This window comes from Pseudomonas saudimassiliensis, from assembly GCF_000939975.1.
GTDB classification, from domain to species: domain Bacteria; phylum Pseudomonadota; class Gammaproteobacteria; order Pseudomonadales; family Pseudomonadaceae; genus Halopseudomonas; species Halopseudomonas saudimassiliensis.
The window spans coordinates 1,731,022-1,843,918 of record NZ_LK391969.1 but is presented as its reverse complement, the minus strand read 5'-3'; the positions used below and the strand labels follow the sequence as shown (position 1 = coordinate 1,843,918).

Here is a 112,897-nt window from a genome sequence, read left to right as displayed (position 1 = left end):
ACGCTGGCATGCAGGGGCTCGATCTGCCCGCGCAGGTCATCGGGCATGGGCGGGCGATGGGATTTGTAGTCCTCGAACAGGGCGTCGCGGAAGGTCGGCCCCTTGGCATCGAATACCACGGCAAAGGGGCTGTCCGGATACTGCTTGCGCAGGCTTCTGAGCATGTTGAGCACGCCCTTGACCGCGCCGGTGGGCTTGCCGGTGGACGTGGTCAGCGGCGGCAGCGCGTGGAAGGCCCGGTACAGATAGGAGGAGCCATCAACGAGAATCAGCGGGGCGATAGAATCAGTCATGCGTCAGATCAGCGTTTCCAGAAGAAAAAGGGCTAGAATGACCTTAACGTCATTCCACTAAAGGACAAGGTTAACATGACACGCATGATTGGCCGCGGGTTGGCTGCACTGACATTGATCGCCAGTTTCGCCGTAATGGCACAGGAACCGCCACTGACCGGCGAACCGGATGTGACCATTCGTCAGGAGGGCGACAAGACCATCGAGGAGTACCGCCTCAATGGCTTCCTCTACGCCATCAAGATCACCCCGAGCAAGGGTGCGCCCTACTTCCTGGTGGCGGTGGATGACGACGGTAATTTCACCCGCGCCGACAGCCCCAACGGCATGCGCATCCCCTCGTGGAAGATCTTCGAGTGGTAAGGCACTGACATGTCGGTGTTCACCCCGGTCGCCCGGGCGGAACTGGAGGCCTTTCTCGGCCGTTTTACCCTCGGCCGGCTGATCGATTACCACGGCATTGCCGGCGGCACCGAGAACAGCAACTTCTTCGTCACCACCGTCCAGGGTGAGTACGTGCTGACCCTGGTCGAACGGGGGCCAATGGCCGAGCTGCCGTTCTTCATCGCCTTGCTCGATCATCTGCAGCGGGCGCAACTGCCCGTGCCCTATGCCATCCGCGACCGCGACGGCGCCCCCCTGCACCAGCTCAATGGCCGACCGGCGCTACTGCAACCGCGGTTGCCGGGTCGCCATGTCGACACCGCCGATGCCAGCCATTGCCGCGCCATCGGCCAGCTGCTGGCCCGCTTGCACGACGCCACCGCCACCAGCGGCCTGCTGCGCCCCAGTGACCGCGGGCTGGAGTGGATGGCCACCCAGACCCGAGCGCTGGCGGCGCGCAGCGAGCCAGCGGACCGCGAGCTGCTGCACAGCATGCTGCCGATGCTGGACCGGCTGCGTGCCCAGCGGCCGGCGCTGCCCGAAGCCGTGCTCCATGGCGATCTGTTCCGGGACAATGTGCTGTTCGATGGTCACCACCTGACCGGCATCATCGATTTCTACAATGCCTTCAGTGGCTGGACCCTGTATGACGTTGCCATCTGTGTGAATGACTGGTGCCTGGCCGCGGACGGCGGGCTGGATGAGCGGCGCACCGAGGCGCTCCTGGCCGGCTACGCCAGCCAGCGGCGCTTTACCCCGCTGGAAGCGGAGCACTGGCCCGACCTGCTGCGCCTGGCGGCGCTGCGGTTCTGGCTGTCCCGGCAGTTGGCGGCAGACCAGCACACCGAGCACTATGACGTACTGATCAAGGACCCGGTGCATTTCCAGCGGTTGCTGGCAGCCCACCGGGACGTGCAACTGGGGCTGCCATTGGCGCTGTAAACACGCCGGTGAGGGCCGTATCGATCCGATAGCGGCCCCTCCGTCAATCAGTAGCGTTCCAGCCAATGGGCGTAGGGCGCCGGCAGGGTTGCCCAGGACGCCTTCTCGACCTTCAGCTCCCGGGCCGCGTGATAGGCCCAGTGCGGATTGGCCAGATGCGCCTTGCCGACCATGACCACATCAAGCTGTCCGCTCTGCACCGCCTGCTCCGCGATGTGGGGTTCACCAAAGCCCCAGGCCGAGGAGACCGGGATGCCCACCTCGCGACGGACCCGCTCGGCGATCGGCCCCATGAAGGCCGGTGCCCAGGGAATCCGCGCGGTCGGCGTGTTGAAGCCGATACTGACGCTGATCATGTCCAGGCCATCGTTTTTGAGGCCGCGAACGAAGTCGATCGACTCCGCCAGGGTCTGCTCGTCGTTGCCATCGAATTCCAGTACCCCAAAACGGATGGTCAGCGGCAGATGCGCCGGCCATACCTCGCGAACCGCAGCGAAGGTCTCACGCAGAAAGCGGCTGCGATTCTCATGGCTGCCGCCATAGGCATCGGTGCGCTGGTTGGAATGGGCGGAGAAAAAGCTCTGCGCCAGATAACCGTGGGCGAAGTGCAATTCGAGCCATTCGAACCCGACTTCCAGCGCCCGCTGGGCAGCGGCCACGAAGTCGTCACGTACCCGGGCAATATCGTCCAGGGTCATTTCCCGGGGCTGCTTGCTCAGGTTGTTGCCGAAGGCGATGGGCGACGGCGCTATGGTCTGCCAGCCACGGGGGGCGTCATTGGCAATATGGTCGTCCCCTTCCCAGGGGTTGTTGGCGCTGGCCTTGCGACCGGCGTGGGCGATCTGGATGCCCGGTACCGAGCCGTGGCGCTTGATCGCCTGCACCGTGGGGATGAAGGCCTGGGCCAGCTCGTCGTTCCAGATCCCGGCGCAGTCAGGGGTAATACGCCCTTCGGGGGCTACGGCAGTGGCTTCGACGATGACCAGACCGGCACCGCCACGGGCCATGCCGGCGTAGTTCTGCAGGTGCCAGTCATTCACCCGGCCATCAACGGCCTGGTACTGACACATGGGCGGTACGGCAATCCGATTGCGCAGCGTGATGTCCTTGAGGGTGAAAGGCTGAAATAGCGCGGACATGAAAGTTCCTGGGGCTGTAAGTGTTGTTCGATTTTATTCGAACAATGGATCAAAGACAAACCCCGCGGTAGAATTCCGACCATGAGACCTTTCAAACATCCGCCGGCCGCTGATTTTGTCCTGGAGCGCGTGCTATATGCGCTTAGCGATCCGGTGCGCCTGGAGGTAGTCCAGCGCCTGGCCCAGGTGGCCGAGGCTAGCTGCGGCGAACTGGACGGTGGCCGGCCCAAATCGAGCATGTCGCACCACTTCCGGGTGCTGCGCGATGCCGGGCTGGTCTGTACCTACGGGGTAGGCACCACCCACATGAACTCCCTGCGCCGGGAGGAAATGGACAGCCGCTTCCCCGGCCTGCTCAGCGCCATCCTCGATAACACCGACGCCCGCGCCAGCTAGAGCTGCTCCAGGCAGCCAGCGAGGGCATTCCCGAGCGCTATCATCAACTGTTCGTAACTCCCCGCAGCGGTCGGCAGGGTCATGCCCAGCGGGTCCAGCTCGGCTTCGTGCACGGCCAGGCCGGTGCTGAGCGTGGCAATGCGTTCGGTGGGGAACTGCGGCTCGCGGAACACGCAGCTGGGCCCGGCCGCGGTCAGTTGCTGGCGCAGGTCGTGCAGATGCCGCGCGCCCGGCTGCACCTCCACAGACAGGGAAAACACCCCGAGCGGGCGCAGGCCGACGCTGTCTTCCAGATAGCCGTAGGCGTCGTGGAAGACGAAATAGGGCTTGCCCGCCAGGGGTTGCAGCTGTTCCTGCAGCGCCGACTGCAGCTGCTCGAGCCGGGCGCTGAAATCCGCGGCGTTGGCCTGCAACCGGGCGGCATGCTCGGGATGTAGCTGCGCCAGATCCGCCGCCATCCAGCGAGCAATGACCCCGGCATTGGCTGTGGATAACCAGATATGCGGGTCGATGGTACCCGGTGCGTGGTCGTGATCGTCATGGCCGTGGGCATCGTGCTCATGGTGATCGCCGGCGTAGCTGCGCAGGGTCAGGCCGGGAAGCTGGTCCAGCCGACGGGCACCGGGCTGGCTGTCGAGCAGGTGCTGGAGGAACCGCTCCAGATCAGGGCCCACCCAATACAGGCGGTCGGCGCCGGCAATTCGCCGCCGGTCGGAGGGACGCAAGGCGTAGTTATGCGGCGAGGCGGTGGGCGGCAGCAGCACCTCGGGCTCGGCAATCCCGTCCAGCACGGCGGCGGCAATCAGTTGCAATGGTTTGACGCTGGTCACCACATTGGGCGTGGCGGCGGCCGCGGAAAAACTCAGGCCCAGCCCGCAGGCCAGCGCTAGCAGGAAACGGAACAACATCGACCATACCTCGATAGGGAGAATTGTTATATGATAACAGTCATTGTCGAATCCGCTATAGGGCCAGCATGAACGAATCCATTGTGCCGGAAGATCCCCACTGCCCGCATGACCACAGTCAGTGTGTGAGTGACGCATTGGCCGCCGCCGAAGAGGTCTGCGAGCGGGCCGGGGCGCGGCTGACGGTGCTGCGCAAGCGCGTGCTGGAGCTGGTCTGGCAGAGCCATCGCCCCCTGGGCGCCTACGACCTGCTGGAGACCCTGGCCCGGGAGGATGATCGGCGCCCTGCGCCTCCGACCGTCTACCGTGCCCTGGATTTCCTCCAGGAGCAGGGGCTGGTGCATCGGATTGCGTCGCTCAACGCCTTCATCGGCTGCGCCAGCCCGGAGCATACCCATCAGGGCCACTTCCTGATCTGCCGGAGTTGCCGGGTGGCGATCGAGTTGGACCAATCGCTGATTCATCCCGCCATTGCCCAGGTGGCGCAGCAGATGGACTTTGCCGTGGAAGCGGAAACCGTGGAAATCGCCGGGCTCTGCGCCCATTGCCGGGAGGCAGCATGAGCGAGACCCTGCTGACCCTCGAACGAGTCGGCCTGCGCCGCCATGGCAATGCCATCCTCGAGGACATCTCGCTGCAGGTCCGGCGCGGCGAGATCGTTACCCTGATCGGCCCCAACGGGGCTGGCAAGACCAGCCTGGTGCGCATTGTGCTCGGGCTGCTCAAGGCCGATAGTGGCGATATTCAGCGCCAGCCGCGCCTGCGCATCGGCTACATGCCGCAGAAGATGCAGATCGATGCCACCCTGCCGTTGACCGTGCTGCGCTTTCTGCTGCTGGCGCCCAAGGTCAAGCGGGCCGCGGCGCTGGAGGCGCTGGCCGAGGTGGGTGCGGCCCACCTGGCCCAGCGGCCATTGCAGCAGGTATCCGGCGGTGAGCAGCAGCGCATCCTGCTGGCCCGCGCCCTGTTGCGCCGGCCCGACCTGCTGGTGCTCGACGAGCCGGTGCAGGGCGTGGACGTGAACGGCCAGATCGAGCTGTATCAGCTGATCACCCGGCTGCGCGACCGCTACGGCTGCGGGGTGCTGATGGTCTCCCACGACTTGCACCTGGTAATGGCCACCACCAATACCGTGGTATGCCTCAACCGCCATGTCTGCTGCTCCGGCCGGCCGGAGCAGGTCAGCACCGACCCCGCCTTTGTCGCCCTGTTCGGCAAGCAGGCCAGCGCCCTGGCCGTCTACAACCACCACCATGACCACAGCCACGACATGCATGGCGAAGTCATCGACTCCTCCCACCAGCACCCGGACGGATCTGCCTGCAACCATGCCTGACTTTCTTCTCTACGCATTACTGGCAGGGCTCGGCCTAGCACTGGTGGCGGGGCCGCTGGGTTCCTTCGTGGTCTGGCGGCGCATGGCCTATTTCGGCGATACCCTGGCTCATTCCGCGCTCTTGGGCGTGGCCCTGGGAATGCTGTTGCAGGTCAACCTGACACTGGCGGTGACCGCAGGCTGCGTGCTGCTGGCCGTGCTGCTGGTGGCCATGCAGAACCGCAAGTGGCTGGCCAGCGACACCCTGCTGGGTATCCTGGCGCACAGCACCCTGTCGCTGGGCATGGTGGTACTGGCGCTGACCAATAATGTCCGGGTAGACCTGCTGGCCTACCTGTTCGGTGACCTGCTGGCGATCACCTCGGCGGATCTGGGCTGGATGCTCGGCGGGCTGGTGCTGGTCATGGTACTGCTGGCCTGGCTCTGGCGGCCGCTGCTGTCGGTCACCGTGCATGAGGAATTGGCGCGGGTCGAAGGGTTGCCGGTCAGCGGCATTCGTCTCGCGCTCATGTTACTGATCGCCATCGTGATCGCCGTGGCCATGAAAGTGGTCGGTGTGCTGCTGATCACCTCCCTGTTGATCATTCCGCCAGCGGCGGCCCAGCGCCATGCCCGCACCCCCGAGCAGATGGCGATCGGCGCCAGCCTTCTGGGCTGCCTGGCGGTATTCGGCGGGCTGGCCCTGTCCTGGAACCTGGACACCCCGGCCGGGCCTTCGATCGTGGTCAGCGCTGCGGGGCTATTCATGCTGTCGCTGTTGGTGCCGCGCCGGGCGTAAAGCGCCCGGCCAAGGTCAGCAACCCAGGCAGCTCAACTGCCCTGGCGCAGCACCGCCAATACCGGGCCGGTGTCAGGCCGCACACCGCGCCACAGGGCGAAGGCCTCGGCGGCCTGCTCGACCAGCATGCCCAGCCCATCGATACAGCGTGCCGCTCCCTGGGCCGCAGCCCAGCGATTGAACACAGTGGCCTCGCTGGCGTACATCATGTCGTAGCACCAGGTGTGGCCCGGCTGGATGAGCGTCGGCTCGATGGCCGGCAGGCGGCCGTCGAGGCTGGCGGAAGTCGCATTGATGATCAGGTCCACCGACTCCTCCAGCCAATCGAAGCCGGCAGCGCTGATCGGTCCCTCATCCTTGAACAGCATCGCCAGCTGTTCGGCCTTCTCCACGGTGCGGTTGGCCACGCACAACTGCGCCGGGCCCGCCGCCAGCAGTGGCTGGATCACGCCACGGGCGGCGCCCCCCGCGCCCAGTAGCAGGATCCGCTTGCCGGCCAGGGTAAATCCCGCGTTGTGCTCGATGTCCCGCACCAGCCCCTTGCCGTCGGTGTTGTCCCCCAGCAGCCGGCCATCGGCCTGCCGCTTGAGGGTATTCACTGCCCCCGCCAGTTCCGCTGCCGGGGTGCGGCTGTCGGCCAGGGCCCAGGCCTGCTCCTTGAACGGCACCGTGACATTGACGCCCAACCCTTCCTGCAGAAAGGTCCGCAGGGTGCCAGTGAAGTCATTCAGGGGCGCCAGCAGCGCCTCGTAACTCAGTTGTTCACCGGTCTGTTGGGCGAACAGGCCATGGATCAGCGGGGATTTGCTGTGGGCAATGGGATTGCCTATAACGGCATAGCGGTCCATCAGTCGATCCCCTTGAGCCAGTCGCGCGGCGGCAGGAAGTCGGTAACCAGGCGCGCTTCGGCGCTGCCCGGCTCGGGTTGCCAGTTGTAGCCCCAGCGCACGGTGGGGGGCAGCGACATCAGGATCGACTCGGTGCGCCCGCCCGACTGCAGCCCGAACAGGGTGCCACGGTCCCATACCAGGTTGAATTCCACGTAGCGGCCCCGACGGTATTCCTGGAAGGCCTTCTGCTGTTCGGTCCAGGGCGTGTCGCGACGGCGCTCGACGATCGGCAGGTAGGCTTCAAGGTAAGCGTCACCGATGGCGCGCATGAACTCGAAGCTGCGTTCGAAGCCCCAGGCATTCAGGTCATCGAAGAACAGGCCGCCGATGCCCCGGGATTCGTTGCGATGGCGCAGGTAGAAGTAGTCATCACACCACTTCTTGAAACGGGGATAGACATCTTCGCCAAAGGGCGCGCAGGCAGCGCGCGCTACCCGGTGCCAGTGGATACAGTCTGCTTCGTTGGCGTAATAGGGCGTCAGGTCGAAACCACCGCCGAACCACCATACCGGCTCGGCTCCCTCCTTCTCGGCAATGAAGAAGCGCACGTTGGCGTGGGAGGTGGGCACATGGGGGTTGTCCGGGTGCATGACCAGGGACACGCCCATGGCCTGGAAGCTGCGGCCAGCCAGCTCCGGACGGTGAGCGGTGGCTGACGGCGGCATGCCATCGCCATACACATGGGAGAAACCGACGCCGCCCTTCTCCAGCAGCGCGCCATTTTCCATGATCCGCGAGCGGCCACCGCCGCCACCCGGGCGCTCCCAATCGTCGGCGCTGAAGCGGGCCACGCCATCAGCCTGTTCCAGGGCCGCGCAGATGCGGTCCTGCAGGCCCATCAGATAATCTTTTACGGCCGCCACTGCGGTGGTATCGGGAATGGAATGCATTGGACGGCTCCCTCTCAGGCTGAGCGAATGACGGTATCGGTTTGCAGATCCCTGATGATACTGGGATTGCGCTGCTCACCCAAAACGCCGGGCACGATATCGTCCAGCCGGTCATGGAAATACTGCTCCACCCGCAGTCGCGAGCGCGCCGCCGGACGCCCGGCAGGGTTGGCCGAAGTGGACACCAACGGACCGGCGGCAGCGGTGAGCTGGCGGATCAGGGGATGGTTGCTGACGCGCAGGGCGACGGTGGCATGGTTGCCGGTGATCCATGGCGGCAGGCGCCCCTGGTGCGGCACCAGCCAGGTATTGGGCCCCGGCCAGGACAGCTGCAGCTTGGCCAACTGGCTGTGCGGCAGATCCCATAACAGGAATTCGAATTGCGCCACGCTGCCGGCAACCAGGATCAGGCCCTTTTCCACCGGGCGCTGCTTGAGCCATAGCAGCCGCTCCACCGCCTCGGCCTTCCAGGGGTTGCACCCCAAGCCCCAGACCGCCTCGGTCGGATAGGCAATCACCCCTCCGGCCTGCAGGATCCGTCGTACCTGTCCCAACCGCCAACCCGCCAGCATAGTCCACCTCTCTGATTTGCGAGAGGCGACATTAGCCGAGCCAGCGGCCAGGCTCAAGGAAAGATCGCCCGGCGGGTCAGCCGGGGGCGGCGGCCAGCGGCGGGCTGCGCGAATACCCCTGGGGCGTGTGCTGCACGTGCCCGTCCAGTTCCAACTCCAGCAACCCCTGCAGCACCTGGTGGATCGGCAGGCTGCTCTGCACGGCCAGCCAGTCGGCGGTGACTGGATCCTGTCCGAGCCAGCGCCACAACGGATGCCGGACCTGCTCGACCGCCGTGGCCGGATCTGTGGCCAGGGCCTCACGCAGCGGCAGGTGCAGCGCCGCCAGAATATCCTGGGTGGTCTCCACCAGCGCCGCACCGTCGCGCAACAGGCGATGGCAGCCGCGAGCCTGGGGATTATGGATCGACCCCGGCATGGCAAACACTTCTCGGTTCTGCTCCATGGCCAGCCGGGCAGTAATCAACGAGCCGCTGTTGAGGCTGGCCTCGACCACCAGGGTCCCCAGGCTCAGCCCACTGATGATGCGATTGCGCTGGGGAAACAGCCCGGCGTGGGGGGCCGTGGGCGGCGGTTGCTCGGAGACCAGCGCACCACCGCCGTCGAGAATCATTTCGGCCAACCGGCGATGGCGCCGTGGGTAGCAGTTATCCAGGCCGGTACCCCAGACGGCAATGGTCTGTCCGCCGGCATCCAGCGCGCCCTGATGGGCCGCGCCGTCGATGCCCAGGGCCATGCCGCTGGTGATTACCAGGCCGCTGGCCGCCAGATCGCGGGCGAAGGCCCGGGCGGTGGCGGCGCCCTGGGGGCCGGGGTGACGGGTGCCGACCATCGCCAGTTGCGGGTCGGCCAGTAACGCGGGTTCGCCGCGGACGAACAGCACCAGCGGTGGATCGCTGATTTCACGCAGCAGCGCCGGGTAATCGGCATCGTCGAGGGTCAGCAGGTGGCAGCCAGGCTGGTGTACCCATTCCAGGCACTGCTCGACGCGCTCCGTCAAGGCATGGTCGCCCTGCTGGAACTGCAAGATGGCGTGCTGGAGCCGGCCACTGAGGCCCAGCTGGCCGAGGGTTAACACGTCGGCTTCTAGTATGTGGGCGGGATCAAGCTGCTGCTCGAGCAGGGAACGGCGCGCTGTCGCGCTCAACCCGAGCAGGCTCAGGGTCAGCCAGGCGTGGCGGGGATCGGTGATATCGAGTGGCATGGATCAGCCTTCGGCAAAAAAATGAAGGACTGAGAACTGCACAACGGCGCCGCCCGGAAGCGGCGCCGCTGATCATCAGGGATTGCGGACCTTGTCCAGGATCGCCAGCTGGCGCTGGGCATTGAGCACGATGCCGTAGCTCATGCGGTCATAGACGCGGAATACCATCAGCAGGCCGGCGCGCTCGTCGGGCAGCTGGACGCGCTCGTTCAATACGCGATCGCGGACCGTCTCACCGGTCTTGTAGATCGCCAGCACGTTGCCTTCCTTGAGGTTGTCCCGGGCGCCCTTGTTGAGGATGACCACATCGTACTGGCCAATCTGGGTGACGCCGTTGGGCACATCGAGGATCAGGCCTTCCACCACGCCTTCCGGATCGCTCGGGAAGAAGGTCGAGGACACCGCGCGCTCCTCGCTCTGCAGCAGGCGATCGCCGACCCGCACTTCCTGGCGGCTGCGGGTAACCATCAGAGTGGTGATGTCCCGCTCGGTCGCCAGGACGTCACCATTGCCGATCTCCTGGGCGTGGATACCGAGGAAATCACCGGTGTCGGGGTCGGTGTAGGCCTTGCCGCGGCGATAGATGCCGTAGGCGGGAATGCTCTCGTCGACGGCGCCGCGGGCATAAATCCGGTTGCCGGCGCCCGCTACCACACTTTCGGCTTCGCCGCCGATGATGTAAGGTGCGGCCTCCAGCTGTTCGGGGTCATCCATGATCCGACCGGCGTTGAGGAAGGCGTTGATGGCCTCCAGCGGGATGGTCGGGATGGCCTCGGCAACAGGCGCGGAGCGCACCGTCGGCGACAGGCGGATGGTGCCACCCTGGCCGCGATTGACCGTCAGCCGCGGCTGGCCATCGACATACACCAGCGAGATGATATCGCCGGGGTAGATGAGATGGGGGTTGTTGATCTGCGGATTGGCGTGCCAGATTTCCGGCCACTTCCAGGGTAGGGTGAGGAACCGACCGGCAATATCCCACAGGGTATCGCCTCTGACGACCTCATAACGCTCCGGGTGGTTTTCCCTGAACACCGACTCCTGCGCCTGCACCAGAATGCTCACCGAGAGCAGCAACAGGCCGAGTAATGTTTTCCTCATGACATGAATCCCTTTATTATAGAGGCCAGCACCCAAAGGTCCCGCGCCTTCTCCGGCACGTGAACCAGCTATACTTCCAAGCTGCTCGCATATTAGCAGCACCTTATGAATCAGTTCTACAACGTGCATCACAAACCGACATGGCCATATTAAATATTTTAGAATTTCCCGATCCCCGGCTGCGCACCATCGCCAAGCCGGTTGAGGTTGTCGATGATCGTATCCGGCAACTGGTCGACGACATGTTCGACACCATGTACGACGCCCCAGGGATTGGATTGGCGGCCACCCAGGTCAACGTGCATGAGCGCGTTATCGTGATGGATCTGTCGGACGACCGCAGCGAACCGCGGGTGTTCATCAACCCCGAACTGGAACCGCTGACCGAAGACCTGGAAGAGATGCAGGAAGGCTGCCTCTCGGTGCCGGGCTTCTACGAGACCGTCACCCGCCCGGAGCGGGTTCGCGTCAAGGCGCTGGACCGCGATGGCCAGGCCTTCGACATTATCTGCGAAGGTCTGCTGGCGGTCTGCATCCAGCACGAGTGCGATCACCTGAACGGCAAGCTGTTCGTCGACTACCTGTCCAACCTCAAGCGTGACCGCATCCGCAAGAAGCTGGAGAAGTTGCACAAGGCCCAGGCCAACGCCTGAGCCTGAAGGCCAGAAGGCTTGCTCCGGCAAGCCTTTTCTTTACCCGGACGACCAGTCGGTCTCCCGCCGACCCAAGGCAGCCCATGAACAGCTCTGAACTTCGTATCGTTTTTGCCGGCACGCCGGAATTCGCCGCCGCGCATCTGCAGGCGCTGCTGGATGCCGGACTGAATATCGTGGCGGTCTACAGCCAGCCGGACCGGCCCGCCGGACGCGGGCACAAGCTGAGTATGAGCGCCGTCAAGCACCTGGCCCTGCAGCACGACCTGCCGGTGTACCAGCCGGTCTCGCTGCGGGATGCCGAAGCCCAGGCGCAGCTCGCCGCGCTGCAGCCGGATCTGCTGGTGGTGGTGGCCTACGGGCTGATCCTACCCCAGGCGGTGCTGGACATCCCGCGCCTGGGCTGCATCAACAGTCATGCCTCGCTGCTGCCGCGCTGGCGCGGCGCCGCACCTATCCAGCGGGCCATCGAGGCCGGGGACAGCGAAAGCGGCGTGACCGTGATGCGCATGGAAGCCGGGCTGGATACCGGCCCCATGCTGCTCAAGACAATGACACCCATCAGCGCCGATGACACCGGCGGCAGCCTGCATGATCGTCTCGCCGAGCTGGGGCCACCGGCAGTACTACAGGCCATCGACGGCCTGGCCGCCGGCACGCTGGTCGGGGACGTCCAGGACGACGCCCTGGCCACCTACGCGCACAAGCTGGGCAAGACCGATGCCCGGATCGACTGGGCGCGCCCCGCCGCCGAGCTGGACCGGCTGATCCGTGCCTTCAATCCCTGGCCGCTGGCCCATGCCCGCTGGCAGGAACAGCCGCTGAAAATCTGGGCGGCGCAGCCGGAAGCCGGCCAGGGCCAGCCCGGGGAGATTCTCGACTGCAGCAAGCAGGGCCTGCTGGTGGCCTGCGGCGACGGTGCGCTGCGCCTGACCCGGTTGCAATTGCCCGGTGGCAAGCCGTTGGCCTTTGCCGACCTGTATAATGCCCGCCGCGACCAGTTCGCCCCGGGCCAGTTGCTGGCCAACGGTCAATGAGTCCGCGGCTGGCTGCGGCCAACGCCCTGGCGACCGTCATGGCCGGCAAGGCTTCGCTGGGCAGCAGCCTGCCCTCCCAGCTCAAGCAGGTCACCCCGCGGGACCAGGCACTGGCCCGGGAACTGGCGCTGGGCACCGCCCGCTGGTTCCAGCGGTTGGACGGCCTGGCCAATCATCTGCTGCAAAAACCGCTCAAGGCCGCCGACCGCGACGTGCATGCCCTGCTGCTGATCGGCCTGTACCAGCTGCTGTATACCCGGGTGCCGGCCCACGCCGCCATTGGCGAGACAGTGCAGTTGGCCCTCAGCCTGAAGAAACCCTGGGCCAAAGGCATGCTCAATGCCGTGCTGCGCCGTACCCAGCGCGAAGGAACCGCCCTGCTGGCGGAGCTGGAGCATGATCCGGTGATCCGCGTGTCGCACCCGCGCTGGCTGCAGAAGACCTTCAAGCAGGTCTGGCCCGAACACTGGGAAGCGCTCTGCGCCGCCAACAACCTGCATCCGCCGATGACCCTGCGGGTCAACCGCCGGCAGACCGATCGCGGGGCCTACCTGCAGCAGCTGCAGGACGCCGATATTGCCGCGGTCCCCTGCCCCTTCAGCGCCGACGGCGTGACCCTGGCCCAGCCCTGTGATGTGCAGCAGCTGCCCGGTTTTGCCGCCGGCGCAGTAAGCGTGCAGGACGAGGCCGCGCAACTCGCCGCGCCGTTGCTCGAGCTGCAGCCGGGCCAGCGGGTGCTGGATGCCTGCTGCGCCCCGGGCGGCAAGACCTGTCATATTCTCGAACTGCAGCCCGCGCTGGCCGAACTGGTGGCGCTGGATCTAGAGCCGGCGCGGCTGGAACGGGTACGGGAAAATCTCCAGCGGCTGGGCCTGGTGGCCACCCTCAAGGCCGCCGATGGCCGCGACCTGGATGGATGGTGGGACGGCGTCCCCTTCCAGCGCATCCTGCTGGATGCGCCCTGCTCGGCCACCGGCGTCATCCGGCGTCACCCGGACATCAAGCTGACCCGGCAGCCCGCCGACATCAGCGCCCTGGCGGCCCTGCAAGGTGAATTGCTCGACCGCCTCTGGGAGACCCTGGCAGTTGGAGGCATCCTGGTCTACGCCACCTGCTCGGTGCTTCCCGAGGAAAACACTCAGGTCATCGAAGCCTTCCTGGCCCGGCAAGCCGGCGCGCGGGAGCTGCCGATCAATGGCGGTTTCGGGTTGCAACAGCCCAGCGGGCGCCAGCTGCTACCCCAGCCGAACGGCCACGACGGCTTCTATCTGGCCAAGCTGCTGAAAATCGCCAACCATTCCACGGCACCTGCCAACAGGGATCAGGCATGAAGATCATCATTCTCGGTGCGGGGCAGGTCGGCAGCAGTCTGGCCGCCGAGCTGGCCAGTGAGGCCAACGACATCACCGTGGTGGACGTGGACGCGGTGCGCCTCCGGGCGCTGGGTGATCGCCTGGATATCCGCACGGTACAGGGCCGCGGCTCGCTGCCGACGATATTGCGCCAGGCCGGCGCCGATGACGCCGATATGCTGATTGCGGTCACCAGCAGCGACGAGACCAACATGATCGCTTGCCAGGTGGCCTATACACTGTTCCGCACGCCGACCAAGATCGCCCGGATCCGCGAGTCGGCGTACCTGATTCGCGGCGAGCTGTTCCAGAACGAGGCCGTGCCGATCGACGTGTTGATCAGCCCGGAGCAGGCGGTCACCACCTACATCAAGCGGTTGATCCAGAATCCGGGCGCCCTGCAGGTGCTGGATTTTGCCGGCGGCAAGGTGCAGTTGGTGGCCGTGCGGGCCTTCTATGGCGGGCCGCTGGTCGGCCAGGAGCTGCGCTATCTGCGCCAGCACATGCCCAATGTTGCAACCCGGGTCGCCGCCATCTTCCGCCGCGACCGCCCGATCACGCCCCAGGGCGATACCCTGATCGAAGCCGATGACGAAGTCTTCTTCATTGCCGCCTCCCAGGATATCCGTGCGGTGATGAGCGAGTTGCGGCGGGTCGAAAAAAACCACAAGACCATCATGATCGCCGGCGGCGGCAATATCGGCGAGCGCCTGGCCGAAGCCATCGAAACCCAGTACCGGGTGAAGATCATCGAGAACAACCGCGCCCGCGCAGCCTACCTGTCAGAGAACCTGGAGAAGGCGGTGGTGCTCTATGGCAGCGCCTCCGACCGGGAGCTGCTGATGGAAGAGAATATCGAGGAAGTGGATATCTTCTGCGCGGTGACCAACGATGACGAGGCCAACATCATGTCGTCGATGCTGGCCAAGCGGCTCGGCGCGCGCAAGGTAATGGCGCTGATCAACAACCCCGCCTATGTGGATCTGGTGCAGGGCGGGCAGATCGATATCGCCATCTCGCCCTCCCAAGCGACCCTCGGCACCCTGCTGACCCATGTACGCCGAGGCGATATCGTCAATGTGCATTCGCTGCGCCGGGGCGCCGCCGAGGCCATCGAAATCGTCGCCCACGGCGATGTGCGCTCATCCAAGGTCGTCGGCAAGAGCATCCGAGATATCAAGTTACCGCCGGGCACCACCATCGGCGCCGTGGTCCGCAAGGATCAGGTGCTGATCGCCCATGATGCGATGGTGATCGAGTCCGACGACCACGTGATCCTGTTCGTCATCGACAAGAAGCACATTCGCGACGTCGAGCGACTGTTCCAGCTCGGTCTGACCTTTTTCTGACCTTTCACCGGCACAGGTAAAACGCGCGCATGCAGTACTCCCAGATCCAGCGCATCCTCGGCATCCTGCTGATGCTGTTCTCCACCAGCATGCTCCCCGCCTTCGCCGTCGGGGTGCACTACGGCGAACATGCCCGGGACGCCTTCTTCACCGGCTTTGTCATTACCCTGTGTGTCGGCTTGCTGGTGTGGCTACCGGTGCGCAAGCGGCGTAACGAGCTGCGCACCCGTGACGGCTACCTGATTACCGTCCTGTTCTGGCTGGTACTGGGGCTGTTCGGGGCGGTGCCGCTGTATCTGCTGGACCGCCCCGACCTGACCGTCGCTGATGCGGTGTTCGAATCCTTCTCCGGGCTGACGACCACCGGCGCCACCGTGATCACCGGGCTCGATACCCTGCCGCGCTCCCTGCTGTTCTACCGTCAGCAGCTGCAATGGTTCGGCGGCATGGGGATCATCGTGCTGGCCGTGGCGATACTGCCGCTGCTGGGCGTCGGCGGCATGCAGCTGTACCGGGCGGAAATGCCGGGCCCGCTGAAGGAAAACAAGCTCACCCCGCGCATCGCCGAAACCGCCAAGGTATTGTGGTTCATCTATAGTGGCCTGACCCTGGCCTGCGCGCTCGCCTACTGGCTGGCCGGCATGTCGCTATTCGATGCCATCGGCCACAGTTTCTCCACCGTGGCCATTGGCGGCTTCTCCACCCATGACGCCAGCATCGGCTATTACGACAGCCCGACGATCGAGCTGATCTGCCTGCTGTTCATGGTCCTCTCTGGGGTCAACTTTGCCCTGCATTTCACCGCCTGGCGCTTCCGTTCGGTACGCAGTTACTGGCAGGACCCGGAATGCCGCGCCTATCTGCTGATCCTGCTCGGATTGTTCGTCATCAGCAGCATATTGCTGATCTATTTCCAGTATTACGATATCGCCTCGTCGCTGCGCTTCGCCGCCTTCCAGACGGTGTCCATCGCCACTACCACGGGTTTCACCGTGACCGACTTCGCTTCCTGGCCCTCGGTGCTGCCCTTCATGCTGCTCTACGCCAGCTTCGTCGGTGCCTGCGCCGGCTCCACCGGCGGCGGTATGAAGGTCATCCGGGTGGTGCTGGTGTTCAAGCAGGGGGTGCGCGAAATCAAGCGCCTGCTGCATACCAACGGCGTCTTCCCGGTCAAGCTGGGCAGCAAGGCCGTGGGCGATCGGGTAGTGGAGGCGGTGTGGGGCTTCTGCTCGGTGTACGTGTTCACCTTTGCCCTGCTGTTCCTGCTGCTGCTGGGCACCGGGCTGGACTTTGTTACCGCCTTTTCCGCGCTGACCGCCTGCATGAACAACCTCGGGCCAGGGCTGGGGGATGTCGCGGCGCATTACGGTGACATGACCGCGACGGTCAAGTGGATCCTCAGCTTCGCCATGCTGCTGGGCCGGTTGGAAGTCTTCACCCTGCTGGTGCTGCTGACCCCGATGTTCTGGCGGCGCTGATCAGGCCTCGTCGAGGAAGGCCAGGCCGGCGCCCTCACCCGGCACCACCCGCTGGATTACCATGCGCAGTATGGGCGCCTCGATCGGCATACCCTGGACCTGCCCGGTGACTTCCGTCCCGACGGCCAGGGCGGCCAGATCGGGATGCTCGACGAAGACGCCGCCATCGGACAGGTCCCGGGTCTGGGCCGTCACCGCGCCAGTGGTGGGGTGAGTGATTGTGATCCGGCATTTCATCATCGTCCGTGGATATTGCCGTTGGTTGCTCATGGTTACCGTCCTTGTCTAGGGGTAGCTCAATACCACTTCTTCTCGCCCGCGGGGCGCTTCTTGAACCGCTTCATGCTCCACATGTACTGGCTGGGCCAGCGCCGAACGTAGTTCTCGATGCAGGCGCTCATGGCGGCCACCGCCTCGGCTTCATCCTCGCTGTACAGCGCCTCGGGGGCGCGCTCGACGATGACCTTGAAGCCGCTGTGATCAGGCAGCCGCACGCAGTGCAGGAAGACACCATTGGCGGCACCGCCCTTGAGCAGGCCGGGCACGAACTTGCTGGTCAGCGCCTGGATAGCGAAGAAGGGCACGAACAGACCGCTTTTCAGCGCCGGCTCCGGATCGGCGGGAATGCCTACCGCACCGCCGCGACGCACTTCGCGGATGACGCTGATGATGCCTTCGCGGGTCGAGGCCGCTACCTTGTTGCCCAGCTGGGTACGCTGGCGCTGCAGCAACTCGTCCACCGCCTTCAGTTTGGGCGGGCGGTAGAAAATGATCGGCGAACATTTAAGGCAGTACCAGTGATTGAGCACTTCCCAGTTGCCCAGATGGCTGGTGATACCAACCAGGCCCTTGCCTTCGGCCAGCGCCTCATCCAGCAGATGTTCGCCCTCCACTTCCTTGATCAGCGCGACGGTCTTCTGCGGGCTCCACATCCAGGCGCAGGCGCTTTCCGCGAAGCTGCGGCCGATATTGATCAGGGTCTCGCCGACCAGCTGTTCCCGCTCGGCCGGTGACAGTTCCGGCAGGCAATGGGCGAAGTTGATCCGCACCACTTCGCGGGACCGGTTGGGCAGCTTCCACATCAACCAGCCCACCGCCGCGCCAATGCGCTGCGCTGCACCGAACGGCAATAGCGCGAACAGCCTGAGAGAACCCACCACGATTGCGCCCTTGAGCCTTTCCACTCACCACACTCCAGCGTTTGCAAAAGACGCATTGTAGCCTGCGCGCGGGCATCAGCCCACCGGCGGCGGGCAGCTCCACAATTCCACCACCGGGCGCAGCGGATCCGGCGGGCCCAGCCAGTGCGCCAGGGGGTGGCAGCCCGCCGCACTGCACAGCTGGTAATCCCCGGCGGCCGCCGCGTCGCTGCGCCCGAGCCGCAGCGGCTGCAACGCAGGCAGCTGCGGCCGGTAATGCCAGCTGCCGTCACGCAGCGCTGCATCGTCGGGGATCTCCATCCCGGCTCCGGTACCGCGGACCCGGGCCGCATCCAGCACCAGACCGGCAGGGCTGAGCCGGTAATCTTCCTCCCAGCGGATTTTCTCCACACTGTGCTGCCAGGCCAGGGTGAACTCGGTCAGCGGCACCTGTGCCCAGATCACCCCGGCCAGACCAAGGCATAGGGCATTCATGCCAGGCGTGCTATCCGCCGCGCCCGCCACCAATGCTGGGCAATAAAGAGCAGGCCCAGGGCAAACCCCAGTTCATCGGTAATCGGCAGCGCGAGAATCATCAGCGCCCCGGCGGCAAAGCCCAGCGCCTTCTCCCACCAGGCCAGCGGGCGCATACAGTAGCCGGTAAAGACGATACCCCATAAACCAATGGCGAAGGCGGCCTTGGCCAGCATGTATACCACCGCCGTCCAGTCGCCCCCTTGCATCATCAACGCCGGGCTATAGACCGCCATGAAGGGCACCACGAAGCCGGCGACCGCAATGCGGATGGCCCACATGCTGATCCTTAGGCCATTTTCCCGGGCGATCGGCGCGGCGGCGAAGCAGGCCAGCGCCACCGGCGGGGTCAGGTCGGCCATGATGCCGAAATAGAACACGAACATGTGCGAGACGATCAGCGGCACACCCAGGTCGAGCAGCGCCGGTGCGGCGATGGAGCTGGTGATGATGTAGTTGGGAATGGTCGGGATACCCATCCCCAATACCAGGCAGGTGAGCATGGTCAGCAGCAGCGACAGGAACAGGTTGTCCTGGCCGATGGCCAGGATGTAACCGGCAAAGGTCGAGGCTACCCCGGTCAGCGAAACGATACCGATGATCACCCCTACCAGGACACAGGCGATCCCCACTGGTACCGCATGCCGCGCGCCTTCTACCAGCGCGTGCAGGCAGATCCGCAGGGTGTAGCGCCCGCCCTTGACGAACCAGCAGGCGGCCACCAGCGCGGCGATGACGCCAAAGATTACCCCGATGCCCAGCTGGAAGAAACCGGCACAGAGAATCCCCAAGGCGACCCAGAATGCGACCCGCAGCGCGGTGGAAGACAGCCGCAGGATCAACGCTGAGCCGAGAATCACGATCGCCGTCAGCGCCAGCCCGATGGTGCCGGCGAACATCGGCGTTCGTCCGGAAAACAGCAGCCAGACCAGGATGACCAGCGGAATCAGCAGGAACCAGCGCTGCCGCACCGCCTCCCAGGCGCTGGGGCACTCTTCCTTTGGCAAGCCGTTGAGCTTCGAGCGCCGGGCTTCCAGGTGCACCATCCAGAATACCGAGCCGAAATACAGCAGCGCCGGGATCAGCGCCGCCTTGGCCACCTCGACATAGGGCACATTGATGGTCTCGGCCATGATGAAGGCGACCGCGCCCATCACTGGCGGCATGATCTGGCTGCCCATGCTGGAGGTCGCCTCGACGCCCCCGGCGAAGGCCGCGCGGTAGCCGAAGCGCTTCATCAGCGGAATGGTGAACTGCCCGGTGGTCACCACGTTGGCGACCCCGGAGCCGGTGATGGTCCCCATCAAGGCCGAGGACACCACCGACACCTTGGCTGGCCCCCCGGCCCGATGGCCGAACAGCCCCATGGCAAAATCGGTGAACAAGCGAATCATCCCGGCCTGCTCCAGGAAAGAGCCAAACAGGATGAACAGGAAGATATAGGTCGCCGATACGTAGGTCGGCGTGCCGTACAGCCCTTCGGTGCCAAAGGACAACTGATTGACGATCTGGTCCAGGCCATAGCCCCGGTGCGCCAGATCGCCAGGCAGGTAATTGCCGAACAACCCGTAGGCGAGGAAAAGTCCGCAAATGATCGGCAGCGCGATACCCATTACCCGCCGGGCCGCCTCGAATACCAGGGCGATGAGCACCAGCCCTACCACCATATCCAGCGGGGTCAGGTCACCCGAGCGCTGGATCAGGTCCGCCTCGAAATACCACTGGTAGAAAAACGTCGCCATACCCGCCAGCGCCAGCAGCCAGGCCAATGGTTGCCAGGGCCGCGCCGCGCCCCGCGCCGGGTAGCTCAGGTACACCAGCATCAGCAGAAAGCCCACGTGCCCGGCTCGCAGCACCTGGGTAGATACCGGATGGAAGGCGGCGGTAATGATCTGGTAGCAGGAAAACAGCAGCGCCGTATAGAACAGCGCCCGGGGCCAGTCAGCGGGGCTCGCCTGGAGCCCCTGGTATTCACTCATGCGCTACTCCTTCTGCCGTTACTCCAGGACGCCCGCTTCCCGGTAGAAACGCTCGGCCCCCGGGTGCAGCGGGATCGGCAGATTCTGCGCTGCGGTTTCCAGCTTGATAGCCTTGGCGGCGGAATGGGCATTGCCCAGTGCGCCCAGGTTGTCGAAGATCAGCTTAGTCATCTGGTAGGCGACTTCCTCGTCGACCTTGTCATGGCTCACCAGGATATTGGTGATGCCGACCGTGGGCACGTCCTCGGTCTGGCCGTCATAGGTGCCGGCCGGAATCACCCCGGGCTGATACGCCGGGTTGTTGATCTTCTCCACCACCTCGGCAGGAATGGCGACGAAGGTCACCGGCATGGTACTGGCCAGGTCGCGAATGGCCGCCATCCCCAGGCCGGAGGACTGCAGGGTGGCGTCCAGCTGACGGTTCTTGATCAGCTCGACGGACTCGGCGTAGGGCAAGAACTCGACCCGGCGCATATCCTCGTAGCTCAGCCCCGCCGCGGCGAAGATCGCCCGGGCGTTGAGTTCGGTGCCGGATTTGGGCGCGCCCACGGAGATGCGCTTGCCCTTCAGGTCCTCCAGCGTCTTGATACCGGATTCCGCGCTGGCGACCACCTGGATGTAGTTGTTGTAGGTCCCGGCGATGGCCCGCAACCGCTTGAGCGGCGCCTTGAAGCCGGCGTCTTCGACACCGTTCCAGGCATCGGCCACCGAATCGCCCAGGGCGAAGGCCAGTTCGCCACGCCCGGACTGCAATAGGTTGAGGTTTTCCACCGAGGCCTTGGTCGCCTGGACCGACGGCCGCGCGTCATCAATCTGGTTGTACAACTGGGAAATGGCGACCCCGATCGGGTAGTACACCCCGCTGGTGCCACCGGTCAGCACGTTGATATAGGTCGGTGCGGCAAAGGCCGCCGTGGTTACCGTCAATGCCGCCGCGGCGGCCAGCAAACCCAGACGTTTGGTCAGTTGCATGGATGTTCTCCATCATTATTGTTGTTTGATCGGGGTGCCACCCAGTTCGGGGTAGCGAAAACAATCCTGAGTATGGTCCATAACCATACCGGTCGCCTGCATGAATGCGTAACAGATGGTCGGCCCGACAAAGCTGAAGCCGACCTTCTTCAGCGCCTTGCTCATGGCCTGGGCTTCGGCGGTAATGGCCGGCACCTCGGCATGGCTGGCAAAGTGGTTGATCCGCGGCTGGCCATCCACAAATTGCCAGAGCCAGGCGGCCGGATCGGTCTGCTCGGCCAGCGCCAGCCAGGCCCGGGCGTTCTGCCGGGCGGCCTGGATCTTCAGGCGATTGCGGATGATGCCCGGCTCCAGCATCAGCGCCTGGAGATCGGCATCGCTCTGCGCCGCCATGAAGGGAATATCGAAGCCGCGGTAGAGCTGCCGGTAGCGCTCGCGCTTTTTCAGGATGGTGATCCAGGACAGCCCCGCCTGGAACCCATCGAGCAGCAACTTTTCGAACAGCCGCTGGCCGTCATATTCCGGTACGCCCCACTCATGATCATGGTAGCGCTGGTACACCGGATCAGCGGAGCACCATTGGCAACGGACGACATCCTGGCGTGGGAGATTCAAGATACAGGGCTCCTGGCATGCGACGGCTCCTGTTTTATAGCCCGGTGCGGCGGCAAAGCCAAGGCCCGACAGGGGGTTTGCATTGGCCCGGCCCCTGTAGCGTAAGATGGTGCATCCCTTTCAATGCGGAACCCATAATGCCAAGACACGTCGTCAATGTTTCAGTTACCCCCCGGGGCAGTCTGGAAATCCTGTCCCAGCGTGAAGTCCAGAATCTCACCCAGTTCGGCTCGGACAGTACCTATCAGCTGTTTCGCCAGTGCGCGCTGGCGATTCTCAACACCGGCGCACGGGTAGACAATGCCAAGACCATTCTCGAGGCCTATGCCGATTTCGAGGTCCATATTCATCAGCTCGATCGCGGCGTGCGGCTGGAGCTGCGCAATGCGCCGGCCGACGCCTTCGTCGACGGGCACATGATTACCAGCACCCGGGAAATGCTGTTCAGCGCCCTGCGCGACATCGTCTACACCGAGAGCGAGCTGCGTAACCAGCGGGCGGACCTGACCACCTCCAGCGGTATTACCGATTACGTCTTCCACCTGCTGCGCAATGCCCGCACCCTGACCCCCGGCGTGGAACCGAAGATGGTCGTCTGCTGGGGCGGACACTCGATCAATATCGAAGAGTACAAATACACCAAGAAGGTCGGCCACGAGCTGGGGCTGCGCCATCTGAACATCTGTACCGGCTGTGGGCCGGGGGTGATGAAGGGGCCGATGAAAGGTGCCACCATCGCCCATGCCAAGCAGCGCGTAACCGATGGCCGCTACCTGGGGCTGACCGAGCCGGGCATCATTGCCGCCGAAGCGCCCAACCCCATCGTCAACGAGCTGGTGATCCTGCCGGATATCGAGAAACGCCTGGAAGCCTTCGTCCGGGTGGGCCATGGCATCATCATCTTCCCCGGCGGCGTCGGCACTGCGGAGGAATTCCTCTATCTGCTGGGCATCCTGCTGCATCCGGACAACAGCGAACTGCCCTTCCCGCTGATCCTCACCGGCCCGCAGGAATCGGCTGGCTACCTGCAGCAGCTGCACGAATTCGTCGGCGCGACCCTGGGCCCCGACGCCCAGGCCCGTTACGAAATCATCATCGAAGATCCGATCCTGGTGGCGCGCAAGATGAAGCAGGGGCTGGCGGAGGTAGAGCGGTTCCGCCGCGAGCGCAACGATGCCTTCCATTTCAACTGGCTGCTGAAAATCGAGGAAAGCTTCCAGCGGCCCTTCGATCCGACCCACGAGAACATGGCCAGTCTGGAGCTGCGCCGTAGCACCCCGCCCCACGAACTGGCGGCCAACCTGCGCCGGGCGTTCTCCGGCATCGTTGCCGGCAACGTCAAGGAAAAAGGTATTCGCCTGATCGAGGAATACGGTCCCTACGAGATCCACGGGGATCCGGAAATCATGCAGCCGCTCGAGGCGTTATTGACCGCCTTCGTTGAACAGCAGCGGATGAAACTGCCCAACGGCAGCGCCTACCAGCCATCCTACCGGGTCGTCAGCTGACCCACTGAAAGGGACGCCGCTGAAAACGAGGCGTCCCGAGCTGTATGCCATCCCCTGTGGATTGTATACTTCGCCCTTTCTTCACAGTTGACCGGTGAAAACGTGACCCAGACTAATCCCGCCGCCCAAACCTTCCAGGGCCTGATCCTCGCGCTGCAGAATTTCTGGGCGCAACAGGGCTGTGTACTGCTCCAGCCCTACGATATGGAAGTAGGTGCCGGCACTTTCCACACCGCCACCTTCCTGCGCTCGATCGGCCCGGAAAACTGGAATGCCGCCTACGTCCAGCCCAGTCGCCGGCCGGCGGATGGCCGCTACGGCGAAAACCCCAACCGCCTGCAGCATTACTACCAGTTCCAGGTCGTGCTCAAGCCGAACCCGGACAACATCCAGGAGTTGTACCTGGATTCGCTGCGGCACATCGGCATCGACCCGCTGGTGCATGACATCCGCTTCGTCGAGGATAACTGGGAATCGCCGACCCTGGGCGCCTGGGGCCTGGGTTGGGAAGTCTGGCTCAACGGCATGGAAGTCACCCAGTTCACCTACTTCCAGCAGGTCGGTGGGGTCGAGTGCTACCCGGTCACCGGTGAAATCACCTACGGCCTGGAGCGCCTGGCCATGTACCTGCAGGGCGTGGATTCGGTCTACGACCTGGTCTATTCCGACGGCCCCTTCGGCAAGGTGACCTATGGCGATGTGTTCCATCAGAACGAGGTGGAGCAGTCGACCTATAACTTCGAACACGCCAACGTCGAGAAACTCTTCGACCTGTTCAATTTCTACGAGGGCGAAGCCAATCGCCTGACCGAGGCCGAGCTGCCACTGCCGGCCTATGAAATGGTGATGAAGGCCTCCCATACCTTCAACCTGCTGGATGCCCGCCGGGCCATCTCGGTAACCGAGCGTCAGCGTTATATCCTGCGGGTACGCGCCCTGGCCCGCTCGATTGCCCACAGCTATCTGCATGCCCGCGCCAAGCTCGGCTTCCCCATGGCCAGCCCCGAACTGCGTGATGAAGTACTGGCCAAACTGAAGGAGGCCGAATAATGCTGGCTTTGGATTTTCTGGTTGAACTGGGTACTGAAGAACTGCCGCCCAAGGCGCTAAAACGCCTGGCTGAGGCCTTCCTCGAGGGTGTGGAAAAGGGTCTGAACGAGGCCGGCCTGGCCTACCAGTCCGCCCGCTACTATGCGGCGCCTCGGCGTCTGGCCGTGGTGGTCGAGCAGCTGGCAACCCAGCAGCCCGACCGCACCAGTCAGATGGACGGCCCGCCGGTGAAGGCCGCCTTCGATGCCGACGGCCAGCCGACCCAGGCTGCCCTGGGCTTTGCCCGCAAGTGCGGCGTCGAGCTGAGCGAGCTGGATCAGAGCGGCCCGCGCCTGCGCCATGTGCAGACCATCGCCGGCCAGCCCGCCGCCGAACTGCTGCCGCAGATCGTGGATAACGCCCTGGCCGCCCTGCCGATTCCCAAGCGCATGCGCTGGGGCGCGGGCAAGACCGAGTTCGTACGCCCGACCCAGTGGCTGGTGATGCTGCAGGGCGACAGCATGATCCCCTGCGAGATCCTGTCCCAGCAGGCCGGCCGCAGCTCCCTGGGCCACCGTTTCCATCACCCGGGCGAAGTGCGCATCAGCACCCCGGCGAGCTACGCCGATGACCTGCGCAAGGCCCATGTGGTGGCGGATTTCGCCGAACGCCGCGAGCTGATCCGTCAGCGTGTGGAGCAACTGGCAGCCGAGCAACAGGGCACAGCGATCATCCCCGACGACCTGCTCGATGAAGTCACCGCCCTGGTCGAATGGCCGGTGCCGCTGGTGTGCAGCTTCGAGGAACGTTTCCTGGAGGTGCCCCAGGAAGCCCTCATCTCCACCATGCAGGATAACCAGAAGTATTTCTGCCTGCTGGACGCCAACGGCAAGCTGCTGCCGCGCTTCATTACCGTGGCGAACATCGAGAGCAGCGATCCGGCGCAGATCATTGCCGGTAACGAAAAGGTCGTGCGTCCGCGCCTGACCGATGCCGAGTTCTTCTTCCAGCAGGACAAGAAACACGGCCTGGAACAGAACAACGAGCGGCTGGCCAATGTGGTATTCCAGGCACAGCTGGGCAGCGTCTATGACAAGGCGGTACGGGTTTCCCAACTGGCGGCCTTCATCGCCGAGCGGATCGGTGGCGATCCGGTCAATGCACGCCGGGCCGGCCTGCTGAGCAAGTGCGACCTGGCCAGCGAAATGGTGGGCGAGTTCCCGGAACTGCAGGGCATCGCCGGTTATTACTACGCCCGTCATGACGGCGAAGCTGACGACGTGGCGCTGGCGCTGAACGAGCAGTACATGCCCCGCGGCGCGGGCGCCGAACTGCCCAGCACCCTGACCGGCGCCGCCGTGGCGCTGGCCGACAAGCTCGATACCCTGGTTGGCATCTTCGGCATCGGCATGCTGCCCACCGGCAGCAAGGACCCCTACGCCCTGCGCCGCGCCGCCCTCGGGGTGCTGCGCATCCTGATCGAGAAACAGCTCGAGCTGGACCTGCATGCCGCGCTGGAAACTGCCATCCATCAGTATGGCGCTGCGGTGCAGGGCGACGGCCTGGTCGACCAGGTACAGGACTTCATCTTCGACCGGCTACGCGCCCGCTATGAAGACGAGGGCATCGATGTGGCGGTCTACCAATCGGTACGCGCGGTCCACCCCGACTCGCCATTGGACTTCGACCAGCGCGTGCAGGCGGTCCAGGCATTCCGCCGGCTGCCGGAAGCCGAGGCCCTGGCAGCAGCCAACAAGCGGGTATCCAATATCCTCGCCAAGGCTGAAGACACGGTAACCGGGCATATCAATCCGGCGCTGCTCAACGAAGCCGCGGAGCAAGCCTTGGCCAATGCCGTCCAGGCTGCCGAGAATGACGTCACGCCCCTGGCCGCGGCCCGCCAGTACCAGGCCAGCCTCGAGCGGCTGGCATCGCTGCGCGAGCCGGTGGACAGCTTCTTTGACCAGGTACTGGTCAACGCCGAGGATGCGCAGGTCAAGGCCAACCGCTACGCCCTACTGGCGCGGCTGCGTGGCCTGTTCCTGGGCGTTGCCGATATCTCGCTGCTCGGATGAAGCTGATCATTCTCGACCGGGATGGGGTCATCAACGAGGACTCCGATGCCTTCGTCAAATCCGTAGCGGAATGGATTCCGTTGCCGGGTTCGATCGAAGCCATCGCCCGGCTCAGCAAGGCGGGCTGGACGGTAGCAATAGCCACCAACCAGTCCGGCCTGGCCCGGGGCTATTTCGATGCCGAGACGCTGGAGGCGATGCATCAACGTCTGCGTGAGCTGGTGGCGGCCGAAGGTGGCTGCGTGGATCTGATCCGCCATTGCCCCCATGGCCCGGACGATAGCTGCGATTGTCGCAAGCCGCTGCCCGGCTTGTTCCGCCAGATTGCCGAGCACTACGGCATCTCCCTGGACGGCGTGCCCACGGTCGGCGATAGCCTGCGTGACCTGCAGGCCGGCGCCGCCCTGGGTTGCCAACCGTATCTCGTGCGTACCGGTAAAGGTCGGGGCACCGAGGGCAAAGCGCTGCCTGCCGGGACCCGTGTGTTTGATGATCTGGCCGCGGTGGCCAGTTACCTGCTGGAAGCTTGACCCCATGTCCGTATTGATGGCCCTGCGCGTCACCCTGTTCTATCTGATCCTCTCCGCCAGTGCGGTTCTGTGGGCGTTGCCGATGCTGATCATCGGACCCTTCATGCCCTACCGCCTGCGCTTCAAGCTGGTGCTGGAATGCTGGTGCCGGTTTGCTATCTGGTTGACCAAGACACTGGTCGGGATCCGCTACGAGGTCACCGGGCAGGAAAACATTCCCGACCAGGCCGGGGTGATTCTTTCCAACCACCAGAGCACCTGGGAAACCTTCTTCCTGCAGCAGATATTCCGCCCGCAGACCCAACTGATCAAGAAGGAGCTGCTGTACGTGCCTTTCTTCGGTTGGGCTTTCGCCCTGCTCAAGCCGATTGCCATCGATCGCAGCAAGGCGCGCAGCTCCCTGCAACAGCTCAGCCGTATCGGCGGCCAACGCCTGCGGGACGGCGTCTGGGTATTGGTCTTCCCCGAAGGCACCCGCGTCGAGCCCGGCCAGCCGATCAAGTTCACCCGCGGCGGCAGCGCCCTGGCCTGCGCCAACAACGCGCCGGTGATACCGGTGGCGCACAATGCCGGCGAATTCTGGCCACGTAACGGCTGGGGCAAGCGCCCCGGCACCGTGCAGGTGAAAATTGGTCCGGCTATCTACCCCAAGGGAGCGGACCCCCGCTCTATCGTCGAGGTCAACAAGCAGGCCGAGGCGTGGGTGAACAAGGCGATGCAGGAGATTCAGGCGGGCTGAACCAGGGCTTGGAGGCCTCCTGCAGGTAACTGTGGGCCGGTAGGGCCGTGCCGACACGCTGTGAATACTTCCCTGTAGGCTCGCGGTTGCCATCCATGGCAACCGACGGTCGGCACAACCCTACCGGCCCATAGCTACCGGCAACACCCAGCTTGCTGATGATCTAAAACAAAAATCCCCGGCGGATCACTCCAACCGGGGATTTTTTATTTACCACTTGGCATCACACGTCCAGGTTGGACACCGCCAGGGCATTGCGCTCGATGAACTCCCGACGTGGTTCCACGTGGTCGCCCATCAGGGTGTTGAAGATCTGGTCGGCGCCGATGGCATCCTCGATGGTGACCTGCAACATGCGGCGGTTTTCTGGATCCATGGTGGTTTCCCACAGCTGGTCGGCGTTCATCTCCCCCAGCCCCTTGTAGCGCTGGATGGTATGGCGGCGGGCGGTTTCGTTCATCATCCAGTCCATGCCTTCCTTGAAGAAGCGGATGGGCTTCTTCTTCTCGCCTCGTTGCATGTAGGCACCGTCTTCCAGCAGGCTCTGCAGCTTCTCACCAAGATCAGCCATGCTGCGGTAGTCGTTACTGGCAAACAGGTCGCGGTTGAAGGTGACGTAGCTGGTCTGACCGTGGGAGATGATTTCCACTTCCGGCAGCCACAGCTGGCGTTCCTTGTCCTCGCGCAGGCTGACCTGGTACTCCTGCCCGGAGCGCTCCCCGGACTTGACCATTTTCTCGAATGAAATCAACCAGTTGCGCATAAACTCCTCATCCGCCAGGTTTTCCTGAGCGAGACGGGGCAGATAGACGAGGTGCTCCATCAATTCCTGGGGATAAAGGCGACCGAGACGCTTGAGCGTGCTCATCACGCTGCGGTACTCATTGACCAGACGCTCCAGGCCTTCACCGGTAATCCCCGGCGCGTGCTCGTTGACGTACAGGTAGGAGTCCTCCAGCGCGGACTGGGTCAGGTAGTCCTCCAGCGCTTCGTCATCCTTGAGGTACTGTTCCTGCTTGCCCTTCTTGATCTTGTACAGCGGCGGCTGGGCAATATAGATATAGCCCTTCTCGATCAGCTCGGGCATCTGCCGGAAGAAGAAGGTCAGCAGCAGCGTACGGATGTGCGCGCCGTCGACGTCGGCATCCGTCATGATGATGATGTTGTGGTAACGCAGCTTTTCGATATTGAACTCGTCGCGACCGATACCGCAGCCCAGCGCGGTAATCAGTGTGCCCACTTCCTGGGACGACAGCATCCGGTCGAAACGGGCCTTTTCCACGTTGAGGATCTTGCCCTTCAGCGGCAGGATCGCCTGGGTCTTGCGGTTACGGCCCTGTTTGGCAGAGCCGCCCGCGGAGTCCCCTTCCACAATGTAGAGTTCGGAGAGCGCCGGGTCCTTTTCCTGGCAATCAGCCAGTTTGCCCGGCAGGCCGGCGATATCCAGCGCACCCTTGCGGCGGGTCATTTCCCGGGCCTTGCGCGCTGCTTCACGGGCGCGGGCGGCGTCGATCATCTTGCCGACCACTGCCTTGGCTTCGTTGGGCTTTTCCAGCAGATAATCGCTGAAGAACTTGTTCATTTCCTGTTCCACTGCGGTTTTCACCTCAGAGGAGACCAGCTTGTCCTTGGTCTGGGAGGAGAACTTGGGGTCCGGTACCTTGACCGAGATGATGGCGGTAAGACCTTCACGGGCATCATCACCGGAGGTACTGACCTTCATCTTCTTCAGCAGACCTTCCTGCTCGATATAGCTGTTCAGCGAACGGGTCAGCGCACTGCGGAAGCCGGCCAGGTGGGTACCACCATCGCGCTGGGGGATGTTGTTGGTGAAACACAACAGGCTTTCATTGAAGCTGTCGTTCCACTGCATCGCCACTTCCACACCGATGCCGTCGTCGCGCTGGATGTTGAAATGGAATACCGAGTTGATGGTGGACTTGTTGACGTTCAGATATTCAACAAAGGCGCGCAGACCGCCCTCATAGCGGAACAGCTCGCGCTTGCCGGTGCGCTCGTCAATCAGGTGGATACCCACACCGGAGTTGAGGAAGGACAGTTCGCGCAGGCGCTTGGCAAGGATATCCCAGCTGAAGCTGATGCTGGTAAAGGTCTCTGCAGAGGGTTTGAAGTGGATCTGGGTACCGCTGCCCTCGGTATCGCCAATGGCTGCCAGAGGGGCCTGTGGGACGCCGTGGCGGTAGGTCTGTTCCCATACCTTGCCAGCGCGCCGAATGGTCATGACCAGCTCCTCAGAGAGCGCATTGACCACTGATACCCCTACCCCGTGCAGACCGCCGGAGACCTTGTAGCTGTTATCGTCGAACTTGCCGCCCGCGTGCAGTACGGTCATGATCACTTCGGCAGCAGACACCCCCTCTTCATGGATATCCACCGGAATACCGCGGCCATCATCACGCACGGTAATGGATTCATCGGTATGGATGGTAATAGTGATATCGGAACAGTGACCGGCCAATGCCTCGTCAATGGAGTTATCCACCACCTCAAACACCATGTGATGCAGACCGGTTCCGTCGTCCGTATCACCGATATACATGCCTGGGCGTTTACGCACCGCATCAAGGCCTTTAAGCACCTTGATACTTGATGAATCGTAAGCTCTTTCTTCGGTCATTTTATAATCACTCCCAGACATTCAATCAGTCTGCACAATGCGTCCATGTTCCACGTGGAACATCGACAATGGTGTATCGTTTTTCCAACAATCCCGCAGTTGCTGTTCGTCTACGCAGCTGATGAAAACCTGACATTCAAGATCTTCCAGCAAGCTGCACAACGCCCGGCGATGTTGTTCATCCAGTTCTGAAGGCAGATCGTCCACCAGAAATACCGACTCCTGAGACCCGCGGAGTTCACGTAGCAGGTAACCCTGAGCGATCTTGAGCGCGCATACCACCAGCTTCTGCTGCCCCCGGGAGAGAATATCTACCGCATTCATCCCCTTGATGCGCAAGCGCAAGTCAGCTCGCTGCGGACCGGACTGGGTATAACCCAACTGACTGTCCCGCTCGAACTGATCATCCAACACCTGAGCCAATGGCTTGTCCTTGTCCCAGCCACGGTAATAACTGAGGGTCAGATCATCCAACGGCAGCAGGCGGGCGAGGATAGTTTCGAACACCGGCTTCAGTTTCGACAGGTAGGCGCGCCTGAATTCATCTACCTGTTCTCCGGCGGCAATCAGCTCGGACTCCCAAGGGATCAACATCGAACGTTGCATTCTACCACGTCGCAGCAGGCTATTACGCTGTTTAAGGCTTTTTTGCAAACGCTGCCACACAGGGAGGAATTGATGTTCCACGTGGAACACTCCCCAATCCAGATATTGGCGGCGCTGCTTGGGCGCGCCTTCCAGCAATCGAAAGCTATCGGGATTGATCAATTGCAGCGGGAGCGTTTCGGCCAGTTGCGCAGCGCTGCGCACCGTCTGGCCATCCATGCGGATCAGGTAATCGGCTTGCTTGCTTCGCGTAATACCAATGGAACAGCTGACGCCGCTGTGTAACACCATCTCGGCAAAGACCGTACAGGCATCCAGACCGTGCTGGATTACCGGTTGCAAACGGGTACTGCGAAAGGATCGGGCCAGGCCGAGAATATGAATGGCCTCCAGCAGGCTGGTCTTGCCGCTGCCGTTGGCGCCGGAAATGATGTTGATACGGGGGGAAGGTTGAAGAGTCACCGGGTGCAGATTGCGCACCCCGGTGACGGAGAGTCGCTTGAGCGGCATGCAGCTCAGAGACGCATAGGCATGACGACGTAGAGGCTGTCGTCCGATTCGGATTCCTGGACCAGTGCACTGCTGTTGGCATCGGACAGGGTCATCTTGATCTGTTCATTGCTCAGCACGTTCATGACGTCCAGCAGGTAGCTGACGTTGAAGCCGATTTCCAGCGGCGCGCCGGAGTAGTCGACCACGGTGTCTTCTTCCGCTTCTTCCTGCTCAGGGTTGTTGGCTTGAATTTTCAGCAGCGAATCGCTGAGCATCAGGCGAATGCCCCGGTATTTCTCGTTGGACAGGATCGCGGTGCGGCTGAAAGCGTTGCGCAGAGACTGACGATCCGCCAGGACAATCTTGTCACCGCCGCGCGGCAGTACCCGCTCGTAGTCGGGGAATTTGCCATCGACCAGTTTCGAGGTGAAGGTAAAATCACCGGTGGTCGCACGAATGTGGTGGGTACCCAGAACGATATTGATCAGGTCGTCCGCTTCGCCCAACAGCCGTGCCAGTTCCAGGATGCCCTTGCGCGGCACGATCAGCTGGTACTTTTCCTGGTAGTCGATATTCGCGTCCACGGTACACATCGCCATGCGGTGACCGTCAGTCGCCACGGCGCGCAATTGGCCAGCGTTGATTTCCAGCAGCATGCCATTGAGGTAATAGCGCACATCCTGCTGCGCCATGGCAAAACCGGTGCGCTCAATCAGACGCCGCAGCTTGTTCTGGCTGACCGCGAAACTCATGGCGCTCTCACCGTCTTCCACGTTCGGGAAATCGGTGGCCGGCAGGGTTGTCAGGGTAAAGCGGCTGCGCCCGGCCTTGAGAATCGCCTTGCCTTCTTCGACGCGGAAGTTGATCGTCGAATCATCGGGCAGGGATTTGCAGATATCCATCAGCTTGCGCGCAGGAACGGTAATCTCGCCGGGTTCGGCCCGTTCTTCCAGGGGGATCCGGCCAATCAGCTCGACCTCAAGATCAGTACCGGTCAATGACAGCGTATTGCCGTCGACGACCACCAGAACATTGGACAGCACTGGCAACGTCTGCCGACGTTCAACCACACCAGCCACCAGTTGCAGTGGTTTCAACAGGGCTTCGCGCTGAATGGTAAATTGCATTGTCTTCCTTCGACCTCGTGCAGGTTGGCTGTTTACTCGGTACACACGCTCAGGTGGTCAGCGTCCGTAGCAGGTTTTTGTAATCTTCGCGGATATCGGCATCGATTTCACGCAGTTCTGCGATCTTCCTCGTGGCGTGCAGCACCGTGGTGTGATCGCGTCCACCGAAAGCATCACCGATCTCCGGCAGGCTGTGGTTGGTCAACTCCTTGGACAGCGCCATCGCCACCTGGCGAGGGCGCGCTACCGAACGCGACCGCCGCTTGGACAGAATATCGGCGACCTTGATCTTGTAGTACTCGGCTACGGTCCGCTGGATGTTATCGATACTGACCAGCTTGTCCTGCAGGGCGAGCAGATCCTTGAGTGATTCGCGGATCAATTCGATGGTAATGTCCCGACCCATGAAGTGGGCACTGGCAATCACCCGCTTGAGCGCGCCTTCCAGTTCACGGACGTTGGAGCGGATCCGCTGGGCAATGAAGAAGGCCGCATCATGGGGCAGATCGATGCGGGACTGCTCGGCCTTCTTCATCAGGATGGCGACCCGGGTCTCCAGTTCCGGCGGCTCCACGGCCACGGTCAAACCCCAGCCGAAACGGGATTTGAGTCGCTCTTCCAGGCCATCGATTTCCTTGGGATAGCGGTCGCTGGTCAGAATGACCTGCTGGTTACCCTCAAGTAAGGCATTGAAAGTATGGAAGAATTCCTCCTGGGAGCGCTCCTTCTTGGCAAAAAACTGGATATCGTCAATCAGCAACGCATCCACCGAACGGTAATAGCGTTTGAAATCGTTGATGGCGTTCATCTGCAACGCCTTGACCATGTCGGCAACAAAACGCTCGGAATGCAGATAGACGATCTTGGCCGCCGGGTTCTTCTTTAATAGATGATTGCCGACCGCATGCATCAAGTGGGTCTTACCCAGACCCACACCGCCATACAGGAACAGCGGGTTGTAACCGTGCCGGGGGTTGTCCGCCACCTGCCAGGCTGCCGCGCGCGCCAATTGGTTGGACTTACCCTCGACGAAATTCTCGAAGGTAAAGCTGCGGTTCAGGTAACTGGTGTGCTTGACCACCGTATTGTTGGCCTGGTCCGCCCGTTGCGGCGGGCGCGGGTCTTCTTCATTGCGCTTGTCATAAGGGCCCGGCTCCGGTTGGAAACCCTGGGTAGTGGCCTGGGCCCGCGGAGTCGCCGGCGGCGGCGCGGATTGTTCATTACTGGTCGGCGCAGAGACGGCTGCGGGAGCAACGGCCGTAGCCGCCGGTGGGCTGGCCGGGGCACTGCGCCGGCTGCCGATCAACAGCGACACCAGAGGCGCCTGCCCCTGGGACAGATCATCAAGCAATTCCTGGATGCGATTCAGGTATTTGTCGTTGACCCAGTCCAACACAAAACGATTGGGCGCGTACAAGCGCAACTCCCCCTGATCCCCTTCTACTTGAAGGGGGCGAATCCAGGTGTTGAACTGCTGGGATGGAAGCTCATCACGCAAAAAATCTATGCATTGCTGCCAGAGTACAACAGACACTAAATCCCCCGACTTCAAGCCTGCACGGCTTGAGTTGCTTGGTGAAAACGGTCCGCGAAATGCCGCTGCGGCGACCCCGCGAAAACAGGCTGTATTCTAGCCTGTCCCCCCTCACTTATCCACACGGGAGACGGTAGCCGCACCGGCCCGATAACGGCCGACCGGCTGAGCAAAACGCCTTCACACCACCGCCGATTCCGAGAAAACCCTTGCGTTACGGGCGACTGAGCGTTGTGGACAACTGCTGTACTAGCTTGTTGGCAAGCCCGCCCGAACCACGGGGATAAATCGCCCTGTGGATATCCGTGTCGCTTATCCACAGGAGCAGCACAGGCATCCGCGCCCTCCAACCACAATTTGCCCACCGGGTTATCGATCGCCAGATCCCTTGACCAGCCTGCCCTGGACAGGGTTATCCACAGAAAAGCGGTCACTCATTAAGATCTACATAAACTATCTTTTAAAATTCTTTCTCTTTGTATTGTCTTGTATCCTCATTTGCTTGCCGGGCTGTGAATACAAATTGACCTAGGGGTGCTTCTTCTCTAGAATCTCCGATCCCTTGAAAGGGCTTAGCGGCTCTGTCGTGAATTACTCAGGTATCTGAAGATGAAAAGAACTTTCCAACCCAGCGTTTTGAAGCGTAAGCGCAACCACGGTTTCCGTGCTCGTATGGCTACCAAGAACGGCCGTGCCGTTCTGGCTCGTCGTCGTGCCAAAGGCCGTCATAAGCTGTCAGCTTAAGACCGGTATTACAGGTGGATCTCGGATTCGGTCCTGAACACCGGCTATTGTCTCCTGCCCAGTTCAAGAACGTATTCGATGGAGCCACCTGTAAGGCCTCAGGCTCCAATATCCTGTTGCTGGCCCGGCATAACGGCCAGGAACATGCGCGATTGGGGCTGGTCATTGCCAAGAAAAATGTCCGCCGGGCAGTTGATCGGAACAAGATCAAGCGTATCGCCCGTGAATCCTTCAGACACCACCGTGCTGATCTGGATCATCTGGATATTGTCGTCCTCGCCCGCAAGGGCCTGGGCGAGCTTGACAATGCCGCGTTGCATGTCCTGTTCCAGGACATGTGGCGCCGGCTAAGCAAGGCCGCTGACAAGTACCATCGTTCCCGCAATTCCGGACCCCCATCATCCAATGCGTAGTGTCGCGCTCGGACTGATCAAGGTTTACCGCTACGCTATCAGCCCACTGATGGCCAGTCATTGTCGTTTCTATCCATCCTGTTCCTGCTATGCCCAGGAAGCCATCGAACAACATGGTTTTCTCAAGGGCAGTCTGCTCAGTGCGCGACGCCTGTCCCGCTGTCATCCATGGAACCCGGGTGGCTATGATCCTGTACCCCTACAGAACAACCGTTCTTCTCGGATGGCTAAATAAACCATGAACATGCAACGAAACATCCTCATAGCTGCCTTGCTCGTGATCACCTACCTCATGGTTCTGCAGTGGAACAATGATTACGGTCAGGGTGAGCCGCTGCCGGCAAGCGAAACCGAGATGAGCATGGCCAACGAGGACCTGCCGACCCTGCCCGCAGCCGATGGCGCGAATGACGATGTGCCCCAGGCGATCGAGCCGGGTGCTGGTGACGTGCCCGCGACGCCGGTGCAGACCGCAGCCACCGCCACGGGCCTGATTCGGGTGCAGACCGATACGCTGAACCTGAGCATCAACCCGCTCGGTGGCGATATCGTTGCCCTGTCCCTGCCGGAATATCCGACCCGCAAGGACCGGCCGGACCTGCCGTTCCAGCTGCTCGAGCAGAATAATAACCGGACCTACATCGCCCAGAGCGGGTTGGCCGGTCGCAACGGCCCCGATGCCCGCGCCAATGGCCGTCCGCTGTACAGCGCCGAACAGACCAGTTATCAACTGGCCGAAGGTGAAGACAGTCTGACCGTGGACCTGCGGTTCAGTGAAAACGGCGTCAACTACATCAAGCGGTTCAGCTTCACCCGCGGTGATTACCTGATCGACGTCGACTACCTGATCGACAACCAGAGCGACAGTACCTGGACCGGCAGCCTGTTCGGCCAGATCAAGCGGGACAAGAGCGGTGATCCGTCCAGTTCCAGCGCGACCGGCATGGCCACCTTCCTCGGTGCCGCCTACTGGAGCGCGGAGAACGACTACACCAAGATCAAATTCGGCGACATGGACGACACTCGCCTGAAGCAGACCGTCGACGGTGGCTGGATTGCCTGGCTGCAGCATTATTTTGTCAGCGCCTGGATCCCCAGCGCCGAGCAGCAGCATGTCTATCAGACCCGCAAGGATAGCCAGGGCAACTACATCGTCGGTTTTGTCAGCCCGTCGGTGAATGTGTCCGCCGGGGAGCAGGCCAGCATCAGTGCCGATTTCTACGCCGGTCCGAAGATCCAGGACCGCCTGAAGGAAATCTCCCCCGGTCTGGAGCTGACGGTTGATTACGGTTTCCTCTGGTGGATTGCCCAACCGCTGTTCTGGGTGCTGAGCCTGATCCACAGCGTGGTAGGCAACTGGGGCTGGAGCATCATCCTGCTGACCATCCTGATCAAGCTGGTGTTTTTCCCATTGTCGGCCACCAGCTACCGGTCCATGGCCAACATGCGCCGGGTGGCTCCCAAACTGCAGGCCCTGCGTGAGCAGTATGGCGATGACCGGCAGAAAATGTCCCAGGGCATGATGGAGCTGTACAAGAAGGAAAAGATCAACCCGCTGGGCGGCTGCTTGCCGATCCTGGTGCAGATGCCGGTCTTCATCGCCCTGTACTGGACGCTGATGGAAAGTGTTGAGATGCGCCAGGCACCCTGGATTGGCTGGATCACCGACCTGTCGCTGAAGGACCCCTACTTCATCCTGCCGATTCTGATGGGCGCGAGCATGTTCATCCAGCAGCAGTTGAACCCGACACCGCCGGATCCGATGCAGGCCAAGGTCATGAAGATGCTGCCAATCATCTTCACCTTCTTCTTCCTGTGGTTCCCGGCAGGCCTGGTACTGTACTGGGTGGTCAACAACATCCTGTCGATCGCGCAACAGTGGTACATTACTCGCCAGATCGAAGGCGCCGCGGAAAAGGACTGATCGTCCCCGCCAGCCAGACGCAAACGCCCCGATATCGGGGCGTTTTGCTATCCACCGTTTGCAGCCATACAGGACAGATCATGAGCCGTGCCTACCATGCCGATACCATTGCCGCCATCGCCACACCGCCTGGCCAGGGGGGCGTCGGCATCGTCCGCGTGTCCGGGCCGGCGGCGCTGGATATCGCCGGACAGCTGGCGGGCCTGACACCGCGCCCCCGGCATGCGCATTACGGACCATTCCAGGATCAGGGCATCACGCTGGACCACGGCCTGACCCTGTACTTTCCCGGCCCGCATTCCTTTACCGGCGAAGACGTGCTGGAACTGCACGGCCACGGCGGCCCGGTAGTGATGGACATGCTGCTCAAGGCCTGTCTGCGTCTGGGCGCGCGCCTGGCCCGCCCCGGGGAATTCAGCGAACGGGCCTTTCTCAATGACAAGCTGGATCTGGCCCAGGCCGAGGCGATTGCCGACCTGATCGAAGCCAGTTCCGAACAGGCTGCGCGCAATGCCGTGCAGTCCCTGCAGGGAGCCTTTTCCCAGCGAGTACACAGTCTGACCGAAGCCTTGATCGGCCTGCGTATCTACGTCGAAGCGGCGATCGATTTTCCGGAGGAAGAGATCGATTTCCTGGCTGACGGTCACGTGCTCAGCCAGCTGCAGGCCGTCCAGCAGCAACTGGCCCAGGTTCGCCGGGACGCCGGTCAGGGCGCACTGCTGCGCGATGGCATGACGGTGGTGATCGCCGGGCGTCCCAACGCTGGCAAGTCCAGCCTGCTCAATGCCCTGGCCGGCCGGGAAAGCGCCATCGTCACTGATATCGCTGGCACTACCCGGGATATTCTGCGGGAACATATCCACATTGATGGCATGCCCCTGCACATTATCGATACCGCGGGGCTGCGCGATACCGATGATGTGGTGGAAAAGATCGGCGTCGAGCGCGCCATGGCGGCCATCGCCGATGCCGATCGCATCCTGCTGGTGGTCGACGCCAGCCAGCCGGAAGCCAACGATCCCGAGCAGCTCTGGCCGGAATTCCTCCAGCAGCGGCCCGACCCGGCAAAAATCACCCTGATCTACAATAAGATCGACCTGATCAACGCAGCGGTGGAGCAGCAGACCGCGGCCGATGGCAGCGTCAGCCTGCGTCTCAGCGCCCGGAATGGCGCGGGCATCGAGTTGCTGCGCGAGCACCTGAAGGCCTGCATGGGTTATCAACAGACCGCGGAGAGCCTGTTCAGCGCCCGCCGGCGCCACCTGGAAGCCCTGGAAGAGGCTGCCGCGCATCTGGACCACGGGCACCGGCAGCTCACCCTGCTGGGCGCTGGCGAGCTGCTGGCCGAGGATCTGCGCATGGCGCAGCAGGCGCTAGGCAGTATTACCGGCCAATTCAGCGCCGACGATCTGTTGGGCAGGATCTTCTCCAGCTTCTGCATCGGTAAATAATCCTGCCGGCCTTCTGGCCGGCAGCTATTCACTCTCCCCTCCGCGCTGTTTCTCGCCCCGTTTTGCGCTCTGCGCTCCGCGTGCCCTGCCCTTTTTGCACGGCGGGGCGGCTGCCGGCTGCGTTTCTACCGCGGTTTCTCCTCGATAAGCCCTGTGCACAACCCGGCCCAAGCCCTGCCCATAACCCTGTGTGTAAGCCAGAGGCGAACCGCCCTGTGGATAACCTAGGCGCTTATGCACAGGATGCACCCCCATCCCGACACTGGCTGTGCCCAGTCGGAGCACAGGGTTATACTTTCGCCAAAAATATGATTTATATAGGGTTTTCCTACATATCCACAAAAAAGCCGCTGACCATATACAGCATTAACATAAAGCTTTTTAAATATTTTCTATCTTTATTCTATGAATGACCGCCAGTGGATAACGGCCAGCGCAGCTGTTCAAAAAATGTCCAGGCAGGGCTGCAATTTTTCTGCTCTGAGCCTATAATCAGCCCCTTTTCCCGACCGTCCGGCTTCTGCCCGGGCAACGAGGTGTACGTTGGACTTTCCGGATCGTTTTGGCGTGATTGTGGTAGGTGGCGGCCATGCCGGTACCGAGGCTGCCCTGGCGGCTGCCCGCATGGGCGTGAAAACGCTATTGCTCAGCCATAACGTCGAAACGTTGGGCCAGATGAGCTGCAACCCCGCCATTGGCGGAATCGGCAAGAGCCATCTGGTCAAGGAAATCGACGCCCTCGGCGGCATCATGGCCAAGGCTACTGACCGTGCCGGGATTCAGTTCCGGGTGCTCAACAGCCGCAAGGGCCCAGCGGTACGGGCGACCCGTGCCCAGGCGGACCGGGTGCTGTACAAGGCGGCGGTGCGCTACGCCTTGGAAAACCAGCCCAACCTGTGGATATTCCAGCAGGCCTGTGACGACCTGATCGTCGAGCAGGACCAGGTCCGCGGTGTGGTCACCCAGATGGGACTGCGTTTTCTGGCCGACAACGTGGTGCTGACTGCCGGAACCTTCCTCGGCGGTCGGATCCATATCGGTCTGGATAACTATTCCGGCGGTCGCGCCGGTGATCCGCCGGCCATCGCCCTGGCCCAGCGGCTGCGCGAGTTGCCGCTGCGGGTCGATCGGTTGAAGACCGGCACCCCGCCGCGCATCGACGGCCGCAGTGTGGACTTTTCGCAGATGACCGCGCAGCCGGGCGACACGCCGATCCCGGTGATGTCCTTCACCGGCAGCGCCGATGAGCATCCCGAGCAGGTCAACTGCTGGATCACCCACACCAATGAGCGGACCCACGAGATCATCCGCAACAACCTGGATCGCTCGCCGATGTACACCGGCGTCATCGAGGGGGTCGGTCCGCGCTATTGCCCATCGATCGAAGACAAGATCCATCGCTTTGCCGATAAGGATCAGCACCAGGTGTTCATCGAGCCCGAAGGGCTGACCACCCACGAGCTGTATCCCAACGGGATTTCCACGTCCCTGCCCTTCGATGTGCAGCTGCAGATCGTGCGGTCGATCCGCGGCATGGAAAACGCACATATCCTGCGCCCGGGTTACGCCATCGAATATGACTATTTCAATCCGCAGGACCTGAAATATTCGCTGGAAACCAAGGTGATCAGCGGGCTGTTCTTCGCCGGCCAGATCAACGGCACCACCGGCTACGAGGAAGCTGCCGCGCAGGGGCTGCTGGCTGGATTGAACGCTGCCCGCCGTTCCCAGGGGCTGGACAGCTGGTGCCCGCGCCGCGACGAGGCCTACATCGGGGTGCTGGTCGACGACCTGATCACCATGGGCACCCGCGAGCCCTACCGCATGTTCACCTCCCGCGCCGAATACCGCCTGGTACTGCGCGAAGACAACGCCGACCTGCGCCTGACCGAACAGGGTCGAGAGCTGGGGCTGGTGGATGACGCCCGTTGGGCTGCCTTCAGCACCAAGCGCGAGGCCATCGAGACTGAACAGCAGCGGCTCAAATCCACCTGGGTGCAGCCGACCAGCGCTATCGGCCAGCATTTTGCCGAGCATTTCAATACTCCGCTGACCCGGGAATACAACCTGCTGGATCTGCTGCGCCGGCCCGAGGTGGATTACCCTACCCTCGCCCGGATTACCGGTGTCATGGACATTCCGGCCGACGCCGCCGAGCAGGTGGAAATCCACGCCAAATACGCCGGTTATATCGAGCGGCAGCAGGACGAGATCGACAAGCTGCGGCAGCATGAGCAGACCCTGCTGCCGGCGGATCTGGACTACGCATCGCTGAACGGCCTGTCCAAGGAAATCAGCCAGAAACTGGCGAGTATCCGCCCGCAGACGCTGGGCCAGGCCTCGCGCATTCCCGGCGTCACCCCGGCGGCGATCAGTCTGCTGCTGATCCACCTGAAAAAGCGTAATGCATTGCACGACGGCACATTGGCCCGGGAGGCTTGAGCGGTATGGTTGATCACACCAGGGAACTGGTTCGCGGTGCCGAGCAGATGGGCCTGTCGCTGACCGATCAGCAGGTTGAGTTGCTGCTCGGTTACCTGGGGTTGTTGAACAAGTGGAACAAGGCCTACAACCTGACCGCGGTGCGCAACCCCGATGAAATGGTCAGCCGTCATCTGCTCGATAGCCTGAGCGTGTTGCCCTTCGTCACACCCGGCCGCTGGCTCGATGTGGGCAGCGGTGGTGGCATGCCTGGGGTGATCCTGGCGATCATGCAGCCGGCCAGCCAGTTCACCCTGCTCGACAGCAATGGCAAGAAGACCCGCTTCCTGACCCAGGTGCGGTTGGAGCTGGGCCTGGCCAACCTGCAGGTGGTCAACAGCCGGGTGGAGGCATTTACCCCGGACCAGGTGTTTGACGGTATAGTGTCCCGAGCATTCAGCTCGCTGGCCGATTTTACCCGGCTGACCCGGCACCTGAGTAGTCCGGATACCCAGTGGCTGGCCATGAAGGGGCTGTACCCGGACACCGAGCTGCAGGCCCTGGATGCGGAATTCACTGTGACCCACAGTGAGGAATTGGCGGTTCCCGGTTGCCAGGCCAGCCGGCACCTGCTGATACTGCGACGCACGGCACAAGAGAGGACATCCTGAGTGGGCAAGATACTGGCAATTGCCAACCAGAAAGGCGGCGTCGGCAAGACGACCACCACGGTGAATCTGGCCGCCTCGCTGGCAGCGACCAAGCGCAAAGTGCTGCTGATCGACCTCGATCCCCAGGGCAATGCGACCATGGGCAGCGGCGTCGACAAGTCGCAGCTGGAAGCCTCGGTCTACGAACTGCTGACTGACCGCTGCAGCTTCGACGAGGCGTTGCAGCAGTCCGAGCACGGCGGCTATGCACTCTTGCCGGCCAATGGCGATCTGACCGCCGCGGAAGTCGAGCTGCTGGAATTCAGCATGAAGGAAAGCCGGCTGCGCTCCGTGCTGGCCACTGTGCGCGAGCAGTACGACTTCATCCTGATCGATTGCCCGCCGTCGCTGAACATGCTGACCATCAACGGACTGGTCGCCGCTGACGGTGTGATCATTCCCATGCAATGTGAATATTATGCCCTGGAAGGCCTGTCGGCCCTGGTCAACACCATCCAGCGCATCAGCTCGGCACTCAATCCGACGCTGCAGATCGAAGGTCTGCTGCGCACCATGTATGATCCGCGCAACAGCCTGACCCGCGAGGTGTCGGAGCAGTTGAGCAGCCATTTCGGTGACCGTCTGTACCAGACCGTCATTCCGCGCAACGTGCGGTTGGCCGAAGCGCCCAGTTACGGCATGCCGGTACTGACCTATGACAAGCAGTCGCGCGGCGCCGTGGCTTACCTGGCCCTGGCCGGTGAGCTGGTCAGGCGCACACGCAAGGCGGCCAAGCAGGCTGCTGCGGTAAACGATTAATCGGAATAAGGACAGGACAGGCATGGCGGTCAAGAAACGCGGCTTGGGACGGGGACTGGATGCACTGCTGGGGCAATCCAACCCCAACGAGAAGACGGAAGGCAGTCAGGATCAGCAACTGCGTGATCTGCCGGTCGACCTGATTCAGCGCGGCAAGTACCAACCCCGCCGCGACATGGACCCCCAGGCCCTCGAGGAACTGGCCCAGTCGATCAAGGCGCAGGGTGTCATGCAGCCCATCGTGGTCCGCCCCATCGCTGGCGAGCGCTACGAGATCATTGCCGGTGAACGGCGCTGGCGTGCTACCCAGCAGGCTGGCCTGGACAGTATTCCGGCGGTGATCCGCGAAGTGCCCGATGAAGCGGCCATCGCCATGGCCCTGATCGAGAACATCCAGCGTGAGGACCTCAACCCGATCGAGGAGGCTATCGCCCTGCAGCGTCTGCAGCAGGAGTTCGAGCTCACCCAGCAGCAGGTCGCCGATGCGGTGGGCAAGTCCCGGGTCACCATCACCAACCTGCTGCGGCTGATGTCACTGCCCGACGACGTCAAGCTACTGCTCGAGCGCGGCGATATCGAAATGGGTCATGCCCGGGCATTGCTCGGCCTGCCGGCGGAACAGCAGACCGAGGCGGCTCGCCAGGTGGTCGCCCGCGGCTTGACCGTACGCCAGACAGAGGCGCTGGTCCGCCAGTGGCTGAATCCGCGTCGTGAGCCCGGTGATATTCGCAGTAATCCGGATATCGACCGCCTGCAGCAGGACCTGGCCGAGCGCATCGGCGCGGAAGTGAAAATCCAGCACGGTAGCAAGGGCAAGGGCAAGCTGGTCATCAGTTATAACTCGTTGGATGAACTCGACGGCGTATTGATGCACATTAAGTAACAACTGCGACATTGCAGCGCACCACGGATTTCCATGGCTGTAGTTGAATCGACTACGTAATCCACCTATACTCCTCGCGCTATTTTAGCTGGGCAAAAATGCACCAGTGTGTTGCAGCAGCAGCGGTAGACGTCGTCGGGAAAGCCAAGAGGGTTGGAATGGACGCGAGAACGCCCAACAAATCCCCCTTTCACCGCACGCCCGCCTTCCCGGTTTTGTTGCTGCAACTGATCGTGACCTTGGCAGTAGCGCTCGTCCTGTGGGTATTCCGGGGCTGGATAGCGAGCTACTCGGGTCTGTTGGGTGGGCTTGTGGCACTTATCCCCAACTGCTATTTCGCCTTTCGGGTGTACCGCTACAGCGGAGCCCGGTCGGCCCGTGCCATCGTCGGCGAGATCTACTCCGGTGAGGCAGGGAAACTGATACTGACGGCCGTGCTGTTCATTGCAGTGTGGCTTGGCGTGCAACCGCTGGAGGTGGTGTCCGTATTTGCGGGTTACCTGGCGGTACTGGCAATAGGTGCCAGCGCATTGCTGATCGTCGATGGCTTTCCAAAGCATTAGTGTCTGAGGCAAATATGGCAACCACATCAGCTGAATACATTCAGCACCATTTGCAGAACCTGACCTTCGGTAAACTACCGGCGGGTTATGAGCGGGCTGACGGCAGCATCGTCGAGGAAACCACCTGGACACTGGCCAGAACCGGTGCCGAGGCGGCTGACATGGGTTTCATGGCGGTCCACCTGGATACACTGGGCTGGGCGGTAGCCATGGGACTGGTCTTCATTGGCCTGTTCCGTTATGTGGCCACCCGCGCCACGGTCGACACCCCCGGTCGGCTGCAGAATTTCGTCGAAATCATCGTGGAGTTCGTCCAAAGCATCGTCAAGGACACCTTCCACGGGCGTAATCCGCTGATCGCCCCGCTCGCCCTGACCATCTTCGTCTGGGTGTTCCTGATGAACTCCCTGAAGTGGATCCCGGTGGATTACATCCCCGGTCTGGGTATGGCCCTGGGTCTGGATTACTTCAAGATTGTGCCGACCACGGATCCGAACGCGACCTTCGGTATCTCCATCGCGGTCTTTGCCCTGATTCTCTACTACAGCTTCAAGGTCAAGGGTGTGGGCGGTTTCACCAAGGAACTGACGCTGACCCCGTTCAACCACTGGGCGCTGATCCCCTTCAACCTGTTTCTCGAGGTTCTCGGCCTGTTGACCAAGCCGCTGAGCCTGGCACTGCGTCTGTTCGGCAACATGTATGCCGGTGAGGTGGTGTTCATCCTGATTGCACTTCTGCCCTTCTACGTGCAATGGGCGCTGAACGTGCCGTGGGCAATCTTCCACATTCTGGTAATTCCGCTGCAGGCCTTCATCTTCATGGTGCTGACTGTGGTGTATCTGAGCGGTGCTCATGAGGATGGTCACTAAGCACCCGTAGACCCGTGTTCAACCAACGATAAACTTGAACTTAAACTTTGATCCCCTAGGAGTAATTATGGAACTCGTCATCATCGCTGCCTCTATCATGATCGGTCTGGGCGCTCTGGGTACCGGTATCGGTTTCGCCATCCTCGGTGGCAAACTGCTGGAATCCACTGCCCGTCAGCCTGAGCTGGCTCCGCAGCTGCAAACCAAGACCTTCCTGATGGCCGGTCTGCTCGACGCCGTACCCATGATCGGTGTTGGTATCGCGATGTACCTGATCTTCGTTGTTGCACCTGGCGTTGCTGGTTAATTTCGACTGGTAACGATGAACGGCAGAACGCAGGTTCTGCCGTATCAGTGTTATCCCCAGGACTCAATGAAATAGCACGAGGTAAATCGCTGTGAATATTAATCTGACGCTGTTTGGTCAAACGATTGCCTTCGCTATTTTTGTCTGGTTTACCATGAAATTCGTATGGCCGCCGATTACCCACGCCATGCAGGAACGCCAGAAAAAAATCGCCGAAGGCCTGGATGCGGCTGGCCGCGCCCAGCGCGACCTGGGACTTGCCCAGGAAAAAGCCGCCCAGACCCTGCGTGAGACCAAGGAACAGTCTGCCCAGATCATCGAGCAGGCGAACAAGAGTGCCACCCTCATCGTTGAGGAAGCCCGCGAGCAGGCACGTTCCGAAGGTGAACGTCTGATTGCAGCTGCCAAGGCTGAAATCGAGCAGGAAATGAACCGCGCCAAGGACCAGCTCCGCGCCCAGGTTGCCGCACTGGCAATCAAGGGAGCCGAACAGGTTCTGGAATCCGAAGTGGATGCTTCGGCCCACAGTGAGCTGGTCAACAAACTGGCCTCACAACTCTAAGCGAGGCGAGCATGGCTACAATCACTACGCTAGCTCGGCCTTACGCAAAAGCGGCTTTCGAGTTTGCTACTTCTGCTGCTGCGCTGGATGCCTGGTCAGGCATGCTGGCTCTGACAGCCGCCGTAGCTGCCGATCCGATTTTTGTCGAGAGGATGCGTGACCCGGCGTTGACGCGGGAGCGCAAGGCCGATGACCTGCTCATGGTGTGTGAAGGTAAGGTTACTCCGGAGTTCGGAAATTTCATCCGCACCCTGGCCGATAACGACCGTCTGCTCCTGATCCCGGACATCGCCGAGCTCTTTGAGCGATACAAGGCGGAACACGATCGCAGCATCACAGTCGAGGTGGAATCCGCCTTCGAGCTGACTGACGATCAACAGAAAACGCTGGCAACCGCTTTAACCAAGCGGTTAGACCGCACAGTAACTCCTCATGTGACCATCAACCCGTCTCTGATTGGCGGTGTGTTGATTCGTGCGGGTGACCTGGTCATCGACGGTTCGGTCCGCGGCAAGCTTGCAAAGCTGGCCGAGGCGTTGAAATCCTGATTTGAGGGACATGGCATGCAGCAACTGAATCCTTCCGAAATTAGCGAAATTATCAAGCAGCGCATCGAGAAGCTCGATGTGAACTCACAGGCTCGCAATGTCGGTACTATCGTCAGCGTATCTGACGGTATTGTGCGCATTCACGGTCTGGCAGACGTGATGTACGGGGAGATGATCGAATTCCCCGGTGGTGTTTACGGGATGGCTCTGAACCTGGAGCAGGACTCCGTCGGCGCCGTCATCCTGGGTAACTACCTGACCCTGGCCGAAGGTATGGAAGCCAAGTGCACCGGCCGCATCCTGGAAGTCCCGGTGGGTCCGGAACTGCTGGGCCGCGTGGTCGATGCCCTGGGTAACCCCATCGATGGCAAGGGTCCGATCGAAGCCAAACTGACCGACGCCGTTGAAAAAGTGGCGCCGGGCGTGATCTGGCGTAAGTCGGTCGACCAGCCGGTACAGACTGGCTACAAGTCGGTTGACGCGATGATTCCGATTGGCCGTGGCCAGCGCGAGCTGATCATCGGCGACCGTCAGATCGGTAAGACCGCCATGGCGATCGACGCGATCATCAACCAGAAAGATAGCGGCATCAAGTGTGTCTACGTTGCGATCGGCCAGAAGCAGTCGACCATTGCCAACGTCGTACGCAAGCTGGAACAGCATGGCGCGCTGTCCAACACCATCATCGTTGCCGCCTCGGCTTCCGAATCGGCTGCTCTGCAGTTCCTGGCTCCGTATTCCGGTTGCACCATGGGCGAGTTCTTCCGCGACCGCGGTGAAGATGCGCTGATCGTGTTCGACGACCTGTCCAAGCAGGCCGTGGCCTACCGTCAGATCTCCCTGCTGCTGCGCCGTCCGCCGGGCCGTGAAGCCTATCCCGGTGACGTGTTCTATCTGCATAGCCGTCTGCTGGAGCGCGCTTCCCGCGTATCCGAAGAGTATGTCGAGCAGTTCACCAAGGGTGAAGTGAAGGGCAAGACCGGTTCCCTGACCGCATTGCCGATCATCGAAACCCAGGCCGGTGACGTCTCCGCCTTCGTTCCGACCAACGTGATCTCCATCACCGACGGTCAGATCTTCCTGGAGTCCGACCTGTTCAACTCCGGTATCCGCCCCGCGGTCAACGCCGGTGTGTCGGTATCCCGGGTAGGTGGTTCGGCCCAGACCAAGATCATCAAGAAGCTGTCCGGTGGTATCCGTACCGCACTGGCCCAGTACCGTGAACTGGCTGCGTTCGCCCAGTTTGCCTCTGACCTGGACGAAGCGACCCGTAAGCAGCTGGAGCATGGTCAGCGCGTTACCGAGCTGATGAAGCAGAAGCAGTACGCGCCGATGTCGGTAGCGGAAATGGCGATCAGCCTGTACGCCGCCGAGAAGGGCTTCCTGACTGATGTCGAGATCAGCAAGATCGGTGCCTTCGAGACCGCTCTGCTGGCCTGGTTCAAGCGCGAAAAAGCCGACCTGCTCGCCAAGATCAACGAGAAGGGCGACTACAACGACGAGATCGAAGCCGGTATCAAGTCTGGCATCGAGAACTTCAAGGCGACCCAAAGCTGGTAAGCCGAGGGCGGGATATGGCCAGGCCATGTCCCGCTTCGTGCGATACGGCCACGGGCTAACCTGAAAGGTGTGACATGGCAGGCGCAAAAGAGATTCGCGGTAAAATTTCGAGTATCAAGAGTACTCAGAAGATCACCAGCGCCATGGAAAAGGTGGCGGTCAGCAAGATGCGCAAGGCACAGCAGCGCATGGCGACCAGCCGTCCCTACGCTGAGCGGATTCGTCAGGTGATTGGCCATCTGGCCAACGCCAATCCCGAATATCGCCACCCCTTCATGCAGGAGCGTGAAGTCAAACGGGTTGGTTATATCGTGGTCAGCACGGATCGTGGTCTTTGCGGTGGTTTGAACACCAACCTGTTCAAATCGCTGGTAACACATATGAAAGAGTGGCGTGACCGTAACGTCGAAACCGAGCTGTGCGTGATCGGCAGCAAGGGTGCTGCGTTTTTCCGCAGCTACGGTGGCAATGTTGTCGCGGCAATCAGCAATCTGGGGGAACAGCCGGCCCTGAACGACCTCATCGGCAGCGTCAAGGTCATGCTTGACGGCTACCACGAAGGTCGGATCGATCGTCTGTACCTGGTCTCCAACGAGTTCGTCAATACCATGGTGCAGAAGCCCAAGGTAGAGCAGATGATTCCCCTGGTGCCTTCGGACGCCTCGGAGCTGCAGGAACGGTGGGACTACGTCTACGAGCCGGACGCCCAGGCGCTGCTGGATGGCCTGTTGAAGCGGTACATCGAATCGCAGGTTTACCAGGCTGTTGTCGAGAACAGTGCCAGCGAACAGGCGGCACGGATGATCGCGATGAAGAATGCGACTGACAATGCGGGCGATATCATCGATAGCCTGCAGCTGATCTACAACAAGGCACGTCAGGCTGCGATCACCCAGGAAATTTCGGAAATCGTCGGCGGCGCGGCTGCGGTATAACGCGGCTGGTGAGACGAAACGGTTTCATACCACTTAGAGGAACCTACAATGAGTAGCGGACGTATCGTTCAAATCATCGGTGCCGTCATCGACGTGGAATTTCCGCGCGATCAGGTGCCGAACGTATATGACGCGCTGAAAGTCATCGGCGCGGAAACTACCCTGGAAGTCCAGCAGCAGCTGGGCGACGGCATTGTCCGTACCATCGCCATGGGTAGTACTGAAGGCCTGAAGCGTGGCCTGGATGTCAACAACACCGGCGCTGCGATTTCCGTTCCGGTCGGTGCTGGCACCCTGGGCCGCATCATGAACGTACTGGGCGAGCCGATCGACGAAGCCGGTCCGGTTGCGCATGAGGAGAAGTGGGGTATTCACCGCGCTGCTCCCAGCTACGCCGAGCAAGCGGGCGGCAGCGACCTGCTGGAAACCGGGATCAAGGTCATCGACCTGGTCTGCCCCTTTGCCAAAGGCGGCAAGGTTGGTCTGTTCGGTGGTGCCGGTGTCGGCAAGACCGTGAACATGATGGAGCTGATCAACAACATCGCCAAGGCGCACAGCGGTCTGTCCGTGTTCGCCGGTGTTGGTGAGCGTACTCGTGAAGGTAACGACTTCTATCACGAGATGAAGGACTCCAACGTTCTGGACAAGGTTGCGATGGTGTACGGTCAGATGAACGAGCCGCCGGGTAACCGTCTGCGCGTCGCCCTGACCGGCCTGACCATGGCCGAGAAATTCCGTGAGGAAGGCAAGGACGTACTGCTGTTCATCGACAACATCTACCGTTACACCCTGGCCGGTACCGAAGTATCCGCGCTGCTGGGTCGTATGCCGTCCGCGGTAGGTTACCAGCCGACTCTGGCTGAGGAGATGGGTGTCCTGCAGGAGCGTATTACCTCCACCAAGACCGGTTCCATCACCTCCATCCAGGCCGTATACGTACCTGCGGATGACCTGACTGACCCGTCGCCTGCCACCACCTTCGCCCACCTTGACGCGACCGTGGTACTGAGCCGTGACATCGCCTCCCTGGGTATCTACCCGGCGGTTGACCCTCTGGATTCCACCAGCCGTTCGCTGGATCCGCTGGTCATCGGCCAGGAGCACTACGACGTTACCCGCGGTGTGCAGTACGTTCTGCAGCGCTACAAGGAGCTGAAGGACATCATCGCCATCCTGGGTATGGACGAGCTGTCCGAGGAAGACAAGCAACTGGTAGCCCGCGCTCGTAAGATCCAGCGCTTCCTGTCGCAGCCTTTCCACGTGGCCGAAGTCTTCACCGGCGCACCCGGCAAGTACGTTTCCCTGAAAGAAACCATCCGTGGTTTCCAGGGCATCCTGAACGGTGATTACGATCACCTGCCGGAGCAGGCTTTCTACATGGTCGGCACCATCGACGAAGCAGTAGAGAAAGCGAGCAAAATGTAATGGGCCGCGCCCGCTCCGGCGGGCGCTGAACCGAGGCAACGTAAATGGCTATGACAGTGCACTGCGATATCGTAAGCGCGGAAGAAGAGCTGTTTTCCGGTCTGGTCGAGATGGTCGTGGCACACGGCAACATGGGTGACATCGGCGTACTGCCGGGTCACACACCGCTGCTGACCGACCTCAAGCCGGGCCCGGTTCGGGTGATCAAGCAGGACAAGTCCGAAGAGGTGTTCTACATCTCCGGTGGCTTCCTCGAGATTCAGCCGAGCATGGTCAAGGTGCTCGCCGATACGGCTATCCGTGCCGGTGACATCGACCAGGCAGCTGCAGAAGAAGCGAAGAAGGCCGCAGAAAAGGCTCTCAACGAGAAAGGCTCCGAGTTCGACTATGGTTCGGCCTCCGCCCGTCTCGCCGAAGCCGCAGCCCAATTGCGGACTGTGCAGGAACTGCGCAAGAAATACGGTGGACCGGCGATCAATCGCTGAGTCACCATTGGAAAAAGGCAGCTTCGGCTGCCTTTTTCTTTGCCCGCAGGGCCAGCCCGTCAGCGGCGCGTATTCCCCGGTGAACTTAACCCCAGCGCTGCCACTCTCACCCCCGAGCTTGCAGCGCGCAGCGTGCAGCTTCTATCATCGCTTTCATTCTCAACTCAACAGGATCCGTTTTGATGAATCTCCACGTTGTCATTCTTGCCGCCGGACAGGGCACCCGCATGCGTTCCGCACTTCCCAAGGTACTTCATCCGGTGGCGGGCAAGCCGATGCTGGAGCATGTCATTGACAGTGCGCGGGCATTGCTGCCGGACGGTATCCACGTGGTGATCGGGCATGGTGCCGAGCGGGTGCGGGAAACCCTGGACGGCGCCGATCTCAACTGGGTGCTGCAGACCGAGCAGTTGGGGACGGGCCATGCGGTGGCCCAGGCGCTGCCGCACATCCAGGGAGCCGATCAGATCCTGGTGCTCTATGGCGATGTGCCGCTAATTCGCCTGGAAACCCTCCGGGCGCTGGTTGACCAGGCGGGCAACAACAGCCTGGGACTGCTCACGGTATTGATGCAGGACCCGACTGGCTATGGACGGATCATCCGTGACCAGAGCGGCCGGGTTCAGGCCATCGTCGAGCAGAAGGACGCCTCGGCGGAACAGCTGCAGATCAACGAAGGCAACACCGGCATCATGGTGCTGCCGGGCAGCAAGGCCGCAGATTGGCTGTCCAGCCTGTCCAACAACAACGCCCAGGGCGAATACTACCTGACCGATGTGGTTGCCCTGGCGGTCGCCGGCGCTGTGCCGGTGGAGGTGGCCCAGGCGGCGGACGAACTGGAAGTCATGGGGGCCAACAACCGTCTGCAGCTGGCGGTGCTGGAGCGGGGCTGGCAGCGGCGTGAAGCCGAGCGGCTGATGGTGCAGGGCGCCTCCCTGGCGGACCCGGCGCGGCTGGACGTGCGCGGTGAGGTAACCATCGGCCGGGATATCAGCATCGACGTCAACGTGGTGCTCGAGGGTCGGGTGGTGATCGAGGACAACGTGGTCATCGGGCCGCACTGCGTGATCCGCGACTCGGTGATCAAGAGTGGCACCGTGATCAAGGCCTTCAGTCACCTGGAGGGCGCCGAGGTATGTGAAGACTGTGATGTCGGGCCCTACGCCCGGCTGCGGCCAGGCACCGTACTGCATCGAGGCGCCAAGGTGGGCAACTTTGTCGAGACCAAGAAGACGGTGGTGGGTGAAGGCGCGAAGATCAACCACTTGTCCTATGTCGGCGACGCCGAGGTGGGGCAGGGCGCGAATATCGGCGCCGGTACCATTACCTGCAACTATGACGGAGTGAACAAGTTCGTTACCCGCATCGGCGATGGTGCCTTCATCGGCTCCAACACTTCGCTGGTGGCCCCGGTCACCATCGGTAACCAGGCCACCACCGCCGCGGGATCGACCATCACCCAGGATGTCCCTGACGCCCAGCTGGGTGTAGCCCGCGGGCGCCAGCGCAACGTCGCGGGCTGGAAGCGCCCGGTCAAGCAACCCAAGCCCTGACGCCGCCGGCGAAACAGGCAAATTCCGTTCCTGTGTCCTATATTGGTCTGACGCCGATGGACACAGGAGATAACGGATGTTCGCGCAATTTTCCGAAACATTGGGGGCATTGCAGTTGCCTCTGCGGGTGGTGGTCAAAGGTGGACCGACGCTGGATCTCGGACCCGACCCCCAGGTAACACTGCAGATCAACGATCTGGGCCTGCTGCAGGAGATGCAGAACCCCACGCTGGACAAGCTGGGGGAGGCGTATATCGATCAGCGGCTGGATATCCAGGGCGATATCATGGACGTCATCGCCATCGCCGATCGGCTGAGCAAGGGGCTTCTGGGAGAGCATCCCGAACCTCCAGTCGAGCGTACCGAGCATGACAAGCTGATGGACGCCGAGGCCATCTCCTACCATTACGACCTGTCCAACGATTTCTACGCACTCTGGCTCGATCCACAGATGGTCTACTCCTGTGGCTACTTCCGCAACCCGGAGGACAGCCTGGCAACCGCGCAGACCCAGAAGCTCGATCACCTGTGCCGCAAGCTCCGACTCAAGCCAGGCGAGCGCCTGCTCGATGTGGGCTGCGGCTGGGGCGGGCTGGCCCGCCATGCTGCCCGCTTCTATGACGTGCAGGTACATGGCATCACCCTGAGCAAGGCGCAGCTGGAGCTGGCCCAGGCGCGTAACGAGGCGCTGGAGCTGACCGACAGGGTGACCCTGGAGCTGCGGGATTACCGGGACCTCGAGGGTACCGAGAACTACGACAAGGTGGTTAGTGTCGGCATGTTTGAGCATGTCGGCCACGCCAACCTCGGGGCCTACTTCAAGGTGCTGCATGACCAGGTCAAACCCGGTGGGCTGGTGATGAACCACGGCATCACCGCCAAGTACATCGATGGTCGGCAGGTAGGGCGGGGCGCTGGCAAGTTCATCGGCCGTTACGTATTCCCCCATGGCGAGTTGCCGCACCTGTCGATGGCCATCGCCCACATGAGCGAGCAGGGCCTGGAAGTGCTCGACGTCGAGAGCCTGCGCCTGCACTACGCCCGAACCCTGGAGCATTGGAGCCATAACCTGGAGCAGCGGCTGGATGAAGCCAGAGGCCTGGTGTCCGACAAGGCGCTGCGGATCTGGCGCATCTACCTGGCGGGCTGCGCCTATGGTTTCCGCCGCAATTGGATGAATATTCACCAGATTCTCGCGGTCAAGCCGCTGGCCGATGGCAGTCACCACGTTCCCTGGACCCGGGAAGACCTGTATCGATAATGGCAGCCGAGTACGGGATTTTGGTGGTCTGCGCTCTTGCCGGCTGCTACATTGCCCAGGTTCCGGCCCCGGTGGAGATTGGTATTGCACCTGAAACTGCTTGATTCTAATGACCTGATTCTCGGCGAACCCCTGCCCTGGGATCTGCTGGACGCCGAGGGCAAGGTCCTGTTCCGCCAGGCCCAGCGTATTGAAAGTGGTCCGTTGTTGCGCAAGCTGGTGGAGAAGGGTGTATACCGCCGCGCCGAGGCGACCGGCGAGGCGGCCGAACCCGCGCCAGTAGGCCTGAACCAGTTGTCGCTGGCACCCGGCGATATGCTGCAATTGCAGGTGCTCAGTCCTACCCATGCCGACCGCTACCAGGTGCGGGTGGTGGGTTTTCATGCCCCGGTCAGCGTGATGGTGACCGCGCCCGTGGTGCAGGGGCGGGTGGTCTTCGTGAAGGAAGGGCAGCGCTTTCTTGCCCGCGGTTTTATCGGCAAGGACGTGGTGGCCTACAACACCAAGGTGCTGAAATCCCAACTGGCGCCCTTTGCCTACCTGCACCTGGCCTGGCCGGACGAGGTGCAGACCATGCGTATCCGCAGCTCGGCGCGGGTGTCGGTGGATCTGGTCTGCGCCATTACCGGTGCGCTTGGCCAGAGCGCCGGCCGGATTGCCGACCTGAGTCCCGGCGGAGCGCGGATCCTGTCGCCCAGCCAGTTCGCCGTGGTCGATGAAGAGGTGAGGCTGGCGTTCCGGATCAATCCGGGCGGCGTCGAGGTTTACCTCAATATCACCGCCCTGGTACGCACGGTCAGCCGTGACAGTGAGCAGGTGATTACCGGGGTGGAATTTGTCCAGCTCAGCGAGGCAGATCGTCTGTACCTGAGCAATCTGGTCTACCAGAGCATGCTCAAGGAGCATTCCTGATGGTCGCCCTGGTGCGCCGGTGGGGGTTGCTCGGGTGCCTGCTGTTCAGCCTGCCGCTGCAGGCACAGACCCTGACTACCACCCTGGGTGGCGAGCCGCACCTGCTGCAGCTGGTAGCGGACCCGGACAGCCGCCGACAGGGCTTGATGGGCCGCGCGGAGCTGAATCCGGGGGAGGGCATGCTGTTCGACTTCCCGGCCGGCACGCGACCGGCGATCTGGATGCGCAACATGCAGCTTGCCCTGGATCTGTTGTTCGTCGATGACCAGGCCCGGCTAGTGCATGTCTTCCCGCGGGTGCCGCCCTGTGCGAGCACCCCCTGCGATGTCTACCAGGCGGACCGGCCGCTGCGCTTCGTTATCGAAGTGCCCGCTGGCACCGCGGAGCGGCTCGGTCTGCGGGTCGGTGACCAGCTGGACCTGGCCGGCCGCGAATCCTCGCCGCCGCCCCCTTACTGAGTATTACCAGGTCAGGGTTGGCGCCATTGCCCTTGGCTGAACTGCTCACAGTAGGCCTTCAACACCGGCGCGTCCGCGGGCTCGCTGTAGTAATGGATCGCCTGACGATAGGCCACTCCCTCGCTACGCGCCTCGTTACAGACACCATAGGCCCCCGCCGGGCATTGATCGACAAAGGTAATGTTGAAACTGCGGTCCGGGATCTGCGGTTGGCAGAAACTGTCCTTGAATAACTGGGGCGGGATATTGATGTTCTGCTGGCACAGGCGCACGGGCAACTGGTCGTCATTGGACTCGATCAGGCAAGCGGCGGAATGGGCGGCGACGCTGTAGCCCAGCAGCCCGAGCAGAACAACATAACGGATCATGGCATCCAGTCCCTGGTTGAAAAGGCTACCTTAAAGCGCCTGCCATTCCGCCCGCAAGGGGCAGAGTGATGGTTCCACGTGGAACGAATAGGAATAACCAGTAGGTGCTTTGATAACTTCAATGAAGGTAATGGACGTTGTCCCGGCGGGGCGGACTGTCTGGGCCAGGTCCCTCGCCCGGAAACGGATGGGGCGCAAGTTCGATTTTCAGCACGTCCGCGCCATGCAATTCGATAAAGCCGCTGTACCTGTGCTCACCGGTCACGGTGAATTCAAAACCGTAACGGCGGATCAGCCCCGGCCGCCCATGGCGTCCCCGTCCCAGTCGCAGCCGGTTGAGCGCGATGCTTTCGTCCAGCAGCTGCACCTGGCTGCGTTGGCAGTGTTGCCGGACCAGGCGCAAGGCCCGATCACGCAACCCGAGCCCGCGCCAGATCCAGGCGCCGACCCCCGCAGCCAGCAGCATGAGCGTAACGTGGCCCAGGTCGATCATGGCGATGCCTCCACCGCCAGCACGCGGATCTGCTCCGGTTCGGGGTAGTGCCAGCGTACCTCCAGATCCCATAGACGTACGCCATAGATCCGCTCCGCTGAGGGGCGTTGGTAGGCCGGCTTGGGGTCTTGGGCCAGGCATTGTTCGATGAGCTCGCAGACGGGCTGCTGCAGCCGCTGGGCCTGTTCCAGGGCCTGGGTACGGGCAGAGGGCGCCCAGGATACGGGTAACTCGGGCGGCGGCGCGTCGGCGAGGGTGTTATGGGCCTCGGGCACGCTATCGGCGTAGGGCACGTAGGGCTTGATATCCAGCACCGGGGTGCCGTCGAGCAGATCGATGCCGGACAGCAGCAGGCGACCCGGCTCGATGCCATCCAGCCTGACCACCGACTGACCCAGGGGATTGGGGCGGTGGGTGGAGCGGCTGGCAAAGACGCCGATGCGTTGATTGCCCCCCAACCGGGGCGGGCGTACCCGCAGGTGCTCCGGCCCGGAGCCGGCCTGGTGGAAGACGAACAGCAGCCACAGGTGACTGACGCCTTCGAGCCCGGCGACCGCTTCCGGGGTGTTGTAAGGGGGCAGGAGTTCGAGCACACCGCGGGCGGCGGGCGCCAGGCGCGGCTGGCGGGGAATGGCGAACTTCTCGGCGAAACAGGAGTGCACGACGCCAATCGGCTCGAAGTGGTAGGGCATGGTCAGTTCCGGATCAAGGGCGGTATGGCCTCGGGATTATCCAGCAACACGAAGTGACTGCCGTCAGGCACCTCGATGATCTGCAGGTTCTCGGCCTGCCGGGCACTGTCCAGCATGGCGCCGCTATGCAATACGCGATCCTGCTGCGGGACCAGGATCGCACCCCGTTTGACGTGGCGGTAGATCTCCGGTCCGGTACTGCGCATCCACTGCTCGAGATCTTCAAGATTGGTCATCACCACCCGGCTCGAGCGCGGGTTGAACGGCATGGCAAGAATCAGCTCGCGTTTGCTGGCGTCATGCAAGGGCCCCCATATCGGGCGGGACAGGATGCTGGCCGGCTTGCCCTGCCATAGTAGATGAACCAGCGGCAGCAGCCAATGGCCCAGCCGCGGGGTCGGCCGGTAGGCCCGGCCCTGGGGGAGCGCCGGTGCCTCCAACAGCACCGCTGCCGCTTCGAACAGATCGGGCCGCTGGCGGGCGGCTTCCAGTACCACGGCGCCGCCGCGGGAGTGGCCATGCACGCGCACATCAGGGGTGCTGACCAGGTATTGCAGGGCCAGGTTGAGCACCTGGGCGTCACTGGCGATCAGCCCGGTGACCAGCGCCGGTGTGGTGGGCCAGGGCGGTTGCTGGAAGACCGGGTTGGCCAAGGGCAGATGGTAGTCGCCACTGGTCAGCATGATGAGTTCGATCGTCGGGTCGCTGTAGTACTGGGTGAAGTACAGGGGATTTTCCAGGAAGCCGTGCATGACCACCACGGAGCGCACCGGATTGTCGCTGCGCCGGCGGATGATACAGGTGCTACCGACGCGGTATACCTCCGCCGCCATGGGCACCGCCTGGCGCTGGGGTACGGGTCGATCAAGCAGCCAGCGGCGAAACGCCCAACCGCCCGTTAGCAACAGTACCAGTAGCCCCGTGAAAAACCCCATCTTGCCTCCGCTGCATGCTTGGTCCAGGCGGGGAGCTTAGCGTAATGCCCGTTCCAGAGCGCTCACCCGTGTGGGCGATAGCAGAAAGCCATGCTCACTCGTAGGGGTATTCCACCACCTGCTCGGCGGCCATGCGGTAGCTGGCGTCGGCCAGTTCATTGCTGGTCTGGGCGACCTTGAGGGTGCCGGTCAGCAACAGGGGTTCGTAGATATCGTCGATGGCGATGCCGGCAGGATAGTCGACCAGGATGATCTGATTGGGCGGTGGCGGCGGGACATGGATGCAGGCGCCGGGGTAGGGCACCAGGAAGAAGCTGATATAGCGGCCGCGCTCGTCGGTTTCCAGGGGCACCGGGTAGCCACCCAGGGCGATATGTTGGCCGTCCATCTCGGTGACCACCCGGGTGGAGTACATCACCTCGGGCAGGTTGCGGTCGGCGGAACGCAGGCTGTTGGCGAAGTCGCCGGGGGCTTCACCACCCCAATCGTGGCTGATCTCCGGCATGTCGAGCATCGCCTGGTAATCCTCCGCCGGCAACAGGTCGAGCCAGTCCACAGTGCGGGGTGCTGCCAACAGCAGGCTCGGACAGAGCAGTACTACAGTGATCAACAGCCGCAGCATGGAGCCTCCCGATATTGGCGCCCTGATCAGTCGATCAGGGCCTGGACCTGGGCAATGCGTGATTGCAGTACCGCTGCATCGGCGCAGCGCAGGGTAGCATGGCCAACCTTGCGCCCAGGCTTGAAAGCCTTGCCGTAATGGTGCAGATGGCAATCGGCGATGGCCGTGACCTTGGCTACCGGCGGCACTTCACCGATGAAGTTGAGCATGGCGCTTTCACCGATCTTGGCAGTGGAGCCCAGGGGCAGTCCGGCGATGGCGCGCAAATGATTTTCGAACTGGCTGCATTCGGCGCCTTCGATGGTCCAGTGCCCGGAGTTGTGCACCCGCGGAGCGATCTCGTTGGCCTTGAGGCCGCCATCGACTTCGAAAAACTCGAACGCCAGTACACCGACGTAATTCAGCTTGTCGAGCACCCGGCCCGCGTAGTTCTCGGCCTGGGCCTGCAACGGGTGGTCGGTGCTGGCGACCGACAGCTGCAGGATGCCCTGCTGGTGGGTGTTATGCACCAGGGGATAAAAACAGGTATCGCCGTCGCGGCCACGGACCGCAATCAGCGAGACTTCACCGGTAAAGGGCACGAAGCCCTCCAGGATGCAGGGCACGCTGCCCAGCTCGGCAAAGGCATCGGTGACATCATCCGGTTGGCGCAGCAGCTTCTGGCCCTTGCCGTCGTAGCCCAGGGTGCGGGTTTTCAGCACGGCGGGTAGCCCGATGGCCTGGACCGCGGCCTCAAGATCGGCCTGGGACTGGATATCGGCGAATTCCGGGGTGGGAATCCCCAGTTCGAGGAACATGGACTTCTCGAACCAGCGGTCCCGGGCAATGCGCAGTGACTCGGCATTGGGGAACACCGGCACATACTGCTCGAGGAAGGCCACGGTTTCCGCCGGGACGCTTTCGAATTCGAAGGTCACCACATCGACATCATCCGCCAGCTGGCGTAATTGCTCGCGATCGTCATAGGCTGCGCACAGATGCTTGCCCAGCGCGGCGGCGCAGGCGTCCGGGGCCGGATCGAGAAAGGCGAACTGCTGACCCAGGGGGGTACCGGCCAGGGCCAGCATGCGTCCGAGTTGACCACCACCGATGATGCCGATCTTCATGATTGTTCCTCAGGCCTGACGTGGATCCGGGTTGTCCAGCACGGTATCGGTCTGGCGGCTGCGGAAATCCTGCAGCGCCTGATGATACTGCGGGTGCCGGCCGCCGAGAATGCTTGCAGACAGCAGCGCCGCGTTGATCGCACCGGCCTTGCCGATGGCCAGGGTAGCGACCGGCACGCCGGCGGGCATCTGCACGATCGACAGCAGCGAGTCGACGCCCGACAGCATGGACGACTGCACCGGCACGCCAAGTACCGGCAGATGGGTCTTGGCAGCGCACATACCCGGCAGGTGGGCCGCGCCACCGGCCCCGGCAATGATCACCTCGATGCCGCGTTCGGCAGCTTGCGCGGCGTAATCGAACAGCAGGTCGGGAGTACGGTGCGCGGATACCACCTTCACTTCAAAGGGGATGCCCAACTGCTCCAGCATGTCTGCCGTGTGGCTCATGGTAGACCAGTCGGACTTGGAGCCCATGATCACGCCAACCAGTGCGGTCATTGTCGTGCCTCTTGATGACGAAAAACAAAGCCACGCAAGGGCGTGGCTCGGAAAGAATGCAGGCCAGTTGGCCAGGTCCGCCGATTATAACCCAAAGCCGGCGACGGACCAGCCAAGGTTTATCAGTAACGCGGGCGCGGCGTTGCCATTGGCAGCGGGCCGTCACCGATCCGGCGGAATTCGCCCTTTTCCGTATCATAGGCGCGGATCTGGCTGGTCTCGATATCGTACACCCAGCCATGGATGAACAGATCGCCGCGGGCCAGCCGCGAAGCGACCGAGGGGTGGGTGGCCAGGTGACCCAGTTGGGCGACGACGTTTTCTTCGGTGAGCACGCCCAGGGTATCGCAATGGTCGTGGCCGCAGTTTTCCTGCACCACGATCTTGGCCACCTCCGAATGCTGTAACCAGGACCGGACCGTCGGCATGCCGCGCAGCTGTTCCGGGTTGAGCACGGCCTTCATCGCGCCGCAGTCCGAGTGGCCACAGATAATGATGTGTTTGACCCCCAGGGCCACCACGGCATATTCGATGGCGGTGGATACACCACCGAGCATCTGGCCGTAGGGCGGGACCACGTTGCCCACGTTACGCGTGACGAACAGGTCCCCCGGTGAACTCTGGGTGATCAGCTCGGGCACGACGCGCGAATCGGCGCAGGTGATGAACATGGCCTTGGGGGTCTGCTCGAAGGCCAGCTTGTGGAACAGCTCCTGCTGGTCGGGGTAGACCACCTCATGGAAGTGCATATAGCCATCAACGATCTGCGCAATGGCGTCATCGGTGCTCTTCAGCTTCTTGTAGGGCATGCGCTTGCTCTCTGGTAGGGGGTTGGGGGAGCCAGCGGCTCCCCTTGGCTCAGGCCTCGATTTCAATCAGGATCTCGCCCGGGTTGACCCGGTCGCCCTTGGCCACGTGGACGGCCTTGACCGTACCGTCGATGGCGGCCTGGATCTCGCTCTCCATCTTCATCGCCTCGCTGATCAGCACGGCCTGGCCGGCCTTGACCCGATCGCCTTCGGCCACCAGGACATCCACCACGTTGCCGGGCATGCTGGTGGTGACGTGACCCGGTTTGGTCGCGTGCTGACGGGACTTGCCGCCAGCGCCACCGACGAACTGATTGAGCTCCTCGAGGACCACTTCTTCCGGCATGCCATCCACGCTCAGGTAGAAATGACGAGTGCCGTCCCCTTTGACGCCCACACCGGTGATATCGATACGGTAACTTTCACCGTGCACGTCAATCATGAACTCGGTGGCCACGCCCTGGGCAGCGGCGGGCTTGCTGTCGCCGTCCGGGATCGGCAGCAGGGCTTCCGGCTGGAGCGTACCGGCAGCAAGTTCCTCGAGGAACTTGCGCCCGATATCGGGGAACATGGCGAAGGTCAGCACATCCTCCTCGCTCTTGGCCAGGCTGCCGACCTCCTTGCGCAGGCGGTCCATCTCCGGTTTGAGCAGATCCGCGGGACGCACGTCGATCACGTCCTCATCGCCAATGGCGCGCACCTGCAGCTCCGGGTTGATGGTGCCCGGTGCCTGGCCGTAGCGGCCTTGCAGGTACAGCTTCACCTCGTTGGTGATGGTCTTGTAGCGTTCACCGGCCAGCACGTTGAAGACCGCCTGGGTGCCAACGATCTGCGAAGTAGGCGTGACCAGCGGCGGGAAGCCGAGGTCCTCGCGCACCCGCGGAATTTCCTCGAATACTTCATTGATCCGGTTGAGCGCGCCCTGTTCCTTCAGCTGGTTGGCCAGGTTGGACATCATGCCGCCCGGTACCTGGTTGATCTGCACCCGGGTATCCACGCCAGTGAAGGGACTCTCGAACTGGTGGTACTTTTTGCGCACTTCCATGAAGTACATGCTGATCTCCTGGATCAGCTCCAGGTCCAGGCCGGTGTCGTAGGGCGTGCCCTTGAGCGCTGCGACCATGGATTCGGTACCCGGATGGCTGGTGCCCCAGGCCATGGAGCCGATGGCGGTATCGATATGATCAGCGCCGCATTCGATGGCCTTGAGCTGGCACATGGCGGCCAGGCCAGCGGTGTCATGGGAGTGGATGAATACCGGCAGGCTGGTAGCGGCCTTGAGTGCGGCGACCAGTTCGCCGGTGGCGAACGGGGTCAGCAGGCCGGCCATGTCCTTGATTGCCAGGGAGTCGACGCCCATGGCTTCCAGGGTCTTGGCCTGCTCCACGAACAGCTCCACGGTATGCACCGGGCTGGTGGTGTAGCAGATGGTGCCCTGGGCGTGCTTGCCGGCCGCCTTGACCGCGGAGATGGCGGTGCGCAGGTTACGCACGTCATTCATCGCGTCGAAGATGCGAAATACATCGATACCGTTGACCGCCGCCTTGGCGACGAAGGCGCGAACCACGTCGTCGCTGTAGTGCCGGTAGCCCAGCAGGTTCTGGCCGCGCAGCAGCATCTGCAGGCGGGTGTTGGGCAGCGCGGCGCGCAGCTGGCGCAGACGCTCCCAGGGATCCTCCTTGAGGAAGCGGACGCAGGCGTCGAAGGTGGCGCCGCCCCAGACTTCCAGCGACCAGTAGCCAACCTGGTCCAGTTTCGGGCAGATCGGCAGCATGTCCTCGGTGCGCATGCGGGTAGCCAGCAGGGACTGGTGGGCATCGCGCAGGATGGTATCGGTAACGGTGATGCGTTTCTTGCTCATGGTGCATTCCTCATTGGCGGCAAGCGCACGGCTTGCGGCTGCAATCAAAGACCGGCGTAGGCGGCGATGGCGCCGGCAATGGCCAGGGCCAGGGCTTCGGGTTTGTTCTTGGTCGAGTAGTTGGTCAGTTCCGGGTGGGTCTCGACAAAGCTGGTGTCGAACACGCCGCTGCGAAAGTCCGGGTTCTTGAGGATTTCCTGGTAATAGGCCTCGGTGGTCTTGACCCCGTGCAGGTGCATGTCATCCAGCGCGCGGTAACCGCGATCCAGCGCATCTTCCCAGTTGTTCGCCCAGACGATCAGTTTCAGGCACATGGAATCGTAATAGGGCGGGATGGTGTAGCCGGTGTAGATGGCGGTATCCACGCGTACGCCGGGGCCGCCGGGCGCGTAGTACCGGGTGATCTTGCCGAAGGACGGCAGGAAGTCGTTCTTCGGGTCCTCGGCATTGATGCGGAACTGGATGGCGTAGCCGCGGTGCTCGATATCCCCCTGCTTGATCGACAACGGCAAACCGGAGGCGATACGGATCTGCTCACGGACGATATCGATGCCGGTGATCTGCTCGGTGATGGTGTGTTCCACCTGCACCCGGGTGTTCATTTCCATGAAGTAGACTTCGTTGTCCGCCAGCAAAAATTCCACGGTACCGGCGTTCTCGTAGCCGACCGCCTGGGCGGCGCGCACCGCCAGGTCGCCGATATAGGCGCGCTGTTCCGGTGTCAGCTGTGGGCTCGGGGCAATTTCGATCAGCTTCTGGTTGCGGCGCTGGATGGAGCAGTCGCGCTCGAACAGGTGCACGGTGTTGCCGAAGCTGTCGGCCAGCACCTGGGCCTCGATGTGCTTGGGGTTGACGATGCACTTTTCCAGGAACACATCGGCGCTGCCGAAGGCCTTGGTCGCCTCGGAAATCACCCGCGGCCAGGCCTGTTGCAATTCTTCCTTGCTGTTGCAGCGGCGGATGCCGCGGCCGCCACCGCCGGAGGTGGCTTTGAGCATGACCGGATACCCGACCCGCTCAGCCTCGCTCAGGGCCTGCTCAAGACTTTCCAGGTTGCCTTCGGTGCCGGGGGTGACCGGCACCCCGGCGGCGATCATGCTGCGGCGGGCTTCGGTCTTGTCGCCCATGCGCGCGATCACCTCCGCGGAGGGGCCGATGAATTTGATCCCGCGCTCGGTGCAGATGCGCGCCAGTTCGGCATTTTCGGACAGGAAGCCATAACCGGGGTGCAGTGCATCACAACCGGTCTCGACCGCCAGGTTGACCAGCTGCCGGGCATTCAGATACCCGGCCAGCGGATCGCTGCCGACGTTATAGGACTCGTCGGCCCGTTTCACATGCAGTGCATAGCGGTCCGCATCCGAGTGGATGGCCACCGAGCGGATGCCCATTTCCGCGCAGGCGCGGACGATACGGACAGCAATTTCGCCACGGTTGGCAATCAGGATTTTCTTGATCACAGCCCTTTCCTCTGTTGGGTGATCGGGAGTGAGATGAACATACAGCGGCATAGTCAATGATTAAAAATGAATAATTGTTGGACGAGCCATAAGTAATAACTAATATGTAGCGAATTCTTCATCAGCGGAGGTGGCCATGCGCAAGGAGCTGCAGCGAATCACGCTGCGTCAGCTACAGGTGTTCTGCAGCCTGTGCGGGACCCTGTCCTACAGCCGCACCGCCGAGGAGATGGCCCTGACCCAGCCGGCGGTGAGTTTGCAGATGCGCCAGCTGGAGGAGTTGGTGGGCCAGCCGTTGTTCGAGTATGTCGGCCGCAAGCTGTACCTGACCGAGGCGGCCAACAGCCTGTTGGCCGCCAGCGGCGATATCTTCAACCGCCTGGAAATCCTCGACATGCAGTTGTCGGCGCTGCAGGGCACCCTGCACGGCGAGCTGCGCCTGGCGGTCGCCAGTAGCATCCAGTACCTCACCCCGCACCTGTTGGCGGCCTTCCGGCAGCGGCACCCGGAGGTGAGCTTTCGCCTGGAAGTCTGCACCCGGGCAGAGGTGATTCGCCGGTTGCGGGATAATCTCGACGACGTGGTGCTGATGGGCATGGTGCCGGCGGACCGGGCACTGGATTTCTTTCCCTTCCTCAACAACCCGGTGATTGCCGTGGCCGCACCGGACCACCCCCTGGTCGGGGCGCAGGCGTTGGTCCTGGCGGAGCTGGAATCCCAGATGGTATTGCTCCGGGAAGTTGGCTCCGGCGTGCGCAAGGCCTGTGATGAATTCTTCCAGCAGAAGCGCGTGCACCTGCAACAGATGATGCAGATGGGCTCGGAGGAGACGGTGGTGCAGTCGGCGATCGCCGGGCTGGGCATCGGTCTGGTGTCGGCGCATAGTGCCGCACCCTGGGTGCAGAATGGCCAACTGGCCCGCCTGGATTTCGTGGACCTGCCATTGTTTCGCAGCTGGTGCGCGGTGCATGCCCGGGGCAAACGATTAAGTCCGGTAGCCGAAGCCTTCCTGGCGTTCCTGCGCGACGAACGGGCGCTGATCAAGCAGCTGGCCGAGCCCTTTGGCTCCGTTTGAAAGGGCGCAGCGTATAACTTGGCACGCTCCCGGAACGTCCCTGGCGGTCCTGGCGTGACCGTCAGCCTGTCCATCATCATCAAAATGACCAATAATGCGCCCATCGGCCAGGTGATGGTTACGCCCGGCCCCCTTTCTGCCCTCACACACACTAAGGAAGCACGATAATGGGTCTGGTCCTGATACTGATCGCACTGATCGTCTTTATCGTCCTGGCGACAACGCGATTCAAGCTCCACCCTTTCCTGGCCCTGCTCGGCGCGGCACTGCTGGCAGGTTTCGCCTACCAGTTACCTACCCTGGAGATAGCCGGTCACATCACCCGCGGCTTTGGTGGCATTCTCGGCTACATCGGGATCGTCATTGTCTTCGGTACCATTATCGGCGTGATCCTTGAGCGCAGCGGCGCGGCCATCACCATGGCCGAAACCGTCATCAAGCTGCTGGGTGAGCGGTTTCCCACCCTTACGGTGTCGATCATCGGCTATCTGGTGTCGATCCCGGTATTTTGCGACTCCGGCTACGTTATCCTCAACTCGCTGAAGAACGCACTGGCGGCGCGGATGAAGGTCTCCGTGGTAGCCATGAGCGTGGCGTTGGCGACCGGCCTGTATGCCACCCACACCTTCGTGCCGCCAACCCCCGGTCCGATCGCTGCCGCCGGCAATCTCGGGCTGGAGTCCAGCCTGGGCCTGGTGATCCTGGTTGGCCTGTTTGTGGCCTTTGTCACCGCCATGGCCGGGATGCTCTGGGCCAACCGCTTCATCGGCAAGGACATCGAGCTGGAAACCGATGGTGCGCCCATCCTCGACCACCAGGACTACCAGGCCATGCGCGACAGCTATGGTGAGCTGCCGAGCCCGGCCAAGGCCTTCGCCCCGATCTTCGTGCCGATCGCCCTGATCTGCCTGGGCACGATCGCCAATCTGCCGGCGCGCCCCATGGGCGAGGGTGGGCTGTATACGCTGGTGGTCTTCCTCGGTCAGCCAATCTTTGCCCTGGCGATTGGCCTGGCGCTGGCCTGCACCCTGCTCAAGTCGGATAACAAGCGCCAGGAACTGCATGACCGGGTGTCGGAAGGCCTGGTGGCCTCGGCCCCCATTCTGCTGATCACGGGCGCCGGCGGCGCCTTCGGCACCATGCTCAGCGCGACCCCGCTGGGTGATTACCTCGGCCAGACCCTGTCGTCGCTGGGCATCGGCCTGTTCATGCCGTTCCTGGTCGCCGCCGGCCTGAAGACGGCCCAGGGTTCGAGCACGGTGGCCCTGGTGACCACCTCGGCGCTGGTGGCGCCGCTGCTGGCGCAGTTGGGCCTGGATAGCGAAATGGGCCGGGTGCTCACGGTGATGGCGATCGGCGCCGGCGCGATGACCGTCTCCCACGCCAATGACAGCTTCTTCTGGGTAGTCACCCAGTTCAGCCGCATGAAGGTGGCGACCGCCTACCAGGCGCAGACCATGGCGACCCTGGTGCAGGGGATCGTCGGCATGCTTACCGTGTGGCTGCTCAGCCTGGTGCTGCTGTGATGAAGCTGGTTATTGCGCCCGACTCGTTCAAGGAAAGCCTCAGCGCTGAGGCTGTGGCCAACGCCATTGCCCAGGGCTGGCGCACGGTCTATCCCGATGCGCAGATCCGTTTGTGTCCGATGGCCGACGGTGGCGAAGGCACGGTGGATGCGGTGCTCGCGGCCAGTGGCGGTGAGCGCCGCGAACTCAGCGTATGCGGCCCCCTGGGCGAACCGGTAATGGCCCATTGGGGCTGGCTGGCCGAGGATCAGGCAGTGATCGAGATGGCCGCAGCCAGCGGCTTGCACTGGGTCGCACCGGCGCAGCGCGATGCCCGCCTGACCACCACCCGGGGCACCGGTGAGTTGATCCTCGCGGCGCTGGACGCTGGCGCCCGGCGTATCATCCTCGGCATCGGCGGCAGCGCCACCAATGACGGCGGGGCGGGACTGCTGCAGGCATTGGGCGCGCGCCTGCTGGACCGGGCCGGCCAGCCCCTGGCTGCTGGTGGTGCAGCACTGATTGGTCTGCACCGTATCGACTTGGACGGCCTGGACCCACGCCTCAAACAGGTAGAAATCCTGGTGGCGGCGGATGTGGATAACCCGCTGTGCGGCCCCCGCGGCGCCTCCCACGTGTTCGGCCCACAGAAGGGCGCGGCGCCCGAGCAGGTGGAAGAGCTGGACCGCGCGCTGGGGCATTTTGCCGATGTGATGGCCGCCACCCTGGGCGAGGATTACCGTGAGGTGCCGGGCGTCGGCGCCGCCGGCGGCTTGGGTTTTGCCGCCAAGGCGGTCCTGGGCGCCGATTTTCGCCCGGGTATCGAACTGGTCGCGGACGTATCGGGGTTGGCCGAGGCCATGCAGGGCGCGGACCTGGTGATCACCGGCGAAGGCCGGCTGGACGGCCAGAGCCTGCACGGCAAGACCCCAGTCGGGGTGGCGCGGGTAGCCCAGGCAGCCGGCGTGCCGGTGATTGCCCTGGTGGGCAGTCTGGGTGACGGTTATCAAGGGCTGTACGCTGCCGGCATCGAAGCCGCCTTCAGCCTGGCCCCCGGGCCGATCAGCCTGGAACAGGCCATGGTCGGCGCGGCCGAGCAGCTGCAATCCCGGGCGGCGGATATAGCCCGGCTGTGGCGCCTGGCAGCCCGGCAGGGCTAACCCGCCGCGCTGACCTGTCCCGCTGCGCAATCTACCATTGCGGGCGGGACAGGCTCCCCCGGTGCGTCGTCACCCATTCCGGAAAGTCACCCAGCTGGGCCTGCAGTGCCTGGGCCTCCCGATAGTCTTCGATCGCCCGGCGATAGGCCATGCGTCGCTTGTCTTCCTGGCGGCGCCGTTCATTGCGCACACTCTTGGCGGATTCACCAGCGAACTCTGGAATGAATGCCATCTGCAGCCTCCGAAACAAGGATCAGGTTGTGGACGGCTTCATCTTGCGGCGACCGGGATGACCAATTGATGACGAATCGGCTGCAGTTTCGGGTAAGGCGACCTGTGGCACCCGGTCGCATGGATACAACGTATTATCAATTGCGACTTATTATCATCGGGCGTATCGTCGGGTTGATCGGCCCCTGTCGGGCTTCCAGGAGGAACCACATCATGCAGACTCGATTTCGACTTTTCGCCGGTATGCTCGCCCTCACGCTCAGCGCCGCCAGTTGGGCAGACGCAGAGGGTAACCGGGCCGCCCACTTCAAGGGCGAGCCGGCCGCGACCCTTGAGCAGGCGGTGAGCAACCTGAGCGAATACAACACCAAGCTGGAAACGCTGCTGGCCAAGGATGAGTTGTCGCCCATGGATATGCACGAGGTGCATCAACTGACCTACACGCTGGAAAATGCCCTGCAGCGTATCCAGGCGGAGCTGGAGACCACCGCCGAGGTACTCGAGTCGGTGCATGTGGCGTCGGAGACGGGCAAGCCCGCCGTGGTCAAGGACCAGGGCCAGGATTACCTGGAAATGACCCGCCCACTGGTCAAATAGCCCACCGGCAGGTGGCTACCGCGCGATCGCCAAATGCCGCACAATGGCGTTTTCCCATGGAGCGGTGATTGATGGAACGGCCCCGCGCTACGGCGCAACGCTTCCCGCGGATCCTCGATCTGCGCTTCAAGCTGTCAGTGCTGGCGGTACTGCTGACCTTGCCCCTGGTCGGCGGTTGGGAATTGCTGCAGGCGGGTTTGCCGGTGGTGCTGCTGGTCTATCTGGGCGCCAGCGGCGTCGGCTTTCTGCTGTTCTGGTCGGACAAGCACAGCGCCCTCAAGGGCCGCTGGCGCACGCCGGAAATAACCTTGCACGGTATCGAACTGCTGGGTGGCTGGCCGGGTACCCTGGTGGCGCAACAGCTGTTCCGCCACAAGACCCGCAAGGTCAGCTACCTGACGACCCTGTGGCTGATCATTGCCCTGCACCAGCTGGTCTGGCTGGACAAGCTGGTGCTGGACGGGCGCTTTCTCTGGCAGTGGCTGACGCCACTGCTGGGGTGACGGCTATGCTCGGCTGAGGCCGGTGCTTGGCTGAGGGCTCTGCTCAGACCAACACGCCCTGGCTGCGCAGGTAGTCGTCGTAGGTACCCGAGAAGTCCTTGATGCCGGACTCGGACAGCTCGATGATCCGGGTCGCCAGGGAGCTGACGAACTCGCGGTCATGGCTGACGAAGATCAGCGTGCCGGGGTAGTTTTCCAGCGCCAGGTTCAGGGCTTCGATGGACTCCATGTCCAGGTGGTTGGTCGGTTCATCCATGACCATCACGTTGGCGCGCTTGAGGATCAGCTTGCCGAACAGCATGCGGCCCTGCTCACCCCCGGAAATCACCTTTACCGACTTGCCGATCTCGTCGTTGGAAAACAGCATGCGGCCCAGGGTGCCGCGTACCAGCTGCTCGCCGCCCTGGGTCCACTGCGCCATCCATTCGAACAGGGTGCAGTCATCGCGGAAATCTTCCATGTGATCCTGGGCGAAATAGCCCACATCGGCGCTTTCCGCCCATTTCACCGCACCGGCCTGGGGGGCCATCTCGCCGACCAGGGTCCGCAGCAGGGTGGTCTTGCCGATCCCGTTGGGGCCGATGATGGCTACCCGCTCGCCGGCCTCGATCTGCAGGCTGAGGTTCTTGAACAGCACCTCGCCGCCGTAGCCCTGGCCGACCTGCTCCAGGGTCACCGCCTGGCGGTGGAGCTTCTTGTGCTGGTCGAAACGGATGAAGGGGCTGACGCGGCTCGATGGCTTGACCTCGTCCAGCTGGATCTTGTCGATCTGCTTGGCGCGGCTGGTGGCCTGCTTGGCCTTGGAGGCGTTGGCGGAGAAGCGGCTGACGAAGGTCTGCAGCTCAGCAATCTGCGCCTTCTTCTTGGCGTTGTCCGACAGCAGCCGTTCGCGCGCCTGGGTGGCCGCGGTCATGTATTCATCGTAGTTGCCCGGGAACAGCCGCAGCTCGCCGTAATCCAGGTCCGCCATGTGCGTGCACACGCTGTTGAGGAAGTGGCGGTCGTGGGAAATGATGATCATGGTGCTGCTGCGGGCGGTGAGGATGTCCTCCAGCCACCGGATGGTGTTGATATCCAGGTGGTTGGTCGGCTCGTCCAGCAGCAGCACATCGGGATCGGAAAACAGTGCCTGGGCCAACAGTACCCGCAGTTTCCAGCCCGGCGCGACTTCGCTCATCGGCCCGAAATGCTGTTCCAGCGGAATCCCCAGGCCCAGCAGCAGTTCGCCGGCGCGGGATTCGGCAGTGTAGCCGTCCATTTCGGCGAACTCGGTTTCCAGCTCAGCCACCGCCATGCCGTCGGCTTCGCTCATTTCCGCCAGGGAATAGATGCGGTCGCGCTCGGCCTTCACCTTCCACAGTTGCTCATGCCCCATGATCACGGTATCGATCACGCTGACCGTCTCATAGGCGAACTGGTCCTGGCGCAGTTTGCCCAGGCGCACGTTCTGTTCCAGCATCACCTGGCCGCCGGACGGCTCCAGCTCGCCACCGAGGATCTTCATGAAGGTCGACTTGCCGCAGCCGTTGGCGCCGATCAGGCCGTAGCGGTTGCCGTTGCCGAATTTGACGGAAACGTTCTCGAACAGCGGCTTGGCGCCGAACTGCATGGTGATGTTGGCGGTAGAGATCAAGGAAATGTCCTGCGGGAGAGAGAAAGAAAAAGCCCGCATGGAAAAGCGGGCGGCATAGTGTACTGGTTGAGGCCCGCCAGGGACAGCCGTGGCGCCGGTGGTTGGTCCGATTTCCGCTTCAGGGTGGGGTGCTGGCGAAGACCTCGGCCAGGTAGTCGACCATTACCCGCACCTTGGCCGGAGGACGGCGATCAGGCGGGTAGAGGACGTGGATGCCACCGAGCTCGACGGCCGGCTGGTCCAGCTCCAGGGCTACCAGCCGCCCGGTATCCAGCGCCTCGCCGACAATGAAGTGGGGCTGGTAGATGATGCCCTGGCCGCCGAGGGCCGCGGCCAGCAGGGCGTTGCCGTTGTTGGCCAGCAGGTCGCCGGTGACCGGCACGCGGATCTCGCCGTGGCTGCCGAAGGCCCAGGAGCGGGCGTCCTGCATGGGGGAGAGCGTATAGCTCAAGCAGTTGTGCTGGGTCAGTTCGGTCACCCGGCGGGGCACGCCGCGCTGGTCCAGGTAGCTGGGCGCCGCGCACACCAGCATGCGGCTGTCGCCCAGGCGCCGGGCCTGCAGGTTGCTGTCGGTCAGCCGGCCGATGCGGATGGCCAGGTCCCAGTTGCCGGCCAGCAGGTCCACCTGGGCATCACTGAGCCCCAGCTCCACGCTCACTTCCGGGTGCCGATGACTGAACGCGGGCATCAGCGGGGCGATAAAACGCTCGCCGAAGGACAGCGGCACATTCATGCGCAGCAGGCCGGTGGCCTTGATCCGCTGCGAGGCAGCCGCCGCTTCCGCTTCGTCGATCTCCGGCAGGATGCGCTGGCAGGCCTCCAGGTAGTTGCTGCCCGCCTCGGTCAGGCTCAACCGGCGGGTGGTACGGTGAAACAGCTTTACGCCCAGCCGGGCCTCCAGCGCATCCACATGCTTGGTGGCCATGGCCGGTGACATGCCCAGGTGCCGGCCCGCGGCGGACAGGCTGCCTGCACTGGCAGCGCGGACGAATACGCGCATTCCGGTAACGCGATCCAGCATGGTATCTCCTACTAATAGTAGTAAGTGTTAGCTCAACCTTACCGGTTCTCAAGCTATAAACGCTAAATCATACTGTTTCCAGTCAATTGGAGGGCAACACATGGCTGATTCAGTAGTCGACGATACCCAGCAACGCATGCCGGTACTTTTCGTACCCCATGGTGCCGGCCCGTGTTTTTTCATGGACTGGCAACCGGCGGATACCTGGCATGCTCTGGGTGCCTTTCTTCGCGGGGTCAGCGAGACCTTGCCGGCACGGCCCAAGGCGATCGTGCTGGTGTCCGCCCACTGGCTGGATGACCGCTTTGCGGTGACCGGCCACAGCCATCCAGAGCTGGTCTACGATTATTACGGCTTCCCGCCGCATACCTATGAGCTGGCCTATCCGGCGCCGGGCCATCCCGCACTGGCGGAGCGCACCCGTGAGCTGCTCAGCACCGCCGGTCTGCCGTCCGGGTTAGACCCGCAGCGCGGCTTCGACCATGGCATGTTCATTCCGCTGAAGCTCATGTTCCCGGCGGCGGATATCCCGGTCATCCAGCTGTCGCTGCAGCGCAACCTCGATCCGCAGGCCCACTTGAGGGCCGGCGAAGCCCTGGCTGCCCTGCGGGACGAGGGCGTGTTGATCGTGGCCAGCGGCATGAGCTTCCATCATATGCGCGGCTTCGGTGATGAACGTTTCTCGGCGCTGTCGGCGGAGTTCGACGACTGGCTGACCGCGGCGGTGGAAAGCGCGCCGGCCGAGCGCGACCGCCTGCTGGCGCAATGGACCAGCGCACCCCATGCGCGGCTGTGTCATCCGGAGGGCGGTGAGGAACACCTGTTACCGCTGATGGTGGCCGCTGGCGCGGCGGGCGACTCCCCGGGCCGCAACGTCTATACGGAACAGGTAATGAAAACCACTATTTCGGCGTATCGCTTCGGCTGAGCGCCACAGCATCAGGAGAATGTCATGATTATCGATCTTTCCGGCAAGACGGCCATCGTCACCGGCTCGACCGGCGGTATCGGTCTGGCCATTGCCACCGGCCTGGCGCGGGCCGGGGCGCAGGTGACCATTGTCGGGCGCGAGCAGAGCCGGGTGGATGAGGCGCTGGCGCAACTGCGTGAAGCGGCGCAACGGGATGATGCCCGCGGCGTGGTATGCGATGCCGGTACCGCCGCCGGCTGCCAGGCGCTGATGGCCGCCCAACCGGAGACGGACATCCTGGTGAACAACCTGGGGATCTACGGCGCCCGGGAATTCTTCGATATCGACGATGCCCTGTGGGAGGAGTTTTTCCAGGTCAACGTTCTCAGCGGAGTGCGACTGGCACGGCATTACGCCCTGGGCATGCGCGACCGCGGCTGGGGCCGGATCCAGTTTATTTCCAGCGAATCGGCGGCGAACATCCCCGCCGAGATGGTCCACTATGGCGTCAGCAAGACGGCCCTGCAGGGCTTGTCCCGCGGCCTGTCCAAGGTGCTGGCCGGCACCGGCGTAACCGTCAATACCATCCTGCCGGGGCCGACTCGCACTGCCGGCGCCAGCGCCATGATGGCCGAGCTGGCAGCCGAGCGCGGGGTCTCGCCGGAACAGATGGAGGCGCTGTTTCTCCAGGAAAATCGCCCCTCCACGCTGTTGCAGCGCTTTGCCACCCCCGAGGAAGTGGCTAACCTGAGCGTCTATGCCGCTTCGCCACAGGCCAGTGCCACCACCGGCGCCGCCTTGCGGGTAGAAGGCGGGATCGTTGAAAGTATTCTTTAATCTACGGGAGCGTCCGGAATGCAGTCATGTCATGCACACATTCAGACACACAAGCCGGAGCGGCTGATGACCCGTCTATGCAAACATTGGGGCCACAAGTTCGAGGTCAGCCTGACCGAGCACGACGGCGAGATTGCCCTGCCCATGGGCACCTGCCGGCTGCATTGCCCCGGTGCGGGGCTCGCTGTCGAACTGCAGGGCGAATCGGCTACCATGGCGCGTTTTCAGCAGGTTGTGGCTGACCACCTGCAACGCATGGCCGGTGGTGACGAACTTATCATCAATTGGGAATGTCGAGTCTGATCGACGAACAAGGAGCAAAAAAACATGAAGGGTGATTCAAGAGAGCGCTACGGCAGTATCAGCCGGCTATTCCACTGGGGCATGGGCCTGCTGATCATCTGGCAGGGGCTCAAGTTCTTCGACCGCATTGCCGAGGGTGAACATTGGGTCGGCCAGACCTTGGTGCCCTGGCACATCTCCATCGGCTCGCTGCTGCTGGTATTGGTGATCCTGCGGATCATCTGGGCGGCGAAACAGAAGAACAACCGCCCGGTGCAGGATCCGGCGACCGCGCTGCTGGTCAAGGCTGGCCACTTCCTGTTGTATGCGGGCATGGTATTGATGCCGGTGACCGGGATCCTGACCATGATCGGCAATGGCTACGGTTGGACCGCCTTCGGTGTGCAGCTGGCTGCCAAGGGTGACGAGATTCCCTGGATGGCCAGCCTCGGCAGCCTGCATTCCCCGATCGCATGGTTGCTGCTGCTGATGATCATCGGCCACGTCGGCATCGCGCTGGTGCATCACTTCGTCAAGAAGGACGGCGTGCTGCGGCGCATGGTGTAACGCCCGCCGCTACTCCGGCCCGGTGTCCACGACCGGGCCGGTGCGCGTGGCCAGCACCTGGTCGATCCGGTAACTGTCCACGTCCACCACCTCGAAGGTATATTCCCCCCAGATCACCCGATCAGTCCGGCGCGGCACTCGGCGCAGCATGGCCATCATGAAGCCGGCCAGGGTCTCGTAGCCCTCTTCCTGGGGAATATCCTCGATCTCCAATGCGCGGCGCACATCCTGGATCGGGGTAATGCCGTCGATCAGCCAGGAATTGTCGTCCCGGCGCACGATCTGCTCCTCGTACCACGGCGGCACCAGGTCGCCCATCACGATACTCATCACATCGTTCACCGTGATCAGTCCCACCACCAGGCTGTATTCGTTGACGATCAGCGCAAAGTCTTCCCCCACCAAGCGAAACTGCTTGAGCAGCTCGGCCAGGGTCAGGCGGTCCGGTACCACCAGCGGCTTGTGCAGCAGGCCCGGGTCCTGGAGCGAAATCGGCTCATTGTGCAGCACGCGCTTGAACAGATCCTTCATCGAGACGTAGCCGACGATGTGGTCGATATCGCCGTCGCACACCGGGTAACAGGAGTGGGGCGTGTCGGCGATGCGCGAGCGGATCAGGGCGTCGGAGTCATCCAGCAGGAAGTAGACAATCTCGTCCCGGTTGCTCATGGCGCTGGGCAGGGTGCGGGTATCCAGCTCGAAGATGTTCTCGATCGCCTGTTGTTCACCGGGCGCCAGCAATCCTGAACGCGCACCGGCCTCGGTCAGGGCGAGGATGTCTTCGGGCGTGACCTCATCATCGCGGCGGGCAGGCAGGTGCAGCAGTTTGATCAGGCCGCTGACCAGGCGCGAATAGAACCAGACCAGGGGCCGCAGCAGCATGTTCAAGGCGCGCATCGGACCGATGGAAAACACCGCCAGCGGCTCCGGCAGCGCCATGGCCACCTGCTTGGGAATCAGATCGGTGACGACAATGAACAGCGAGGTGAGCACCACGAATGACAGGGTAAAACCCAAGGCCGTCGCCAGCGGCGGCTCCAGCACCAGCAGCAACAGCTGGGTGAAGGCGGCGGTCAGAAACTCTTCACCGACGATACCACCGAGAATCGCCAGCGCATTGATGGAAATCTGCACCACCGTCAGGTAGTTGCCCGGATTCTGCTGCACCGCGATGACCTTCAGCGCCCGGGCATTGCCATTGTCGGCCATCCGCCGCAGCTTGAGTGGCCGCGCCGCGGCCAGGGAGATCTCGGCAATGGCCAGGAAGGCGCCGCCGACAATGATCAGGGCAAGTAACAGCAGGCTTTGACTGAAGCTCATAAAACATTCTTGTGCTGAGGATAACCCGGGCAGATTAGCATGATGTGCGGCGTGGCCGCGCGTCGGGCGTGGCGGCCAGCCTGATCAAGTGCAGGGGCAGGGCGGTTGGTATTGGCCTACCCGCGCATTTGCATCAATACTCCCTTCACCACTACCTACCGAGGTAAACGCCTTTGGCTTCCAGTCTGCTTGCCCTGCTTGATGATATTGCCACCTTGCTGGATGACGTCTCCATCATGAGCAAGGTGGCGGCGAAGAAAACCGCCGGCGTGCTCGGTGATGACCTGGCGCTGAACGCGCAGCAGGTCACCGGGGTCAAGGCGGATCGGGAGTTGCCCGTGGTCTGGGCCGTGATGCGCGGTTCCTTTCGCAACAAGTTCATCCTGGTGCCGGGTGCGCTGCTGATCAGTGCCCTCATCCCCTGGTTGATCACGCCGTTGCTGATGCTCGGCGGCGCTTTTCTCTGCTACGAAGGCTTCGAGAAGCTGGCGCACCGGTTCTTCCACGATGACTCCGAACAGCATGCCCAGAAGCTCGCCGCGCTGGCTGATCCGAGCCGCGACATGGTGGCCTTCGAGAAGTCCAAGATCAGCGGCGCAGTACGCACCGACTTTATCCTCTCGGCGGAGATCATTGCCATCACCCTCGGCACGGTCGCCGCGGCACCCTTCCTCCAGCAGGTGCTGGTCCTCAGTACCATCGCCCTGGTGGTCACCGTAGGCGTCTACGGGCTGGTGGCCGGCATCGTCAAGCTCGATGACCTCGGCCTGGCGCTGGCCCAGCGCGGCAGTGCAACGCTGCAGAAGATCGGCCACGGATTGCTGTGGCTGGCGCCCTGGCTGATGAAGACCCTGTCGGTGGTCGGCACCGCGGCCATGTTCATGGTCGGCGGCGGCATCCTGACGCACGGCTTCCATGCCCTGGGCCACTGGATTGAGAACACCGCCGAGCATAGCGTCGATCTGCCCTGGATCGGCTCGATACTGGGTGGTCTGTTGCCCACGTTGATGTCGGCGGGGGTAGGTATCCTGGCTGGCGCGCTGATCTTCGCGGTGATCACCCTGGGCAGCAAGCTGTTCCCGCGGCGCGCTAGGCACTGACGGCAGCTGCGGCAGGGTCCGATGGCCGGAACGACCGCAGCACTATCTGGTCCCATGCACAGGACAACCTATCTCAGGAGCTGGATATGACATCGCAGAAATGGCTGATCATCGCCGCCGCACTGACCATGGGCAGCGCCCACGCGGCTTCCCAGGAAGTGACCATCAACCAGGTGGACGCGGACGGCAAGCAGGCGTCCATTGGCACCATCCAGATCAGCGAGACCGAACACGGTCTGCTGTTCACCCCGCAACTGAGTTCCCTGGAGCCCGGGCAGCATGGGTTCCATGTGCATGAGAACGGCAGCTGCGAGCCGGCGGACAAGGACGGCAAGCCGACCGCCGCCCAGGCCGCGGGTGGGCACTACGACCCGCAGCAGACCGGCAAGCACCTGGGCCCGTACGAAGACGGCCACCTGGGCGATCTGCCGGCGCTCCATGCGGATAGCGACGGCAACGCGAACTATCCCGTGCTGGCACCGCGCATCAAGAAGCTCGATGAGATCAAGGGCCGCGCCTTGATGATCCACGCCGGTGGTGACAATCATGCCGATACACCCGAGCCGCTGGGCGGTGGGGGTGCGCGGACGGCCTGCGGGGTGATCTGATACGCCTGTCCAGGGGGCAGACCAGAAGGGGGTATACCATGCGTCTTGACGGTTCCTGCCACTGCGGCGCGGTCCGCTTCAGTCTGGACAGCGCCCAGCCCTATCCCTACCAGCGGTGCTACTGTTCGATCTGCCGCAAGACCCAGGGCGGTGGCGGCTACGCCATCAACCTGGGTGGCGACGCCCGCAGCCTGCAGGTCAGCGGGCGCGAATCCATCTCGGTCTACCGCGCGCGGATCGCGCAGCCTGACGGCAGCATCCAGACCAGCAGCGGCGAGCGGCACTTCTGCCGCACCTGCGGCAGCGCGCTCTGGCTCTATGACCCGCAGTGGCCCGAGCTGATCCACCCCTTCGCCTCAGCCATCGACACCGAACTGCCGGTGCCACCGGAACATACCCATCTTATGCTGGGCTCCAAGGCCAGTTGGGTGGAGGTGCAGCTGGCGCCGGCGGATCAGCAGTTTGACGAGTATCCCCAGGAATCGCTGGCCGAATGGCATGGGCGGTTGGGGCTGGACGGAGCATAGCTGGCTACGGCCGGCTCAATGCACCACCAGTCGTTTCATCCAATCCAGCAGCGCCGTGGGCAGCAGCTCGGGGCGGGGTAGCAGGGCGTAGTTATGGGCGCCGAAGATGCGCGGCAGATAGGCCGGGGCCTGGCGGTCGATGGTCAGGCAGAAGGCGGAAATGCCCTGTAGGGTGGCTTCGGTCACCGCCTGGCGCATGTCTTCCACACCGTATTGGCCTTCATAGATATCCCGGTCGTTGGGCTTGCCGTCGGACAGCACCAGCAGCAACCGGTGGCTGGCTGGCTGCTGCAGCAGGTCGCGGCTGGCGTGGCGGATGGCGGCGCCGGCGCGGGTGTAGTGTTCCGGCTCCAGCGAACTGATGCGCAGTGCCACCTCGTTGCTGAAGCCTTCAGCAAAATCCTTGATCTGGCGAACGATCACGGCGTCCGGCCCCTCCCCGGAAAACGCCTGGATCGACCAGGGCTCACCGAGGCCATCCAGCGCCACGCTGACCAGTAGCAGGGCTTCGCGCTCCACGTCGATGATGCGCCGGTTGGTCGAGACCCAGCTGTCGGTCGAGCCGCTGATATCGATCAACAGGGTGACGGCCAGATTGCGCTCGGCGGTGCGGCGGGTCTGGTAGAGCGCGTCGGACAAACTGCCCCCGGCGCGGTAGTCGGCGTAGCTGTCGATGTAGGCCTGCAGGTCGATGTCATCCCCATCCAGCTGCTTGCGCCGGGTAACCCGCTGGGCGCTGAGCATCTCGAAGCGGCGCCGGATCTGGTTGAGCAGGCTGCGGTGGGCCTCCAGGGTCTCGTCGACCCACGCTTGCGAGCCCGGCAGGTTGGGCAGCACGTGGAGGGTGGCACCGGGCTGGCGATAACCCTGGATGCGGTAGTCCCATTCCGGATAACGCAGGCCCCGCTGCTCGCGCATGGCGGTCTTCAGTTGCATGGCGGTATTGGTATCGGGCGGGTCGTCGGAGATGAGCACCTCCTTCGAGCGGCCGGGGGTGGACACCAGCCGCGCCTCGGACAGCTCCGACAGCATATCGCCGTACTCGTCCGCACTGATGTCCTCGTCCTTGTCCACCGGACGGTTGAGCCCGAAGGGGTCTTCCGCGTGCTGATGGGGCTCGTCGGCCTGCACCATGAAGATGCCGGCATCGCTGTCGTCATCCTCGTCCTCCAGGGCTTCGCGGATCTCGGGCCGGCGCAGCAGGCGCGAGCTGCGGGTTGGCTCGGTGGCGGTCTCCGCTTCGGTCAGTGCGCCGTCGAGGGTAGCTTCGTTGCGCTCGCCGGGGGCGGGCTGGCGCAGTTCACCGGTCCACCAATCCTTGAGCAGGGGGGCCAGGCCGCCGGTTCTGTCCTCCGGCGCCAAGCCGATGCTGGCCAGCAGCTCGCTAGCCGACTGCGCCGATGCCTCGGGTGATGGGCTAACGGCAATGGCAGCACAGGACTCGCCGGCGGGTGTCTGCAGCAATTGGCGCAGCAGTCTTTCCAGCGGCTGGCGCGGCCGCGAGAAGTCCTGCAGCGGTGGCCGCGCCTGTAGCGCGCGCTGGCGCAGCCGGGTGATGGCCGGCGCCATGCCGGGGAAGTGCTGGAGCAGGTCCAGGTCAGCGGCCCAGGCTTCCAGCAGCAGATAGGCATCGGCCTGCAGGGGCGGCCAGCCCGGGTCACGCCGAGCGGCGCTGCCGCGCATGGCGCGCATCGCCTGTTGCAACGCCATGACCCGATAGCATTCATTGCCCTGGGCGATATCCTCCAGGCCGGAATCGGCGGGCAGCCACAGGCGCTGACCATCGGTGCCCGGCAGTGGTTGCTTGACCCAGGGCGCCTGGTGCCGGCGATAGAGACGCGCCAGCAGGGTCGGCCGGGGCGGCAACTGGGCGATACGGATCGGCTGGCTGCGACCGCTCAGGGCGGTAATCAACAGGTCGAGTCGCGGCGCGATATCAATCAGCAGGGCGGTGGGTGGCGCCGGCGGTGGCGGCCGGTAGCGCCGCCATAACCGCTGGGCATAGATGGTGGCGTGGCGCGCCGCGTCGCTGACCAGCTCTTCTGCTTCAGCCATGGCTAGACAAAGGTGGCATCCACCAGGTCCTGCAGCGCCGCCACCATCGAGGGTTCATCGGATAGCGGCGAGACAATGGCCGCCTGGCAGGCTTCCCGCAGGTCGATACCGGCCATCATCAGCGATCCGGCGGCAATCAACAGGCGGGTGCTGGGTACCTCCGCCAGGCCGCGATCACGCAGTTGGCGGATGCGCCCGGCCAGGGCGACCAGGCCCCTGGCCGTATTGGCGTCGACGCCGCTTTCATGCTGCACGATATGGGCTTCCTGCTCGGGGGGCGGAAAGTCCAGGTCCATGGCGACGAAGCGCTGTCGGGTGCTGGGCTTCAGGTCCTTGAGCATGCGTTGATAACCGGGGTTGTACGACACCACCAACTGGAAGCCGGGGGCGGCCTGCAGGGTCTCGCCGGTCTTGTCGATCGGCAGGATGCGGCGGTGGTCGGTCAGGGAGTGCAGCACTACCACGGTGTCCTGCCGCGCTTCGACCACCTCGTCCAGGTAGCAGATGGCGCCCTCGCGCACCGCCCGGGTCAGCGGACCATCCTGCCAGACGGTACCGTTGTGCTGGATCAGGAAGCGGCCGATCAGGTCGCTGGCCGCCAGGTCGTCGTGGCAGGGGATGGTAATCAGCGGGCGGCCCAGCTTCCAGGCCATGTGCTCGACGAAGCGGGTCTTGCCGCACCCGGTCGGCCCCTTGAGCATCACCGCCAGGCCCCGGGCGTGGCACTGCTCGAACAGTGCCACCTCGTTGCCGGTCGGGTGATACCAGGGGGCGGCGCTCGTCAGTGGGCTGGCCACGGGCTCCTGTGCCCCCACCTCAGACCACCCGGCCCACGGCGATATCGTTATCCGCCACACCCGGTTCGGTTACTTCAAAGCGGGGTCGATAGCGGAAGAAGTCGAAGATGAACAGCCCGACGCCGGTAGCGAAGATGCTGCCGCAGACGATCAGCATGACGAAGTGGATCTGGATCTTCAGCTGCGCATCCAGATACCCCATGCCCATGATCCGCTCCAGGTACACCTGGCCGATGCCGGCGGTGGCGAAGGACAGGGTCATGCCGAACATGCCCCCCAGCTGCAGCCAGAACGCCCAGTAACCGATGCTGCTGCCCTTTTCCGGACGACCGTGGGTCAGTGACGGCAGGGCGTAGCTGATCATCGCCAGGGTGATCATGGCGTAGGCGCCGTAGAAGGCGGCATGGCCGTGCATGGCGGTGATCAGGGTGCCATGGGTCCACTTGTTAATGCTCGGCCAGGTGTGGGCCAGGCCCAGCAGGCCGGCACCGAACAGGGTGAAAATGGTGCTGCCCAGGGTCCAGTGCAGCGCCAGCACGTTGGGGTGCGACAGCCCGGCGCGGCGCATGGCGCCGTAGGCGTACATCGCCATGCCGACAATCGCCAGCGGCTCCAGGGCGCTGAAGAACCCGCCGATCGGCAGCCAGTAGTAGGGCACACCCACCCAGTAATAGTGGTGCGCGGTACCCAGGATACCGGCCAGGAACACCAGACCGACGATCACGTACAGCCATTTTTCCATGACCTCTCGATCGGCGCCGGACAGGCGGATCAGCAGATAGGCGAGGAAGGCACCCATGATCATCATCCACACGCCTTCCACCCACAGATGGATGGTCCACCAGCGGTAGAAGATCGATACCGTGTAGTTCTCGTAGTGCAGCAGCGCCGGCACGAACAGCACCGCCGAGCTGACGATCCCCAGCAACAGCACCCCTTCGGTGGTGGTGAACCGCCCGGACTTCTTGATCGTCATGCCGATGTTGTAGATGAAGATCAGCATGCACACCACGATCACCAGCTTGTGCGGCAGCGGTTGCTCCAGCAGCTTGTTGCCGGTGCCGTAGCGGAACAGGTAGCCGATGATGGCGGTCACGCCCATCACCGTCCACAGGATCAGCTGGATATAGGCGAGCTTGACGCTGTGCAGCTCGGTGCGGGATTCGTCAGGGATCAACCAGTAGGTGGCGCCCATGAAGCCGGTGAGTACCCAGACGATCAGCAGGTTGGTATGGATGACCTTGGTCACATCGAAGGGCAGGATGTACAACAGCGGGTCGGGACCGAGGTACTTGGTGGCCGACAGCAGGCCGAACACCAGTTGCAGCCCGAAGAGCACCATGGCCACGGCAAAGTACCAATAGGCGACTGACTGTGACTTGTAGCGCATCGTTATTCTCCGTCTTGTTCAGTGTGTCGCGCCCGATGGGCGCGGCAGTCGCAGCTATTATTTGAGCGTCGCAAGGAAGGCGACCAACTGGTCGATCTGTTCTTCGCTCAGGCTTTCGTCAAAGGTATCGGGCATGAAGGATGTGCCGTTGGCGGAATACATGCCGCCGGTGTTCAGGTGGGCACTGGGCTCCATGATGGACTCGCGCAGGTAGCTTTCCACATCGGTAGCCTGGCCGGTGTAGTCCGGCGAGCCCACCAGCAGCTCGGCGCGCCAGGGAGTGGCAGGCGACGCAGGCGGGCACGGCGGTACGGAACACGTTCTCGCCTAGGGCGCGAATATCATCGCCGGCATCCACCGGCCGCACACCCACCGAACTCGGCCCGCTCTGCACCTGGCCTGCGCCACTGGAGCCAGCTACCGCAGTGAAGCCGCCGGTGACCAGGATCGGCCGGGGTGGCCAGCCCTGGTTATCCACATTGGCGACCCAGTCGAGGAATTTGATCAGGTCGGTGATCTCCTCTTCGCTGAGGTTCTGCTGGGGCATCAGCCGGCGGTGGGTCTGCTCGTCGTAGAACGCACTCGGGTCACGCATGTAGGCCTGCAGGTAGGCCTCGCCGCGGTGCTGGGTGATCTTGGTCAGGTCGGGCGCGTAGTAGGCCCCTTCACCGAACAGGGTATGGCAGTTGATGCAGTTGTACTTGTGCCACACATCCTTGCCGTGGGTGACCTGGGGGGTGATGGTGTCGGCGTTGGTCAACTCGGGAAACTGACGGTGACTGTCCAGCGTCATCCCGAGAAATACCACGGCGGCGACAATGGTCGAGCCCCACGCAAAGATCCTGGCTTGCCGGTTGTTCATGGTCGCGCTCCCTTAAACATTGATACCGGTCCAGTGCAGGATGGTCATGGTGAAGGCGTACAGCGAGGACACCACCATGAGCGCGAGCACCACGAAACTCAGGATGCGTACGGGTTTGTAGAGGTCTTTCAGTTGCATGTTTTTGCCCCCGGTCTTGCGTCATAATTTGTAATGGTTTTTCACAGGATAGACGCTGCTGAGCATTTTGCCGGGGCGATTGAATATTCAGTCGCGGTAGAACACCTGCACCAGGTGCCAGCCGAACTGGGTCTTCACCGGACCATGCACGGTTTTCAGGGGCTTCTTGAAAATGATCTGGTCGATGGCGCGCACCATCTGACCCGGGCGCACCTCGCCCAGATCACCGCCCCGTTTCTTTGACGGGCAGGTCGAGTGTTTCTTTGCCAGCACATCGAAGGCTTCACCGGCGGCGATGCGCTGTTTCAGCTGAGTGGCTTCAGCTTCGGTCTTGACCAGGATGTGGCGGGCCATGGCTACGGGCATGTACGACTCCAGAGAACAGACGGCTGGCCATTATGCCTCACTCGGGTTCCAGGCGGGTCGGCGGCAGGAACACGGTGAAGTCGTTGATCGGCTGCATCAGTACGCTATGGGGATGCTGTTGCTCGGCCAGCGAGACCAGCCCCAGCCGGGCGAAGAAGTCGAAGCGGGCGTTGAGCAGCCGTCCCGGGGTCACCTTCAACTGATCATGCCAAACCCGATAGGCCCCCAGATGCCCATCACGGCGGCGGTGGAAGAAGCCCACCAGCGGGTGGGTCAGGTAGACCAGCGCCGTCTCCTCATCCGGGAAGCCGGGGTAGGTGGGCGGCGGCACGTCGCGCTGGGTCAGGCTCAGCTCCACCGACGCCTCGGGCGCCGCGGTATGCAATCGGTAGTGTTCATAGCGGCTGGCGCTGGGGTCGAGCGCGCAGTCGAAGCGCAACCGGCCGCGGTGCCAGGGCTGTTGCCAGACGTGGCGCGGAATCGGCAGCGCCCAGGAATCCAGGGTGGTACCGAAGAACCAGACGGCCCGCTCGCCGGTCAGCCGGTCGATGATGTAGGCGCGGTAGTCGGTCTGGCCCATGCGCAGATAGGGGCAGGGGTAGGCGGCCAGGGTGAAATCCACATTGCGAAAGGGCACCGCCGAGACCAGCCCGCGCTCGCGGCCGTCGATCATCAGGGTATCGAGCATGAACCGCGGCGGGATCAGCCGGCGCAGCTGCGCGGGATCGACCGCGTAACTGACAATGGCGAAGTGCTCCAGGCGGCAGCGCACATTGATGCCCGACACCGGCGGACGGGGAACGAGGTGATCCGCGAAGCGCAGCCGCTGCCAGGGCCGATCAGTTACCGGCAGGGCGTTTTGCTCCGCAGGTTCTGGGCCACGAGTGACATGCTGCATCGGCTCAATCCTGCGTATCGGTATTCCGTTGACTGACTTTGTTGGACAATCGCAATCCCCGCAAGCTCCGCTTGACGCTCTTCAGGTGATTGACCAGTTCCGGGCCGCGGCGCATGGCCATGCCCATGGCCAGTACATCGATGACCACCAGATGGGCAATGCGCGATGACAGCGGGGTATAGATGTCGGTGTCTTCGGTGACATCGATCGGGATGTGGATACGGCCCAGTTCGGACAGGGGCGTGTTGCTCGGGCAGAGACTGATCAGGGTTGCGCCGCTCTCCACCACCAGTGCGGCCGAATGCAGCAGGTCCTTGGTGCGCCCGGTCTGGGAGATGGCCACGGCGACATCGAATGGCCCCAGGGTCACCGCGGACATGGCCTGCATGTGCGGGTCCGAGTAGGCAGCGGTGGAGACCTGCAGGCGGAAGAACTTGTGCTGGGCGTCGCTGGCCACCGCACCGGAGGCACCGAAACCGTAGAACTCCACCCGACGGGCCTCGGCCATGGCGAGAATGGCCTGCTCCATGGCATCGGCATCCAGCCGCTCGCGCACGTCCATCAGGGTCGCCAGGGTGGTATCGAAGATCTTGTGCGACAGCTCTTCGATGCTGTCATCCTCGTTGATCGAGAACTGGCCGAAGCTGGCGCCCGCCGCCAGGCTCTGGGCCAGCTTGAGCTTCAGATCCTGGAAGCCGGTACAGCCGATGGCGCGGCAGAAGCGCACTATGGTGGGCTCGCTCACGCCGACTTCCCGGGCCAGATCGGCCATGGACGAGTGCATTACCTGGGCGGCGTTGGTGAGGACGTAATCGGCGACCTTCAATTCCGATTTACGCAGGAGCTGGCGGTTGCCGGCAATATGCTGGAGCAGATTCACGTGGGCCTCATGCGGAGGCCATGCTGTCGCTCGACATGATCGTCAGTCCTGTACATAGCTGCACTATGCTCTCTCCTTGCACTGCGCTGGACAGCAATACTCGCCAGCAACGATGATGCGACTAATATGAACGGGCCCGCGGTGACGGACGCTTGAATGCGTGTAGTTATACTACAAAATCCTCCCGCCCGCTTTTCCGAGGAGAACAATAGTGTCAGCGCGTTACGGTAAAGCCTGCGATATCGTGGTATTCGGCGGCACCGGGGACCTGGCCATGCGCAAGCTGCTGCCGGCCCTGTTCTACCTGCACCGCGATCGCCATCTGCACCCCGATACCCGCATCCTGGCCCTGGCCCGCAGCCAGCACGACGGTGCCAGCTACCGCAAGTTGGTGCGGCGCCATGTCAGCCAGCATGTGGCCAAGGCCGATTTCGACGACCAGGCCTGGAACAGTTTCGCCGAACGGCTGGACTACATGATGCTCAACGTCAGCCAGCGTATCGAGTTCACCCGCCTGGCGCGGCACCTGGGTGAGCAGCCCGGGCGGGTGCGGGTGTTCTACCTGGCGACCCTGCCGGACCTGTTCGCGCCCACCGCCCTGCATCTGGAGTCGGCCGGGCTGGTCAATGCCGACGCTCGTATCGTGCTGGAAAAGCCCCTGGGCAACAGCCTGAAGACCGCCAACCAGATCAATGACCGCATCGGCAGCGTGTTCGACGAGTCGCGGGTATTTCGTATCGACCACTTCCTCGGCAAGGAGACGGTGCAGAACCTGCTGGCGCTGCGGTTCGGCAACGCGCTGTTCGAGCCGTTGTGGCGCAACGGGCATATCGACCACGTGCAGATCAGCGTGCTGGAAACCGTCGGCGTGGAGAACCGCGGCGCCTATTACGACGAGGCCGGCGCCATGCGCGACATGGTGCAGAACCACCTGTTGCAGCTGCTGTGCCTTGTGGCCATGGAGGCGCCGGTACACTTCGAGCCGGAGGCGGTGCGCAACGAAAAGCTGAAGATCCTCGAAGCCCTGCGTCCGATCACCGGTATGGACGTGCAGGACCAGACGGTGCGCGGGCAGTATTCCGAAGGCCAGCGGGCGGGCGAAAAGCTTCCGGCGTATTATTTCGAGAAGAGCGTCGACCATGACAGCAATACCGAGACCTATGTCGCGCTCAAGGCGGAGATCGACAACTGGCGCTGGGCCGGCGTGCCCTTCTATCTGCGCACCGGCAAATCCCTGGCCCAGCGCAAGTCGGAAATCATCATCCAGTTCAAGTCCGTGCCGCACCGGCTGTTCCCTGGCAACGGTACACCCACCAGCAACCGCCTGGTGATCCGCCTGCAGCCGGATGAAAGCATCAGCCTGTCGCTGATGGCCAAATCCCCGGGGCGGGGCATGGCGCTGCAGGAAGTGGAACTGGACCTGCATTTCGACGAAGCCTTCAAGCGCCGCCGCTGGGATGCCTACGAACGGCTGTTGCTGGATGTGATCCAGGGCGATGCGACCCTGTTCATGCGCCGGGACGAGATTGAGGCGGCCTGGCGCTGGGTCGACCCGATCATCCGCGGCTGGCGCGAGGTCTATCGTTCGCCCAAGCGCTACGCCGCTGGCAGCTGGGGGCCGGAGGCGGCCGACAGCCTGCTGGAGCGGGCCGGGCATGTCTGGTTCGACGAGCGCTAGACCCGGTCAAGGCAGCGCCCGGCTCGATGCGCTCGCGGCGCTGACCTGCAGCGCCATCAGCCGGGCGAAGTCCGCGGCGGGCAGGGGCCGGCTGATCAGGAAGCCCTGTACTTCGTCGCAGCCCAGGCTGCGCAGGAACGCCAGCTGGCTGTCGTGCTCGACCCCCTCGGCGACCACCCGCAGGTTCATGCTGTGGGCCATGGCAATGATCGCCCGCACGATGGCGATGTCCCCGGGCTGCTCATGCAGCTCGCAGATGAAGGCGCGGTCGATCTTCAGGCAACGGATCGGAAAGCGCTTCAGGTAGGCCAGGGACGAGTAACCGGTGCCGAAATCATCCACCGACAATTCCACCCCCAGTTGGCGCAGGGCGGCGAGATTGTCCGCCACGCCTTCACTGTGCTCCAGCAGCATGCTCTCGGTCAGCTCCAGTTCCAGCAGATGGCCCGGCAGACCGGTCTCGTCGAGGATGCGCTCGACCGCGGCGGCAAACTGGGGCTGGCGCAATTGTTGCCCGGACAGGTTTACCGCCACCCGCACCGCCTGGGGCCCCTCACGCAGCCATTGACTGGCCTGGGCACAGGCCCGCCGCAGGACTTGGTCGCCCAGCGGCAGTATCAGCCCGGTTTCCTCGGCGATGCTGATGAAGTCGCCGGGCAGCATGGCGCCCCGGGTCGGATGCTGCCAGCGCACCAGCGCCTCGGCACTGTCGATGCGGTTGCTGGCCAGCTGCTGCTTGGGCTGGTAGTGGATCTGCAGCTGCCCATCGGCAATCGCCCGACGCAGCTCGTGCTCCAGATGCAATCGGTCGGCACTGCGCGTCGGCAGGTCCGCCGAGTGGAACTGGAAGCCGTTGCCACCCAAATTCTTGGCGTGCTGCATCGCCTGGTTGGCCTGATTGATCAGCTGCAGGCTATTGGTTGCCTCGCGGGGGAACAAGCTGATGCCGATGGACGCGGAAATGATCAGTTCGTTATCGCCGATCCGGATCGGCTCGCCCAGCACCTGCAGCAGCCGGGTCGCCAATTGCGCCAGTGCATGCCGGGGCAGGTTCTGCTTGACCGCCACGAACTCGTCCGCGGATAGCCGCGCCAGCACCACGGCCTGGGGCAGCTGGGCGGCGAGGCGCTCGGCCACCTGGCGCAACAGCGCATCGGCCTGGACGTGGCCGAGGGTTTCGTTGATGTTCTTGAAGCGGTCCAGGTCGATATGCAACAGCGCCAGCTCGTTGCCCCGGGCGCGGGCCTGGCTGGTGGCCTCGGCCAGTTTGCGGCTGAACAGGCTGCGGTTGGCCAGCTGGGTAAGGGAGTCGTAGTCGGTCAGGTAGCGCAGCTGCTCCTCGGCCCGGTGATTGATGGTGCGGTCGGCGAAGAACCCGACGATATGGGTAATCTCGCCGGCCGGGTTGCGCACCACCGTCAGCTGCAGCCACTGCGGATAGCGTTCGCCACTGCGGCGCTGCTCCAGCACCTCGCCTTCCCAGCGATCGTGGTGGCGCAGGGCAGTGCCCATGCGGGCGTAGGTTGCCTGGGTATCCGGATCGGTGCTGGCAGAGGTCAATACCCGTCCGATGACGTCGCGGGCGGGATAGCCGGTGATCACGCTGAAGGCCTGGTTCACCGCCAGGATGCGCCGCTCCGGGTCGAGAATGAAGATGCCGTCGGAGGTCGCCTCGAACACCGTGGCGGCGAGCCGTTCCTGCTCATGGCGATGCCGTCGCTCGGTAATATCGCGGCGGGTGCCGATCATCCGCAGCACTCGGCCGGCACTGTCGCGCTCGATGGCCCGGCCATTATCCTCGACCCAGACCCAGTGGCCGTCCCGATGGCGCACGCGGTACTCCACGCAATAGGGCGTGGTCTGCTGGAAATGCTGGATCAGGGCGCTGCGGACCCGTTGCGTATCCTCCGGGTGCACCCGCGGCCTGAGGCCGCCACGCATGGTGAGGGGGGTGTCCGGCAGGCCGAAGATCTCCTGAAGATGGGAGTGATGTACCTCATCGGTGCGCAGATCCCAGTCCCAGAGGCCCAGCGCGCTGGCTTCCAGGGCCATGCTCAGGCGCGCCTGGGTCTGCTGCAGCTCCTGGGTGCGTTGGGCAACGCGGTGCTCCAGCGCCTCGTGACTGTTGCGCAGCTGCTGCTCGGCCTGGCGCCGGTGTTCTATCTCGCCGGTCAGCTGGATATTCAGTGCCTCGGCCTGCTGGCGGGCCTCATCCAGCCGGTAGAGCAGCGCCTCGTTGCGAATCTCTCCCTGCAGCGAGCGTTTGGCGGACCGGTTGATGAAGGCCGCCGCCAGCAACATGCAGGAAAACAGCGTGATGCTCATCAGCGCCCAATAGGGGCTGCTGGGGTCGGGCTGCATCCAGAGAAACAGGGTCGGCGGCAGCCAGCTGGGCAGGGCAAAGGTGAGAAAGGCGCTGAACCTGTGGGCGTAGATGATGCTGACACAGAGGGCCACGCCGGTCGTCACCGCGTAGGCACCGGCCTGGACGTTGAAGGTGTCCACCGGCACCAGCAACAGGTGGACCGAGCCCATGGCCAGGCCGGAAATGCCATTGCCGAGATAGAACAGGGCCGCCCAGTGGGGCCGTTGCCGCTGCTCCGGCGGGCTGCGCCGGTACTGGCGGGCCAAGCGGGTACGCAGCAGGGTCAACAGGCATATCAGCAGCAACCAGGACAGGGCCGCGCTGGAAGCCACATGGTCCCACACCAGCAGGGTCACCACGCCGGCGGCGAGCATGACCAGCCACTGGGGCAAGCGGGAATATTCGAAGAGCAAATCGAGCTGACGCAGCTGCTGCCGAGCGGCTGCGGAGTCGATATCGGGAGGCCGCGCGGTCATGCGGGGGCGCACCCGTGGTGCCGATGGGGGATTACTGTCATGACGCTTCCATGTGACTGCCATCCATCGGCGAACCATACACCAGCGCCCGCCAGCGGCACAGCCCCCGCTGATACAAATCGGATGATTAGCCTGCGCTGCCGGTCGTCTTCCTTCCGGCCCTGGCGCCGGCACGGTAGAATGCCGCGATGGATATCTCTCATTTGCTCAATTCGCTCAACGACGCCCAGCGCCAGGCGGTCACCGCAGCTACTGGCCAACAGCTGGTCCTGGCCGGTGCCGGCTCCGGCAAGACCCGGGTGCTGGTTCACCGCATCGCCTGGCTGGTGGAGGTCGAAAAGGCCTCGCCCTGGAGCATTCTGTCCGTCACCTTCACCAACAAGGCCGCCGCCGAGATGCGCCAGCGCATCGAACAGCTGCTCGGCATCTCGCCCCAGGGCATGTGGGTCGGCACCTTCCACGGGCTGGCACACCGGCTGCTGCGCGCCCACTGGCGCGAGGCCGGGCTGGCCGAGCAGTTCCAGATTCTGGATAGCGATGACCAGCTGCGGCTGGTCAAGCGGGTGGTCCGCGAATTGGGGCTGGACGAGAACCAGTGGGCACCGCGCCAGGCGCAGTGGTGGATCAACGGCCAGAAGGACGAGGGCCTGCGCCCGCAACACATCCAGGCCGCCGGTGACCTGTTCCTGACCACCATGCTGCGTATCTACACCGCCTACGAGCAGGCCTGCGCCCGCGCCGGGGTAGTGGATTTTGCCGAGTTGCTGCTGCGCTCGCTGGAGCTATGGCGCGACAACCAGCCGCTGCGCGAACAGTACCAGGCACGCTTCCGGCACATGCTGGTCGATGAGTTCCAGGACACCAACGCGGTACAGTACGCCTGGCTGCGGCTGATCGCCGGCAGCAACCCCAGTCTGATGGTGGTGGGCGATGACGACCAGTCGATCTACGGCTGGCGCGGCGCGCGCATCGAGAACATCCAGCAGTTCCAGCAGGATTACCCGGCCGCCGAGCTGATCCGCCTGGAGCAGAACTACCGCTCCACCGCCACCATCCTCAAGGCCGCCAACGCGCTGATCACCAACAACGCCGGGCGCATGGGCAAGGAGCTGTGGACCGACGGCAACGACGGCGAGCCCATCTCGCTGTACGCCGGGTTCAACGAGCAGGACGAGGCACGGTTCATCGTCGATCGCATCAGCGAGGCCGTCAGCCAGGGCATGACCCGCAGCGAGATCGCCATCCTGTATCGCTCCAACGCCCAATCCCGGGTGCTGGAGGAGGCGCTGCTGCGCGGGGCTATTCCCTATCGCATCTATGGCGGCCAGCGCTTCTTCGAGCGCGCCGAGATCAAGAACGCCATGGCCTACATGCGGCTGATCGCCAACCGCGGGGACGACGGTGCGCTCGAGCGCATCATCAACATCCCCACCCGGGGTATCGGTGACAAGACCGTGGAGACCCTGCGTCAGCACGCCCGTCAGCAGGACGTATCGCTGTGGCAGGCCGGTTGCGACCTGCTCGACAACAAGGGCCTGCCGGGGCGCGCCGCCAATGCGGTGCAGACCTTCATGCAACTGATCGAAGACCTGACCGAGCGTGTCGAAGGCGTGCCCTTGTACAGCATGACCCAGCAGGTGATCGAGCACAGCGGCCTGCTGGCCTTCCATGAAAAGGAAAAAGGCGAGAAGGCCCAGGCCCGCGTGGAGAACCTGGAAGAACTGGTCTCCGCCGCGCGCGCCTTCGAGAACGAGATGGTCGATGAGGAAGAGGAGGGCAGCACCCTGCTGGCCTTCCTCGCCCATGCCTCGCTGGAAGCCGGGGAAACCCAGGCCGATCGCTTCGAGGACAGCGTCCAGCTGATGACCCTGCACAGCGCCAAGGGCCTGGAATTCCCGCTGGTGTTCCTCGCCGGCATGGAGGAGGGCCTGTTCCCGCACAAGATGAGCCTGGAAGAACCCGGCCGCCTGGAAGAGGAACGCCGCCTGGCCTATGTCGGTATTACCCGCGCCATGCAGCAGCTGGTCATCACCTGGGCGGAAACCCGCCGGCTGTACGGCAGCGAAACCTTCAACAAGGTCTCGCGCTTCGTCCGCGAGATACCCGCCGAGCTGATCCGTGAAGTCCGCCTGGGCAACACCGTCAGCCGCCCCTTCGGCCCCGCCAAGGGCAAGGGCAGCATGTTCACCCAGGAAGCCAGCGAAAGCACCGGCTTCGCCCTGGGCCAGCGCGTCATGCACTCGCTGTTCGGTGAAGGCGTGGTCCTCAACTACGAAGGCCACGGCGCCCAGGCGCGGATCCAGGTGAACTTCGATGACGAAGGCAGCAAGTGGTTGATGGTGGCTTATGCGAAGTTGGAGGCGATTTGAGTGATCGCCGATGGGAAGTTGACACTATAAAAACGGAATTTCCATGAGCAACATTTTACAGTCCACAGTAATGCGAGATCTTTCCAACGGCATGGACCTGTCCGTGGCGGTCATGGTTGATTGCGATAACGTGCCTCCCGAGATTCTCCCGTATGCCCTGCGCATGGCCGCGCAGTTCGGTCGTGTAGTGTTGCGCCGGGGCTACGGTAACCATTCCACCCTGGCCAACCGCTGGCAGGAAGCCCTGGTGCGCCTGGCGTTTACGCCGCACCTCCAATATCAATATGCTTCCGGGAAGAACACAGCGGATATAGCGCTGGCGCTGGATGCGCTGGAAGTCATGTTTGATCACCGCGCCGATGTCTTCTGCCTGGTCACCAGTGACTCCGATTTTGCCTATCTGTCGCGGAAATTGCGCGAGCGCGGCGCCCGGGTCTGTATTGTCGGCGAGGCGAAGACGCCGGAAGCCCTGCGGAACGCCAGTGACCAGTTCTTTGAATGGTCGCAAGCGGAGATGGAGCACGAGGCAACCGGCGATTCCGAAGAAAAGGATTCGGCAAGAAAGGAAGGCCCTGCCAAAGCGGAATCGGTGAAAGCCGAGCCCAACAAGGAGGTGGTGAAGGAACCCAATAAACCGCCTGTAAAGCGGCGCCCGCGTTCTGTAGTAGAGGCCGTTTCGCTGCTGGCAAGCGAGTCTTCCGACGGCAAGGTTGGGCTGGGGCCGCTGGGACAGTACTTGAAGCGTACTGATCCCGCTTTTACGCCCAAGGGATACGGCCATTCCGGTCTGTTGGATATGTTGAAGACCTACGATTTGCTGGAAGTCAGGCAGGATGCCAGCGGTGGTTGGTTCGTGGGCTTGGCCGACAGCAAGGGTAACTAGCGCGCAACAGTATCTTCCTCCGATCGTCCAGATTCGTTTGACCGATATCAGAGACGCTGCGTTCAGCTGCAAGGAGTTGGGCCGCAGCGGTCATCACAGTACACTGCCCCGTTCCGGTGTTCACTGTCGCTATCCAGGAGACCAAGATGGCCCGCCCCCGTTTCATGCCCGACAACTTCACCCTCTGTCTGATCGCCGCCATGGCGGGGGCAAGCCTGCTTCCGGTACAGGGTGAGGTTGCCGTGGTGTTCGGTTGGATTACCAACCTGGCCATTGCCCTGCTGTTCTTCATGCACGGCGCCAAGCTGTCGCGGGACGCGATCTGGGCCGGTGCCACCCACTGGCGCCTGCACCTGGTGGTGTTCGGCTGTACCTTCGTGCTGTTCCCACTGCTGGGGCTCGCGCTCAAGCCGGTGCTGGCGCCGCTGATGGGCCATGAGCTGTATCTGGGCATGCTGTTCCTGTGCGCCTTGCCGGCCACGGTGCAGTCGGCCATCGCCTTTACCTCACTGGCGCGGGGCAACGTGGCGGCGGCAGTGTGCAGCGCGGCCACCTCCAGCTTGCTGGGTATCTTCGTTACCCCCCTGCTGGTGATGCTGTTGATGGGCGCCGACGCCGGTGAAGGCGATACGCTGGGCGCCATCGGGCAGATCACCGTGCAGCTGCTGCTGCCCTTTATCGCCGGGCAGATTGCCCGCCGCTGGATTGGCCGCTGGGTCGAGCAGAACAAGACCTGGCTGAAGAATGTCGACCAGGGCTCCATCCTGTTGGTGGTCTACGGTGCCTTCAGCGCGGCGGTGGTGGAGGGGCTGTGGCACAGCATTCCGCTGCTGCAGCTGGGCGGGCTGGTGCTGGCGTGCTGCATCCTGCTGGTCCTGGTGCTGGTGCTGGTCGAGCAGCTGGCGCGGCGCATGGGTTTCAATACCGAGGACCGCATCACCATCCTGTTTGCCGGCTCGAAGAAGAGCCTGGCCACCGGTGTGCCCATGGCCCAGGTGCTGTTTGCCGGCGGTAGCATGGGCGCGATGATCCTGCCGTTGATGATCTTCCACCAGATCCAGCTGATGGTCTGCGCCGTGCTGGCCGAGCGCTACGCGCGCCGCCCGGAGGTAGCCGAGCCGGCGCCAGAAGGCGCCTGACCGGCCGGGAGATTGCTTTCCCGGCCCCAGCGGTTATGGTATCGGCCATCCTCAATTCCTTTAATAACAGTGAGATAGCTAATGGCCTTCGATTTCAATCAGCTGCAGCAAGCCTGCCAGGGCGAATGGGATGCCTACATCCAGCACGACTTCGTCCAGCAGCTGGGTAACGGCACCCTGGCGGAGGACGCCTTTCGCCATTACCTGAAGCAGGATTACCTGTTCCTGATCCAGTTTGGCCGCGCTTTTGCTCTGGCCGCCTACAAGAGCCCGACGCTGGATGACCTGCGCCAGGCCAAGGCCGGCCTGGAAGCCATTATCGGCCTGGAGCTGGGGCTGCACGTCGAGTATTGCCGCCAGTGGGGCATCTCCGAGGCGGAACTGCAGGCGCTCCCCGAAGCCCGCGCCACCCTGGCCTACACGCGCTATGTGCTGGACACCGGCAACCGCGGCGACCTGCTCGACCTGCACGTGGCGCTGGCGCCATGCCTGGTGGGCTACGGCCGCATCGCCCAGTGGCTGAACAGCCGCAGCGAGACGGTACGTGGCGAGCAGAACCCCTATGATCCCTGGATCACCATGTATGAAAGCGAGGCCTTCCAGGCGGCCACCGCGGCGGAAGTGGAGTGGCTCAACCGCGAACTGGCAGATGTCTCGCCGCGCCGTTTCGAGCAACTGGTGCGCATCTTCCGCGACGCTACCCGCCTGGAAATCGACTTCTGGGACATGGGCCTGAATCAGCGCATGTAACGCCGGCAGCCGACCTGGCCGGGGCACCGTTCGATAAACGGTGCCCCGGCCGCGCGGTCAGCGCATGACTTCCCGCGCAAAAACCGGATAATGGCGGCCTTCTCTCGTCTGCTCCGGTGCCCGCCCCATGGAAATCAAGGTCAACTTTCTCGACAACCTTCGCCTCGAAGCGAAGTTTGATGACTTCACCGTGGTGGCCGACCAACCCATCCGCTACAAGGGCGACGGTTCGGCTCCGGGTCCCTTCGATTACTTCCTGGCCTCCTCGGCGCTGTGTGCGGCGTATTTCGTGAAGCTGTACTGCAGCACGCGCAACATTCCTACCGACAATATTCGCCTGTCGCAGAACAACATCGTCGACCCGGAAAACCGCTACCAGCAGACCTTCAAGATCCAGGTCGAACTGCCCGCCGATATTTCTGCCAAGGACCGCCAGGGCATCCTGCGCTCCATCGAGCGGTGTACGGTGAAGAAGGTCGTGCAGACCGGGCCCGAGTTCGTCATCGAGGAGGTGGACAACCTGGACGCCGACGCCCAGGCGCTGCTGCTGCCGGGTATCGCCACGGGCGAGGGCACCCGCATTCCGGGCAAGGACCTGCCCTTGGAGCAGACCATTGCCACCATGTCCGGCATCCTCGCCGGGCTGGGGATGAAGATCGAAATCGCCTCCTGGCGCAATATCGTGCCCAATGTCTGGTCACTGCACACCCGCGACGCGCAATCGCCGCTGTGCTTCACCAACGGCAAGGGCTCGACCAAGGAAAGCGCGCTGGCCTCGGCGCTGGGCGAGTTCATCGAGCGGCTGAACTGCAACTTCTTCTATAACGACCAGTACTGGGGCCAGGAGATCGCCAACGCGCCCTTCGTGCATTACCCCCGCGAGCGCTGGTTCCAGCCCGGCCCCAATGACGAGCTGCCGGCCGAGATTCTCGACGACCATTGCCTGGCGATCTACAACCCCGAAGGCGAACTGCGCGGCTCGCACCTGTACGACACCAACTCCGGCAATACCGAGCGCGGCATCTGCTCCATCCCCTATGTGCGCCAGTCCGACGGCGAGGTGGTGTATTTCCCCTCCAACCTGATCGAGAACTTGTTCCTCAGCAATGGCATGAGCGCCGGCAACACCCTGGCCGAAGCCCAGGTGCAGTGCCTGTCGGAGATCTTCGAGCGGGCGGTGAAACGCGAGATCCTGGAAGGCGAGCTGGCCCTGCCGGACGTGCCCCAGGAGGTGCTGGCCAAGTACCCGGCAATCGTGGCCGGCATCCAGGGCCTGGAAGAGCAGGGCTTTCCCGTGCTGGTGAAAGACGCCTCCATGGGCGGCCAGTTCCCGGTCATGTGCGTGACCCTGATGAACCCGCGCACCGGCGGTGTGTTTGCCTCCTTCGGCGCCCACCCGCGCTTTGAAGTTGCCCTGGAGCGCAGCCTCACCGAGCTGCTGCAGGGCCGCAGCTTCGAAGGCCTCAACGACCTGCCCCAGCCGACCTTCGAAAGCCAGGCGGTGACCGAGCCGAACAACTACGTCGAGCACTTCATCGACTCCAGCGGCGTGGTGTCCTGGCGGTTCTTCAGCGCCCGGGCCGACTTCGACTTCGTCGAATGGGATTTTTCCAGCCAAGGCGATAACGCCACCGCCGAGGAAGCCGCCACCCTGTTCGGCCTGCTCGAAGACATGGGCAATGAAGCCTACATGGCCGTCTTCGACGACCTTGGCGCCATCGCCTGCCGCATCCTGGTGCCGGGGTATTCCGAGGTCTACCCGGTGGATGACCTGATCTGGGACAACACCAACAAGGCGCTGCTGTTCCGCGAGGATATCCTCAACCTGCATAGCCTGGATGAGGACAGCCTGCAGGCGCTACTCGAGCGTCTGGAAGAAAGCGAGCTGGACGACTACACCGATATCACCACCCTGATCGGCATCGAGTTCGACGACAACACCGTCTGGGGCCAGCTGACCATCCTCGAACTTAAACTGCTGATCCACCTGGCCCTGCAGCAGTTCGAAGAAGCCAAGGAGCTGACGGAAACCTTCCTGCAGTACAACGACAACACCGTTGAACGCGGGCTGTTCTACCAGGCGCTGAACGTGGTGCTGGAAGTGGAACTGGACGACGAGCTGGATCTGGACGACTACGAACCCAACTTCCGCCGCATGTTCGGTGACGAGCGCATGGATGCGGTGATCGGCTCAATGGACGGCAGCGTACGCTTCTACGGCCTGACGCCCACCAGCATGAAACTGGAAGGCCTCGACCGGCACCAGCGGCTGATCGACAGCTTCAAGAAACTGCATGCGGCCCGGGGCAAGGCGGCGGGCCTGGCCGGCTTCTGAGTGCGGCTTCACTTGGAGGTGGCTAGCCGCTTACACTCCGGTAATCCTTTACTCGGAGCATAGCCGTGACCAACCCCACAGTGCCGCCTCTGCTGCTGGGCGCCAGCAGCGAACATCCTGTAGCCATTGAACCGCGGATGGCCAACCGGCATGGATTGGTCGCAGGAGCGACGGGCACCGGCAAGACCATCACCCTGCAGGTCATGGCGCAGGCGTTTTCCGAGTTGGGCGTGCCGGTATTGGTACCCGATATCAAGGGTGACTTTTCCGGAATTGCCCAGCCCGGTGTCATCAGCGATCAGTTGCAACAGCGGGCGATCCGGGCGGGGATTGAGGATCTGCAACCAACTGGCGCGCCCACGGTGTTCTGGGATGTCTACGGCGAGCACGGTCACCCACTGCGCCTGACCGTCGCCGACTTCGGACCGGTCATGCTGGCGCGTCTGCTTAACCTCAACGAGACCCAGACCGGCGTCCTGCAGGTGCTGTTCAAGGTGGCGGATGACCATGGGTGGCTGTTGCTGGACCTGAAAGACCTGCGCGCCATGCTGGGCTTCATCAATGACAACCGGAGCGAGATAGGGCCTGTCTACGGCAATGTCGCGCCCGCCAGTATCGGGGCCATCCAACGGGCATTGCTGAGCCTGGATAATCTGGGCGGTGAGCAACTGTTCGGCGAACCAGCGATCACCCTCGAAGACTTGATGCAGACTAACCAGCAGGGGCAGGGGGTAGTGAACATCCTGCATGCAGCGCGGCTGTACCGCGATAGCCCACTGGCCTATTCCAGCATACTGCTCTGGCTGTTATCCGAGCTCTTCGAACAATTGCCCGAAGTCGGCGACGCCGACAAGCCCCGCTTCGTTCTGTTCTTCGATGAAGCGCACCTGCTGTTCAAGGACACACCCAAAACGCTGGTGGATCGCATTGAGCAGGTAGTGCGGCTGATTCGTTCCAAGGGCGTCGGCGTGTACTTCATTACCCAGAGCCCGTTAGATGTGCCGGAAGCCATTCTGGGCCAATTGGGTAACCGTGTGCAGCACGCCCTGCGCGCCTTTACCCCGAAAGATCAACAGGCGGTGCGCACCGCCGCCCAGACCTTCCGTAGCAATCCCGTGCTGGACACCGAGGCGGCCATTACCGAACTGGGGGTGGGTGAAGCGTTGGTATCCGTGCTCGACAGCAAGGGGGTGCCCACCCCGGTCCAGCGCGTCCTGATCCGCCCACCGGCGAGCCAGATGGGACCCATCACTGACCAGGAGCGCAGTACACTGGTGCAGCGCTCAGTGCTGTCAGGGGTGTTTGACCAGGCGCTGGACCGTGAGTCGGCGTACGAAGTACTGCAGGCGCAGGCCGAACGGGCACTGTCCGACGAGACCGTCGTCACCCGCCGGCAATCCGAAGCCAGGGAACGGCGTCGGCCCGCCGCCGAGAGGTCGGTGGTGGCAGATATGGTCAGGCAGGCCGGACGCAGTGCTATGCGTGCGTTTGGCACGCAACTGGGCCGGCAGATCATGCGCGGTCTGCTGGGCTCACTGAAGGGGCGTTAACTGTAGTAGCCCCCTGTTACCCGTAAGCCGGTATTCGAGTGCATGCTGGTCTTATCACTATCCGGAGGGCGACAAGATGAACACCAGGAAACTGCTACTGTTGGCCGGTGACTTCACCGAAGACTATGAAACCATGGTGCCTTTTCAGGCGCTGACCATGCTGGGTTACCAGGTGGATGCTGTCTGCCCCGATAAGCGGGCGGGAGACACCGTCCGTACGGCCATTCACGACTTCGAAGGCGATCAGACCTACAGTGAGAAGCCCGGGCATAACTTCGCGTTGACCTATGACTTCGATCAGGTGAACGTCGAGGATTATGTCGGCCTGGTCATCCCCGGCGGCCGGGCACCGGAGTATCTGCGGCTGAACGAGCGGGTAATCGAGATCGTGCGACAGTTCGATCAGGCCCGCAAACCCATTGCCGCGGTCTGCCATGGCGCGCAGATTCTTGCCGCCGCAGGCGTGCTGCAAGGCCGCGAATGCAGTGCTTACCCGGCCTGTGGCCCCGATGTCAAAATGGCCGGTGGCACCTATATGGACATTCCGGTGGACCAGGCACACGTCCAGGGCAACCTGGTGACTGCGCCTGCCTGGCCAGCGCATCCCGCGTGGCTGGCCGCCTTCATCAAATTGCTGGGTGCCCGGATTACCCTTTAACCAAGTGGTGGCCGCATGTGTGAACTCTACGTCAAAGCTGATCCGATTCTGTATGAGTCGAGATCGCGGTCACTGCGCATACGCGGCGTGGTGACCACGTTGCGGCTGGAGAATCAGTTCTGGCAAATTCTGCAGGAGATCGCCGAAGTTGATGGCATGACGACCAACCAGCTGATCACCAAGCTGTATGAAGAAATCATGGACCTGCGCGGCGAAGTCGTAAACTTTGCCTCGTTTCTGCGGGTCAGCTGCACGCGCTACTTGGCGCAGCGCGAAACGCGGCAGGCGCCCGCACCAGTGGTGCAGGCCTTGCACGGGTGATCGGTACCGGCCGAGGTAATCAAGGCGCCAGTGGCAACTGCCGCTTGTGCTCGGTCATATCGTAGCGCTCGATGATCTTGTTCGCGGTCACCTCATCAACCGCCGGATGGCCCAGCAGGAAGGCATCGATCTGCTCATAGCTCAGCCCGTACGCGTCTTCATCCGGCCGGCCCGGCTCCAGCTCTTCCAGATCCGCGGTGGGAATCTTGCCCACCAACCCCGCTGGCGCACCCAGTTCCGCGGCGATACGGCGGATCTGCCCCTTGACCAGCCCGGTCAGCGGGGCCAGGTCACAGGCACCGTCACCGAACTTGGTAAAAAAGCCCATGACCGCTTCCGCCGCATGGTCGGTACCAACCACCAGCCCGTTAACAAAGTTGGCCAGCGTGTATTGCGCCACCATGCGGGTCCGCGCCTTGACGTTGCCCTTGGCAAAATCGCGCTTGGCCGCCTCAGCCGGCTCGTCGGCGAAATACCCAACCAGCGCATCCACCGACCCCTTGATATCCACGGTACGAACCTGGTCGGGCTGGATAAAATCCAGCGCCGCCTGGGCGTCATGTTCATCAAATTGCACCCCATAGGGCAGGCGCATGGCGTAGAAGGTCGCCTCGTAACCCTCCTTACGCAGCGACTCCACCGCCAACTGACACAGCCTGCCGGCCGTGGTGGAATCCACCCCGCCACTGATGCCCAACACCAGCGCCCGCGTCCCGGAGCGGCGCACGGTGTCCTTAATGAACTCGACACGCCGGGCGATCTCCTGCTGGAGCTCAGCGGCGCCCGTGAGGTTGGGGTTTACCTGCAGCGCGCTGCGGATTTCAGCGGCGCGATCTGATGCGTTGGTCATGCCTGTCTCCTTCGAATCGGACGGAAATGCTAAACGGCTTACTAGTTCGACACGATAAACGAGGTTAGTGCCTATACCAAGATGGGCCGCCTGCTGGGAGCGAACCGGCTGACCAAATACTGGTGCAGATCATCCTGAGGTGCGAGCTCAAGCCACACTTGAAAACCATAGGCAATCTGCCTACACTTCGCTTCATGAAAGGAATCTTTATTGAGACCACAGCGTTCACTGCAAGGGTGGGCGACTCCGCTGACGAGGAAAAGCAGCTCAAACAGGCGATTACTAACGAGCTGAAGAAGCGAGGTGCCAAATGAGCAAGCGCAATCTGTTCGACGAGATGATGCAGGGCATCGATGAAATGGCGGCGCAGCGGGAGGGTAAGATCACCTTGCGCCAAGTTACGGTCGAGAATCGACCCGCGCCCGAGGTGACGGCTGATGAAATCGTCGCGTTGAGAAAGAAAATGAAGATGTCACAAAAGGTCTTCGCCATGCGTATACGAACCAGTGCTGAAACTCTGCGTAACTGGGAACAGGACAAAGCCAAGCCGAACGCCCAGGCGGCGCTGCTGATAAAGCTGGTCGAGCAGTACCCTGATATGTTTGATCGGCTGGCTAGTGTGTAGGCGATCACTCCATTCGCCCTGAGAAATAGCTAGGGATGCTCTAGTGGACCAAGACCACGCCAAGATTCGGTTAGTCCTGTCACGAGTGTTTGTGGATACCGAGATCGACTATCGATCCATAGCTGCGCAACTTGGTACGGCTGATTGCCGACTGCTCAAAGAAATCTTTTTCGAAGAAGTAGCCCCGGTGTGTTACCCGAACCTCCGCGCACCGGTGCCGCCGGTCTGGACCATATTCGATGCTCAGTGGTTGCAGGCTGAAATAGCAAACAGACTTGCCCGCCGACGCAGAAGCGCCTGCGCCGCGATCAAGGATAAGATTCTAAGCAGCTACCTACGCCTGGCTTTTTCTGAGGAGTGGAGACGATTGGAAGCGGAGCTCGGCCACGGATATGAAAAATAGTGTAAGACGTACCAAAAAGGGCCAGCCCGTACGCTAGCGATCTCCCTCAGCCTTTCGTGCCAACGAGCGAATAAACATGGCGGGAATTTGAACCTGCAGGGGTTGATCAAGGGCAGGGCGTAGCACAATCGCATCGCCAAATGACCAGACCACGTGGACATTACGCAGCGTGCAATCTTCGGCAATGCCCAGCTCACTGAGTTCGCGGTTACAAAAGTCCGGGTCGAGAACAATCATTTCCGCTTCGTAGGCTCCGAGACCCAGCCCCTTGATCGCCCTCTCGGGCACGGTGGTAAGCACACCGCTATAGCCCGCTACCACAAGACCAAAGAAGAGGCCGAAGAGCAGGGCGGCATTCCAACCCGCAAAATGGCCCATTGCGCAAACGGTCACCATAGCCGCGATAACGAGCGGAATGGCCCAGAGAATGGGGTAATGCCAGACATCATCCAGCTTTTCGATAATGGGCAGGCTGCTTTGTAGAACGGTGGAAAGAAGGACAAACAGAATAAGAAATGGAATATACGCAGTCCAGATGTAACTCAGAAAGCTCCAACGGGGCAGATCAAAGCGTATCTGCAGGGCAATGCCAAAAGCGAGACCGATTAAACCAGGCCATAGCAGACCGGTATGGACATATAACCCAGGCGCCAGGACCAGTGACGTTACCAAGCCGAGGCCGACCAGCGTAAACGGCGCAAAATAGACCAGCAATACCAACTGCCATACAGCTTTCGAGAGGGCATTTTCTGAGTACGGCATCGCATATACAAGCTCGTCCTTGATTTTCTTGGTATTGAGAAACCAATGATAAAGCGCGGCGCCGGGAAGCACTGTCATAACAATTACCGCACCCACAATGGCAAATCCAATACACGCAGCCGCCAACAATAGCGACGAGAACTGGAAGAGATCAAAGCTCGGGTAGAAATGATTGCGGTAGAAATACATAACAAAGATGCCGAACCCAACCAGCGGCGGCAACGCTTTCGCAAGCAGCGAGCCATGGGCACGGAGAAAAGCTGGCCAGGCTTCCAGCACGACTTCAATACCGTCCCCGCTCGGCGGGCGATCCGTCCATTTCTGTTGCATACGGCTTCCTTGCTGATTGGCGTTTGCAGAGCATATCTTCAACCACTCTGCTTGGGCTATCCTGACGACAGGAGTCTGCTTGTCCAGTGTGCGCTGGACCGCCGAGATGATAGGCGCTATCGGCCAATTGGCAGACGCCTAGGTTAGGAAGAATAAAGGTGTTTCCTGTCGCCCTTGGTCCCTCGCTTCCGCGATATAGAGCGGCAGCTAATCCTGCAGGCAAACCTCCGATGCCGGCAGAATACTGTGATGTGAATGCAAAAATCCTAACGGATCTTTCTGAAAAGGAGTTCTTCATGAGTCCCAAGCTCTACCTCGCTCTGGTGTTGTTGATGCTGGGTGCTTACCTTTTCTGGCTAACCCGTGAACAGTTGGCTGCGATGCAAATCACGAAAAAGGGGGTCGCCTACGGCAAGGCGGTGATGGATGCCGTTGAAACGCATTTCGTTGAACTTAAAGACAAGTCTGTTTTTCTAGTTGAGGACAAGGGATATCAAGTTGTCGACGACTCAAAGTGGAAAGCAGAAATCGACAAGTTCCTTTATATGATCGTACGCCCGAAGGTCGAGGACCTCATAAAGACTCCGACCGATGAGGCCGTTTTCCACCGGTTCGCGACAACCATGCTTCTCCAGTTGATAGAGGACGATATATTCCCCCGTCAGTTCCCTGTCGAGAAGTACGCCGCCGGCGCGATGCAGTCGGCCGGTGAGGCTAAAAAGTTGTTGGTTCCGGCCCGTTGGTTTTTTTCGATGGTATTTATCGCCGTCGCGATCTTCAGCGCAATTCACCAAGGCTGGCTCGCGGCCTTGCTGATGCTGATTGCAGGTTCGGTGATTAACCCGCTGACACACCAGAAGGTGGTGCAGAAAGCTCCGTGGTATAACCGGTACAACCTCGGACTTTGGGCGGCTCTGGTTGTTGTGTTACTGGCCAACATCTCGTATTACCAGCATACCCAGGCTATCTCAGACGAGCGCCAAGCCCGCCTTGCCGAACTGCAAAAGCAACGAGCAATTGAGCGGCAGAGAACTGCCGAGCAGCGTCGCGTTGATGATGAACGGGAACGGCTGGCGTCGGAGGCTCAAGCCGCCAATTTGTTCGCGACGAAGCGCCTAGAAGTCCTCGATAGCCTGAATCGGGCCATCCAGGAAGAGCGATTCACCGACGCAAAAGCGATTATGGACGAGTACAGCACGGTCTCTGATTCTGCTCTGGTCGGGCTCAAGACTGAATACATACTGAAGAAAGAAGCTTTCGAAGCCAGGGAAGCCGCAGTTAAGGCCGAGCGGGATCGTCAGGAAAACTACAACACTCGCATCCGGGATTACGCAATCGACGAGTACACACCGGCGCAATATCCGACACTTACAATCAAATATCGCAGTCGACTAGCGGAGATCGAGAACTTCCGCCGTACAGCGGCTGAGCGCGCAATCGACAGCGGCAAGTGCGATTACGTCGAAAATGTCCAGCTCAGCGATGAAAGCTCGCTGCAATCGCTCAAGTTCTTCATTGACTGCGCCAACGAGAGCCGAATCTACCTCACCGAAGCTGAACTTAAGAGCGGCGCGGAGGTGCGCACGCAGGCAGAAAACGCTTGGGACGAAGGCAAGGCCGTCGTTGCGTGTCGGACTATGACGAAACAGAGTGCGACCATCCCGAGTTCGGTTAACTTCCACAGCTTTACAGGTACCAGTGCATCGACCGCCGTGACCACCGGTAACGTCGAGGTGCTCTTGAACTTCGATGCCAAGAACGTTTTTGGTACAGAGATCGGATACATGGCTAGGTGCGTCTTTGAGCCTCGCAAGCAGGGCAGCATTGAGATTTTCCTGCGCGAGTAACGCTGGGCGGTAAATATATGGGCATTGCAAAAGTGCCCGCATATAATCAACTCGGCTCACGGGTTTATGCCCCAGAGTGGGGCTTTCCAAATACATGGAGTCAAGGACTAAGCACTGTCCAGGGATGTCTGCTGACCAGAAGCATTCATCAAAACTCAAACAACTCACTCACCAGCGCCACCCCCATCAAATCCACAGCCGCCGCCAGCTTCTCATCAATCACATGCAAATACTCCATCCAATCCCCCACATGCTGCAGCTCCGCCTTGCCATCGGAAATGCCGCGCAATGCAACCAGCGGGACGTCAAAATGCATGCAGGTGCGCAGGCAGGCGTAGGTCTCCATGTCGACCATCTCGGCTGCGATGTTGTCGTAGGCGGCGCCTGAGACGATGTTCGCACCGGTGGAGAGTGTTGCTTCTGCGATGCCGGGGATGCGCAGTGGCAGGGGTAGGGTTGCGGGCAGGTCGAGGAAGGGGGTGATGCCTTTTTCGAAGCCGAGGGCCGAGGCGTCCATGTCGCGGTAGGCGACGGAGGCTGCCTGGTAGATCTCGGTTTGCTCGAGCACTCGGCTGCCGGCCGAGCCTAGCGACACCACCAGATCGGGCAGGCTTTTGCGTTGGGCCAGGCCAGCCAGGGCAGCTGTAAGCTGCACCGCCGCCTCGACCGGGCCAATGCCGGTTATGAGCGGAGTGAAGCGTTGCTGAAGATGCGGTCCGTACTCGGCCAGGTCGGCCATCACGAAAAGAATATTGCGTCCACCCAGGGTGGTCAGCGCTGGTTCGCTGGTGGGATCGGTCGCAGGGGCCGGTGGGCGTGTTCTGGTCATTTGTCTGCCGCTGTTGTCTGGAATATCGCGCGGCAGTGTACCTGTTTCGCCGACAGTGAAAAGCGCAATGCCCCACGGTCCAGACTGGCAGCGAGGGCGGCAGGGCTGGTGTGCGCACAGGGATCTGCGGTGGCACTTATCGTGCCCCATAAGCCACATATTGGTTATGGCTCCCTTCAGTGCTTTTATTGGTATAGTTTTGAAGTGCGCCACAATGGCACACCCGATCAATAATAATAAAACGAGACTATTGTCATGAATCTATCCTTCACTACGAGGCTGTCGCTGCGACAGCTGGCCATCCCCCTTTGTCTTGTGAGTGCGGTTGGGCTTTCCGGTTGTTTCAATGGCTCTGGCGGCTCAAGCCGGACGGACCTCAGGCCGACGGTCCCTGAACTGCCCGCCGAGGTGTTGCGCCCGATCGTGTTTGTGCACGGTACCGCAGGATCGGCGTCTCAGTACTATTCCCAGGCCATGCGCTTTGACAGCAATGGTTATTCTGCAGATTACGTGTCGGCGTTCGAGTACAGCACCAACGGGTTGCCAGCCATCCTGGCTGCGCGCGATGGTGCGTTGAACGACGTGCTTGATGCGCACATCGACCGGGTGCTGGCCGAGCATAATGCTGATACGGTCAATATCGCCTGCCATTCCCTCGGTGCTTCCGTCTGTGCCCAGTATCTCAGCGATCAGCAGCGGGCAGCCAAGGTGAACGCCTATGTGGCCCTGGATGGCGGTGGCGGCACGGGGCCGGATACCACCTGCCCGGGCGAGGAAGGCTGGCGTGCGCCCTGCCTGGGTATCTTTGTTAACCCGGAACGCACCATCGGCTCCAATAATGTCTACCTAACCGAGGAGACGCACGTTCAGGCGGCAACCTCCGCCGCTTCCTTTGCCGCGCAGTTCGAGTTCTTCACCGGGCAAGAGCCGGCCACGACTGATATCGTTGTGGAGGAAGGCGAGGTGGCGATCTCGGGCCGAGCGGTGTACTTCCCGGCAAACGAGGGGGCAGATGGCAGCACCCTGCGGATCTGGGAAATCGATTCCGATACTGGCGAGAGGCTGGCCGGCGAGCCGTTGGAGAGCTTCGCTATCGATGCCAGCGGGGAATGGGGGCCGGTTGATCTGGAGACTGGCGCGCATTACGAGTTCGAACTGCAGCGGCCAGGTCGCGCCACGCATCACTTCTATCGTCAGCCGTTCCTGCGCGCGTCCGATCTGGTGCGCTTCAATACCTCTGCAGCCGGTTCGGACATCGAGACCAACACCAATTCAGGTCCCGATCACGCGGCGCTGGTCATCTCGCGTGACCTGGAATGGTATGTGGACAACGGCGAGCAGACCGACATTCTGGAGATCTCCACCGTCAGTCCGCTGCAAGGCGACGAACCGCCCTTTGATCTGATTACTTCGGAGATGGGTAACGGCAACATCGGTATCCATGTGCACGACGACGAGGCGACGCCGCGGGAGACTACCGGTGAGCTGCTGGAGTATTTCCATGCGCAGATCTTCCAGACTGGTGCGGATGTGTTCATGCCCGCCAATACCGACCCCGATGGTTACATCAGCATCGTCAGCAGCCCGCGCGGTGATACTGAGCGCAAACAGCAGCTCAACGTACCCAACTGGGCCTCGTCGGAGCATCGCATTTCATTGACCTTCAATGATTTTGTGCAGGACTGAGGACAAGGGAGAGCGGGGCAGCCTTGCGGCCGCCCCGCTTAGCAGTGCCGTTATACCCAGCCCAACTGCACGTGGGCGTGTCCGTCGTTCCAGACTTTGGTCACCTCGGCCACCTTGCCGTCCTGCAGGCGCATCACGAACCCATAGTTGGTGGCCAAACTTTTGCCCGTCGCCGGTACCGGCTCATCCATCCCGGTGTGGGTGCCGTAGAACCGAGCAAAAACGATGACCGTTTCACGCTCCTCATCCACAGCAACATTGATCAGCTTGTAATGCGCATCAGGCAGAATCTTCATCAGGTGGGGTAGTGATTCGCTGTACTCTGCAACGGTCTTGTAATGCTCGAGAGATGTTGCGTGCACATTGAATATCGCGTCGTCATGACAATACTGCTGGCATTGCTCCCAGCCTTTACCCGACTCGCAGGTTTCAAAAAAGGCCATTGCAGTGTTAACGAGAGTACTCATGGTGTTGCCTCTGGATTCGGTTGATTCAGACAAAAGCGGTAGCGTATTCGGCCGACGTTTGATTGGCGGTGCTGCTCAAGGCATTGAACCCGGCAGAGCGCCGCTCAGTTGTACCCTTGAGATAGGCCAGGGGGTCTTCAAAGTCCCGGACGTAACCCATGGCAAAGCAGCCACACTGGTAGCCCATGAGTTTGAGCAGATCATCGGGTAACGTGCGGGCCACCTCCGGGGGTGTCGACAGATACTGATTCTCTTCCTGGCGCACCCAGCCCACGGCGTAGGTAATGTTAATCGCCTGCCTGACCTGGTCTGTCTTGTTCTCACCTGCGCCGTGATAGATCTTGCCGGTGTAGAGCAGCACGGACCCTTTTTTCATCTCGGCAGCAACGCCGGCCTCCGGCGGAAACTTCTGGCCGCGGCCTGCATATTGGCTATCAGGCACGATGCGCGTTGCGCCGTTTTCGGCGGTGTAATCGGTCATCGCCCACAGGGTGTTGCACTGCACTTCGTAGCTATCCGGGAAGTCGAAAAAGTCCCATGCCAGCTGATCCTGGTGTAACACTTGGGCGGGGGAGCCGGGGTGAACCGTGATCACCTGGGTCAGATGCAGCTGAAAGGTGGATGCCTGACTCAGGTGCTTGCCGGCAACCCCGGTAATCAAGGGGTGCATGATCAGGTCGCGGGATCTTTCCGAACGCAGGATCATGGAGCCGGTGCGTTGGGTTTTGAAACCGATGAACTTATCTTCACCGAAGGGGGTGCTTTCAATGTGCGGAGCCATCTGTGCGGCCACTTCATCCATCACGTCTGCACTTACCAGCTCGTCGATAATCACGTAACCATGCTCTTTGAGAGAGGCGCTGACTTCATCGATGGTCGCGGTGTTCGGTAGGCGATTTAACATGTTCTGACTTCCTCTATTACGTGTAACAGATAGGTTTTCCAGGCTCAGGCCAATTGACGCAGGGCTTCGAAGCGAACCGGTTGATGCGCACGGAAGCGCTCAGCAACGCAGAACCCGAAAGCGAAGGTCGCAAGGAGAAACAGCAGCACCAGGATGGAAACGGTCTTGGCGTGGTCGCCGCCGATCAGATCAGGCAGGTTCGACACCGCTACCCACAAGCAACCCAGGATGCCGATCAAGCCGCCAGTCGGTGCAATGACCGTGGTCCACAGTTGGCCCGGGGTTTTCTCGCGGCGGAAGAACACCACTACTGCAGCGCAGGTGAGGGACAGGATGACCATGTAACCCAAGGTTCCCGCCATGGCGCCCCAGGCGTAGATTTCGGTGGCTGGATCAGCACCGGTGGCGATCAGCACGGTGAAGGCCGCTACGCAGAATGCGGACAGGATGGCAGAGGAGACGTGCGGTGAGCCGTACTCATCGTGAACGTCGGCAAAGCGCTCGGGCAATACACCGTAGCGGCCCAGGGTGTATTTGTAGCGCACCACGATGTTGTGCAGCGATAGGGCGCAGGCAAACAGACTGGTGATCAAGAGGACATGCATCACATCCATGAAGATCACGCCGAAGTAGCTTTCAGTGACAGCCAGATACAGGTCCGCACCGTGTGCCTCAGCAAAAGCGGCAATGTTGTCATGGCCGATGGCGCTCACGGCACACCACATGGAGATCACATAAAACGCACCGACCGACAGTACCGCGGTATAGGTGGCCTTGGGGATGGTGCGATCGGGGTCGCGTGCTTCTTCGCGGTAGATAACCGTGGATTCAAAGCCGATAAAGCTGAAGATCGCAAACAAAATGCCGAGCCCAGGTGAGCCCGAGATGATGTTGGCCATTTCGAAGGACGCCATCTCCAGGCCAGTCGGACCTTTGTCCCACAAAATGGCGATATCAACGAGGATCACCACCGCGATCTCAAGTATCAGGGCTATCCCCAGGAACTTGGAGCTCAGCTCGATATCGCGGTACCCGAGAAAGGCGATCAGCGCCACCGCACCAAAGGAATATATCCACCATGGCACGTTGATACTGAGTAGCCCGTTCAGCGCATCCGCAGTGGCGTAACCGATAAAGGCATGCAGGGCCACCAGAATCATCGAGTACGACACGACCGCCAGCGTTGCCGACCCAAGCCCGATGGAGCGCCCCAGGCCTTTCTGAATAAAGGCGTAAAACGCACCGGCATTAGTGATGTATTTGGACATCGCCACAAAACCCACGGTGAAGAGCAGCATGATCACGGTAGCGATGAGCGCATTAACCGGCGCGGAAATGCCGTTGCCCATACTGACCATCAGGGGCGTATTGGCGACCATGACGGTGAGTGGCGCGGCTGTGGCGACCACCATCATCACAATCGGAGCCACACCGAGTGACCCCTTCAGTTTTTTCTTCCCATCCTCCATGGAGGCCTCCTTCAATCGTTGGCTATCTGATTTTTGCGTTCACGGACAGACGGTGGTTCTGCCAGGACGTGGGAGCCAGTATTGAAAAATGCAAAGGGTTAAAACTTGTTTCGGGATGACTACTCTTTGTTATCAGCCAGCACCTGGCTGAACCAAAATGGCGCGCGGAGCACGTATCTGGTGCGCACCGCCGCGATTACCGGGCTGGGCACGCCTAATTTCTGCCAAAGATTTCGGTACAGGATTTGCAGGAACAGTTCAGACAGGTCATTGCAGGGAGAGGTCAAGTGCACCAGTACAGCGTCGTGGGGGATACGTCCCAACCCACAACCGTGATGGGAGCCGTTATTTCCGGGTTTGCGGCCTATGTGCGCGAGCAGGGTTCAGAGGCGGAAGATATTTTCGAGCGCTCAGCGATCAATCCAGATGTTCTGAATGAGCCCCATCAGCCAATATCCCTGCGTGCGTTTCTCAAGGCCATCGACACGGCGGCGCAGCTTACGGGGAACGACAACTTTGGATTGTGGCTGGGGAATCAGTATCGCCCCGAATTCCTGGGGCTGTGGGGCTATGTCGGTCTCTCGTCCGCCACGCTTGGCGAAGCGTTGGTGAACATGAGCCGATACTTTCCCGATTTCCAGAGTCGCAGCATGCTCAAGCTGAGCCACGCTCAGGGAAAGGTCCGACTGGAATATGGGCTACTCGACGGCAGCATTGCCAGTCGTCGGCATGATGCCGAACTGACTATGGGGAACATTCTCAACGTTATGTGGCGTGCGCTGGGAGATCGGTGGTCACCGCTGGAGGTCCACTTCAATCACAGCCGCCCGGATTGCTGGCAGGATCATCAGAAGGCCTTTCATGCGGACATACGCTTTGAGCAGGAGACCAATGCTCTCATCTTCAACGCTGCGGATCTGTCGCGCGCCATGCCTGGGGCCGATCCACAACTGCTGCTGATCGCCAAGCAAAGCTTCAGCGTGCTGAAACTATCCAGCTCAGTACGCTTGACCGTCGCCGAGCGTGCCCGGTCGGAAATCATCGACACCATCCATACCGAGACGCCGCGTATTGATCATATCGCCGACCGCCTCGGCTTACCCGTATGGACATTGACGCGCCAGCTCAAGGACGAAGGCTACACATTCACTACGCTTTTCGAATCGGTCAGGCGAGAGCTGGCGTGCTATTACCTGGCAGAGTCCAGAATGACCATTTCCAGGCTGTCCGAACTGCTGCGGTATACCGAGGTATCAAGCTTCACTCACGCATTCAATCGCTGGTTCGGCGAATCACCGAGACACTGGCGCGAGCGCCATCGCGGGGCCATCGACCATGGGCAGGAAACGGCGTAGATAGCCGCAGCGAAACCGTCAATCAGGGCTCCCGTGCGCATGTGAGGCACTGGATTCAGCCTACTGCTTTGCCTCCATGTTCGGCTCCCCCACGGCCCATTCCCCGGGAAACCGCCGAATCAACAACGTCAGCCCAAACCCTACCGACAGCACCGCAAAGGTAAAGCTGAACGCCGCCCGAAACCCACCCGTCGTCTCGATCAGCCAGCCGGCGACAGCCGGGCCCATAAACTGCCCCACCGCAAAGAACAATGTTGCGAAGCTGAAGGCGATGGGGATGTAGCGGGGTGCTACCTGGTCCGTTGCGCTGGTCTGGATGAGGGCGAACAGGCCGTTGACCGAGGCGCCCATGATCAGGAAATGGAAGAAGAAGTGGGGCAGGGTCTGGCCGCTGATCGGCAGGGCTACGGCTACCAGAACCAGGAAGATGCATGCGGCCAGGGCGTTGCCGCGGCCCCAGTGGTCGGACAGCCAGCCCCATAGCGGGCCGCCGGCAATGGACAACAGGCCCATCATGGCCATGAAGCGGCCGGCCATGGCTTCGTTGTGGCCGCTTTCGACCATGAAGCTGACCATGAATACGGTCTGGACAATGTAGCCCAGGCCGATGATGCCGTAGGTGGTGGCAACAATCAGCACGCGCGGGTTGCGGTAGATGCGCCATTTTTCACCCGGCGACATGTCGGCGGCGGTGCTGGTCAGGGATTTGGGTGGATTACGTACGAATAGCCCGATCATGAGCGCGACGCTCAGGGCGGCGCCGGCGAATACGCCCCAGCTGACCCGCCAACCCTGGTCGCCAAACACATCGAACAGGTAGGGCACCAGTATGCCGGTGGTAAGGATGCCGACACCGACGCCGCTGGTCATGTAACCGATGACCAGCCCGCGCTGTTCCGGAAACCAGGTCGCCAGCAGCGAGACCATCGGCGCAAACGCAAAGGCGGTACCGAAGCCCAGCAGGCCCATCAGGCCCAGCACCAGCCAGTAGTGAGAGGCGATAGTCAGGCCGGTAAACCCGGCGGCCACGGTAAGCATGCCGAACATGACAGAGGCTTTCGCGCCCCAGCGTGCTGCCGCCAGGCCACCGGCAAGGACGAAGCAGACGTAGCACAGGGCGGTCACGGTGCTGAGAATCCCGGCTTGCTGGTAGGTCAGGCCGAGGTCGGCGCGCATGGCGGGGAGGATGATGCCGTAGGCCAGCCGGGCGAAGCCGATCACGACCAGGGAGGTGAGGGTGCCGCACAGCACGGTGATGGCCATGTTGGGGCGCTGGGTATTCTGGGACATCGGTCTCTCTTTGTCTGGCACTTCGCAGCGGCTCAGGGTAGCAGCTTTCCACTATGGTGGCCGATTGGGGCGCGGAGCTCCGCAACCATAAACCAGGTGATGGGATGGCTAACACGGTGAGAAATGGGGCGGATGGCAGGAAAAGACGAAAGCCGGAAAATCAGGTTTACCGTACGGCGGCATCCGCACGGTAAACCTGATTGCGTCCGTTGTTCTTGGCTTGGTACAGGGCCTTGTCAGCGCGGGCGAGAGCAGACTCGATGCTCTCCTGTTCAGTGTCGAGTTCGGCGACACCGACACTGATGGCAACCTGTACCTTGTTTAGGCTGCCGGTTATGTCCAGCGCCCGCGCTGCACCGCGTATGCGCTCCGCATACTGGCTGGCCTCCAGCAGATTGGTGTCTGGCAGTAGAATCACAAACTCTTCGCCCCCGAGCCGGGCAATGAGATCTGACCCGCGGCTCTGTTCTTTCAATATGTCTGCC

Annotated in this window: 112 protein-coding genes and 1 pseudogene (2 of these 113 running past the window's edge); 64 read left to right on the top strand and 49 right to left on the bottom strand. The window is 62.3% G+C overall.

Going from position 1 to position 112,897, the window contains the following annotated elements; genetic code table 11:
• A protein-coding gene (gene polA / locus VG99_RS08525; RefSeq protein WP_044499369.1) for a DNA polymerase I crosses the window boundary here: on the bottom strand, positions 1-293 show its beginning. 2,452 nt of this gene lie to the left of the window's left edge; 293 of the gene's 2,745 nt are visible here — the first part of the coding sequence; the start codon lies at positions 291-293; the stop codon falls past the left edge of the window.
• 75 nt (positions 294-368) lie between these two features.
• Between polA and VG99_RS08520 the strand changes: the two genes are divergently transcribed.
• Positions 369-656: a DUF2782 domain-containing protein gene (locus VG99_RS08520; RefSeq protein ID WP_044499368.1), complete on the top strand. Its 288-nt coding sequence runs from the start codon at positions 369-371 to the stop codon at positions 654-656.
• 9 nt (positions 657-665) lie between these two features.
• Entirely contained in the window at positions 666-1,619 is a 954-nt protein-coding gene (locus VG99_RS08515) for a homoserine kinase (protein ID WP_044499367.1), read from the top strand.
• A gap of 47 nt (positions 1,620-1,666) precedes the next feature.
• On the opposite strand, the gene VG99_RS08510 is transcribed toward VG99_RS08515, so the two are convergent.
• Complete coding sequence (locus VG99_RS08510; RefSeq protein ID WP_044499366.1) at positions 1,667-2,758, bottom strand: NADH:flavin oxidoreductase/NADH oxidase; 1,092 nt, start codon at positions 2,756-2,758, stop codon at positions 1,667-1,669.
• A gap of 81 nt (positions 2,759-2,839) precedes the next feature.
• Here VG99_RS08510 and VG99_RS08505 point away from each other — a divergent pair, with 81 nt between their 5' ends.
• A complete protein-coding gene (locus VG99_RS08505) occupies positions 2,840-3,154 on the top strand; it encodes an ArsR/SmtB family transcription factor (protein WP_044499365.1) in 315 nt (104 codons plus the stop codon).
• Here VG99_RS08505 and VG99_RS08500 read toward each other — a convergent pair.
• A complete protein-coding gene (locus VG99_RS08500; protein WP_044499364.1) occupies positions 3,151-4,062 on the bottom strand; it encodes a zinc ABC transporter substrate-binding protein in 912 nt (303 codons plus the stop codon). The two genes, VG99_RS08505 and VG99_RS08500, sit on opposite strands and share 4 nt — an antisense overlap.
• A 68-nt stretch (positions 4,063-4,130) precedes the next feature.
• Here VG99_RS08500 and VG99_RS08495 point away from each other — a divergent pair, with 68 nt between their 5' ends.
• Genes VG99_RS08495 through znuB form a run of 3 tightly spaced genes read left to right on the top strand, consistent with a single transcriptional unit; the run spans position 4,131 to position 6,176 of the window.
• Positions 4,131-4,625, top strand: coding sequence for a Fur family transcriptional regulator (locus tag VG99_RS08495; protein ID WP_044499363.1), 495 nt, complete (start codon positions 4,131-4,133; stop codon positions 4,623-4,625).
• Entirely contained in the window at positions 4,622-5,398 is a 777-nt protein-coding gene (gene znuC / locus VG99_RS08490) for a zinc ABC transporter ATP-binding protein ZnuC (RefSeq protein WP_044499362.1), read from the top strand. The genes VG99_RS08495 and znuC overlap by 4 nt, the downstream gene beginning before the upstream one ends.
• On the top strand, positions 5,391-6,176 hold the full coding sequence (znuB, locus tag VG99_RS08485; protein ID WP_044499361.1) for a zinc ABC transporter permease subunit ZnuB: 786 nt from the start codon (positions 5,391-5,393) through the stop codon (positions 6,174-6,176). The genes znuC and znuB overlap by 8 nt, the downstream gene beginning before the upstream one ends.
• Positions 6,177-6,208: 32 nt before the next feature.
• Here znuB and aroE read toward each other — a convergent pair whose 3' ends face one another.
• From aroE to VG99_RS08460, 5 genes are all read right to left on the bottom strand, one after another.
• Positions 6,209-7,024, bottom strand: coding sequence for a shikimate dehydrogenase (gene aroE / locus VG99_RS08480; protein ID WP_044499360.1), 816 nt, complete (start codon positions 7,022-7,024; stop codon positions 6,209-6,211).
• A complete protein-coding gene (hemF, locus tag VG99_RS08475; protein ID WP_044499359.1) occupies positions 7,024-7,956 on the bottom strand; it encodes an oxygen-dependent coproporphyrinogen oxidase in 933 nt (310 codons plus the stop codon). Before hemF ends, aroE begins: the two co-directional genes overlap by 1 nt.
• 14 nt (positions 7,957-7,970) lie before the next feature.
• Positions 7,971-8,528 carry an L-threonylcarbamoyladenylate synthase type 1 TsaC gene (gene tsaC / locus VG99_RS08470; RefSeq protein ID WP_044499358.1) on the bottom strand — a complete coding sequence of 186 codons (558 nt, stop codon included), beginning with the start codon at positions 8,526-8,528 and terminating at the stop codon, positions 7,971-7,973.
• Between the two features lie 76 nt (positions 8,529-8,604).
• Positions 8,605-9,732 carry a DNA-processing protein DprA gene (gene dprA, locus VG99_RS08465; RefSeq protein WP_052508748.1) on the bottom strand — a complete coding sequence of 376 codons (1,128 nt, stop codon included), beginning with the start codon at positions 9,730-9,732 and terminating at the stop codon, positions 8,605-8,607.
• A gap of 75 nt (positions 9,733-9,807) precedes the next feature.
• The gene (locus VG99_RS08460) at positions 9,808-10,833 is read right to left on the bottom strand and encodes a LysM peptidoglycan-binding domain-containing protein (protein WP_044499357.1); all 1,026 of its coding nucleotides are present in this window, start codon (positions 10,831-10,833) and stop codon (positions 9,808-9,810) included.
• A 140-nt stretch (positions 10,834-10,973) separates the two neighbouring features.
• Between VG99_RS08460 and def the strand changes: the two genes are divergently transcribed.
• The 5 genes from def to VG99_RS08435 all read left to right on the top strand — a co-directional run bounded on the left by def (position 10,974) and on the right by VG99_RS08435 (position 16,702).
• Positions 10,974-11,486: a peptide deformylase gene (def, locus tag VG99_RS08455; protein WP_044499355.1), complete on the top strand. Its 513-nt coding sequence runs from the start codon at positions 10,974-10,976 to the stop codon at positions 11,484-11,486.
• A gap of 83 nt (positions 11,487-11,569) precedes the next feature.
• Positions 11,570-12,523 carry a methionyl-tRNA formyltransferase gene (gene fmt / locus VG99_RS08450; RefSeq protein WP_044499354.1) on the top strand — a complete coding sequence of 318 codons (954 nt, stop codon included), beginning with the start codon at positions 11,570-11,572 and terminating at the stop codon, positions 12,521-12,523.
• Entirely contained in the window at positions 12,520-13,854 is a 1,335-nt protein-coding gene (gene rsmB / locus VG99_RS08445) for a 16S rRNA (cytosine(967)-C(5))-methyltransferase RsmB (protein WP_044499353.1), read from the top strand. The genes fmt and rsmB overlap by 4 nt, the downstream gene beginning before the upstream one ends.
• A complete protein-coding gene (trkA, locus tag VG99_RS08440; protein ID WP_044499352.1) occupies positions 13,851-15,224 on the top strand; it encodes a Trk system potassium transporter TrkA in 1,374 nt (457 codons plus the stop codon). Before rsmB ends, trkA begins: the two co-directional genes overlap by 4 nt.
• 29 nt (positions 15,225-15,253) lie before the next feature.
• Positions 15,254-16,702, top strand: coding sequence for a TrkH family potassium uptake protein (locus tag VG99_RS08435; RefSeq protein WP_044499351.1), 1,449 nt, complete (start codon positions 15,254-15,256; stop codon positions 16,700-16,702).
• On the opposite strand, the gene VG99_RS08430 is transcribed toward VG99_RS08435, so the two are convergent.
• The 6 genes from VG99_RS08430 to VG99_RS08405 are packed head-to-tail and all read right to left on the bottom strand — an operon-like array spanning position 16,703 to position 21,941.
• Positions 16,703-16,972 (bottom strand): PilZ domain-containing protein, encoded by a 270-nt coding sequence (locus VG99_RS08430; protein WP_044499350.1) that lies wholly within the window; start codon positions 16,970-16,972, stop codon positions 16,703-16,705.
• A gap of 26 nt (positions 16,973-16,998) precedes the next feature.
• A complete protein-coding gene (locus VG99_RS08425; protein ID WP_044499349.1) occupies positions 16,999-17,886 on the bottom strand; it encodes a lysophospholipid acyltransferase in 888 nt (295 codons plus the stop codon).
• A 51-nt stretch (positions 17,887-17,937) separates the two neighbouring features.
• A complete protein-coding gene (locus VG99_RS08420; protein ID WP_044499348.1) occupies positions 17,938-18,336 on the bottom strand; it encodes a DUF1850 domain-containing protein in 399 nt (132 codons plus the stop codon).
• A complete protein-coding gene (locus tag VG99_RS08415; protein ID WP_044499347.1) occupies positions 18,333-20,354 on the bottom strand; it encodes a TRAP transporter permease in 2,022 nt (673 codons plus the stop codon). Before VG99_RS08415 ends, VG99_RS08420 begins: the two co-directional genes overlap by 4 nt.
• 18 nt (positions 20,355-20,372) lie before the next feature.
• Entirely contained in the window at positions 20,373-21,326 is a 954-nt protein-coding gene (locus tag VG99_RS08410; protein WP_044499346.1) for a TAXI family TRAP transporter solute-binding subunit, read from the bottom strand.
• 15 nt (positions 21,327-21,341) lie between these two features.
• Positions 21,342-21,941, bottom strand: coding sequence for a DNA-3-methyladenine glycosylase I (locus VG99_RS08405; protein ID WP_044499345.1), 600 nt, complete (start codon positions 21,939-21,941; stop codon positions 21,342-21,344).
• Between the two features lie 137 nt (positions 21,942-22,078).
• Here VG99_RS08405 and ppnN point away from each other — a divergent pair, with 137 nt between their 5' ends.
• The 5 genes from ppnN (at position 22,079) to VG99_RS08380 (ending at position 27,822) form a co-directional block, all read left to right on the top strand.
• The gene (ppnN, locus tag VG99_RS08400) at positions 22,079-23,449 is read left to right on the top strand and encodes a nucleotide 5'-monophosphate nucleosidase PpnN (RefSeq protein ID WP_044499344.1); all 1,371 of its coding nucleotides are present in this window, start codon (positions 22,079-22,081) and stop codon (positions 23,447-23,449) included.
• 102 nt (positions 23,450-23,551) lie between these two features.
• The gene (gene glyQ / locus VG99_RS08395; RefSeq protein ID WP_044501534.1) at positions 23,552-24,499 is read left to right on the top strand and encodes a glycine--tRNA ligase subunit alpha; all 948 of its coding nucleotides are present in this window, start codon (positions 23,552-23,554) and stop codon (positions 24,497-24,499) included.
• Positions 24,499-26,553 carry a glycine--tRNA ligase subunit beta gene (gene glyS / locus VG99_RS08390; protein ID WP_044499343.1) on the top strand — a complete coding sequence of 685 codons (2,055 nt, stop codon included), beginning with the start codon at positions 24,499-24,501 and terminating at the stop codon, positions 26,551-26,553. The genes glyQ and glyS overlap by 1 nt, the downstream gene beginning before the upstream one ends.
• The gene (gene gmhB / locus VG99_RS08385; protein WP_044499342.1) at positions 26,550-27,083 is read left to right on the top strand and encodes a D-glycero-beta-D-manno-heptose 1,7-bisphosphate 7-phosphatase; all 534 of its coding nucleotides are present in this window, start codon (positions 26,550-26,552) and stop codon (positions 27,081-27,083) included. Before glyS ends, gmhB begins: the two co-directional genes overlap by 4 nt.
• A 4-nt stretch (positions 27,084-27,087) precedes the next feature.
• Positions 27,088-27,822, top strand: a complete 735-nt coding sequence (locus VG99_RS08380; protein ID WP_044499341.1) for a lysophospholipid acyltransferase family protein — start codon at positions 27,088-27,090, stop codon at positions 27,820-27,822.
• A gap of 223 nt (positions 27,823-28,045) precedes the next feature.
• Here VG99_RS08380 and gyrB read toward each other — a convergent pair whose 3' ends face one another.
• The 4 genes from gyrB to dnaA are packed head-to-tail and all read right to left on the bottom strand — an operon-like array spanning position 28,046 to position 34,219.
• Positions 28,046-30,460 carry a DNA topoisomerase (ATP-hydrolyzing) subunit B gene (gene gyrB, locus VG99_RS08375; protein WP_044499340.1) on the bottom strand — a complete coding sequence of 805 codons (2,415 nt, stop codon included), beginning with the start codon at positions 30,458-30,460 and terminating at the stop codon, positions 28,046-28,048.
• A gap of 21 nt (positions 30,461-30,481) precedes the next feature.
• A complete protein-coding gene (recF, locus tag VG99_RS08370) occupies positions 30,482-31,576 on the bottom strand; it encodes a DNA replication/repair protein RecF (RefSeq protein ID WP_044499339.1) in 1,095 nt (364 codons plus the stop codon).
• A gap of 5 nt (positions 31,577-31,581) precedes the next feature.
• Positions 31,582-32,685, bottom strand: coding sequence for a DNA polymerase III subunit beta (gene dnaN / locus VG99_RS08365; RefSeq protein WP_044499338.1), 1,104 nt, complete (start codon positions 32,683-32,685; stop codon positions 31,582-31,584).
• Between the two features lie 49 nt (positions 32,686-32,734).
• Entirely contained in the window at positions 32,735-34,219 is a 1,485-nt protein-coding gene (gene dnaA, locus VG99_RS08360) for a chromosomal replication initiator protein DnaA (protein ID WP_044499337.1), read from the bottom strand.
• 609 nt (positions 34,220-34,828) lie between these two features.
• On the opposite strand from dnaA, the gene rpmH reads away from it, so the two are divergent.
• The 22 genes from rpmH to VG99_RS08260 all read left to right on the top strand — a co-directional run bounded on the left by rpmH (position 34,829) and on the right by VG99_RS08260 (position 54,962).
• The gene (gene rpmH, locus VG99_RS15745; RefSeq protein WP_074779021.1) at positions 34,829-34,963 is read left to right on the top strand and encodes a 50S ribosomal protein L34; all 135 of its coding nucleotides are present in this window, start codon (positions 34,829-34,831) and stop codon (positions 34,961-34,963) included.
• Positions 34,964-34,977: 14 nt separating this feature from the next.
• Positions 34,978-35,376 (top strand): ribonuclease P protein component, encoded by a 399-nt coding sequence (gene rnpA, locus VG99_RS15740; protein WP_076939740.1) that lies wholly within the window; start codon positions 34,978-34,980, stop codon positions 35,374-35,376.
• Positions 35,369-35,611 carry a membrane protein insertion efficiency factor YidD gene (gene yidD, locus VG99_RS15735; protein WP_076939739.1) on the top strand — a complete coding sequence of 81 codons (243 nt, stop codon included), beginning with the start codon at positions 35,369-35,371 and terminating at the stop codon, positions 35,609-35,611. The genes rnpA and yidD overlap by 8 nt, the downstream gene beginning before the upstream one ends.
• 3 nt (positions 35,612-35,614) lie before the next feature.
• Positions 35,615-37,300 (top strand): membrane protein insertase YidC, encoded by a 1,686-nt coding sequence (gene yidC / locus VG99_RS08350; RefSeq protein WP_044499335.1) that lies wholly within the window; start codon positions 35,615-35,617, stop codon positions 37,298-37,300.
• Positions 37,301-37,380: 80 nt separating this feature from the next.
• Positions 37,381-38,751, top strand: a complete 1,371-nt coding sequence (gene mnmE, locus VG99_RS08345; protein WP_044499334.1) for a tRNA uridine-5-carboxymethylaminomethyl(34) synthesis GTPase MnmE — start codon at positions 37,381-37,383, stop codon at positions 38,749-38,751.
• Between the two features lie 543 nt (positions 38,752-39,294).
• The gene (gene mnmG, locus VG99_RS08340) at positions 39,295-41,193 is read left to right on the top strand and encodes a tRNA uridine-5-carboxymethylaminomethyl(34) synthesis enzyme MnmG (RefSeq protein WP_044499333.1); all 1,899 of its coding nucleotides are present in this window, start codon (positions 39,295-39,297) and stop codon (positions 41,191-41,193) included.
• Positions 41,190-41,843 carry a 16S rRNA (guanine(527)-N(7))-methyltransferase RsmG gene (gene rsmG, locus VG99_RS08335; RefSeq protein ID WP_044499332.1) on the top strand — a complete coding sequence of 218 codons (654 nt, stop codon included), beginning with the start codon at positions 41,190-41,192 and terminating at the stop codon, positions 41,841-41,843. Before mnmG ends, rsmG begins: the two co-directional genes overlap by 4 nt.
• Complete coding sequence (locus VG99_RS08330; RefSeq protein WP_044499331.1) at positions 41,844-42,641, top strand: ParA family protein; 798 nt, start codon at positions 41,844-41,846, stop codon at positions 42,639-42,641.
• 22 nt (positions 42,642-42,663) lie between these two features.
• A complete protein-coding gene (locus tag VG99_RS08325) occupies positions 42,664-43,524 on the top strand; it encodes a ParB/RepB/Spo0J family partition protein (protein WP_044499330.1) in 861 nt (286 codons plus the stop codon).
• A 158-nt stretch (positions 43,525-43,682) separates the two neighbouring features.
• A complete protein-coding gene (locus tag VG99_RS08320) occupies positions 43,683-44,087 on the top strand; it encodes a F0F1 ATP synthase subunit I (protein WP_044499329.1) in 405 nt (134 codons plus the stop codon).
• Positions 44,088-44,101: 14 nt separating this feature from the next.
• Positions 44,102-44,956, top strand: a complete 855-nt coding sequence (gene atpB / locus VG99_RS08315; protein WP_044499328.1) for a F0F1 ATP synthase subunit A — start codon at positions 44,102-44,104, stop codon at positions 44,954-44,956.
• A 67-nt stretch (positions 44,957-45,023) separates the two neighbouring features.
• Positions 45,024-45,263, top strand: coding sequence for a F0F1 ATP synthase subunit C (gene atpE / locus VG99_RS08310; RefSeq protein WP_044499327.1), 240 nt, complete (start codon positions 45,024-45,026; stop codon positions 45,261-45,263).
• A gap of 91 nt (positions 45,264-45,354) precedes the next feature.
• Positions 45,355-45,825 (top strand): F0F1 ATP synthase subunit B, encoded by a 471-nt coding sequence (locus VG99_RS08305; protein ID WP_044499326.1) that lies wholly within the window; start codon positions 45,355-45,357, stop codon positions 45,823-45,825.
• Between the two features lie 11 nt (positions 45,826-45,836).
• On the top strand, positions 45,837-46,373 hold the full coding sequence (locus tag VG99_RS08300) for a F0F1 ATP synthase subunit delta (protein ID WP_044499325.1): 537 nt from the start codon (positions 45,837-45,839) through the stop codon (positions 46,371-46,373).
• Positions 46,374-46,388: 15 nt separating this feature from the next.
• Positions 46,389-47,933, top strand: a complete 1,545-nt coding sequence (atpA, locus tag VG99_RS08295) for a F0F1 ATP synthase subunit alpha (RefSeq protein ID WP_044499324.1) — start codon at positions 46,389-46,391, stop codon at positions 47,931-47,933.
• A gap of 74 nt (positions 47,934-48,007) precedes the next feature.
• On the top strand, positions 48,008-48,868 hold the full coding sequence (gene atpG, locus VG99_RS08290; RefSeq protein WP_044499323.1) for a F0F1 ATP synthase subunit gamma: 861 nt from the start codon (positions 48,008-48,010) through the stop codon (positions 48,866-48,868).
• A 48-nt stretch (positions 48,869-48,916) separates the two neighbouring features.
• On the top strand, positions 48,917-50,293 hold the full coding sequence (gene atpD, locus VG99_RS08285; protein ID WP_044499322.1) for a F0F1 ATP synthase subunit beta: 1,377 nt from the start codon (positions 48,917-48,919) through the stop codon (positions 50,291-50,293).
• A 44-nt stretch (positions 50,294-50,337) separates the two neighbouring features.
• Entirely contained in the window at positions 50,338-50,778 is a 441-nt protein-coding gene (locus tag VG99_RS08280; protein WP_044499321.1) for a F0F1 ATP synthase subunit epsilon, read from the top strand.
• A 182-nt stretch (positions 50,779-50,960) separates the two neighbouring features.
• Positions 50,961-52,331: a bifunctional UDP-N-acetylglucosamine diphosphorylase/glucosamine-1-phosphate N-acetyltransferase GlmU gene (gene glmU / locus VG99_RS08275; protein WP_044499320.1), complete on the top strand. Its 1,371-nt coding sequence runs from the start codon at positions 50,961-50,963 to the stop codon at positions 52,329-52,331.
• Positions 52,332-52,407: 76 nt separating this feature from the next.
• Entirely contained in the window at positions 52,408-53,592 is a 1,185-nt protein-coding gene (cfaB, locus tag VG99_RS08270) for a C17 cyclopropane fatty acid synthase CfaB (RefSeq protein WP_044499319.1), read from the top strand.
• 84 nt (positions 53,593-53,676) lie between these two features.
• Entirely contained in the window at positions 53,677-54,504 is an 828-nt protein-coding gene (locus VG99_RS08265) for a flagellar brake protein (RefSeq protein ID WP_044499318.1), read from the top strand.
• Complete coding sequence (locus VG99_RS08260; protein ID WP_052508747.1) at positions 54,504-54,962, top strand: DUF192 domain-containing protein; 459 nt, start codon at positions 54,504-54,506, stop codon at positions 54,960-54,962. The genes VG99_RS08265 and VG99_RS08260 overlap by 1 nt, the downstream gene beginning before the upstream one ends.
• A gap of 11 nt (positions 54,963-54,973) precedes the next feature.
• Here the strand turns inward: VG99_RS08260 and VG99_RS08255 are convergent, their stop codons facing one another.
• From VG99_RS08255 to VG99_RS08210, 10 genes are all read right to left on the bottom strand, one after another.
• The gene (locus VG99_RS08255) at positions 54,974-55,330 is read right to left on the bottom strand and encodes a hypothetical protein (RefSeq protein WP_052508746.1); all 357 of its coding nucleotides are present in this window, start codon (positions 55,328-55,330) and stop codon (positions 54,974-54,976) included.
• A 118-nt stretch (positions 55,331-55,448) separates the two neighbouring features.
• Positions 55,449-55,823, bottom strand: coding sequence for a DUF3301 domain-containing protein (locus VG99_RS08250; RefSeq protein WP_044499317.1), 375 nt, complete (start codon positions 55,821-55,823; stop codon positions 55,449-55,451).
• Positions 55,820-56,515: a tRNA (N6-threonylcarbamoyladenosine(37)-N6)-methyltransferase TrmO gene (tsaA, locus tag VG99_RS08245; RefSeq protein WP_044499316.1), complete on the bottom strand. Its 696-nt coding sequence runs from the start codon at positions 56,513-56,515 to the stop codon at positions 55,820-55,822. Before tsaA ends, VG99_RS08250 begins: the two co-directional genes overlap by 4 nt.
• Before the next feature lie 2 nt (positions 56,516-56,517).
• Positions 56,518-57,450 carry an alpha/beta hydrolase gene (locus tag VG99_RS08240; RefSeq protein ID WP_052508745.1) on the bottom strand — a complete coding sequence of 311 codons (933 nt, stop codon included), beginning with the start codon at positions 57,448-57,450 and terminating at the stop codon, positions 56,518-56,520.
• Positions 57,451-57,544: 94 nt separating this feature from the next.
• Entirely contained in the window at positions 57,545-58,072 is a 528-nt protein-coding gene (locus tag VG99_RS08235; RefSeq protein ID WP_158023896.1) for a DUF3299 domain-containing protein, read from the bottom strand.
• Positions 58,073-58,098: 26 nt separating this feature from the next.
• Positions 58,099-59,178, bottom strand: a complete 1,080-nt coding sequence (locus tag VG99_RS08230; RefSeq protein WP_044499314.1) for a 5-(carboxyamino)imidazole ribonucleotide synthase — start codon at positions 59,176-59,178, stop codon at positions 58,099-58,101.
• Between the two features lie 9 nt (positions 59,179-59,187).
• On the bottom strand, positions 59,188-59,679 hold the full coding sequence (purE, locus tag VG99_RS08225; protein WP_044499313.1) for a 5-(carboxyamino)imidazole ribonucleotide mutase: 492 nt from the start codon (positions 59,677-59,679) through the stop codon (positions 59,188-59,190).
• Positions 59,680-59,801: 122 nt separating this feature from the next.
• A complete protein-coding gene (locus tag VG99_RS08220) occupies positions 59,802-60,488 on the bottom strand; it encodes a carbonic anhydrase (protein WP_044499312.1) in 687 nt (228 codons plus the stop codon).
• Positions 60,489-60,537: 49 nt separating this feature from the next.
• Positions 60,538-62,349: a sodium-extruding oxaloacetate decarboxylase subunit alpha gene (gene oadA, locus VG99_RS08215; RefSeq protein WP_044499311.1), complete on the bottom strand. Its 1,812-nt coding sequence runs from the start codon at positions 62,347-62,349 to the stop codon at positions 60,538-60,540.
• Positions 62,350-62,393: 44 nt separating this feature from the next.
• Positions 62,394-63,809, bottom strand: a complete 1,416-nt coding sequence (locus tag VG99_RS08210; protein WP_044499310.1) for an acetyl-CoA carboxylase biotin carboxylase subunit — start codon at positions 63,807-63,809, stop codon at positions 62,394-62,396.
• 136 nt (positions 63,810-63,945) lie between these two features.
• Between VG99_RS08210 and VG99_RS08205 the strand changes: the two genes are divergently transcribed.
• From VG99_RS08205 to VG99_RS08195, 3 genes are all read left to right on the top strand, one after another.
• Positions 63,946-64,884 carry a LysR family transcriptional regulator gene (locus tag VG99_RS08205; protein WP_044499309.1) on the top strand — a complete coding sequence of 313 codons (939 nt, stop codon included), beginning with the start codon at positions 63,946-63,948 and terminating at the stop codon, positions 64,882-64,884.
• A gap of 167 nt (positions 64,885-65,051) precedes the next feature.
• Complete coding sequence (locus VG99_RS08200) at positions 65,052-66,410, top strand: GntP family permease (protein WP_044499308.1); 1,359 nt, start codon at positions 65,052-65,054, stop codon at positions 66,408-66,410.
• Positions 66,410-67,549 (top strand): glycerate kinase, encoded by a 1,140-nt coding sequence (locus tag VG99_RS08195; RefSeq protein ID WP_044499307.1) that lies wholly within the window; start codon positions 66,410-66,412, stop codon positions 67,547-67,549. Before VG99_RS08200 ends, VG99_RS08195 begins: the two co-directional genes overlap by 1 nt.
• A 31-nt stretch (positions 67,550-67,580) precedes the next feature.
• On the opposite strand, the gene VG99_RS08190 is transcribed toward VG99_RS08195, so the two are convergent.
• Positions 67,581-67,781, bottom strand: a complete 201-nt coding sequence (locus tag VG99_RS08190; protein ID WP_044499306.1) for a PA3496 family putative envelope integrity protein — start codon at positions 67,779-67,781, stop codon at positions 67,581-67,583.
• A 212-nt stretch (positions 67,782-67,993) separates the two neighbouring features.
• Between VG99_RS08190 and VG99_RS08185 the strand changes: the two genes are divergently transcribed.
• The gene (locus VG99_RS08185) at positions 67,994-68,377 is read left to right on the top strand and encodes a DUF6746 family protein (RefSeq protein WP_044499305.1); all 384 of its coding nucleotides are present in this window, start codon (positions 67,994-67,996) and stop codon (positions 68,375-68,377) included.
• Positions 68,378-68,448: 71 nt separating this feature from the next.
• Positions 68,449-68,880, top strand: coding sequence for a DUF1294 domain-containing protein (locus tag VG99_RS08180; protein ID WP_044499304.1), 432 nt, complete (start codon positions 68,449-68,451; stop codon positions 68,878-68,880).
• Positions 68,881-68,923: 43 nt separating this feature from the next.
• Here the strand turns inward: VG99_RS08180 and VG99_RS08175 are convergent, their stop codons facing one another.
• Positions 68,924-70,513, bottom strand: coding sequence for an ABC-F family ATPase (locus tag VG99_RS08175; protein WP_044499302.1), 1,590 nt, complete (start codon positions 70,511-70,513; stop codon positions 68,924-68,926).
• A 118-nt stretch (positions 70,514-70,631) separates the two neighbouring features.
• Positions 70,632-71,534, bottom strand: coding sequence for a LysR family transcriptional regulator (locus VG99_RS08170; RefSeq protein ID WP_044499300.1), 903 nt, complete (start codon positions 71,532-71,534; stop codon positions 70,632-70,634).
• Positions 71,535-71,634: 100 nt separating this feature from the next.
• Between VG99_RS08170 and VG99_RS08165 the strand changes: the two genes are divergently transcribed.
• From VG99_RS08165 to VG99_RS16310, 4 genes are read left to right on the top strand one after another with little or no spacing between them, the layout of a single operon-like run.
• A complete protein-coding gene (locus tag VG99_RS08165) occupies positions 71,635-72,462 on the top strand; it encodes a DODA-type extradiol aromatic ring-opening family dioxygenase (protein ID WP_044499299.1) in 828 nt (275 codons plus the stop codon).
• Positions 72,463-72,486: 24 nt separating this feature from the next.
• A complete protein-coding gene (locus VG99_RS08160; protein WP_044499297.1) occupies positions 72,487-73,281 on the top strand; it encodes an SDR family NAD(P)-dependent oxidoreductase in 795 nt (264 codons plus the stop codon).
• A gap of 18 nt (positions 73,282-73,299) precedes the next feature.
• Complete coding sequence (locus VG99_RS16315) at positions 73,300-73,584, top strand: DUF2218 domain-containing protein (RefSeq protein ID WP_044499295.1); 285 nt, start codon at positions 73,300-73,302, stop codon at positions 73,582-73,584.
• A 24-nt stretch (positions 73,585-73,608) separates the two neighbouring features.
• Positions 73,609-74,130, top strand: coding sequence for a cytochrome b (locus VG99_RS16310; protein ID WP_044499294.1), 522 nt, complete (start codon positions 73,609-73,611; stop codon positions 74,128-74,130).
• Positions 74,131-74,139: 9 nt separating this feature from the next.
• Here VG99_RS16310 and paeA read toward each other — a convergent pair whose 3' ends face one another.
• The gene (paeA, locus tag VG99_RS08145) at positions 74,140-75,450 is read right to left on the bottom strand and encodes a polyamine export protein PaeA (protein ID WP_044499293.1); all 1,311 of its coding nucleotides are present in this window, start codon (positions 75,448-75,450) and stop codon (positions 74,140-74,142) included.
• 173 nt (positions 75,451-75,623) lie between these two features.
• On the opposite strand from paeA, the gene VG99_RS08140 reads away from it, so the two are divergent.
• From VG99_RS08140 to VG99_RS08130, 3 genes are all read left to right on the top strand, one after another.
• Complete coding sequence (locus VG99_RS08140) at positions 75,624-76,550, top strand: DUF808 domain-containing protein (protein ID WP_044499292.1); 927 nt, start codon at positions 75,624-75,626, stop codon at positions 76,548-76,550.
• 86 nt (positions 76,551-76,636) lie between these two features.
• Positions 76,637-77,158: a superoxide dismutase family protein gene (sodC, locus tag VG99_RS08135; RefSeq protein WP_044499291.1), complete on the top strand. Its 522-nt coding sequence runs from the start codon at positions 76,637-76,639 to the stop codon at positions 77,156-77,158.
• Positions 77,159-77,196: 38 nt separating this feature from the next.
• A complete protein-coding gene (locus VG99_RS08130) occupies positions 77,197-77,685 on the top strand; it encodes a GFA family protein (protein WP_044499290.1) in 489 nt (162 codons plus the stop codon).
• Positions 77,686-77,700: 15 nt separating this feature from the next.
• Here the strand turns inward: VG99_RS08130 and VG99_RS08125 are convergent, their stop codons facing one another.
• The 8 genes and pseudogenes from VG99_RS08125 to hexR form a co-directional block, all read right to left on the bottom strand.
• Positions 77,701-79,740, bottom strand: a complete 2,040-nt coding sequence (locus VG99_RS08125) for a nitric oxide reductase activation protein NorD (RefSeq protein ID WP_044499289.1) — start codon at positions 79,738-79,740, stop codon at positions 77,701-77,703.
• Between the two features lie 2 nt (positions 79,741-79,742).
• Positions 79,743-80,537, bottom strand: a complete 795-nt coding sequence (locus VG99_RS08120) for a CbbQ/NirQ/NorQ/GpvN family protein (protein WP_044499287.1) — start codon at positions 80,535-80,537, stop codon at positions 79,743-79,745.
• A 19-nt stretch (positions 80,538-80,556) separates the two neighbouring features.
• A complete protein-coding gene (locus VG99_RS08115; RefSeq protein WP_044499285.1) occupies positions 80,557-81,927 on the bottom strand; it encodes a cbb3-type cytochrome c oxidase subunit I in 1,371 nt (456 codons plus the stop codon).
• Positions 81,928-81,984: 57 nt separating this feature from the next.
• Positions 81,985-82,789, bottom strand: a pseudogene (locus tag VG99_RS08110) (c-type cytochrome).
• Between the two features lie 12 nt (positions 82,790-82,801).
• Positions 82,802-82,927, bottom strand: coding sequence for a hypothetical protein (locus VG99_RS16370; RefSeq protein WP_275425470.1), 126 nt, complete (start codon positions 82,925-82,927; stop codon positions 82,802-82,804).
• An 87-nt stretch (positions 82,928-83,014) separates the two neighbouring features.
• Entirely contained in the window at positions 83,015-83,293 is a 279-nt protein-coding gene (locus VG99_RS08105; RefSeq protein WP_044499283.1) for a peptidylprolyl isomerase, read from the bottom strand.
• A 37-nt stretch (positions 83,294-83,330) separates the two neighbouring features.
• Complete coding sequence (locus VG99_RS08100) at positions 83,331-84,191, bottom strand: DUF2071 domain-containing protein (RefSeq protein ID WP_082050015.1); 861 nt, start codon at positions 84,189-84,191, stop codon at positions 83,331-83,333.
• Positions 84,192-84,195: 4 nt separating this feature from the next.
• Entirely contained in the window at positions 84,196-85,071 is an 876-nt protein-coding gene (gene hexR, locus VG99_RS08095; RefSeq protein ID WP_044499281.1) for a transcriptional regulator HexR, read from the bottom strand.
• A gap of 211 nt (positions 85,072-85,282) precedes the next feature.
• Between hexR and zwf the strand changes: the two genes are divergently transcribed.
• Entirely contained in the window at positions 85,283-86,749 is a 1,467-nt protein-coding gene (zwf, locus tag VG99_RS08090) for a glucose-6-phosphate dehydrogenase (protein WP_158023895.1), read from the top strand.
• 6 nt (positions 86,750-86,755) lie between these two features.
• Here zwf and VG99_RS08085 read toward each other — a convergent pair whose 3' ends face one another.
• Positions 86,756-89,590, bottom strand: a complete 2,835-nt coding sequence (locus VG99_RS08085) for a putative bifunctional diguanylate cyclase/phosphodiesterase (protein ID WP_044499280.1) — start codon at positions 89,588-89,590, stop codon at positions 86,756-86,758.
• Positions 89,591-89,778: 188 nt separating this feature from the next.
• Here VG99_RS08085 and uvrD point away from each other — a divergent pair, with 188 nt between their 5' ends.
• The 8 genes from uvrD to VG99_RS08045 all read left to right on the top strand — a co-directional run bounded on the left by uvrD (position 89,779) and on the right by VG99_RS08045 (position 99,595).
• A complete protein-coding gene (gene uvrD / locus VG99_RS08080) occupies positions 89,779-91,959 on the top strand; it encodes a DNA helicase II (protein WP_044499279.1) in 2,181 nt (726 codons plus the stop codon).
• 43 nt (positions 91,960-92,002) lie between these two features.
• A complete protein-coding gene (locus tag VG99_RS08075) occupies positions 92,003-92,842 on the top strand; it encodes an NYN domain-containing protein (RefSeq protein WP_239419852.1) in 840 nt (279 codons plus the stop codon).
• A 146-nt stretch (positions 92,843-92,988) separates the two neighbouring features.
• The gene (locus VG99_RS08070) at positions 92,989-93,981 is read left to right on the top strand and encodes a bile acid:sodium symporter family protein (RefSeq protein ID WP_044499277.1); all 993 of its coding nucleotides are present in this window, start codon (positions 92,989-92,991) and stop codon (positions 93,979-93,981) included.
• Positions 93,982-94,062: 81 nt separating this feature from the next.
• Positions 94,063-94,731 carry a thiaminase II gene (tenA, locus tag VG99_RS08065; RefSeq protein WP_044499276.1) on the top strand — a complete coding sequence of 223 codons (669 nt, stop codon included), beginning with the start codon at positions 94,063-94,065 and terminating at the stop codon, positions 94,729-94,731.
• 127 nt (positions 94,732-94,858) lie between these two features.
• Complete coding sequence (locus VG99_RS08060) at positions 94,859-97,066, top strand: OsmC domain/YcaO domain-containing protein (protein WP_044499275.1); 2,208 nt, start codon at positions 94,859-94,861, stop codon at positions 97,064-97,066.
• Between the two features lie 65 nt (positions 97,067-97,131).
• Entirely contained in the window at positions 97,132-98,616 is a 1,485-nt protein-coding gene (locus tag VG99_RS08055) for a helicase HerA-like domain-containing protein (RefSeq protein ID WP_275425469.1), read from the top strand.
• A 76-nt stretch (positions 98,617-98,692) separates the two neighbouring features.
• A complete protein-coding gene (locus VG99_RS08050; RefSeq protein WP_044499273.1) occupies positions 98,693-99,274 on the top strand; it encodes a DJ-1/PfpI family protein in 582 nt (193 codons plus the stop codon).
• Positions 99,275-99,289: 15 nt separating this feature from the next.
• Positions 99,290-99,595 (top strand): ribbon-helix-helix domain-containing protein, encoded by a 306-nt coding sequence (locus VG99_RS08045; protein ID WP_044499271.1) that lies wholly within the window; start codon positions 99,290-99,292, stop codon positions 99,593-99,595.
• 19 nt (positions 99,596-99,614) lie between these two features.
• Here the strand turns inward: VG99_RS08045 and nadE are convergent, their stop codons facing one another.
• Complete coding sequence (nadE, locus tag VG99_RS08040) at positions 99,615-100,445, bottom strand: ammonia-dependent NAD(+) synthetase (RefSeq protein ID WP_044499269.1); 831 nt, start codon at positions 100,443-100,445, stop codon at positions 99,615-99,617.
• A gap of 310 nt (positions 100,446-100,755) precedes the next feature.
• On the opposite strand from nadE, the gene VG99_RS08030 reads away from it, so the two are divergent.
• Both VG99_RS08030 and VG99_RS08025 read left to right on the top strand, forming a co-directional pair.
• Complete coding sequence (locus VG99_RS08030) at positions 100,756-101,070, top strand: helix-turn-helix domain-containing protein (protein WP_044499267.1); 315 nt, start codon at positions 100,756-100,758, stop codon at positions 101,068-101,070.
• A 43-nt stretch (positions 101,071-101,113) separates the two neighbouring features.
• Entirely contained in the window at positions 101,114-101,473 is a 360-nt protein-coding gene (locus VG99_RS08025) for a DUF7079 family protein (protein WP_044499266.1), read from the top strand.
• 33 nt (positions 101,474-101,506) lie between these two features.
• Here the strand turns inward: VG99_RS08025 and VG99_RS08020 are convergent, their stop codons facing one another.
• Positions 101,507-102,565: a hypothetical protein gene (locus VG99_RS08020; RefSeq protein WP_052508744.1), complete on the bottom strand. Its 1,059-nt coding sequence runs from the start codon at positions 102,563-102,565 to the stop codon at positions 101,507-101,509.
• Between the two features lie 296 nt (positions 102,566-102,861).
• On the opposite strand from VG99_RS08020, the gene VG99_RS15510 reads away from it, so the two are divergent.
• On the top strand, positions 102,862-104,412 hold the full coding sequence (locus tag VG99_RS15510) for a hypothetical protein (RefSeq protein ID WP_158023894.1): 1,551 nt from the start codon (positions 102,862-102,864) through the stop codon (positions 104,410-104,412).
• Between the two features lie 148 nt (positions 104,413-104,560).
• On the opposite strand, the gene VG99_RS08010 is transcribed toward VG99_RS15510, so the two are convergent.
• Positions 104,561-105,241, bottom strand: coding sequence for a 5'-methylthioadenosine/S-adenosylhomocysteine nucleosidase (locus VG99_RS08010; protein WP_044499264.1), 681 nt, complete (start codon positions 105,239-105,241; stop codon positions 104,561-104,563).
• 255 nt (positions 105,242-105,496) lie between these two features.
• On the opposite strand from VG99_RS08010, the gene VG99_RS08005 reads away from it, so the two are divergent.
• Complete coding sequence (locus tag VG99_RS08005; RefSeq protein WP_158023893.1) at positions 105,497-106,927, top strand: alpha/beta fold hydrolase; 1,431 nt, start codon at positions 105,497-105,499, stop codon at positions 106,925-106,927.
• Positions 106,928-106,977: 50 nt separating this feature from the next.
• Here VG99_RS08005 and VG99_RS08000 read toward each other — a convergent pair whose 3' ends face one another.
• The 3 genes from VG99_RS08000 to VG99_RS07990 are packed head-to-tail and all read right to left on the bottom strand — an operon-like array spanning position 106,978 to position 109,767.
• Entirely contained in the window at positions 106,978-107,394 is a 417-nt protein-coding gene (locus VG99_RS08000; RefSeq protein ID WP_044499262.1) for an ester cyclase, read from the bottom strand.
• 25 nt (positions 107,395-107,419) lie between these two features.
• Positions 107,420-108,298, bottom strand: a complete 879-nt coding sequence (locus VG99_RS07995) for a phytanoyl-CoA dioxygenase family protein (protein ID WP_044499261.1) — start codon at positions 108,296-108,298, stop codon at positions 107,420-107,422.
• A gap of 44 nt (positions 108,299-108,342) precedes the next feature.
• The gene (locus tag VG99_RS07990; RefSeq protein WP_044499260.1) at positions 108,343-109,767 is read right to left on the bottom strand and encodes an APC family permease; all 1,425 of its coding nucleotides are present in this window, start codon (positions 109,765-109,767) and stop codon (positions 108,343-108,345) included.
• A gap of 287 nt (positions 109,768-110,054) precedes the next feature.
• On the opposite strand from VG99_RS07990, the gene qhpR reads away from it, so the two are divergent.
• A complete protein-coding gene (qhpR, locus tag VG99_RS07985) occupies positions 110,055-111,122 on the top strand; it encodes an AraC-like transcriptional regulator QhpR (protein ID WP_044501525.1) in 1,068 nt (355 codons plus the stop codon).
• Between the two features lie 60 nt (positions 111,123-111,182).
• Here the strand turns inward: qhpR and VG99_RS07980 are convergent, their stop codons facing one another.
• Positions 111,183-112,412 (bottom strand): MFS transporter, encoded by a 1,230-nt coding sequence (locus VG99_RS07980; protein ID WP_052508740.1) that lies wholly within the window; start codon positions 112,410-112,412, stop codon positions 111,183-111,185.
• Positions 112,413-112,578: 166 nt separating this feature from the next.
• Positions 112,579-112,897 carry the 3' portion of a sensor domain-containing diguanylate cyclase gene (locus tag VG99_RS07975; protein WP_044499259.1) on the bottom strand. 1,379 nt of this gene lie beyond the right edge of the window, so 319 of the gene's 1,698 nt are visible here — the last part of the coding sequence; its start codon lies beyond the right edge, outside the window; it ends in the stop codon at positions 112,579-112,581.

What these genes read in the sequence shown, in the direction of transcription:
- VG99_RS08075 (WP_239419852.1), top strand. Translation starts at nt 92,003, where the DNA reads ATGAGCAACATTTTACAGTCCACAGTAATGCGAGATCTTTCCAACGGC.
- VG99_RS08510 (WP_044499366.1), bottom strand. Translation starts at nt 2,758, where the DNA reads ATGTCCGCGCTATTTCAGCCTTTCACCCTCAAGGACATCACGCTGCGC.
- VG99_RS08100 (WP_082050015.1), bottom strand. Translation starts at nt 84,191, where the DNA reads ATGCAGCATGTCACTCGTGGCCCAGAACCTGCGGAGCAAAACGCCCTG.
- VG99_RS08130 (WP_044499290.1), top strand. Translation starts at nt 77,197, where the DNA reads ATGCGTCTTGACGGTTCCTGCCACTGCGGCGCGGTCCGCTTCAGTCTG.
- VG99_RS08250 (WP_044499317.1), bottom strand. Translation starts at nt 55,823, where the DNA reads ATGATCGACCTGGGCCACGTTACGCTCATGCTGCTGGCTGCGGGGGTC.
- VG99_RS08105 (WP_044499283.1), bottom strand. Translation starts at nt 83,293, where the DNA reads ATGCCCGTAGCCATGGCCCGCCACATCCTGGTCAAGACCGAAGCTGAA.
- def (WP_044499355.1), top strand. Translation starts at nt 10,974, where the DNA reads ATGGCCATATTAAATATTTTAGAATTTCCCGATCCCCGGCTGCGCACC.
- VG99_RS08060 (WP_044499275.1), top strand. Translation starts at nt 94,859, where the DNA reads ATGGAAATCAAGGTCAACTTTCTCGACAACCTTCGCCTCGAAGCGAAG.
- uvrD (WP_044499279.1), top strand. Translation starts at nt 89,779, where the DNA reads ATGGATATCTCTCATTTGCTCAATTCGCTCAACGACGCCCAGCGCCAG.
- VG99_RS08185 (WP_044499305.1), top strand. Translation starts at nt 67,994, where the DNA reads ATGCAGACTCGATTTCGACTTTTCGCCGGTATGCTCGCCCTCACGCTC.
- VG99_RS08230 (WP_044499314.1), bottom strand. Translation starts at nt 59,178, where the DNA reads ATGAAGATCGGCATCATCGGTGGTGGTCAACTCGGACGCATGCTGGCC.
- VG99_RS08260 (WP_052508747.1), top strand. Translation starts at nt 54,504, where the DNA reads ATGGTCGCCCTGGTGCGCCGGTGGGGGTTGCTCGGGTGCCTGCTGTTC.
- dnaN (WP_044499338.1), bottom strand. Translation starts at nt 32,685, where the DNA reads ATGCAATTTACCATTCAGCGCGAAGCCCTGTTGAAACCACTGCAACTG.
- VG99_RS07980 (WP_052508740.1), bottom strand. Translation starts at nt 112,412, where the DNA reads ATGTCCCAGAATACCCAGCGCCCCAACATGGCCATCACCGTGCTGTGC.
- VG99_RS08255 (WP_052508746.1), bottom strand. Translation starts at nt 55,330, where the DNA reads ATGATCCGTTATGTTGTTCTGCTCGGGCTGCTGGGCTACAGCGTCGCC.
- VG99_RS08410 (WP_044499346.1), bottom strand. Translation starts at nt 21,326, where the DNA reads ATGCAACTGACCAAACGTCTGGGTTTGCTGGCCGCCGCGGCGGCATTG.
- trkA (WP_044499352.1), top strand. Translation starts at nt 13,851, where the DNA reads ATGAAGATCATCATTCTCGGTGCGGGGCAGGTCGGCAGCAGTCTGGCC.
- yidD (WP_076939739.1), top strand. Translation starts at nt 35,369, where the DNA reads ATGCGTAGTGTCGCGCTCGGACTGATCAAGGTTTACCGCTACGCTATC.
- VG99_RS08515 (WP_044499367.1), top strand. Translation starts at nt 666, where the DNA reads ATGTCGGTGTTCACCCCGGTCGCCCGGGCGGAACTGGAGGCCTTTCTC.
- VG99_RS07995 (WP_044499261.1), bottom strand. Translation starts at nt 108,298, where the DNA reads ATGTTAAATCGCCTACCGAACACCGCGACCATCGATGAAGTCAGCGCC.
- VG99_RS08495 (WP_044499363.1), top strand. Translation starts at nt 4,131, where the DNA reads ATGAACGAATCCATTGTGCCGGAAGATCCCCACTGCCCGCATGACCAC.
- VG99_RS08505 (WP_044499365.1), top strand. Translation starts at nt 2,840, where the DNA reads ATGAGACCTTTCAAACATCCGCCGGCCGCTGATTTTGTCCTGGAGCGC.
- ppnN (WP_044499344.1), top strand. Translation starts at nt 22,079, where the DNA reads ATGCCAAGACACGTCGTCAATGTTTCAGTTACCCCCCGGGGCAGTCTG.
- VG99_RS08415 (WP_044499347.1), bottom strand. Translation starts at nt 20,354, where the DNA reads ATGAGTGAATACCAGGGGCTCCAGGCGAGCCCCGCTGACTGGCCCCGG.
- VG99_RS08520 (WP_044499368.1), top strand. Translation starts at nt 369, where the DNA reads ATGACACGCATGATTGGCCGCGGGTTGGCTGCACTGACATTGATCGCC.
- glmU (WP_044499320.1), top strand. Translation starts at nt 50,961, where the DNA reads ATGAATCTCCACGTTGTCATTCTTGCCGCCGGACAGGGCACCCGCATG.
- VG99_RS08240 (WP_052508745.1), bottom strand. Translation starts at nt 57,450, where the DNA reads ATGGGGTTTTTCACGGGGCTACTGGTACTGTTGCTAACGGGCGGTTGG.
- VG99_RS08010 (WP_044499264.1), bottom strand. Translation starts at nt 105,241, where the DNA reads ATGACCAGAACACGCCCACCGGCCCCTGCGACCGATCCCACCAGCGAA.
- VG99_RS08160 (WP_044499297.1), top strand. Translation starts at nt 72,487, where the DNA reads ATGATTATCGATCTTTCCGGCAAGACGGCCATCGTCACCGGCTCGACC.
- VG99_RS08085 (WP_044499280.1), bottom strand. Translation starts at nt 89,590, where the DNA reads ATGACCGCGCGGCCTCCCGATATCGACTCCGCAGCCGCTCGGCAGCAG.
- VG99_RS08200 (WP_044499308.1), top strand. Translation starts at nt 65,052, where the DNA reads ATGGGTCTGGTCCTGATACTGATCGCACTGATCGTCTTTATCGTCCTG.
- VG99_RS08070 (WP_044499277.1), top strand. Translation starts at nt 92,989, where the DNA reads ATGGCCCGCCCCCGTTTCATGCCCGACAACTTCACCCTCTGTCTGATC.
- atpE (WP_044499327.1), top strand. Translation starts at nt 45,024, where the DNA reads ATGGAACTCGTCATCATCGCTGCCTCTATCATGATCGGTCTGGGCGCT.
- mnmE (WP_044499334.1), top strand. Translation starts at nt 37,381, where the DNA reads ATGAGCCGTGCCTACCATGCCGATACCATTGCCGCCATCGCCACACCG.
- aroE (WP_044499360.1), bottom strand. Translation starts at nt 7,024, where the DNA reads ATGGACCGCTATGCCGTTATAGGCAATCCCATTGCCCACAGCAAATCC.
- VG99_RS08220 (WP_044499312.1), bottom strand. Translation starts at nt 60,488, where the DNA reads ATGCCCTACAAGAAGCTGAAGAGCACCGATGACGCCATTGCGCAGATC.
- VG99_RS08430 (WP_044499350.1), bottom strand. Translation starts at nt 16,972, where the DNA reads ATGAGCAACCAACGGCAATATCCACGGACGATGATGAAATGCCGGATC.
- oadA (WP_044499311.1), bottom strand. Translation starts at nt 62,349, where the DNA reads ATGAGCAAGAAACGCATCACCGTTACCGATACCATCCTGCGCGATGCC.
- fmt (WP_044499354.1), top strand. Translation starts at nt 11,570, where the DNA reads ATGAACAGCTCTGAACTTCGTATCGTTTTTGCCGGCACGCCGGAATTC.
- VG99_RS08280 (WP_044499321.1), top strand. Translation starts at nt 50,338, where the DNA reads ATGGCTATGACAGTGCACTGCGATATCGTAAGCGCGGAAGAAGAGCTG.
- atpD (WP_044499322.1), top strand. Translation starts at nt 48,917, where the DNA reads ATGAGTAGCGGACGTATCGTTCAAATCATCGGTGCCGTCATCGACGTG.
- VG99_RS16370 (WP_275425470.1), bottom strand. Translation starts at nt 82,927, where the DNA reads ATGCAACTGAAAGACCTCTACAAACCCGTACGCATCCTGAGTTTCGTG.
- VG99_RS08235 (WP_158023896.1), bottom strand. Translation starts at nt 58,072, where the DNA reads ATGCTGCGGCTGTTGATCACTGTAGTACTGCTCTGTCCGAGCCTGCTG.
- atpB (WP_044499328.1), top strand. Translation starts at nt 44,102, where the DNA reads ATGGCAACCACATCAGCTGAATACATTCAGCACCATTTGCAGAACCTG.
- VG99_RS08325 (WP_044499330.1), top strand. Translation starts at nt 42,664, where the DNA reads ATGGCGGTCAAGAAACGCGGCTTGGGACGGGGACTGGATGCACTGCTG.
- hemF (WP_044499359.1), bottom strand. Translation starts at nt 7,956, where the DNA reads ATGCATTCCATTCCCGATACCACCGCAGTGGCGGCCGTAAAAGATTAT.
- znuB (WP_044499361.1), top strand. Translation starts at nt 5,391, where the DNA reads ATGCCTGACTTTCTTCTCTACGCATTACTGGCAGGGCTCGGCCTAGCA.
- VG99_RS16310 (WP_044499294.1), top strand. Translation starts at nt 73,609, where the DNA reads ATGAAGGGTGATTCAAGAGAGCGCTACGGCAGTATCAGCCGGCTATTC.
- VG99_RS08320 (WP_044499329.1), top strand. Translation starts at nt 43,683, where the DNA reads ATGGACGCGAGAACGCCCAACAAATCCCCCTTTCACCGCACGCCCGCC.
- VG99_RS08180 (WP_044499304.1), top strand. Translation starts at nt 68,449, where the DNA reads ATGGAACGGCCCCGCGCTACGGCGCAACGCTTCCCGCGGATCCTCGAT.
- VG99_RS08190 (WP_044499306.1), bottom strand. Translation starts at nt 67,781, where the DNA reads ATGGCATTCATTCCAGAGTTCGCTGGTGAATCCGCCAAGAGTGTGCGC.
- rpmH (WP_074779021.1), top strand. Translation starts at nt 34,829, where the DNA reads ATGAAAAGAACTTTCCAACCCAGCGTTTTGAAGCGTAAGCGCAACCAC.
- VG99_RS08380 (WP_044499341.1), top strand. Translation starts at nt 27,088, where the DNA reads ATGTCCGTATTGATGGCCCTGCGCGTCACCCTGTTCTATCTGATCCTC.
- VG99_RS08005 (WP_158023893.1), top strand. Translation starts at nt 105,497, where the DNA reads ATGAATCTATCCTTCACTACGAGGCTGTCGCTGCGACAGCTGGCCATC.
- atpA (WP_044499324.1), top strand. Translation starts at nt 46,389, where the DNA reads ATGCAGCAACTGAATCCTTCCGAAATTAGCGAAATTATCAAGCAGCGC.
- VG99_RS08500 (WP_044499364.1), bottom strand. Translation starts at nt 4,062, where the DNA reads ATGTTGTTCCGTTTCCTGCTAGCGCTGGCCTGCGGGCTGGGCCTGAGT.
- VG99_RS15510 (WP_158023894.1), top strand. Translation starts at nt 102,862, where the DNA reads ATGAGTCCCAAGCTCTACCTCGCTCTGGTGTTGTTGATGCTGGGTGCT.
- VG99_RS08030 (WP_044499267.1), top strand. Translation starts at nt 100,756, where the DNA reads ATGAGCAAGCGCAATCTGTTCGACGAGATGATGCAGGGCATCGATGAA.
- VG99_RS08020 (WP_052508744.1), bottom strand. Translation starts at nt 102,565, where the DNA reads ATGCAACAGAAATGGACGGATCGCCCGCCGAGCGGGGACGGTATTGAA.
- VG99_RS08045 (WP_044499271.1), top strand. Translation starts at nt 99,290, where the DNA reads ATGTGTGAACTCTACGTCAAAGCTGATCCGATTCTGTATGAGTCGAGA.
- rsmB (WP_044499353.1), top strand. Translation starts at nt 12,520, where the DNA reads ATGAGTCCGCGGCTGGCTGCGGCCAACGCCCTGGCGACCGTCATGGCC.
- VG99_RS08420 (WP_044499348.1), bottom strand. Translation starts at nt 18,336, where the DNA reads ATGAATGCCCTATGCCTTGGTCTGGCCGGGGTGATCTGGGCACAGGTG.
- VG99_RS16315 (WP_044499295.1), top strand. Translation starts at nt 73,300, where the DNA reads ATGCAGTCATGTCATGCACACATTCAGACACACAAGCCGGAGCGGCTG.
- VG99_RS08165 (WP_044499299.1), top strand. Translation starts at nt 71,635, where the DNA reads ATGGCTGATTCAGTAGTCGACGATACCCAGCAACGCATGCCGGTACTT.
- VG99_RS08435 (WP_044499351.1), top strand. Translation starts at nt 15,254, where the DNA reads ATGCAGTACTCCCAGATCCAGCGCATCCTCGGCATCCTGCTGATGCTG.
- tsaA (WP_044499316.1), bottom strand. Translation starts at nt 56,515, where the DNA reads ATGCCCTACCACTTCGAGCCGATTGGCGTCGTGCACTCCTGTTTCGCC.
- cfaB (WP_044499319.1), top strand. Translation starts at nt 52,408, where the DNA reads ATGTTCGCGCAATTTTCCGAAACATTGGGGGCATTGCAGTTGCCTCTG.
- purE (WP_044499313.1), bottom strand. Translation starts at nt 59,679, where the DNA reads ATGACCGCACTGGTTGGCGTGATCATGGGCTCCAAGTCCGACTGGTCT.
- VG99_RS08050 (WP_044499273.1), top strand. Translation starts at nt 98,693, where the DNA reads ATGAACACCAGGAAACTGCTACTGTTGGCCGGTGACTTCACCGAAGAC.
- VG99_RS08000 (WP_044499262.1), bottom strand. Translation starts at nt 107,394, where the DNA reads ATGAGTACTCTCGTTAACACTGCAATGGCCTTTTTTGAAACCTGCGAG.
- VG99_RS08205 (WP_044499309.1), top strand. Translation starts at nt 63,946, where the DNA reads ATGCGCAAGGAGCTGCAGCGAATCACGCTGCGTCAGCTACAGGTGTTC.
- gmhB (WP_044499342.1), top strand. Translation starts at nt 26,550, where the DNA reads ATGAAGCTGATCATTCTCGACCGGGATGGGGTCATCAACGAGGACTCC.
- VG99_RS08195 (WP_044499307.1), top strand. Translation starts at nt 66,410, where the DNA reads ATGAAGCTGGTTATTGCGCCCGACTCGTTCAAGGAAAGCCTCAGCGCT.
- atpG (WP_044499323.1), top strand. Translation starts at nt 48,008, where the DNA reads ATGGCAGGCGCAAAAGAGATTCGCGGTAAAATTTCGAGTATCAAGAGT.
- yidC (WP_044499335.1), top strand. Translation starts at nt 35,615, where the DNA reads ATGAACATGCAACGAAACATCCTCATAGCTGCCTTGCTCGTGATCACC.
- znuC (WP_044499362.1), top strand. Translation starts at nt 4,622, where the DNA reads ATGAGCGAGACCCTGCTGACCCTCGAACGAGTCGGCCTGCGCCGCCAT.
- VG99_RS08300 (WP_044499325.1), top strand. Translation starts at nt 45,837, where the DNA reads ATGGCTACAATCACTACGCTAGCTCGGCCTTACGCAAAAGCGGCTTTC.
- VG99_RS08460 (WP_044499357.1), bottom strand. Translation starts at nt 10,833, where the DNA reads ATGAGGAAAACATTACTCGGCCTGTTGCTGCTCTCGGTGAGCATTCTG.
- nadE (WP_044499269.1), bottom strand. Translation starts at nt 100,445, where the DNA reads ATGACCAACGCATCAGATCGCGCCGCTGAAATCCGCAGCGCGCTGCAG.
- paeA (WP_044499293.1), bottom strand. Translation starts at nt 75,450, where the DNA reads ATGAGCTTCAGTCAAAGCCTGCTGTTACTTGCCCTGATCATTGTCGGC.
- sodC (WP_044499291.1), top strand. Translation starts at nt 76,637, where the DNA reads ATGACATCGCAGAAATGGCTGATCATCGCCGCCGCACTGACCATGGGC.
- VG99_RS08115 (WP_044499285.1), bottom strand. Translation starts at nt 81,927, where the DNA reads ATGCGCTACAAGTCACAGTCAGTCGCCTATTGGTACTTTGCCGTGGCC.
- glyS (WP_044499343.1), top strand. Translation starts at nt 24,499, where the DNA reads ATGCTGGCTTTGGATTTTCTGGTTGAACTGGGTACTGAAGAACTGCCG.
- VG99_RS08125 (WP_044499289.1), bottom strand. Translation starts at nt 79,740, where the DNA reads ATGGCTGAAGCAGAAGAGCTGGTCAGCGACGCGGCGCGCCACGCCACC.
- tsaC (WP_044499358.1), bottom strand. Translation starts at nt 8,528, where the DNA reads ATGCTGGCGGGTTGGCGGTTGGGACAGGTACGACGGATCCTGCAGGCC.
- VG99_RS07990 (WP_044499260.1), bottom strand. Translation starts at nt 109,767, where the DNA reads ATGGAGGATGGGAAGAAAAAACTGAAGGGGTCACTCGGTGTGGCTCCG.
- recF (WP_044499339.1), bottom strand. Translation starts at nt 31,576, where the DNA reads ATGCCGCTCAAGCGACTCTCCGTCACCGGGGTGCGCAATCTGCACCCG.
- gyrB (WP_044499340.1), bottom strand. Translation starts at nt 30,460, where the DNA reads ATGACCGAAGAAAGAGCTTACGATTCATCAAGTATCAAGGTGCTTAAA.
- dprA (WP_052508748.1), bottom strand. Translation starts at nt 9,732, where the DNA reads ATGCCACTCGATATCACCGATCCCCGCCACGCCTGGCTGACCCTGAGC.
- tenA (WP_044499276.1), top strand. Translation starts at nt 94,063, where the DNA reads ATGGCCTTCGATTTCAATCAGCTGCAGCAAGCCTGCCAGGGCGAATGG.
- VG99_RS08170 (WP_044499300.1), bottom strand. Translation starts at nt 71,534, where the DNA reads ATGCTGGATCGCGTTACCGGAATGCGCGTATTCGTCCGCGCTGCCAGT.